The organism is Pseudonocardia spirodelae (assembly GCF_037727765.1).
GTDB classification, from domain to species: domain Bacteria; phylum Actinomycetota; class Actinomycetes; order Mycobacteriales; family Pseudonocardiaceae; genus Pseudonocardia; species Pseudonocardia spirodelae.
In genome coordinates this window covers 1-113,134 of the sequence record NZ_JBBJUP010000016.1, presented here as the reverse complement: position 1 = coordinate 113,134, position 113,134 = coordinate 1, and the positions used below count along the sequence as shown (strand labels likewise).

The window sequence follows — 113,134 nt, the reverse complement described above, 5'->3', positions numbered from 1 at the left end:
GCGCTCGTCGCAGAGCCGGGAGACGACGATGCCGTCGGCGTCGGTCAGCATCAGTGAGATCGGCTCGCCCGGCAGGCCCTCGTGCAGCCCGGCGAGCACCTCGCCGCCGCACCGGGCGAACAGCGAGCCGTCGTCGACGGCACCGGTGAACGCCGGGTCGACGGCGTCGGTGGGGGCGCCGTAGGTCTCGCTGCGCGCCCAGGACGCCGAGATCCGGGCCGGAGCCAGTGACTGCCCCATCGCGCGTACCTCCTCGTACCTGCTGCTCACGACCGTGTCACATCGGCGACGCCGTCGCGACGCCGTCTCGTCTCAGGTTGAGACGGTGATCACGACCGCCGGGGCGCCGCCGTTCCTACCTTCGGCCCTCGACGCGGGATCCCCCACCGGCCCGCGCAGTCGCGGGGTGCCCACCACCTCGCCGCGACCTGAGAGGGACGACGATGTACTCGAAGAACGGTGAGTCCTACTTCATCGTGGACGCGCACGTGGCGCTCTGGGACGCACGCCCGGAGAACCAGCGCAACATCCACGGCAAGCAGTTCATCGACTGCTTCTACGACTACCACCGCAACCTGAGCCCCGAGTCCGAGGTCTGGTCCTACGAGGACTACCTCTACCAGGGCGGCGAGCGGCTGATGAAGGACCTGTTCGCCGACGGTCACGTCGACCACGCGGTGTTCCAGCCCGCCTACCTGGGCGAGTTCTACGACAACGGGTTCGGCCAGACCGAGGAGGCCTTCGCCCTCGCCCAGGCCCACCCGGACAAGCTGACCTACAACCACCACTGGGACCCGCGCAACGGCGAGCAGGGCCTGCGGCAGCTGCGCGAGGACGCGAAGCGCTTCGGCCTGAAGGGCGTGAAGCTCTACACCGCGGAGTGGCACGGCGAGTCCCGCGGCTGGAAGCTCGACGACCACTGGTCCTACAAGTACCTCGAGGCGGCCCAGGAGCTGGGCATCCGGAACATCCACATCCACAAGGGCCCCACCATCCGCCCGCTGGACCGGGACGCGTTCGACGTCGCCGACGTGGACAAGGTCGCCACCGACTTCACCGACCTGAACTTCGTCGTCGAGCACTGCGGCCTGCCGCGCCTCGAGGACTTCTGCTGGATCGCCACCCAGGAGCCGAACGTGCACGCCGGCCTGGCCGTCGCGATGCCGTTCATCCACACCCGGCCCAAGTACTTCGGCCAGATCATCGGCGAGCTCCTGTACTGGCTGGGCGAGGACCGCATCCAGTTCTCGAGCGACTACGCGATCTGGACCCCGCGCTGGCTGGTCGAGCGCTTCGTCGACTTCGAGATCCCGGACGAGCTGTCCGAGTACGCGCCGCTGACCACCGCCCAGAAGAAGAAGATCCTGGGTCTCAACGCCGCGGCGATGTACGACATCGAGGTCCCCGCCGAGCTGCAGCTGCGCGACGAGACCCCGACCGAGGTCCCGGTGGCGTCGTGAGCGCCCCCGCCCTCGCCCGCACCTCGCGCACTGACCAGGCGTTCCGGGCGCTCGACGCCGTCGTCGACCCCGAGCTGGACGAGCCGATCACCGACCTGGAGTTCGTCCGTTCCCTCGACGTCGACGGCGACCGGGTCACCCTGCACCTGCGCCTGCCCACCGCGTTCTGCGCGCCGAACTTCGCCTACCTGATGTGCTCGGATGCGAAGGACGTGCTCACCGCGCTGGACTGGACCGGCGAGGTCGTGGTCGAGCTCGACGACCACCACGACTCCGACCTCATCAACGCCGGGCTGGCCGCCGACGCCGGCTACAAGGGCACCTTCCGGCACGAGGCCGAGTCCGATCTCGACGAGCTGCGCGAGACCTTCCGCCGCAAGGCGCACACCGCCGCGATGGAGCGCTCGCTGACCGGGCTGCTGCGGGTCGACCCGGACCGGACGCCCGAGTCGCTGCACGGCGTCACGCTGGCCGACCTGCCCGCGGGCCCGGCCACCGACGCCCTGCTGCGCCGCCGCGCGGCGATCGGCCTGCCCACCGGCGGCGACCGGCCGGTCCTGGTCGGCCACGACGGCGTCCCGTACCCGGCCGAGCAGGTCCCGCTGAAGCTGCGGATGGCCCGCTCGGTGCGGATCTCCATCGAGGGCAACGCCCACTTCTGCCGCGGGCTCCTGAAGACCCGCTACCCCGAGTCCGTGAAGGGATCCGTGTTGTGAGAGCAGTACAGGTGGTCGGCTACCACCGGCCGATGGAGCTGACCGAGGTCCCGAAGCCGGAGGTCGTCGACCCGTTCGACGTCGTCGTCCGGATCGGCGGGGCCGGGGTCTGCCGCACCGACCTGCACGTCCTCGAGGGGCAGTGGGCGGAGAAGTCCCAGGTCGCGCTGCCGTACACGATCGGCCACGAGAACGCGGGCTGGGTCGAGTCCGTGGGGTCGGCCGTGACCCACGTCCGTGAGGGCGACGGCGTCATCCTGCATCCGCTCGCCACCTGCGGCCTGTGCCGCGCCTGCCGATCCGGCGACGACGTGCACTGCACCGCCTCGGCGTTCCCGGGCATCGACACCCACGGCGGCTACGCCGAGTACCTGCGCACCTCGGCACGCAGCGTCGTCAAGCTGGACCCGTCGCTGCAGCCCGCCGACGTCGCCGCCCTCGCCGACGCCGGCCTCACCGCCTACCACGCCGCGGCCAAGGCCTCACGCCGGCTGGGACCACGCGACACCTGCGTCGTCATCGGGGCGGGCGGGCTCGGCCACATCGGCATCCAGGTGCTGAAGGCGCTGACCCCGGCCCGGCTGGTCGTGCTCGACCGCAACCCGGACGCGGTGAAGCTGGCGCTGCAGATCGGCGCCGACGACGGCATCGTCGCCGACGGCGGGCAGGTCGACGAGGTCCTGTCGCGCACCGGCGGGAACGGCGCCGAGGCCGTGATCGACTTCGTCGGCGAGGGCGGCTCCACCGCGCAGGGCCTGGAGATGACCCGGCGCGCGGGGGACTACCACGTGGTCGGCTACGGGGAGAACGTCGACGTCCCGACGATCGACCTGATCTCGGCCGAGGTGAACGTGGTCGGCAACCTGGTCGGGTCCTACAACGATCTCTGCGACCTGATGGAGCTGGCCGCCCGCGGCCGGGTCACCCTGCACACGAGCACCTACGCCCTGGACGACTTCCAGTCCGCGCTCGACGACCTCGACGCCGGGAAGGTCAGGGGTCGCGCCATCCTGGTGCCCTGACCTGCTGTTCCGATCGCGGTCCCGCTCACGACGGCCCGTACCGGCGACGCCCGGTGCGGGCCGTCGCGCGTTCCGCGGAACGCGATCAGCGGGGGTCGCGGCCGTCGAGCCGGGCCTGCACGGCGGCGGTGATCCGGGTCAGCGCGGCCACGTCGTCGTCGGAGAGGGCGTCGAAGACCAGCTCCCGCACGGTCTCCACGTGCCCCGGCGCGGCGGCCTCGATCGCCGCCCGGCCCGCCGCGGTGAGCACGACGTAGTTGCCGCGGCCGTCGTCGTCGCACTCCTCGCGGGCGATGAGGCCGCGTTTCTGCATCCGGGCCAGATGGTGGGAGAGCCTGCTCTTCTCCCACTCCAGCAGCGTCGCCAGCTCCAGCACCCGGCACCGCTCGTCGGGCCGGTCGGTCAGGGCCACCAGCACGTCGAAGTCGGTGAGCGAGAGCCCCGACCCGGCCTGCAGCCGCCGGTGCAGCTCGCCCTGCAGGCGGGCCTGCATCCGGAGCAGCCCTCGCCAGGCCGCCTGCTCGCGCTCGTCCAGCCACCGTGTCACGGATGCCACCCTACCGGAATAGTTGACGCGTCACCTACGTTGCTGCACGATGTAGATGACGGATCAACAAACGGTCCGTCGACGAGCAGAGGAGGAAGCCGTGCAGTTCGGAGTCTTCACGGTCAGCGACGTCACGCCGGACCCGACGACCGGCCGCACGCCGACCGAGGCCCAGCGGATCCAGGACGTCCTGACCATCGCGAAGCACGCGGAGCAGGTCGGGCTCGACGTCTTCGCGATCGGCGAGCACCACAACCCGCCGTTCTTCTCCTCGTCGCCGACCACCACGCTCGGCTACCTCGCCGGCGTCACCGAGACCCTGCAGCTGTCCACCTCGACCACGCTGATCACCACGAACGACCCGGTGAAGATCGCCGAGGACTTCGCGATGCTGCAGCACGTGGCGGGCGGCCGCGTCGACCTCATGCTCGGCCGCGGCAACACCGGCCCGGTCTACCCGTGGTTCGGCCAGGACATCCGCCAGGGCCTGAACCTGGCGGTCGAGAACTACGCGCTGCTGCGGAAGCTGTGGGACACCGAGGTCGTCGACTGGGAGGGGCACTTCCGCACCCCGCTGCAGGGCTTCACCTCGACCCCGCGCCCGCTCGACGGCGTCGCGCCGTTCGTGTGGCACGGCTCGATCCGCAGCCCCGAGATCGCCGAGCAGGCCGCCTACTACGGCGACGGCTTCTTCCACAACCACATCTTCTGGCCGGCGTCGCACACGAAGCGGATGGTCGAGTTCTACCGCACGCGCTGGGAGCACCACGGTCACGGACCGGCCGAGCGCGCGATCGTCGGCCTCGGTGGCCAGGTGTTCATGCGCCGCAACAGCCAGGACGCGGTGCGCGAGTTCCGGCCGTACTTCGACAACGCCCCGGTCTACGGGCACGGGCCCTCGCTGGAGGACTTCACCCGCGAGACCCCGCTGACCGTCGGCAGCCCGCAGCAGGTCATCGAGCGGACACTGGGCTTCCGTGACTACGTCGGCGACTACCAGCGCCAGCTGTTCCTCATCGACCACGCGGGCCTGCCGCTGAAGACCGTGCTGGAGCAGCTCGACCTGCTGGGCGAGGAGGTCGTGCCGGTGCTGCGCCGCGAGTTCGCCGCGCTGCGCGCGCCCGGTGTGCCGGACGCGCCGACCCACGCCTCCCTGGTCGCCGCCCGCGACGCGGCCGGCACCGAGGGCGTCGCCACGCAGGAGAAGGAGGTCGCGTGATGACCACCCGCAGGATCGTCGTGCTCACCGCCGGGCTGTCGACGCCGTCGTCGACCCGGCTGCTGGCCGACCGCCTCGCCGCCGCGGTCACGGCCGCACTGGCCGACCGGGGCGAGCGGACGCAGGTGCAGGTCGTGGAGCTGCGCGAGCACGCCCGCGACCTCGCCGACCACCTGGTCGCCGGCTTCCTGAACACCGCGCTGGCGCCGGTGCTGGAGTCGGTGGCCGCGGCGGACGCCGTCGTCGCCGTGACGCCGATCTTCTCGGCGTCCTACAGCGGGCTGTTCAAGACCTTCGTCGACGTCCTGGACCGCGACGCGCTCACCGGCACCCCGGTGCTGCTCGCCGCGACCGGCGGCACGGCGCGGCACTCGCTGGCCCTGGAGCACGCGATGCGCCCGCTGTTCGCGTACCTGCGGGCCGCGACGGTCCCGACCGCGGTGTTCGCCGCGCCCGAGGACTGGGGCGCGACCGCGGTGGGCACCACACTGGAGAGTCGCGTCGCGCGGGCCGCGGGCGAGCTGGCCGACGCCGTCGCCGCCCGGCCGCCGGCCACCCGCACCGACCTGTTCGCCGACGTCCCCGACTTCACCGCACTGCTGAAGGGCTGACCACCATGACCGACACAGGCACCCCCACCGACACCGCCGCCCTCGACGCCGCGCGCGACCGGATCCGTTCCGCCCACCTGAAGCCGGCGGGGGAGCGGCCGGCCTCGACCGCCCGCGGCCTGCACCACACCGCGCTGGTCAGCTCGGACGTCGAGGCCACCGTGCGCTTTTACCAGGACGTGCTGGGCTTCCCGCTCACCGAGCTGATCGAGAACCGGGACTACCCGGGCTCGTCGCACTTCTTCTTCGACATCGGCAACGGGAACCTGCTCGCGTTCTTCGACTTCCCGGGGCTCGACGTCGGCCCCTACGCCGAGGTTCTCGGCGGGCTGCACCACGTCGCGATCAGCGTGGAGCCCTCGACCTGGGACGCGGTCGTCGCGCGGCTGGCCGAGGCCGGCGTCGAGCACGAGGTGCACTCCGGTGTCTCGGTCTACTTCCGCGACCCCGACGGCGCCCGCATCGAGCTCATCGCCGACCCGCTGGGCGAGATGTACGGCCACCACGTGCTGTGAGCGGGGTGCTCACCGGCGGACGCTGACGTGGACGTGGTCGTAGTGCCCGCCGGTGGCGTCCGCCGGGTCGTACACGCCGCCGCCGTCGTAGGGCCGCCCCCAGTTCTCGCGGCCCTCACCGGAGTCCCCGGTGCCGCGGTACCAGATGCGGCCCTGCCAGATCACGTACCGGACCCGCAGCTCGGCGGCGTTCTCGCGGGCCCAGTTCGCGACCGCCCAGCCGTCCTCCAGGTCCTGCCCGGCGGGGAACTCGCCGTAGCGGGCGGGGAACGCGTCGCACGCCCGGCCCGCGGGGTGGTCGCTCGACGGGTTCCACGCGTGCTCCGACCAGCACGTGACCGCCCGCACCGGCGCCTCCGGCCCCGGCTCGCCGAACCGCCCGACGAGCGCGTCGTGCAGGCGCAGCGCGGACGGGGTGAGACAGCCCGCCGTCGTCGGGTCCGGCTGGTCGCACTGCTCCGGCGGGGCCGGGTCGACCAGCTCGCGCAGGTCGTCGGGGGTGAACCCGCGGCTACCGGCGAACCACACGAGCCCACCGGCGAGCAGGGCCAGCACCAGGAGCACCCCCAGGGCCGGGGCGACGCGGGTCTTCACGGGGCCTTCGTCCGTTCTGTCGGGGTGGTCGCCAGCCTACGGCGGTGGACCCCGGCGCGCCGCGGGCCGCGGATCGCAGGTGCTCCCCGCGCACTGACAGCCGGCGTCCCGTTCGGCAGGATGGCGCGGTGATCAGCACGAGCACCGCGGGCGACGCCGTCCGCGCCCGGCCCGACTCCGAGCGCCACCGCCGCGCCCGGGCCGCCCTGCACGACCTGCTTCCCGGGCTGAGCACCGAGGCACGGGCCGTCCTCGACCCGATCGAGGCCGCCGGGTTCCTCGCCCGCACCGAGCGCTGGTACGCCGACGCGCACCTGCCGCTGGACGCCCTCTACGGCGCCACGGCCGACACCGGCGAGCTCACCGCCCGGCTGGTCCGCGCCGCGCTGGCCGCCGCGGCCGCGCGCCCCCGCGCGCTGCGCGAGCTCGACCGCCGCCGCGAGGTCGGCGACGACTGGTTCCAGGACCCCCGCACCGTCGGCTACGTCGCCTACACCGACCGCTTCGCCGGCACCGTGCGCGGCGTCCGCACCCGGCTCGACCACCTCGCCGACCTCGGGGTGCGCTACCTGCACCTGATGCCGCTGCTCAAGCCGCGGGAGGGGGAGAACGACGGCGGCTACGCCGTCGCGGACTACACCGCCGTCGACCCGCGCCTGGGCACCATGGACGACCTGGAGTCCCTCGCCGGGGCGCTGCGCGAGCGCGGCATGAGCCTGTGCGTCGACCTCGTGCTCAACCACACCGCCGCCGAGCACCCGTGGGCCCGCGGCTGGCTGGCCGGCGACCCGCGCTACGCCGGCTTCTACACCTGCTACCCCGACCGGGAGATGCCCGACGCCTGGGAGGCGACGATCCCCGACGTCTTCCCCGACCGGTCACCGGGCTCGTTCACCTGGGTCCCGGAGGCGGACGGCGGCCGCGGCGGCTGGGTGTGGACGACGTTCTGGGACTACCAGTGGGATCTCGACTGGACCTGCCCCGAGGTCTTCGCCGCGATGCTCGGCACCGTGTTCACCCTGGCCGGGCGCGGGGTCGAGGTGCTGCGGATGGACGCGGCACCGTTCCTCGGCAAGCGGCTCGGCACGAACTGCCAGAACCAGCCCGAGGCGCACGACGTCCTGCAGGCGTTGCACGCGCTCACCCGGATCGCCGCCCCCGCGGTGGTCTTCAAGGCCGAGGCGATCGTCGCGCCGGACGACCTCGTCGGCTACCTCGGCGCCCACGAGCGATACCGGCCCGAGTGCGAGCTGGCCTACCACAACCAGCTGATGGTGATGCTGTGGTCGAGCCTGGCCACCCGCGACGCCCGGCTCGCCGCGCACGCGTTGCGCCGGATGGCCCCCGCCCCCGCGACGACGGCCTGGGCGACCTACGTGCGCTGCCACGACGACATCGGCTGGGCCGTCTCCGACGTCGACGCCGCCGCCGTCGGCTGGGACGGGCCGTCGCACCGCCGGTTCCTCAACGACTTCTTCTCCGGGCGCTTCCCCGGCAGCTTCGCCCGCGGCGCGCTGTTCCAGGAGAACCCCGCGACCGGTGACGCCCGCGTCTCCGGCAGCGCCGCCGCGCTCTGCGGCATCGACGACGCCCGCGCCCGCCGCGACCGGGACGCCCTCGACGCCGGCGTGCGACGGCTGCTGCTCCTGCACGCCGTCACCTACGCCTGGGGCGGTGTCCCGCTGCTCTACATGGGCGACGAGCTCGCGCTCGCCAACGACACCGGTTACCGCGCCGACCCCGAGCGCGCCGCGGACAACCGGTGGATGCACCGGCCCCCGATGGACGGGGCCGCGTTCGCACGCCGCTACGACCCCGCGACCGTCGAGGGCCGGGTGTTCGCCGCGCTCACCGGCTTCGCCGCGGTCCGCGCCGAGCTGCCCGCGCTGCACGCGTCGGCGCCGGTGCACGTGCTGGACCTCGACGACCCCGCCGTGCTCGGCTGGGCGCGACGGCACCCGCGCAGCGGCCGGTTCGTCGGGCTGGTCAACGTCGCGGACCGGCCCGCCTCGGTGGACGCCGCCCTGGTCACCGGCCTGGACACGGTCCTGTCCTCCGACGGACCGGTCCGCGTCGAGGCCGGCCGCGCCCACCTGCCCGCGCTGTCCTGGGCGTGGCTCGCCGAGCCGTGAGCCGCGCCGGTCAGAAGGTCCCGGCCGGCGACCCGCCGAACAGCGGGGACGCCCCCAGCGCGCCGCGCAGCTCGAACCACAGCACCACGCCGTAGACGACCGACGCGAGGAACACCAGGCAGCACAGCGACACCAGCACGTAGGTGACCACCCGCAGCACGGTGAGCGCCCTCGGGTCCCGCGCGACGGTGACGGCCGTGCCCGCGCCCGGTGCGGGCACGCGCCCGGCCCGGCCCGCCGTGGCGTTCGGCCCGGTGGCCTCGGCGCCGGAGTCGACGGCGGCGGCGGAGGGTGCGGGGGTGCCCCGGCCGCCGAACCGGGCGGCCGCGGCCTCGGCGACCGTCGCGGGGCGGCGCCCACCGGGGTCGGACGGCGTGCGCGGCGCGGGGACGGCCGAGGACCCGGTGGGTGCCGCGGGCTCGTCGGTGACACCGGTCCGTTCGGCGACGGCGGTCCCGCCGCCCGCGGTGCCGGGCCCGGCCGCGTACGGCTGCGCGGCGCCGGAGCCCGGCGTCCCGTACCGCGGCCCGGCCCCGGCCGGGTCCGCGTCGTCGTGGCGCTGCGCCGCCGGGGACGGCTCGGCGGGGGCGTCCTGGTCGTAGGGGGCGTCCGCGGGGTCGGCCGGGGCGACCGGCGCGCCGGAGGACACGTACCCCGAGCCGCGGTACCCGATCGCCGCGCCGGCGTAGGGCGGGCCGCCGTCGATGGCCGTACCGCCCCGCGACTCCGGGTCGCCGTACTCGCCGTACGCGGCGCGGCCGCGGTCGTACCCGGTCTCCTCCTGCGCCGCCTCGGGCATGCGGTGCGACGCCCGCCCGTACCCGGCGTCGTCGGCGGGCCGCTGCGGGGTCCCCGCGGGCACGGCGGCGCCGTAGCCCTCGTAGCGCACCGGCGCCGCGTACGCAGTCGGCCCGACCGACGGCTGGGGCCCGGTGCCGCCGTAGAGCTCCCCGAAGCCCTCCGGGTCGGTCGGCGTCGCCCGCTCCACCGGCCGCGACCCGCGCAGGTCCGGGTATCCGCCCTGGTAGGAGTCCTCGGGGAACGCGTCCTCGTCGAAGCCGTGGCGCGGTCGCGGCGACGGGGACGGCGACGGCCGTGCACCGTCCCGGTCGTCGCCGCGGGGGCCGGGGCTGGGACGGTGCTGCGGGCCGGTCATGGCGGGACCTCCGGGGTGGAACGGCGGCGGTGTCGGCGGGCGGCGACACGTGCTGTGTCACGTCTACCGCCGGTCGTACCCACTCCGTTAGCCCTCCCGACCCACAGTCACCCGGTCCGGCGAGGTGATGTCACCGCGTGTACACGCCGGTTGGCGCAGCGTGGTAGCCCTTCGCGCCGACCGCCTCGGCCAGCGGGCTGCGCGGCGGCCCGCCCGCGCGCACCCGGGCGGTGACGGCGTCCACGTCCCACACGGGGGTCCACCCCAGCTCGGCGACCGCACGGTCCGCGCAGTAGACGCGGTCCACCGGCGGCACCGCCCAGCCGCGCTCGGCGAGCAGCGACGCGAGCGCCGGCGCCCGCCGCCGCAGCACCGCTGCCGGGTCCCGGCCCAGCTCGGGCAGGTCCGCGCGGCGCAACGGGCTCGGCGCGCTGACGACGTAGCGGGCGAAGCCCAGCTCCGGGGCCCGGCGCGCCGCGGCCAGGTGCGCGGAGACGACGTCGGCGACGTCCACCCGCCGGTGGCAGAACTCCACGAGCTTGAGCGCGGTGTCCCGGTGGCGCGCGCGGACCTCCTCGCGGTCGTCGGCCTCGGGGAAGAAGCGCGAGGTCCGCAGCACCACGACCGGCAGCCCCGGGTCCAGCGACGCCAGCTCGCACAGGTCCTCGGCCGCGGTCTTCGTCGCGCCGTAGACGTTGCGCACCCGGGGCACCACGGACTCGTCGATCCAGGTCGCCGGCCCACCCGGCCGCGGGGTCAGCGCCCGGCCGAACGCGCTGGTCGAGGAGGTGAACACCACCCCGCGCACGCCCGCCGACGCGGACTCCTCCAGTACCGCGAGCGTGCCCGCGACGTTGGTCCCGACGAACTCGGGCCGCGAGTGCGTCCCCACGTGCGGCTTGTGCAGCGTCGCGGTGTGCAGCACGTGCGTGACCCCCGCCAGCGCCGCCCGCAGCGCGTCGCGGTCGGTCAGCGAGGCGACGACGTCGGTCCACGGCGAGGCCCGCACGTCCAGCCCCGTGACGCCGGTGCCGGCGTCGCGCAGGGTCCGGACCAGGGCCTCGCCGAGATGCCCCGAGCTACCGGTGACGAGGAACCGCTCGTGCGGGGGGACCGGCGCCATGGCCACGGACGGTACTCACGAGCTGCGCAGCAGCCCACCGAGTTCGGTGACGGCCGCACGCAGCTCCCGGGCGAACGCGTGCATCCCCTCGGCCTGGTCGGCGGGGGTGGACAGGTGCACGTGGAAGCGGTCCGGGAGCAGGACGTAGGCGACGCCGATGCAGCGCGAGCTGGTCGAGCCGAACCCGAACCAGCCGACGTTGTGCGACGGCGCGGAGCTGGTCGACAGCCAGTCGTCGCGCATGATCGTCCAGCCGGGGGAGTCGAACACCGCGAGCGGCTCGGTGGCCCCCAGCTCGGCCCCCCGGCGGCGCTGGACCCACTCCAGCTCCCACAGGTGCTGCTCGGGTGCGTCGCCCTGCTGGCACTGCCGGGCCCGCGTCCCGTGGGCCGCGGCGGCGGCGCGGAAGGTCGCGACCCGGTCCTCCGCGGAGGCCTGCGGGTCCTGCATCGTGTCGACGAACGCGACCATCTCCGGGGTGATCACCCGCATGGCCTCGGTGCGGCCGCGGCGGAACTGCCGGGTCGCGATCGACTCGTAGGTGGCGCCGGTGACGCCCTTGGCCCGGCGGTGCGCGACCTGGTAGCAGGCCTGCACGAACGCGTCGGGCGAGCACTTCAGGGCCTTGGCGTCGTCGGCGCCGAAGTCGTCGAACGCGACGAGCTCGGTGGCGGTGGCGTCGAGGAACGCGGCGAACTCGTCGTGCGCGCGTGCCGTGGTGGCACGCAGGTCGTCGTCGAGGACGACGCGCAGCTCGGCGTGCGCCGGGGCGCCCTGCGCGCGGGCGCCGAGGCGCTCGGCGTGCGTCGCGACCGGGTCGGCGAACATCGCGTCGACCAGGGTCAGCACGGTGGTCCCGTCGAGCTCGCAGTGCTCGATGTTGACCCCCGCGGTGCCGTCGGCGAGCACCACGATCGACAGCGCCTTGTCGAACCAGCGGTCGCCGGCGTCACCGGCCAGCAGGACGCGGGCGGCGTCCTGCTCGTCGACCGGGTCGTGCTCGTCCAGACAGATCGCGAGCAGCGCCCGCTCGACGAGGTCGACGGCCTCGGCGTTGGCCGGGTCCAGCCCGGTGAGGCGGTCCCGCACCTCCGCCCACTCGGCCCGGGCCAGCGTGGTCAGCGCACCGACGGCGTCGCCGACCGCGGCGCGATCGGGGTGCGCGGCGCGGATGTCGCGCAGCGCGCCGGCGATCTCCTCGACGGTGTGCGCGGCGCCGTCCGGGCCGAGCACGTCGAGGCGGTGGATGCGGCCGCGGTGCAGCACGACGACGTGCCGCTCGGTCGACGGGCCCGGCCACGCGTCGCTGTAGGGGGTGCGGACGGAGTCCTGCACCGCGCCCGGGACGCGGGTGGTGGAGAAGATGTGCCTGCTCTGGTCCATCGACTGCGGCACGTCCCGGTTGACCAGCGGCGGGAACGTCCCGGCGTCGAGGTCGGCCTTGTGCCCGAGCGCGGCGACGGTGAGCTCCGCGGCCCGCTCGCACGGGTCGGGCGACCCCGGCCCGAACAGGAAGAAGAAGTTCGCGTTGAGCGCGATCCGGTCGCGCCGCCCCAGGTAGCGCGACGGCCAGAACTCGTCGAGCCACGAGTACGTCGACGGGGCCGCGTCGAACCGCTCGAGGTCGGCCTGCAGCGTGGCGGCCGTCCCGCCCGGGACGAGCAGCGCACGGGCGGCCTCGGTCGTGCGGGCCAGCTCGTCGGGGGTGAGCAGCGGGGCGCACCACTGCAGGAACCGGTCCACGGAGGCGGACAGGGTCGGCAGCGGCACCTTCGGCAGGTCGTCGTCGGCCGCGAAAGTCGAGGTCACGGCGATCAGTCCATCAGCCCGTCGACACGCACGCTGCGCGACCCCCCGTGTTCGGGCAGTGTCCGCCCGAACAGCTGCCGGGTCCGCACCGCGCTGCCCACCACGCCCGGCCGCGCGCTGTAGGAGAAGATCGCGGTGTGCCGGGCGGTGGACCCGCGCACCTCGGTGACGCGGTGCAGCGAGTAGCGGCCGCGGAACAGCTGCAGGTCCCCGGCCCGCAGCACCAGCCGCCGGACCCGGTCACCGCCCCGCCCGTGCAGGACGTCGGCGACGGCGGCGGTGTTCTCCGCCTCGGCGCTGCGGATGTCGGGGCAGTACTCGAACTCCCCGCCCGCCTCGGGTGCGCGGGTCAGCAGGCTGATCGCGATCTCGTTGGTGTCGAAGTGCCAGGGGTGCGAGCGCCCGCCGGCGACGACGTTGAGGCACAGCCCGGCCAGCGGGTCGGCCAGCTCGTGGAGCTCGGGCACCCCGACGCAGGCGGCGAGGAAGGCCCGGAAGGCGGGCAGCGGGTAGAGCCGGTGCACCAGCGCCGAGTCCGGGATCCGGTCCCGCGCGACGAAGGCGTTGCCGCGCTCCATCGCCAGCCGCGCGGGGTGGTCGTCGGGCAGCGACGGGTCGGGGTCGGTGTTGTAGACGTTCACCACGGCGGTCTCGTGGTGCGCACGCGGCGCGACGGCCTCGCCCTCGGTGCGCAGCCGGTCCCGCCAGGACGCCCGGACGAACCCGGGGAGCACGGCGCAGCCGTCGGCGTCGAGCTGCGCGCGGGCCGTGCGGACCGCGTCCCGCCACGCCGGCGAGTCCGGCCGGTGCAGCGGGTACCGGGCCAGGTCGACCGGGTCGAGAGCGACGGCGGGGTGCTCGGAGTCCTGGGAGGCCGCGAGAGCGGTCGGCTGCACGGATCAGCTCCTTCGTGCCGGGCGGCGCCGGTGCCGCGCGCGGTCGTCACCCTCATCCAAACCGTTCCGGCCGTGCGGTATCAACGGTCGGTGACCGAACCGTCAGGGTCCGTGCCCGGCGGAGAACTCTTGTGGGCGGAACCCCGGCGGGGGATCGTTCGTTGATCCCGTCGGCGAGCGAGGAGGCTGTCATGGGCGCACTGAGCCCCACCCACTGGTTGATCGTGCTGGTCGTACTGGTCCTGCTGTTCGGCGCGAAGAAGCTGCCGGAGATGGCCCGGTCGGTCGGGCGGTCCAGCCGGATCCTGAAGAGCGAGATGCGCGGCCTGCGCGACGACGACGAGCGTGCCGGGGAGATCGAGTCCGGCCGCCGGGCCGACTCCGGGCTCCACGAGCCCGGCGCGCGCGACACCTCGCGCCCGGAGGCCGGCCCCGAGACCCGCGGCTGACCGCGTGACCGGTGCCGCCGTGAGGGTGCTCGTCGTGCCGGTGCTGTCGTGACGGTGCTGGTCACCGGCGCGAGCCGGGGGGTCGGCTCGGCCACCGCCCGGCTGCTGGCCGCCCGCGGTCACGACGTCCTGCTCGGGCACCGGGCCTCGCCCGACGACGCCGCGGCCGTGGTCGCGGAGTGCCGCGCGGCCGGCGTGCACGCCGAGGCCGTCGCCGCCGACGTGACCCGCACCGCGGGCGTCGAGCAGCTCTTCGACGCCGCCGCGGCGATGCCGTCGCCGCTGACCGGGGTGGTCGCGAACGCGGGCGGTGCCCCGTCGCGCCAGCGCCTGGAGGACATGAGCGACGCCCGGATCGACGAGGTCCTGGCGCTCAACCTGCGCGCGGCGCTGCTCTGCTCGCGCGAGGCGGTGCACCGCATGTCCACCCGCTACGGCGGCGCCGGCGGCGTGCTGGTGCACGTCACGTCGCGGGCGGCGGTCCTCGGCTCGCCCGACGAGTGGAACGACTACGCCGCGGCCAAGGCCGGGGTGGAGTCGCTGGTCGTGGGGCTGGCGAAGGAGGTCGCCGCCGACGGGATCCGGGTGGCGGCCGTGCGCCCGGGCCTGCTCGACACCGACTTCCACGCGCGGGCGGGCGAGCCGGGCCGCATCGAGCGGATGGCGCCGTCGATCCCGATGGGGCGCGCCGGGCACCCCCGCGAGGTCGCGACGGCGATCGCCTGGCTGCTGTCGGACGAGGCCAGCTACGTCACCGGCGCGGTGCTCGACGTCTCCGGCGGGCGCTGAGCCGCACCCGGCGGGGACCCCGCCGGTCCGGGTCGGGGCCCGGCCGGGGGTGGGGAACGGACCGGCTGCGGCCGGGGAGGTCGGTCAGGAGGCGGCGCGCGACGCGCGGCCGAAGCCGAGCCGGGCGCGCCGGCGGGCGCGGCGCCCGACCCCGGAGGTCTCGGCGCAGAGCAGGCAGCCGTCCCCGGGCGGGGAGGCGAGCGAGGCCGGCAGCACGACGTGCCCGCAGACGGCGGTGCAGTGCCCGGTGCCTGCGGCGAGGGAGTCGGCGAGCACCGCGTGCGCGACGACGTGGCTGCGCCCGTCCCGGGCACAGGTGACGGTGACGCTCTGCTCGTCGCCGGGGGTGGTGGGGACGGCCCCGGGGCGCGGGCTGGCGGATGTCACCGACACGACTGCTCCTCCGGGCACGGTTGGGCGGAGATCCCATCGTCACCCGGCCCCGGTGCAGATGCAAGTGCATCCGCACGATTGGCCGAATGTGCGGCGGTGTCGTCGCGGAGCGTGGCGAGGGTTACGTCCGGCCTCCGGACGGCCCCACCGGGACTCGTCCGCACCCGGCTCCGGACCTGCTGATCACGGCGTCTTGCTGGGAGTACGCCGGATCCGCCCGATCCGTGCGACACCGTGACGCCGCTCACGTGGATCACGGTGCCCGGGGCGGCCCCGGGCCGTCAGCGGCTGCGACGCACGTCGAGCGCCACTAATCTCGCCTGTCATGACCGCTCCCGAGCAGGCTCCTCCTCGGGCGTCCGGGGCCGCGCCCCGGGACTCCGGCACCGCCGGGTCCCGGAACGCCCAGGACGCCGACGGTGACCATTCGTACGAGATCGGTGCGCCGGTCCCGTCCGACGGGGTGGAGATGTGGCGGCTGGCGGTGGAGTCGCGCACGTTGGACGCGAACTCCCGCTACGCCTACGTCCTGTGGTGCCGCGACTTCGCGCGCACCTCGGTCATCGCCCGGCGCGACGACGGCCGCGCGGTCGGCTACGTGACCGGCTACCTGCGCCCGGAGAACGGCGCCCTGCTGATCTGGCAGGTGTGCGTCGACCCGGTCGCGCGGGGAGCCGGGCTGGCCGGCCGGATGCTGGACGCCGCGTGGGACCAGGCGGTCGCGGAGGCGGGGACCGAGCGGATGGAGACCACCATCACGCCGGACAACGCGTCGTCGATCCGGCTGTTCACGAAGTTCGCCGAGCGCCACGACACGACCATCGAGCGGGAGGACCTCTTCGGTCCGGACCTGCTCGGTGACGAGCACGAGCCGGAAGACCTGTACGTCATCGGCCCGATCGCAGCAGACAAGGGTGGGAACACATGACCGTTTTCGAGGATCTCGAGTCCCAGGTCCGGAGCTACTGCCGTAACTGGCCCGTCGTCTTCGACACGGCGAAGGGGAGCCGCCTGACCGACGTCGACGGCAACTCCTACCTCGACTTCTTCGGCGGTGCGGGCGCCCTGAACTACGGGCACAACCCCGAGGTGCTCAAGAAGCCGCTGCTGGAGTACCTGACCCGCGACGGCATCACCCACGGCCTGGACATGTACACCACGGCCAAGGGCGAGTTCCTGACCACGTTCGAGGACATCGTCCTCAAGCCGCGCGGCCTGCAGTACAAGGTGCAGTTCCCCGGCCCGACCGGCGCCAACGCCGTCGAGTCCGCGCTGAAGCTCGCCCGCAAGATCACGGGCAAGGAAGCGCTCATCAACTTCACCAACGCGTTCCACGGCATGACGCTGGGTGCGCTGTCGGTCACCGGCAACTCGATGAAGCGCGGCGGCGCCGGCATCCCGCTGGTCCACTCCACGCCGATGCCGTTCGACAACTACTTCGACGGCAAGATGCCCGACTTCCTGTGGTTCGAGAAGGTGCTCGACGACACCGGCTCCAGCCTCAACGAGCCGGCCGCGGTCATCGTGGAGACCGTGCAGGGCGAGGGCGGGCTGAACCCGGCCCGCGTCGAGTGGCTGCAGGGCCTGCGCGAGCTGTGCACCCGCAAGGGCATCCTGATGATCGTCGACGACGTGCAGATGGGCTGTGGCCGCACCGGCCCGTTCTTCTCCTTCGAGATCGCCGGCATCGAGCCGGACATCGTCACGATCTCCAAGTCGATCTCCGGCTACGGCCTGCCGATGGCCCTCGTGCTCATCAAGCCCGAGTACGACCAGTGGGGCCCGGGCGAGCACAACGGCACGTTCCGCGGCAACAACCCGGCGTTCGTCACCGCCACGCACACGCTGCGCAACTGGTGGACCGACGACACACTGGAGAAGGAGACCCTCCGCAAGGGGGAGAAGGTCGAGGAGGCCTTCAACAAGATCATCGGTGACAACCAGGGCACCGAGATGTTCACCAAGGGCCGTGGCATGGCCCGGGGCATCCAGTTCGAGGGCGAGGGGCTCGCCGAGAAGGTGGCCGCCAAGGCCTTCGAGCACCGTCTGCTGCTCGAGACCGCCGGCCCGAACGACGAGGTCCTCAAGCTCCTCGCCCCGCTCACCACCACCGACGACGAGCTCGACGAGGGTCTTGGGATCATCGCCGAGTCCGTCAAGACCGTCATCGGGAGCTGATACCCACATGATCGTCCGCACCATCGACGAGATCACCGGAACCGACCGCGACGTCGAGTCCGAGAACGGCCAGTGGCGCAGCAAGCGCATCGTGCTCGCCAACGACAAGGTCGGCTTCTCGGTCCACGAGACGACGCTGCAGGCCGGCACGATCAACGACTTCTGGTACGCGAACCACATCGAGGCCGTCTTCATCACCGAGGGTGAGGGCGAGCTCTACGACAAGGACAACGACGTCACGTACCAGCTCAAGCCGGGCTCGATCTACGTGCTGAGCGGCAACGAGAAGCACCAGCTCCGCCCGAAGACCACCATCACGTGCGTGTGCGTCTTCAACCCGCCGGTCACCGGCCGCGAGGTACACGACGAGAACGGCGTGTACCCGCTGGTCACCGAGGACTGAGCGACAACACCGAGACCGACTCCGCGAGGGGCGTTTCCGCTGAGCTGCAGCGGGAACGCCCCTCGCGGTCGTTCACACGACACCCGTCGAAAGGGAACCGAGCACACAGCGACTCACAGGAGGGTCCATGGCCGCACCGGTCGGCACCGACGAACCGCGTCCCGCACGTACCGCGGGTGACCGCTACCCGACACGCGTCTCGAACACCCCCGCCTTCATCGACCGCGCCGAGCCCACCGTGTGGGGCGCGAGGGCGAGCGCCGGCATGTTCGGCGCCCAGGAGCTCGAGGCGCACGAGCGCGACGGCTTCGTGCAGGTGCCGGGCCTGCTGACGGCCGACGAGATCGTGGAGTACCAGGCCGAGCTGGACCGGCTCGCCCACGACCCCGAGGTCCGCGCCGACGAGCGCTGCATCGTCGAGAAGGCCTCCGACGAGGTCCGCTCGATCTTCGAGGTCCACCGGATCTCCGAGGCGATCGGCCGGCTGGTGCGCGACGAGCGGGTGCTGTCGCGGGCCCGCCAGATCCTCGGCTCCGACGTGTACGTCCACCAGAGCCGCATCAACTACAAGCCCGGGCTCGGCGGCGGGGGCTTCTTCTGGCACTCCGACTTCGAGACCTGGCACGCCGAGGACGGCATGCCCGGCCCGCGCGCGGTCAGCTGCTCGATCTCGCTGACCGACAACCACGCGTTCAACGGCTGCCTGATGATCATGCCGGGTTCGCACCGGACCTTCGTGTCCTGCGTCGGCGAGACGCCGGAGGACTACCACCTGACGTCGCTGACGGAGCAGGAGATCGGCACCCCCGACCCGGAGTCCATCTCGAAGCTGGCCCAGCGGCACGGCATCGCGATGATGACCGGCGACGCGGGCGGCGCCACGTTCTTCGACTCCAACTGCATGCACGGGTCGGGGGACAACATCACCCCGTACCCGCGCTCGAACATCTTCCTGGTGTTCAACAGCGTCGAGAACGCCTGCGTCGCGCCGTACGCCGCGCCGCGCCCGCGTCCGGCCCACATCGGGGCCCGGGACCACACGCCGGTGCGCTGAGCGGGAGCCGGGCGCGTCCCGCGGGATGCGCCCGGTCGGCTCAGGCCGAGGCCCGCCGCAGCGGCGCGAGCTCCGGGCGCTTGGCGCGGTAGGTGTCCCAGGTGTGGGTTCCGCGCAGCCGCTTGCCGAGGAACGGCATGACGTGGTGGGCGACCCAGCGCAGGTCGTCGGCCTGCCGCGACGTCCACCGGACCGGCACGCCCGCCGCGTCCGGCCATGGCCCGCGCCAGTCCGGTGCCGGCTCGCCCAGGGTCTCCAGCACGCGCCAGGCGACGCGCTCGTGCGCGTGCGGCACCAGGTGCAGCCGGTCCGGGCCCCACGCCCGCGGGTCGGCCAGGCAGTCCATCGCCCACAGGTCGACGACCCGGCAGCCGTGGCGTTCGGCCGCGGCCCGCATGTCCTCGTTGTAGCAGGCGATGCGCCCGCGCAGCCTGCGGATGAGCGGGTGCATCCGGCGCAGGTCGAACCCGGTGAAGATCAGGACCTCGGCGCCGGTCGCGACCAGCCGGCCGAGCGCGGCGTCGAAACGGGCGGCGAGGTCGTCGACGTCGCAGGACCAGCCGATGATGTCGTTGCCCCCGGCACAGAACGTGACGAGGTCCGGGCGCATGGCCTCGGCGACGGGGAGCTGCTCGTCCACGATCTGGTCGAGCACCTTCCCGCGGACGGCGAGGTTGGCGTAGCCGAACCCGGGCCGCCGGTCGGCCAGGGCCTCGGCGACGCGGTCGGCCCACCCGCGCGGGCTGCCGTCGGGGGTGAGGTCGTCGAGCCCCTCGGTGAAGCTGTCCCCGATCGCGACATAGCTCCGGTGGTGCGTCTGCTGCGGCACGTGCTGCGGCATCGGCCCGTCCCCCTTCCGCGTGTGGTCCGTACGGCGCAGTCCCTGTCCTGTTGTTCATCACGACGACGTGCGGTGTTACGCCGATGATCACCCTCTGCCGGGCTGTCCGCCAATCGGATCCGTCGACCGCGGGTCCCGGATAGGGCACCCTTAGTCGGGTGACGTCCGATCGCGCTCCCCGCGCCGCCTCCCGGGAGGACCCCCGGCTCTCCGAGCTGCTCGGTGGGCGTGCCGGCGCGGTCGACGCGTCGGTGCCGGTCGTCGCGTTCGCGCTCGGGTGGGTGGTGGCGGGCGCCGCGGGGTCGGCGTTCCCGATCAACTGGGGTGCCGGGGCGGCCGTCCTCGCCGGGGCCGGGGTGGCCGGGTGGCGGCTGCGGCGCGGCCGCCGTCCGCGGGCGGTGCTGTTCGGGCTGGCCGGGGTCGTCGCCGCCGCCGGGATCGCGCTCGCGACCGGCCGGGCGTCGGACTTCTTCCTGGTCCAGATCGTGTCCAACGCCGGCAGCGCGCTGGCCTGGGCGATCTCGGTCGTCGTGCGCTGGCCCCTGCTGGGGGTCGTGGTCGGGGGCCTGCTGGGGCAGCGGACCCGGTGGCGGCACGACCCGGACCTGCTCCGCGGGTACCAGCGGGCGTCGTGGGCGTGGGTGGCGCAGTACGTCGTCCGGCTCGCGGTCTTCCTGCCGCTGTGGGCGGCCGACGAGGTCGTGCTGCTCGCCGTCGCGCGGACGGTCGTGAGCCCGGTCCTGGTCGGGCTGAGCGTGCTCGTCTCGTGGCCGTTGCTGCGTACGGCGCTGCCGGCCGATCACCCGGGCGTCCGTCACCCCCGGTGACGGAGCCTGACATCTGGTGACGCTAGAATCGTGACCTTCCCGTGATCTTTGCTCGGCCGTGTGAAGGTCACCACTTCGGGTGATCGTCGGGCGCGTTCGCGCGCGCCCGGACGTTCATCCGGGGCGAGCCGCCGCACCGACGACCCCTGCAAGGAGCCATGCCACACCAGCGCCCCCCGGAGCCCGGCCCCGGCGACGCCCCGCGCGGCGTCCGCGGCCCGGTCCGTCCCCCGGTCCAGTCGTCCGCTCCCCGCCACGGCACCACCGGCCGTTCGACGGCCGCCCCCGAGGCACCCAGCGTGCCGCGCCAGCGCGCCGGGCAGCCGCCCCGTCCCCCGCGCGGCGGGGCCCCGCTGCCGCCGGCCGCCGCCGGCCCGGGACGGACCACCACGCAGACGCCGCCCGGCGGGCGGCCGCCGGTCCGCCCCGGGCCCGGCGCGGTCGTGCCCGGGCCAGGCGCGCCCGACCCGACCCCGCCCGGCGGGCGCCCCCGGACCCGGGTGCTGCCGTCGGACGCCGACCGGACCCGTGCCGTGGGTCCCGGCGGCCCCGTGGGCCCGGTGGGCGGCGGCCCGACCGGCCCCGGCGGCCGGGGCGGCTCCGGCGGCTCCGGTGACGGCGGCGCCGACGACACCGCGGCGGGCGGCACGCTCAAGGCCGACCTGAGCCCCACCAAGATCGCCGCCGGTGCGGGCGCCGCGGTCGTGACCGCGGTCCTCGGCTCGTTCCTCGGCGCGGTCGGCACCGTCATCGGCGCGGCGCTCGGCTCGGTCATCTCGACCCTGGCGACCACGCTGTTCACCCGGTCGATCGAGGTCAGCAAGGACAAGGCCCTCGCGATCAAGGACAGGGCCGCGGTCCGCCGCGGCCGCGGGGTGGCCGAGGGGACCGCCGAGGCGGCACAGGGCCCGGCGCCCGACGGCCGCGGCCTCGCCGGCCCGACCGGTGAGGAGACGGTGCTGCTCGACCCGTGGCAGCAGCCGGGCGGCACGACGCGGGCCGCGTCCGGCCCGTCGTGGGCCGGGCGGTTCCGCCGGGTGCGGGTGACCCGCAAGACGGTGCTCGTGTCCGCGGTGCTCGGCGTCGTGACCTTCGCCGTGTCGATGTTCCTGATCTCGGGCATCGAGTTCGTGAAGGGCTCGTCGCTGTCCGGCTCGTCGGGGACCTCGGTCAGCAACGTGGTCCGGGGCGGCGACACCGGCGCCCGCGACCGCGACTCCGGCGAGGGGACCTCGAGCAGCAGCTCGACGTCGGAGAGCTCCACCTCGACCGAGGAGTCGGGGACGAGCACCTCGGAGTCCAGCACCGCCACGAACGGCGAGGACTCCTCCTCGCAGGACGGCTCCTCGTCGTCGAACCCGCTGCAGGACGGCCTGAACCGTGTCCTGCCGACCCAGCAGCCCGGCTCCGGGCAGGGCTCGGGCAGCGGCCAGGGCGGCACCGGGCAGGACAGCGGCACGCAGAACTGACCGCCGCACCGGCCGCCGCGACCGACCGCTGCGACCGCCCCTGCGGGCCCGGCTCAGCCGAGCCGGGCCCGCAGCGCCGCCGCGGCCGCGGCCGGGTCGTCGGCCTCGGTGATCGCCCGCACGACGACGATCCGGTCGGCCCCGGCGTCGAGCACCTCGTCGAGACGGTCCCCGTCGATCCCGCCGATGGCGAACCAGGGCCGCTCCGGCTCCCGCCCCGCGACGGTGCGGACCAGGTCCAGGCCCGGCGCCGGGCGTCCCGGCTTGGTCGGGGTCGGCCAGCAGGGGCCGACGCAGAAGTAGTCCACACCGGTCTCGGTCGCGGCGGTGAGCGTCTCGTCCGTGCTGTGCGAGGAGCGTCCGACCAGCACGTCGTCGCCGACCACCCGGCGTGCCCACGACACCGGCAGGTCGTCCTGGCCGAGGTGCAGGACGTCGGCGCCGGCGGCGAGCGCGACGTCGGCGCGGTCGTTCACCGCGAGCAGCGCGCCGTGCCGGCGGCACGCGTCGGCGAGCACCTCCAGCGCGGCCAGCTCGGCCTTCGCCTCCAGCGGGCCGTCGGGGCCGCGCTTGTCGCGGAGCTGGACGACGTCGACCCCGCCGGCGAGGGCGGCGTCGGCGAACGCGGCGAGGTCGCCGCGGGAGGTGCGGGCGTCGGTGCAGAGGTACAGGCGCGCGTCGGCGAGCCTCGCCGCCCGTCGCGATCGGGTATCGGTGTCGGACACGGGTCGCAGGCTACGGCGTAGCCTGGGCCCGGGTGCGGGGCCGAACCGGGCGTCGCACCGGACGACGAACCACGGGAGCCCGGCACAGCGGGCTGAGAGGGGACCCCGGCGCGGTCCCGACCGTCGAACCTGATCCGGGTCATGCCGGCGCAGGGAGTGAGGTGTGGATCCATGAGCACGAGTCCGGGACGGCTGGTCGTCGCCGGTGCCGGGGCCGTCGGCCTGTCCGTGGCCCGGGCCGCCGCGCGCGAGGGCTGGACGGTCACCGTCTGCGACCCGGCGCCCGGCAGCGGCGCCTCGTGGGTGGCCGGTGGGATGCTCGCGCCCGTCACCGAGGCGTGGCCCGGCGAGGAGGACCTGCTCGCGCTGGGCCTGGACTCGGTGGCCCGCTGGCCGGAGTTCGCGGCCCGGCTCTCCGCGGACGCCGGGGCCGACGCCGGGCTGCACGAGCAGGGCACCGTCGTCGCGGCGACCGGGTCCGGCGACCGCGCCGAGCTGACCGCGCTGGCCGGGTACCTGACCTCGCTCGGGCGTGACGTCGAGCAGCTCACCGGCCGCGAGCTGCGCCGGCTCGAGCCCGCGCTGGGTCCGGAGGTCCGCGGCGGGCTGTCGGTGCCCGGCGACCCGTCGGTGGACAACCGGCGGCTGCTCGCCGCGCTGCGGGCGGCCGTGGACCGGGCCGGGGCCACCGTCGACGAGCGCGCCGTCGAGCAGGTGTGCGACGACGGCGCGCGCGTCACCGGCGTGCGCCTCGCCGGCGGGACGGTGCTGGCGGCGGACGCGGTCGTCCTCGCGGCGGGGGCGTACTCGTCGGCGCTGCACCCGTCGCTGGACGGCCTGGTGCGCCCCGTCAAGGGCGAGATCCTGCGCCTCACCCGGCGTGCGGGGGCGCTGCCGCCGCCGTCGCGGACGGTGCGCGCACTGGTCGACGGCCGCCCCGTGTACGCCGTGCCGCGCGCGGTGCCCGGGTACGGCGACCTCGTCGTCGGGGCGACGACCGCGGAGAACGGCTTCGACACCGACGTGACCGTCGGCGGGGTGCGCGACCTGCTGCGCGACGCCGAACGGGTGCTGCCCGGGATCGGCGAGTACGCGCTGACCGAGGCGGCGGCCGGGCTGCGGCCGGGCAGCCGCGACAACCTGCCGCTGATCGGGCGGACCGGGCCGGAGGGACTGGTCGCGGCCACCGGCCACGGACGCAACGGGATGCTGCTGGTGCCGGTCACCGCGGCCGCCGTCGCGGCACTGCTGCGCGGCGAGGACGTGCCGGAACCGGTCCGGGCCGCCGACCCGCGGCGGTTCACCCCGGCCGCGGCCGGGGCACACGGGAAGGGGGACCGCTGATGCGGATCGTGCTGAACGGCGAGCACCGCGACGTCGACGACGGCGCCGACCTCGCCGCGATCCTGGCCGCCGCCGGGCTGCCGGAGCGGGGGATCGCCGTCGCCGTCGACGGGGAGGTCGTGCCGCGCACCGCGTGGGCGCAGCGGGTACCGGACGAGGGCGCACGCATCGAGGTGCTGACCGCCGTGCAGGGAGGATGACGATGTCCACGTCGGAGAAGCTGGCGTTCGGGGACCACCTGTTCGACTCGCGGCTGGTCATGGGCACCGGCGGCGCCGCGAACCTGGAGATCCTGGAACGCGCGCTCGTCGCGTCCGGGACCGAGCTGACGACGGTGGCGCTGCGTCGCGTGGACGTCGCCGGCGGCACCGGGCTGCTGGACCTGCTGCGCCGGCTCGGGATCGCCGTGCTGCCCAACACCGCGGGCTGCCGCACCGCCGCCGAGGCCGTGCTGACCGCGCGGATGGCGCGGGAGGCGCTGGAGACCGACCTGGTCAAGCTGGAGGTCGTCGCCGACGAGACGACGCTGCTGCCCGACCCCGTCGAGCTCCTCGACGCCGCCGAGCAGCTCGTCGACGACGGGTTCACCGTGCTGCCCTACACCAACGACGACCCGGTCCTGGCCCGGCGCCTCGAGCAGGTGGGCTGCGCGGCCGTCATGCCGCTGGGGGCGCCGATCGGCACCGGGCTGGGCATCCGGAACCCGCACAACATCGAGATGATCGTCGCCGAGGCCGGCGTGCCGGTCGTGCTCGACGCGGGGATCGGCACCGCGTCCGAGGCGGCGCTGGCGATGGAGCTGGGCTGCGACGCGGTCCTGCTCGCGACGGCCGTCACCCGCGCCGCCGACCCGGAGCGGATGGCGCGGGCGATGCGGCACGGCGTCGAGGCGGGCTGGGACGCGCGCCACGCCGGCCGCATCCCGCGCCGTCACCGCGCGCGGGCGAGTTCGCCCGACCCGGACGCCTGACCCACCGCGACACCCGGACCGGGCCGCGACACCCGGACCGGGCCGCGACGCCCGGGCCGGGGTGACGCTCAGGCCGGGGTGACGCCGTCGGCGTGCCGGCGGGCCAGTGCCCGGTAGAAGTCCGGGTTGGTGCGCACCCACCAGCGGGCCTGCTCGGTCAGCTCGCCGCGCTCCTTCGCCGCGGCGCCGAGCATCAGCCGGTCGGCGGCCAGCTCGGAGTTCGGCGCGACCGTCGAGCCCGCCGCGACCATCGCGCCCGCGCCGATCCGGGCGCCGTCCTGGACGGTGCTGCCGTTGCCGACCACCGCGCGCGGGCCGATCACCGCGCCGTGCACGACGCACAGGTGCCCGACGGTCGCGCCCTCACCGATCTCGGTCACCGGGTCGTCGCCGCCGTGGAGCACCGACCCGTCCTGCACGTTGGCCCCGGCCCGGACGACGATGGGCCCGAGGTCGGCGCGGAGCACGGCGTTGTACCAGATCGAGGCGCCCTCCTCGACACGCACGTCGCCGACGAGCGTCGCCGTCGGGGCGACGAAGGCGCTCGGGTGCACGGTCGGGGACAGGCCCTCCAGGGCGAACAGCGGCATGAGCGACAGCCTGGCATCCCGATCGCCGCCCGGCCGCCGCCACGGCCCACCGCCGTGTCGTGGCGCCGTGCGTTGGCCGTGGCCGTGGGCGTGGTCGTGGCCGGGGCGCCGGGTCGCCCCGCTGTGTCGTGGCGCGGTCAGCTGCGCGGGGCCCGCAGGCCCAGGTCGGACAGCTCCAGCGCGGCCAGCGTCGCGACCACCGCCGGATCGCCCGAACGCCAGGCCGCCGCGGGGTCCGGCGCGACGCGCACCAGCCGGGCCACCGGCACGCGGGTCAGCGCCCGCACCGCGAGCAGGTCCGGTGCGGTGTCCCGGACGGCGACGGCCGCGCCGGCCCGCCGGGCGTAGCGCAGCCGCAGCGGCAGCCAGCCGAGCAGTACCGGCAGCAGCATCACCAGGGGCACGACGACCAGGGCGCCCGCCGCCAGCGTCCCGACCGCGTCACCGAACTCGCGCCCGGCGTTCGCGAGGTCGGCACCCGCGCCGGCGGCGGGGTCGAGCGCCCGGGCGAGATCGGTACTGATGAACGGGATCGCCGACACCGCCCCACCGACCCCCGCGAACGCCCGCGACACCTGCCCGCCCGCCGCGACGAGCGACTCGCCGGGCCCCTGCAGCGCCTGCAGGCCGTCGTGGACGGCGACGCCGGCCGTGACGGCGAGGACCGCCCAGAGCACCGCGACGACGTCGGACACGACCTGGCGGGCCATCCGGTCGGGACGTTCGGCGTACCAGCGCATCGGCCCTGTCTACCGGCCCCGCGATCGCGGCGATCAGGAGGGCGCCATCGTCCGGGGTGAGCCGGGCCCGCAGCACGAGCGCGCCGTCGACGTCGTGGTGCCAGCTCACACCCCGGCGGGCAGCAAGATCGGCCGGCGGCGTGCACCGGCGTCGTACCGCACGGACGACCTGCTCGACGTGGCTCGCGGTGCCGCCCAGGACGAGTTCGAGGAGGACCTGCTCGGCGCGGGCGGCGGGCTCCTGCCCGGTGGACGGGGCGTCGGCGGTCGGCCGGGGAGATCCGGAGGTGGCGGTGGGGCCGCTCGCGTCCGGAGTGCCGGTGGCGGCGGCCATACGGTCGAGGACGGCGTCGTCCGCTCCCACGATCCGGGTGATCGCCCGGACCTTCGAGTACGACAGCCGCCCGGCGCCGAACGCCGCGGTGATCTGCGGGAGCCGGTCGAGCGCGCGGGCGACCCGCAGGAACCGGCACTCGGCCGCGGCGATGTGACCGGCGAGTCCGAGCAGCTCGGACTCGAGGTCGGGCAGGCTCAGCTCGTGGGCCGGTGCGCTCGCGGGGTCCGGGTCGGGCATGGCCGCAACTCCTCGATCGAACGTGTGTTCGATCCAGTGTGGCGCAGGGGCCCGACAGTTTCCGTCAGCCGTTGCCGGGCGGGACGACCGTGTTCCGCGGAACACGACGGGCGGGCCGGCCGGGCCGCCGCGTTCCGCGGAACGCGGCCGCCCACCACCGCAACCGACGCACGACGGCAGGCGGCCGGGCAACCAGGCGATCAGGCGGGTGGGGCCAGCAGGCAGGCGGGCAGGTGTGCGGGGCGCGCCGGCGGTGGAGCGGGACGGCGGCGGGCCGGACCGTCAGAGCAGGCCGAGCTTGGTGGCCGCGTAGACGGCCTCGGCGCGCCGGGACACCATCAGCTTGCGCATCAGGTTGCCCACGTGGAACTTCACCGTCGTCTCGGAGATGAACAGCTCCGCGCCGATCGCCCGGTTGGACAGCCCCCGGGCCAGCAGCCGCAGCACGTCGAGCTCGCGGTCGGTCAGCCGCTCCCGGTCGGGCATCCCGCCCGACAGCGACCGGACCATCGCCGACGCCGAGCGCGCGTCGAACGCGCTCTCCCCGCGCGAGACCGCGCGGATGGCGCGGACGAGCTCGGTGGTGTCGACGTCCTTCACCACGTATCCGCGGGCGCCCGCCTGCACCGACTCCACGACGAGGCGGTCCTCGGCGAACGTCGTCAGCACCAGCACCCCGATCCCCGGGTGGTCGGCGCAGAGCCTGCGGCAGACCTCCAGGCCGTCGGTCTGCGGGCCGGAGGCCAGCTTCAGGTCGAGCAGCACGACCTGCGGCCGGCCCGCCGCGACGGCGGCGTACGCCTCCGGGGCGCTGCCTGCCTCGCCGACGACGCGCAGGTCGTCCTCGCGTTCCAGTACCGCGCGCAGGCCCTGGCGCATGATCGAGTGGTCGTCGACCAGCACGATCCGGATCGGCCGGGCCGCGACGGACCCGCCGCCCCCGCCCGCCGGGCCCGCACCGGGCCGGGCCGGGACGCCCGGTGTGCCGCCGGTGCCCCCGGGGCCACCGCCCGGGACGGTCCGCATGCCGCTGCTCATCCGAGCTCCTTCCCGGCCGCCCCGATCGGGACGTCCACCTGCACCTGCAGCCCGCCGATCCGCGAGCGCCGGAACCGCAGCGCCCCGCCCATCTCGCGCGCCCGGGCGTCCATGTTCACGAGGCCGCGGTGCTCCCCGGATGGGCCGCGGACCGCCGCCGCGCGCAGGGTGCGGCGGATCTGGTCGGGGGAGGCGCCGCCGTCGTCGGAGACCGAGAGGCGGACGCGGCCGTCGGCGTAGGCCAGGCGCACCACCGCCCGCGACGCCGACGCGTGCATCGCGGTGTTGAACAGCGCCTCGCCCGCGATCCGGAACAGCGACTGCTCGTGCTCGTGCGGCAGCGGAACGGGGGCGCCCCCGATGGTCACCTCGACGCGCAGCTCGTCGGGCATGTGCACGGTGGACAGCTGCCGCAGCATCGAGGGCAGGTCCTTGTCGCCGTGGTCGTCGTCGTTGAGCGCGTAGATCGCCGAGCGCAGCTGCTCGACGGCGCGCCGGGTCAGGTCCTTCGCGGTGTCCAGGTGCTCCAGCAGCTTCGGATCGCCGATCTCGCTGCGGCACAGCTCGATGTGCATCCCGGCCGACAGCGCGTACTGGGTGACGCTGTCGTGCAGCTCGCGGGCGATCCGGTGCCGCTCGTTGTCGAGCACCTCGCGCTGGCGGGCCGCACCCAGCGCCTGCTGGGTGCGCATCAGCTCGTCGTTGCGCACGCGCAGGTCCTCGGCCTGGGCGGCGGTGCGGGCGTGCAGCCGCTCGGCCCGGTCCAGCAGCGCGCAGTTCTGCAGCGCCGACGCCGTCTGCCCGGCCAGGATGCGCAGCACCGAGTGGTCGGTCTCGTCGATGTGGCGCTCGGGCGGGGTCCACGCGACGAACCCGCCGACGGTGCGGCCGTCGAGCCGGATGGGGACGTGCAGGTGCCGCTGCCGCGGGTCGGCCGGGTCGGCCGGGTCGGCCGCACGGCCGTCGCGGTCGCGGGCCCCGCCGTGGTCGCCGTCCCCGTCTCCGGCGCGCAGCGAGCACACGTGCCGGCGCACCCGCTCGGGCACCAGGCCCAGGTCGGCCCACTCGACACCGTCCGGGCCGAGCACGACGTGGCGCGGAGCGGCGTCGGGCAGCTCCCCGTCGACCAGGCCGATGATCATCCAGTCCGCGGACAGGTGGTCGGCGGCGGCGTCGGCGACGGCGCGCACCAGCGCCTCGGACCCCTCCATCGTGCGGACGAGCGCCGCCGAGATGCGGTCCAGCGCGAGGATCACCCGGCGCAGCCGCTCGGCACCCTCGCGGTACTCCGGATAGAACGACGGCTTGCCCGAGCGCAGCCCGGTGAGCTGGTCCAGGTCGGGGCGGGCGCGTAGACCCGAGGTCGGCGACGACGGCGGCGCGGGTGTGCGGCGACGCGGGAACCGCGCGGCGGCCGTCACCGCGGCGGCCCCGCCGTCGGCGTCACGGGGCCTCCCGGTACGTCACAGCGCCTCCCGGAACAGGGTCTCGATCTGCTCCACGGACGCGGTGCGCGGGTTGGTGGTGAGGCAGGCGTCGCCCAGGGTGAGCCGGGACAGCCGCGGCACGTCGCTCTCCCGGACCCCGATGGCGGCCAGGCCGGTCGGCACGCCGACCTCGTCGGCCAGCTTGCGGACCTCGGTCGCGACCATGTCCACGGCCTCGTCCCCGGGCATCCCCGGGCGGGCCGGCAGCCCCATCGCCTGGGCGATCGGGACGAAGCGGGCCGCGTCGGCGGGCGACGCCGATCCGTTGAACCGGATGACGTGCGGCAGCAGCACCCCGTTGATCAGGCCGTGCGGGAGGTCGAGCATGCCGCCGACCTGGTGGCTCATCGCGTGCGTGGCGCCGAGGATCGCGTTCGTGAACGCCAGGCCCGCCTCCAGCGCGGCCTGCGCCATCGCCGTACGGGGCCCGTCGTCGTGGCGGCGGATCATCGTCGTCGGCAGGTTCGCGTGCACCAGCGCGACGGCGTGCAGGGCGTGGGTGTCGGTCAGCGGGCCGTGCGCGAGCGAGACGAAGGCCTCGATGCCGTGGGTCAGCGCGTCCAGGCCGGTCGCGGCGTTGAGCCAGTCCGGCATCGTGACCAGCAGCCGGGGGTCGATCACCGAGACGTCCGGGACCAGCGCCCGGCCCATGATCGTGATCTTGGTGAGGCGCTCGGTGTCGGTGATGATGCAGAACTGGGAGACGTCGGCCCCGGTGCCCGAGGTGGACGGCACCATCACCAGCGGCGGGATCGGGTTGGCGATCCGGTCGATGCCCTCGTAGTCGAGGATCGTGCCGCCGTTGGCCGCGAGCAGCGCGACGCCCTTCGCGGCGTCGATCACCGATCCGCCGCCGACGCCGATGACGACGTCGCAGCCGGAGTTCTCGTAGCGCTCGAACCCGGCCTGGATCTCGTGGTCCTTGGGGTTGGGCGTGATCTCGTTCCACAGCTGCGGGCGCAGCCCGGCCGCCCGCAGGTGGCGCAGGAGCTCCGCGGGCCAGCCGGCCTCGGTCACCCCCGGGTCGGTCACCACGAAGGGCCTGCGCGCCCCGAGACGCAGCGCGGCGTGCGCGGTCTCGGGCAGCGAGTCCGGCCCGAAGACGATCTCGGGCGCGTGGAACTTGGACAGCCGCGGGCGCGGCTCGGACGGACAGTGCGCGGCGCGCACGGTGTACGCCCGGTCGTCGCCGGTGTTCCCGGACTCGCCGTCGAGCACGAGCACGGTCTGCTGCGGCGAGGTCTCGTGCGGCACAGTCTCGTACGGCACCGTCTCGTGCGGCACGATCTCCTGCGGCACCGTCCTGGCGAGGACCACGCTGCCCTCCTCCCGCTGCGCGATGAACGACGGCCGCCCGCAACGGCCGGACGGCTCGGTCACGAGCGTGTGGCCCACGGTACAGGGCGACACCCCCTCCGGACCCCTCCATCGGCGGGCGGCGCGGTGACCCGCAGGTAGTCGCGGGGAGGACCGCCTGCGACGTCCTGTCCGAAAGAAGGGGAGGTCAGGACGCGTGGATGGGTCCCTCCCGCTCCGCCAGGCGGATGCCCTCGCCACCCCAGTGCTGGGCGATCATCTCCGCGGCGATGGACACCGCGGTCTCCTCCGGCGTGCGGGCGCCGAGGTCCAGCCCGATGGGCGAGGACATCGTCGCGATCTCGGCGTCGGTGACGCCCTTCTCGCGCAGCCGCTCGATCCGGTCGTCGTGGGTGCGCCGCGAGCCCATCGCCCCGATGTAGCCGACCTCGGGCAGCCGCAGGGCGACCTCGAGCAGCGGCACGTCGAACTTCGGGTCGTGGGTGAGCACGCACAGCGCGGTCCGCCGGTCGATGCGGCCGGCGTCCGCCTCGGCCTGCAGGTAGCGGTGCGGCCACTCGACGACGACCTCGTTCGCACCCGGGAAGCGGCTCGCCGTCGCGAAGACCGGACGGGCGTCGCACACCGTCACCCGGAACCCGAGGAACGTGCCCATCCGCGCGACGGCGGCGGCGAAGTCGATCGCGCCGAACACGATCATCCGCGGCGGCGGGGCGAAGGACTCCACGAAGATCTGCAGGCCCTCGCCGCGGCGCTCGCCGTGCACGCCGTAGGTCAGCGTCGCGTTGCGCCCGGAGTCGAGCAGGCCGCGGACGTCGTCGCGCACCGCGTCGTCGATCCGGTCCGAGCCGGTGCCGCCCTCGGTCCGGTCCGGCCAGACGATCAGCCGCCTGCCCAGCAGCTCCGCCGGCCCGGCGACGACCGTGGCCACCGCGACCGGGTCCTCGTCCCGGATGGCCTCGGCGATGCGGCCCAGCTGGGCGTAGGTCTCCGGGGTCACCTTCTCCACGAAGATGTCCAGGATGCCGCCGCAGGTCAGGCCGACGGCGAAGGCGTCGTCGTCGGACACGCCGTAGCGCTGCAGCACCGGGCGGTCCTCGGACAGCACCTGCTGCCCGAGCTCGTAGACCGCGCCCTCGACGCAGCCCCCCGACACCGACCCGACGGCCTCGCCGCCGGGGCCGACGAGCATCGAGGCCCCCGGCTGGCGCGGTGCGGACCGGAAGGTCCCGACCACGGTCGCCAGCGCCGCCGGCTCGCCGTTCTTCCACCAGCCTTCCAGCTGGTCGATGACGTCACGCATTGCGCACCACCTCGAGCAGTTCCTCCAGCGTGTCCAGGCTGTGCCCGGCCAGCAGGTCGTCCAAGTGCGGAAGGGCCGCGACTATTCCCCCCTGCACGGGGGCGTAGCCGTCCTTCCCGGCGTGCGGGTTGACCCACACGAGCCGGTGGGCCAGCCGCGACAGCTGTTCCACCTGCGTGCCGAGCAGCTCGGTCTCGCCGCGCTCCCAGCCGTCGGAGAAGACGACGACGACCGCGCGCCGGGCCGCGCCGCGCCGGCCCCAGCGGTCCACGAAGGCCTGCAGCACCTCGCCGAGGCGGGTGCCGCCCGACCAGTCGGGGATCGCGGCGCCGGCGGCCCGCAGCGCCCGCTCCGGGTCGCGCTGGCGCAGCTCGCGGGTGATGCGGGTGAGCCGGGTGCCCAGGGTGAAGGCCTCGACGCTGCGCGGTGAGCGGCGCACGACCACGTGCGCGAAGCGCATCAGCGCGTCGGCGTAGGGCTCCATGGACCCGGACACGTCGATCAGCAGCACGACCTTGCGCGGCCGCCGCGACGTGTCGCGCCGGGACAGCCGGAAGATCTCGCCCTGGTTGCGCAGGGCGGCGCGCAGCGTGCGCTGCGGGTCGGCCTCCCCGTGCCGGTGCCGCCGCCGGCGGCGCGACGGCCGGGTCGGAGGCTCGGGGCGCAGCAGCGTCATCAGCCGGCGCAGGTGCTCCCGCTCGGCCGGGGACAGCTCGCCCAGGTCGCGGTTGCGCAGGATCTCCGCGCCGGTGGCGGCCGCCTTGATCTGCGGGCCGTCGGCGTCGTCGGACTCGTCCTCGCCGCCCTCCCGTCCGGGCAGCAGCGCGGCCAGCTTCGGCGGGGCGGGCGGGCGGTCGTCGCGGTTGCTCGCCGGACGGTTGCTCGTCGGCTCGAACCAGGACGGGAACGCCAGGTCGTAGCGGACGATGTCGTCGGGGTCGGCGCAGAGCGTCAGCCGTCCGGCCCAGTAGGTCTGCTCCCGGTCGGTGACGTCGAGGGTGTCGCAGGCCTGCAGGAACGCGGTCACCCGGTCCTGGGTGACCGGCACCCCGGCCGCGCGCAGGACCTCGGTGAACCCGACCAGCCCGGTCAGCAGCTCGTCGACCGACCCGGTCGGCTCGGCCGCCGGCGCGCGCGGCGGCGCGGCCGGCGACGGGCTCCGTGGCGGGGTCATGTGGACGTCACCGGGTCAGGACGCCAGCAGGGTGTCGAGCTGCTTGTGCACCCGGTCGGCGTCCTCGCGGTACTTGAGGACGGCGCCGAGCGTGCGCGCGGCGGACTCCGGGTCCAGGTGCCGCGCGCCGATCAGGTGCAGGGCCCGGGCCCAGTCCAGGGTCTCCGCGACGCCCGGGGGCTTGATCAGGTCGGCGTGGCGCAGCTTCTGCACCGCGCGCGCGACCGACGCGGCCAGCCGCTCGGGGACGTCGGGCAGCCTGCTGTGCAGGATCTCGATCTCCCGCTCGATGCCCGGGTGCTCCAGCCAGAGGTAGAGGCAGCGCCGCTTGAGGGCGTCGTGCACCTCGCGGGTGCGGTTGGAGGTGAGGACGACGACCGGTGGCGTGGCGGCGCGCACCTCCCCGAACTCGGGGATGGTCACCGCGTGCTCGGTCAGCACCTCCAGCAGGAAGGCCTCGAACTCGTCGTCGGCGCGGTCGATCTCGTCGATCAGCAGGACCGACGGGCTCGTGCGCAGCGCCTGCAGGATGGGGCGGGCGAGCAGGAAGCGCTCGTCGTAGAGGCTCGACTCGACGGCGTCGGCGTCGAACTCGCCGCCGCGGCCGCTCGCGGCCTCCAGGGTGCGCAGGTGCAGGAGCTGGCGCGGGAAGTCCCAGTCGTAGAGCGCCTGGCCGGCGTCGATGCCGTCGTGGCACTGCAGACGGATCAACGGCGCGTCCAGCGTCTGGGCGAGTGCCTGCGCCAGTGCGGTCTTCCCGGTCCCCGGCTCGCCCTCGCAGAACAGCGGACGGTTCATCCGCATCGCGAGGTAGGTCGCCGTGGCGAGACCGTCGTCGGCGAGGTAGCCGGTCGCGCGCAGCGCGTCGGCCAGCTCGGCCGGGCTCCCGGGGCCGGGTGCGGAGTCGTTCACCGAACCAGCATGCCGGACGGGTGGTGAAGGCGGCCACAGCAGGCGGGCCCGCCCTGACCCCGCGGGCGGGCGGCCGGGGACACCCGGGACCTCCCCGTGACGACGAACGAGGGGCCCGGAAGGTTCGAGATGCTTCCGGATCAAAAATGTTCATGACCGCGTGATAGGTCCGTGATGTGACGCCGTTGACCAGTGCGTTTAGGGAATATCTGATAATTACATCGTTGTTACAGTGATTCCGCTCACCACCCCGACGATTGACGAATTCTTTTCGCCCATTCACCTTCTTCGTCGGCCGGTCCACCGGGAACGGCCGCCTGATCGAGCCAACATCCGGACCCGCCGCGCCGAACCACCCCCGTCCCGCGGCTGTCCGGTCCGTCGAGAACAACGGAACGGGACGGGGACGAGAGAGACCACCTCCGCGGGCGTCATCGACGTCGCTCCCCGGTCCCGATCGACGCACCCGCGACGACACGGTGGGCACTGCTGTGCCCAGGGGACCTCCTGCGCGGATGTGCGTGTCCTCGGGCCGGCGCGGTGGGGAGCGAAGCAATGACCAAGGGACCCAAGGGCCGAAGTCTCCTGCGCATGGCCGCGGCGGGTGTCGTCGCGGTCGGCGCGACGGCCGCGATCGCCGGCCCCGCCAGTGCCGCCCCGGACAACGTCTGGGACCAGCTCGCGCAGTGCGAGAGCGGTGGGAACTGGGCGATCAACACGGGTAACGGTTTCTCCGGCGGGCTGCAGTTCACGCCGTCCACCTGGAAGGCCTTCGGCGGGTCGGGCTCGGCGCACAACGCCAGCCGGTCCGAGCAGATCGCCGTCGCCGAGAAGGTGCTGGCGTCGCAGGGCTGGGGCGCGTGGCCGTCCTGCTCCAAGAAGCTGGGCATCACCGGCTACTCCGCCGACACCAGCAAGCGCGTGAAGGCGTCGGCCCCGGCCGCCGCCGCGCCGAAGAAGGCGGCCGCCCCGGCCGGCGGTGGCTACACCGTCAAGTCGGGCGACACCCTCGGCAGGATCGCCGCCGCGCACGGCACCTCGGTGTCGAAGATCGCCGCCGCCAACGGCATCGGCAACGTGAACGTGATCAGCGTCGGCCAGGTCCTGAACCTGGGCTGATGCCCCGGCGTCCCGGACCGCCATCCGGGACCGCCGATCCCCGGCGCGGTGTCCCCAGCACCGCCGGCGGACGACGGCCCGGGTCCCCTCCCCGTGCGGGAGGCGGGCCCGGGCCGTTCCGTGTCCGGGGTGCTCAGGTCGAGTTGACCCACTCGTCGGAGCCGTCGGCGAACCGCTGGTGCTTCCACACCGGCAGCAGCCGCTTCACCTCGTCGACGAGCTCGGCGCAGGCGGTGAACGCCTCGCGGCGGTGCTCGGCGGCGACGGCGCAGGCGAGCGCGACCTCGCCGATGTCCAGCGGCCCGACCCGGTGGCTGACGGCCAGCGCCCGCACGCCGGGCGAGCCCGCCGCGACCTGCTCGGCGACCTCGGCCACGATCCGGGCCGCCGTCGGGTGGGCGCTGTACTCCAGGCCGTGCACCGACCTCCCGCCGTCGTGGTCGCGCACCACCCCGGCGAAGGTGACGACCGCACCGGCGGCGGCGTGCTCGACGAGGCGGGCGTGCTCGTCGACGTCGAGCGGCTCCTCACCGACGGCCGCGCGCAGCACGCGGGCGGGCCCGGTCGACGGCTCGGTCATCGGTGGTCTCCTCCGTGCAGCTGGTCCACCGCGTGGTCGAGGACGCCCCCGAGCACGCCGAGACCGTCCTTCACCCCGCCCGGGGACCCGGGCAGGTTCACGACGAGGGTCCGGCCGGCCACGCCGGCCAGCCCGCGGGACAGCACCGCGGTCGGCACCGCGTCCTGGCCGGCGCGGCGGATCGCGTCCGCCAGGCCCGGGATCTCGCGGTCGAGCACCTCCCGGGTGACCTCGGGGGTGGCGTCGGTGGGGGAGATGCCGGTCCCGCCGGTGGTGACGACGACGGCGACGCCCTCGGCGACGGCCGCACGCAGCGCCTCGCCCACCGGCTCGCCGTCGGGCACGACGACCGGGTCCGGGGTGTCGTAGCCGCGCTCGCGCAGCCAGGCGACGATCGGCGGGCCGCCCCGGTCGGTGTAGACCCCGGCCGCGGCGCGGTTGGACGCGGTGACGACCCGGGCGGTGCGCGGGGCGCTCACGACACCCGCTCCCACAGCCCGGTCTTGCCGCCCTCCTTGCGCTCGACGCGTACGGCGTCGAGCACCGCGGCCGGGTCCACGGCCTTGATCATGTCGTGCAGCGTGAGGCCGGCGACGGCGACGGCGGTCAGCGCCTCCATCTCCACCCCGGTGCGGTCGGTGGTGCGGACCTCGGCGCGGATCGCGACCCGGCCCGCGTCGCCCTCGACGGCGGGGGCCAGGTCCAGGGTGACCCCGCTGAGCGCGATCGGGTGGCAGAGCGGGACCAGGTCCGGTGTGCGCTTGGCGCCCATGATCCCCGCGATGCGGGCGGTGGCCAGCGCGTCGCCCTTGGGCAGCCCGTCGGTCTGGAGCAGGCGCACGACCTCGGCGGTGGTGCGGACGGTCCCGGTGGCGACGGCGGCCCGGCGCCCGGGCTGCTTGTCCGAGACGTCGACCATCCGGGCGGCCCCGGCCTCGTCGACGTGGCTCAGTGCGGGCCCGTTCGCGGTCGGCTCGGTACTCACGACCGCGACACTACGGTGGCGGAGACCACCCGGCGTGCGCGGCCCGGGCCGCCCGGACGGACCAATGCGTGTGATCTGTATCACGTTTGTGGAACCGCTAACACTGTTTCCCCGAACGTTTCTCGTTCGTGATCGGGGGCCTTCACCAGCCAAAACGCGGCGCACCGGCCCGTCGTGTCCGGTACGCCCGACGCCACACCGGGTGGTCACCGACTTTCGCGTCGCCCTGACGTGACCTACCTTCGATCCCGGCTCGGCCGACTCCCCCATGCGGCCGGGCTCCGGTGCCGCAACGCTCCCTGTCCGGCGGTCCACCGGCCCCCGAGGTGTCCCGTGGGACAGGGCCGATCGCGAGACGGATCGGTGGTCGCTCCCCGGCCGCCGGAACGAGCATCCACTCCCCGGGTGCGGGTCGGAACGCGTCACGCGGGAGACCTGCCATGCCTCGTTACCGTGGGAAGCATCGCAAACCGAGCACCACCGGCCGGGCGATCGCCCGGACCGCCGTCGCCGGCGCCGTCCTCGGCGCCCCGATGCTGGCCGTCGTCGGCACCGCGAACGCCGCGACCGACTCCACCTGGGACTCCCTCGCGCACTGCGAGAGCACCGGGAACTGGGCCGCGAACACCGGCAACGGCTACTTCGGCGGGCTGCAGTTCAGCCCGTCCACCTGGAAGGCCTACGGCGGCGGCGCGTACGCCACGTCGGCGCACCAGGCCACCCGCGCCGAGCAGATCGCCGTCGCCGAGAAGGTCCTGGCCGCCCAGGGCTGGAACGCCTGGCCGTCCTGCTCGAAGAAGACCGGCGCGTCCGGCTCGGCCACGCCCCGCGTCCCCGAGACCGACGCCGGCACCAACGCGCCCGAGCGCGTCAAGCTGAGCGCCCCCGCGTCGTCCGGGACGACCTACACCGTGAAGTCCGGCGACACCCTCGGGAAGATCGCCGCCGCGCACGGGGTCGCCAACTGGAAGGACCTGCTGGCGAAGAACCCCGGCCTCGGTGCCGGGCACCTGATCACGCCCGGCCAGGTCATCACCGTCTGACCCGGCCCGCGCACGACCGTGCCCCCGCCCCCTCCGACGGAGGGAGCGGGGGCACGGGTGCGTCGGGGTCAGGTGCCGGCGAGGCGGCGCAGCTGCGCCGGGGTGTCGACGTCGTCGGGCTGCGCGACGTCGCCGCACTCCACGAGCTCCAGGTCGGACCGGTCCGCGAGGTAGTCCCGCGCCCCGGCGTCGCCTGTGGAGCGGCCGACCACACCGGACCAGTGGTCGCGTCCGATGAGGACGGGGTGGCCGGGGACGCCGTCGAAGGCGGCCCGGCGCAGCGACGACGGCCCGGCCCCCTCGGCGACCCGGCGGATCGCCTCCGGGCCGATCCCCGGCAGGTCGACCAGGTGCACGAGCGCGGCGCCGGTGCCGGGCAGGTGGGTCAGCGACCCCAGCCCGCGGCGCAGCGACGCGCCCATGCCCTCGTCCCAGTCCTCGGCGACGACGACGCCGACGTCGCTGCCGTCGGTGCCCAGACCGGCGCTGCGCAGCACGTCGGTGACGTCGTCGGCGCGGGCGCCCAGCACGACCGTGACCGGGCCGCACCCGCCCGCCTGCAACGCCCGCACCGCACGGACGGCGAGCGGCTCACCGTGCAGTCGGACCAGCGCCTTCGGGGTGCCCATGCGGCGCCCGGCGCCGCCAGCGAGCAACAGGCCGGCGACCACGGTCAGCGGTTGATCTCGGTGACCGGGTGCTCGTAGGGCACGCTCGCGACGGGGAACTCGACGTCGCCGAAGGGCGACATGTTCCCCTGGACGCTGCCCAGGAGCTCGGTGACCGGGTGCTCACCGCCCTCGGAGTGCGGCCACTCCGGGTGGATCCGGTCCTGGTTGGCGGGCTTGGCGGCCATCGCGTCCTCCCACGTCGTCCGCCGGACCCGGGTGGGCCGGCGCGGTCTCGGCGTCCAGTATCGCGGACGGCGGCGCGGCTGTCCGCCCCGGTGCGCCCGCGGTGCTCCGACTACCCTGGTGGCGGTGCAGACGTCCCTGGTCGAGTGGTTGCGCGGGTGCGACGACGGGTTCCTCGCCGCGCTGCTGCGCGCGCGGCCGGACCTCGCCGTCCCGCCCCCCGGCGACCTCACCGTGCTCGCGACCCGCGCCTCCATCCGGGCCTCGGTGCAGCGCGCCTGCGAGGAGCTGAACACCGTCGCCCTGACCGTGCTCGACGCCCTGGTGCTCGCGCGGGCATGGAAGGCCCCGGTCGACGCGTCGACCCCCGGGGCCGGTCTGCAGGGCTGGCTCGGCCCCGACGTCGACCCCGTGACCGTCACCGAGGGGCTCGCCGCCCTGCGCGACCGCGCGCTCGCCTGGGGGCCCGACGAGGCCGTCTCCCTGGTCCCCGCGGCCGCCGACGTCGTCGGGTCCTGGCCCGCCGGGCTCGGCGCGGACGCCGCGGGACCCGCCGCGAGCACCGAGCTGGAGGCCCTGCTCGCCGCGGTCGGGCCCGAGGAGCGCAAGGTCCTCGACGTGCTCGCCCAGGGGCCGCCGGTCGGCCGCTCCCGCGGCGCGAACGGCTCCGGCGGCCCGGTCGGCTCGCTCGTCGGCAAGGGGCTGCTCGTGCGGCGCGACGCCGAGACCGTCGAGTTGCCGCGTCAGGTCGCGCTGGCCCTGCGCGGCGACCGTCCGATGGGGCCGCTCGACCTGTCCCGGCCCGACGTCCCGCTGCGCTCGCGCGAGACGTCGCTGGTGGACGGCACCGGTGCCGGGGCCGCGCTGGAGTTCCTGCGCCGCACCGACCAGCTGCTGGAGTGGCTGTCGGGCGAGTCGGCGCCGATGCTGCGGTCCGGCGGGTTCGGCGTGCGCGAGCTCAAGCGGGCCGCCCGCGCCGCCGACGCCGACGAGCCGACCACCGCACTGATCCTGGAGCTGCTGCACGCCGCGGACCTGATCGGCGCCACCGAGACGCTGTCGCCGGAGTGGCTGCCGACGACCGCCGCCGACGTCTGGGGTGTCGGCCCCGAGGAGTCCCGCTGGGCGGTGCTCGCGCAGGCCTGGCTGGAGCTGCCGCGCCTGCCCGGCCTGGTCGGGCGCCGCGACGAGGCGGGCAAGCCGGTGACGGCGCTCTCCGACGTCCCGCGCCGCCCGCCCGCCCCGCGCGACCGCCGCCGGATCCTCGACGCGCTCGCCGACCTCGCGCCGGGCACCGCGGTCGGCTCCGCCGACGACCTGGCCCGGCTGCTCGCCTGGCACGCCCCGCGCCGCGGTGGCCGGCTGCGCGACGAGATGGTCGCCTGGACCGTCGCGGAGGCCACCACGCTCGGGGTCGTCGCGTTGGACGCGCTCACCACGGCCGGGCGGGTGCTGCTCGACCCCGCGCTGCGTCCCGACCCGGCGCACCCCACCCGCCACCCCACGGAGCTGGCCGCGGCGCTGCACGCCGCGCTGCCCGCCCCGGTGGAGGAGATCCTGCTGCAGGCCGACCTGACCGCCGTCGCGCCGGGGCGGCTGTCCGCCGACCTGGCGCACGAGCTCGCGATCCTGGCCGAGGTCGAGTCCGCGGGCGGCGCGACGGTCTACCGGTTCACCGAGCGCAGCCTGCGCCGCGCGCTGGACACCGGCCGGACGGCCGACGACGTCCGCGCGGTGCTGCAGGCGCGGTCACGGACCCCGGTCCCGCAGACGCTGACCTACCTCGTCGACGACGTCGCCCGCCGGCACGGGCGGCTGCGCGGCGGCGCGGTGACCTGCTTCCTGCGCTCCGACGACGAGGTGCTGCTCTCCGAGGTCCTCGCACATGAGTCGTCGGAGGAGCTGGGGCTGCGCCGCATCGCCCCGACCGTGGTGGTGAGCGCGCTGCCGCTGGCCGAGGTGCTCGACGGCCTGCGCGCCGCGGGGTTCAGCCCGGCCGCGGAGGACGAGGGCGGCGCCGTCGTCGACCTCGGTCCGAAGGGACGGCGCACCGAGCCCCGGCTGCGCCGCGGCGGGCGCGACGGCGGCCGGGTGACCGAGCGTTCCCCCGCGAACCGCGCCGAGGAGCTCGTCGAGCGGCTGCGGGCGGGCGACCGCTTGGCCGGGGTCCGCGACAGCGTCGCCGGGCGGCGCGAGGCCACCGGCGCGACCGGCAACCTCGCCTCGCTGCAGGAGGCGGTGCGCGAGGGCCGCACGGTGTGGATCGGCTACGTCGACGCGCACGGCGTCGCCGGCGACCGGGTGCTCGCCCCGGTCTCGGTGGGCGGCGGGTTCGTCGAGGGCCGCGACGCGCTCGACGGCGAGATCCGCCGCATCCAGCTGCACCGGATCACCTCGATCGCCCCGGTGGAGGCCCGGACCGGCGGACCCGGCCCGCAGGGATAGCGGGCCGGGCGCGGGGTCAGCGGGCGCCGGCGGCCATCCGCTGGTGCATCGCGTGCTGCACCAGCGCGATCAGCGTCTCCTTGGTCGACTGCCGGTGGCGGGCGTCGCAGACGACCATCGGCACGGCCGGGTCGATCGACATCGCCTCGCGGACGTCCTCCAGGGAGTGCTGCAGCCGCCCGTCGAAGGCGTTGACGCCCACGACGTAGGGCAGGTTGCGGTCCTCGAAGAAGTCGATCGCGGCGAAGGAGTCGGCCAGCCGGCGGGTGTCGACCAGCACGACGGCGCCGATGGCACCGCGGACCAGGTCGTCCCACATGAACCAGAAGCGCTGCTGGCCGGGCGTGCCGAACAGGTAGAGCACGAGGTCCGAGTCGAGCGAGACGCGGCCGAAGTCCATCGCGACGGTCGTGGACCGCTTGTTGGGCGTCGCCGAGAGGTCGTCGTGCGACGAGCTCGCCTCGGTCATCACCGCCTCGGTGGTCAGCGGCATGATCTCCGAGACCGACCCGACGAAGGTGGTCTTGCCGACGCCGAAGCCGCCGGCCACCACGATCTTGGCCGACATCGTCGCGGCACGGGCCATCCCGGCCGCGGGCTGGGGCGGCTGTGGCCTAGAGCCGACGGAGTCCACTCAACACCCTTTCCATCAGCGCGAGGTCCGGCGCGTCGCCGGGGGTGCTCGCGGTCTGGTGAACGGTCACCGTGCCGTTCGAGGCCATGTCCCCGAGCAGCACCCGGGCCACGCCCAGGGGGAGCGACAGCAGCGCCGCGACCTCCGCCACCGAGCGGGTCTGCTCGAGCAGCAGGTCGGCGACGGAGCGGTGCTCCATCGGCAGCCGTTCCAGCTGGCTGCGGGCCCGGTTGCTGACCGAGACCAGGGTCTCGACGGCCAGCTCGTAGCCCGACTTGGTGCGGCCGCGCGTCCAGGCGTAGGGCCGGACGAACGCGGCACCGCCCGCGGACGGGGGTGCCGGGGCCGGCGGCGACGGTGCCGCGGGGTCCTGCACGGGGTACGGCGCGTGCCGGTCCGCCGCCGGCCGGTCGGGGCCCCGCTGGGCCTCGAGCTCGTCCGGGGTGGGCGGCAGCCCGTAGGCCGCCGACCCGCTGATCGGTCCGGTCACCTCCGCCGGGTCCGGCGGCGGCACGCCACGGTCGGCGCCGGGGCCCGGTACCGGCCCGGCGTCGTCCTCCGGACGGTTGCGCCCCCATCGGCGCTTCCGCGGCTTGCGCTTCGAGTCCAGGCTGAACCCGTTCATGACGTCGGCGAACGTCGGCTCGGGGCCGTGTCCGCCCGGGTCCTGGGTCATCGGATCTCACCCGCTCTGGTCGATCCTCGGATGGGGTGCATGACGGTAACGCGTCGGGGCACAGGGGGTGCGGGCCTCAGGGCCCGAACGACCCCTGCAGCTCCGCCCGCAGCTCCGGGGTCAGCAGCTGGCCGACCCGGTCGACCAGCAGCGTCATCTCGTAGCCGACCAGCCCGATGTCGCAGCTGGGCGAGGCCAGCACGGCGAGGCAGGAGCCGTCGCTGATCGACATGAGGAGCACGATGCCGCGGTCCATCTCGACGACGGTCTGCACGACGCCGCCGGCGTCGAAGCAGCGTGCCGCGCCCTGGGTCAGGCTGACCAGACCGGACGCGACGGCGGCGAGCTGGTCGGCCCGGTCGCGCGGCAGCCGGTCGGACGCGGTCAGCAGCAGCCCGTCGGCCGACACCACGATCGCGTGCGCGACGCCGGGGACGCGCTCCGCGAAGTTCGTGACCAGCCAGCCGAAACGGCTCTGGCTCGGCTGTGCCTGCGGTGCCCTCACTGGTTCTCCTCGGGGTCGGACGAGTTCGGTCGGTCCGCGGCCGGCCCGGGGGCGCCGTTCGCGGTGGTGTCCTGCGGGGCCGGGTCGGGCGCGGGGCCCTGCCGGTCGTTCTGGTCGTGCTGGTCGTGGCGGACCTCGTCGACCGTGTCGGTCGTCCCGGCCTGCGTGCTGCGCCGGACACCGGAAGCGCTCTCCCGGCCCTGACGCACGCCCTGCTGGTAGCTGGCGAGACGGCCGCGCACGCTCTCGGCGTCCCTCGGCTCCGCCGGAGCGGGGCTGAGCACCGTCGATCCTGCCGCACTGCCCGGGAGCAGCCGCGCCCGCGGGCGCCGCTTGGGCAGTCCGGCCCCGGTGAGCTCGTCCCGGGCGGCCTCGGGCTCGTCACCGTCGGCGGCCTCGCGGGCCTGTCGCCACACGTCGTCGGCGGGGGAGGCGAAGCCCGGGTCCTGGTCGGTGCCGTCGCCGGCCGGGGCGGTGGCGTCGTGCGGGGCCGCTCCGTTCTCCCGGGTCCCGTTCGGCGCCGGGGCGCCCGCTGCGGTCCCGTTCGGGGCGGCGCCGTCCTTCCAGCGCACCGGCACGGACCGGTTCGACCGGAACCAGGCCGACGCGATGTCGTCGAAGATCGGCGTCGTCTGGCCCATGTCGAACCCGCTCTGGGGCCGGACGGACTCGACGGCGCCGGGGCGGCGGAGCTGACCGCGGTCACCCTCCACCGGCACCTTCGGCGCGAACAGCTCGTCGGGCTGCCCGCCGGCGGCGGGCAGGTTCGCCGGGCCCGCGTTGCGGCCGCTCTCCCGCTTCGGCAGCGGGGCCTCGGCCGGGACGGGTGCCTCCGGCGGGAACGGCGCCGGGGCCTGCGGGCCCTGCGCCGACGGCGCCGGCACCGGACGCCCGGGCTGCGGCTGCGGCTGCGGGCCGCGGGCGGGCGGCGGGAGCGGGCCGGGACCGCGGGTGGGCAGACCGGGCCCGGCGCCGCGGGCCGGCATGACCGGACGGCGCGCCGGGCTGGGCCGCGCACCGTTGGTCCGCGACGGCGGCGGGCCGCCCATCGGCGTCCGTCCGGTGGGGCGGAGCGTCGGCAGGGCCGCGGTGTCGGGGTCGGACCCGCCGTCCGCGTCCGGGCCGCCGGTGTCGTCCTGCCCGGTGCCGTTCCCGTCGGTGCTGCCGTTCCCGTCGGTGCTGCCGGTGCTGTCGGTGCCGTCGGTGGCCCCGGCGGGGGTGTCACCGGTCGTGGTGTCCGCCGTGCCGGCCTCGGCCGCTGCGGTCCCGGCCGTGTCCGGGGACGGCGTCTCGTCGGCCGTCGCGGTCCCGGTGGTGGCGGTCCCGGCTCCGGGGGAGTCCGGTGCGTCGGCCGCGTCGGTGACCGCGCCCGGCCCGGGGGGCGTGACCGGGGCGTCCTCGGTCCGGTCCTCGGACCCGTCCGCGCTCGCGGCGGGGGAGGCGGTCGCGACTGCGCCGTCGTCCGCACCGTCGTCCGCGCCCTCGTCCGTGACGTCCGCGTCGTCGTCCGTGACGTCCGCGTCGTCGGCGACCTCGTTCCCGGAGTCGCCGGCGGCGGCCCGGTCGGCCCGCGGGTGGTCCTCGGGGCCGTCGCCGACCGCCGCGTCGATGACGACCGTGTCGTCCATGTCGCGACGGGCGGCCGCGGCGGCCGCCGCGGCGCCACCGAGCCCGAGCGCGGCGGCCGTGCCCGCGGCGGCGGTCCGCCCGGCACCGTCGGCCCCGTCCCGGGCGGGCGCGTCCGCGGCGGGGGTTCCGGTCGCGCCGGGGGTGCCGCCGTCGGTGGACGGGGCGTCCCCGTCGCCGGACGGGCCGGAACGGCGCAGCGCCTCGGCGCCGCGCGGGGCGTCACCGGGTTCGCCGGCGGCACCGGTGTCGGCGGGGGTGAAGACGTCGGCCGGGGTGCGGTCCTCGCGGGCCGTGCCCTCCCGGGACGGGGCGAAGGCCGACAGACCCTGCGGGGCGGACCCGTTGAGCGTCGCGGCCGACCCGTCGGAGGTCTCGCCGGTCGCCTCGCCGGGAGCGGCGTTGCGGCTCAGCGACGAGCCCGGACGCCGGGTCGGCAGCGCCGCGCCCGACCCGTTGCGGGCACCGGGGGAGGCGTTCGCGCCGGTCTCGAACGTCGGCGTCATCGGGCCGTCGGAGCCCGCGACCATCGACGGGAGCGACCCACCGCGGCCGCTGCCGTTCACCGCGAGCGGCCCGGACGGGGCGTCCGGACGGGCGGCCTCGGCGGGGGCGCCGGCCGGGACCGGGGCCGGGGCCTGCGGGGCCTCGCCGCCCTGGGGCGGCACGCCGCCCCAGGCGCCCGGGTCGCCGTCGCGGCGCTGCTCGGGCAGCTGCGCGGACGGCACCAGCTGCGGCGGGATCGTCACCGACGCGCTCAGGCCACCCGAGCCGCCGCCGACGGCCGCGGAGGCCAGCCGGACACCGACGCGGTGCCGTGCGGCCAGGCGGCCGACCACGAACAGGCCCATCCGCCGCGAGGCCGACACGTCGACCTCGGCCGGCCCGGAGAGCCGCTGGTTGGCGTCGACCAGCTCGGCGTCCATCATGCCGACGCCGCGGTCGGAGATCTCGATCAGCAGCGACTCGTCGGCCGTGCGGGTCGTCGACATGACGACCTGCGAGTCCGGCGGCGAGAAGTTCGTCGCGTTGTCGAGCAGCTCGGCCAGCAGGTGCACGAGGTCGTTCGCGGCGCGACCGGCGATCGTGGCGCTCGGCGGGGTCTGCACGACGACCCGCTGGTACTGCTCGACCTCCGACACCGCGGCGCGCAGGACGTCGACGACCTGCACCGGCGCGACGTTCCGCTTGGCGAGGTCGGTGCCCGCGAGGACCAGCAGGTTCTCGCTGTTGCGCCGCATACGGGTCGCGAGGTGGTCCAGCTGGAACAGGTTGGACAGCTGGTCGGGGTCCTGCTCGTTGCTCTCCAGCTGCTCGATCAGCTGCAGCTGGCGCTCGACCAGCGCCTGCGAGCGGCGGGAGAGGTTGACGAACATCGAGTTGACGTTCTGCTGCAGCGCGGCCTGGTCGGCGGCGAGGCGGATCGCCTGGCCGTGGACGGCGTCGAACGCCCGCGCCACCTCGCCGATCTCGTCGCGGCTGTCCAGCGGCACCGGCTCGACGAGTGCGTTCGGCGCCTGCCCGGACCGCATCCCCTGCACCGCGGCGGGCAGCTTCTGCTCCGCGACCTCGAGCGCCGAGCTGCGCAGCAGGCGCAGCGAACGGACCATTTGACGGCCCAGCAGCAGGATGACGCCCGCGGTGAGCAGGATCGTCAGCATCAGCAGCACCGAGTTGAGGCCCGCGGTGTTGCCCGCACGGGCCGCGGCCGCGGCCCGGCCGTCGACGAACGCCTGCTCGGCGCCGGCGGTCGAGCGGTCCGTCGCGGTGACGGAGCGGTCCACGGCGGCGTTCCAGGCGTTCGGGTCGACCGGCGGTGCGACCCCGGGCGGGACCGACAGGGCCTGGTCGCGCAGGGCGTTGCGCTCCGCGTTGACCGGGGCCGACGCGAAGTTGCCGAACGCCTCGGCCTGCTCGGGCGTCACCGAGGACTGGAAGTCGCCCGCGGCGGCCTGGAAGGTGGCCTCGGCCCCGGTGACCTGGGCGCGCCCGGCCTCGTCGAGCGACCCGGCGGCGAGGGCGCCGTCGACGACGGTGCGCTCCAGCTCCAGGGCCTCCCGGGCGTTCCCGCCCGCCGCGATCGCGGTCGTCAGACCGGCGGTGTCGGCGGTGAGCAGCCGGCCCACCAGCGCCCGGTCCAGACCCAGCGTGCGCTGCACGACGGCGGTGTAGCGGCCGGTCAGGTCCGCGGCGGGGGTCGGGCCCTCGGCGACCTGCGACCGGATCACGGGGAGCTGGCCCAGCGTCGTCTCGGCCTGGCGGCGGGCCGTGCCGAGGTCGGGCGCCTGGGCCTCGGCGGAGTCGAGCCCCGCCGTCGTGGCGGCCAGGGCCTGGTCCGTCGCGGCCTGCGCGCGGTCGACCGCGGCCCGGTCGCCGGCGCGGTTGCCGGCGACGAAGGTCACCGCGGCCCGGCGCTCGGCCTGCAGCGCGCCGGTGAGCGTCTCGATCTGACGGTGCACGTCGACCAGGCCGCTGCCCCGGCCGAGCTCCTCGGCCACGTTTGCCTGGTCGACGACGCGCACGGCGCCGATGGTCAGGGCGAGGATCGTGGGAACCAGACCGACGACCGCCAGCTTGGCGACCAGGCTCCAGTTCCGCGGGTCGAGTCGCTCCGACCACGTGCTCGGGCGTTCCGTGCTGGTCACGGTGGTCACGGCGAGATCTCCCTGTCGGTCTCCGGTCCGGGGACGGGCGGCGCGGCGGGCACGAGGTCGGGGAGCATCAGCGGGTCCGGTGCGCCTTTCGGGGTCACGACGGGCACCGTTCGACCGGTCCGCCCGACACGGGCGCGGCGGTTGCCGCGTCCCGGGGGAGCCGGGCGGATATGATCGTGCAGGGTCCCGTCTGTGCGTGACGGACGGCTGCCGAGTCTAGCCCCCGGAACGGTCGTCTCCCGAGTGGCGTAGCTCCGGTTGCGTCCCGGTCACGTGACGTGACACACGCCGACCGCTCGTCTCCGCTCGGTGCCCGGCGGACCCGTGTTCCCCCGTTCTCCGGCGTCGAGAGGATTCGTTCCGTGACCGACGGCCCATTGATCGTCCAGTCCGACAAGACGCTGCTGCTCGAGGTCGACCACCCCGACTCGGCGGCCGCGCGGGCGGCCATCGCGCCCTTCGCCGAGCTCGAACGCGCGCCCGAGCACGTCCACACCTACCGGGTGACGCCGCTGGCGCTCTGGAACGCCCGCGCCGCCGGGCACGACGCCGAGCAGGTCGTCGACGCCCTGGTGCGCTGGGCCCGCTACCCGGTGCCGCAGCCGCTGCTGGTCGACGTCGTCGACACCATGGGCCGCTACGGGCGGCTGCAGCTGTCCAACCACCCCGCGCACGGCCTCGTGCTCACCGCGCTGGACCGCGCCGTGCTGGAGGAGATCCTCCGCCAGAAGAAGATCAGCCCGATGCTGGGCGCACGGATCGACGACGACACCGTCGTCGTCCACCCCTCGGAGCGGGGACGGCTCAAGCAGTCGCTGCTCAAGGTCGGCTGGCCGGCCGAGGACCTGGCCGGCTACGTCGACGGCGAGGCGCACCCGATCGAGCTCGAGCAGGACGGCTGGACGCTGCGCGACTACCAGCAGCAGGCGGTCGACGGGTTCTGGGAGGGCGGGTCCGGCGTCGTCGTCCTGCCCTGCGGGGCCGGCAAGACCCTGGTGGGCGCGGCCGCGATGGCCAGGGCCGGCGCGACCACCCTGATCCTGGTCACCAACACGGTCTCGGGCAGGCAGTGGAAGCGCGAGCTGATCGCGCGGACGTCGCTGACCGAGGACGAGATCGGCGAGTACTCCGGGGAGAAGAAGGAGATCCGCCCGGTCACCATCGCCACCTACCAGGTCGTCACCCGCAAGACCAAGGGCGAGTACAAGCACCTGGAGCTGTTCGACTCCCGCGACTGGGGCCTGGTCGTCTACGACGAGGTGCACCTGCTCCCCGCGCCGGTCTTCCGGATGACCGCCGACCTGCAGTCGCGGCGCCGGCTCGGCCTGACCGCCACCCTGGTCCGCGAGGACGGCCGCGAGGGCGACGTGTTCTCCCTCATCGGCCCCAAGCGCTACGACGCGCCGTGGCGCGACATCGAGGCGCAGGGCTGGATCGCGCCCGCCGAGTGCGTCGAGGTACGGGTGACGCTGACCGACGCCGAGCGGATGTCCTACGCGACCGCGGACGCGGAGGAGCGCTACCGCACGGCGTCCACGGCCGACACCAAGCTCAACGTCGTACGGGCGATCCTGGACCGGCACCCCGGCGAGCAGACACTCGTCATCGGCGCCTACCTGGAGCAGCTCGACGCGCTGGGGGCGAAGCTCGACGCGCCCGTCATCCAGGGCTCGACCCGCAACAAGGAGCGGGAGAAGCTGTTCGACGCCTTCCGCAACGGCGAGATCGACACCCTGGTCGTCTCGAAGGTCGCGAACTTCTCCATCGACCTGCCGGAGGCGACGATCGCGGTGCAGGTCAGCGGGACGTTCGGGTCCCGGCAGGAGGAGGCCCAGCGCCTCGGGCGGCTGCTGCGCCCCAAGGCCGACGGCCGGCAGGCGCACTTCTACTCGGTCGTCTCGCGCGACACGGTCGACACCGACTACGCGGCGCACCGCCAGCGGTTCCTCGCCGAGCAGGGCTACGCCTACCGCATCGTCGACGCCGACGACCTGCTCGGACCCGCGCTGCCCGACGCCGGCTGAGACCCCCCCGATCGGGGGCCTCCGCCGGGCGCGATCACGGGCACACTGGGCGGCGTCGCCGCAGGTCCGGACGGGAGGGGCACATGTCGACCGCCGTGTGGGTCCTCGCCGGGATCGGCGTCTGGGTGGTGGCCGCGGTGCTGCTCGCCCTGCTCGTCGGACGGATCATCCGGATGCGGGAGCGCCAGGTGCCCGACCCGCCGCGGGACGCGCCCGGGGGACCGGGACGGCCCGGGGCACCGCCGGCGGCCCCGCCGGAGCAGCGCGGCCCGACCGAGCCGCCCCGCCTGCCCTGAGGGACGACCCCGAACCCGCACCCGGCCGGATCCGGGACGGGCTCCGGGGCGATCCCGAGTCCACGGACCGGCCGGCGGGACAGGCTGGTCGCATGGACAGCACAGCGAGCACCGACTCCACGCCCACCCCCGCCTCCGCCGGTCCCGGCACCGCCGACGGCACCGGCCCGGCCGACCGCCCCGCGGGCGCGGCCGTCGCCGACCGGCTGACGTCCTTCCGGCTGCGCCGCAGCAGCACCGACCGGATGCTCGGCGGCGTCTGCGGCGGGCTCGCCGCGGACCTGGGCGTCGACGCGGCCCTGCTGCGCATCGCCGTCCTCGCGCTGACCCTGCTCACCGGCGGGGCGGCGGCGCTGGTCTACCTCGCCGCCTGGATCGTCGCCCCGGCGGCGTGACCGGGGCGGGCGTCGCGGTTCGCGAGGGGGAGCCGCGACGCGCCGCCGGTCACCGGCTCGTCCGGCCCGACCAGTTCGCCAGCCGCTCGGTCGGCCCGGCGTCCGCGGCGGGCTCCACCACCGCCGCGAACGGCACCGGGCCGCCGCGCCGGTCGGCCGGGAGGAACGCCTGCGCGGTGCGCAGCGCCGTACCCGCGAGCTCCGGGTCGGCCTCCGGGTCCTGCCCGGTCGCGACGGCGAGGTCCCACCCGTGCACGAGCGTCTCGTTCAGGTACACCGCGAGCGCGGCCCGGGCCGGGACCTCGCCGAACGGCAGCCGGTGCACCGTGCCGAGCAGGGCGGCGCCGTCGTCGCCCGACCAGGCGGCGCGCAGGGTGGCGGCCTCGCGGACGTAGGCGCCCGCGGGGTCGTCGAGGACGTCCTCGCTGACCAGCGGGGCGGCCGTCGGGTCGGTCCCGGCGGCCATCGCCGCGGGCCGGCGCAGCGTCGTCACCAGGTGGGCGAGCAGCGTGCGGACGTCGAACCCGTCGCACGGCGTGGGGTCGGCCATCCGCTCCGGCGGGACGGCGCGGGCCAGGCCCGTCACCCAGTCCAGGGCGGCGAACCAGGCGGGTCGGGGGTCGGTGGTCGTGTCCTGCGTCGATGTCGTCATGGCGCCAGCGTCCCGCTCGATCCTGACACCTCCTGTCAGGATTTCCTGCCATTCTCGGAGCCGTGCGCGCCGACCGTCTGCTCGCCCTCGTGCTCCTGCTGCGGCACCGCGGCCGGACGACGGCCGCCGTCCTCGCCCGTGAGCTCGAGGTGTCCGAGCGGACCGTCCTGCGCGACGTCGAGGCCCTGTCCGCGGCCGGCGTCCCGGTCTGGGCCGAGCGGGGCCGCCACGGCGGGTTCGCACTGCTGCCGGGCTTCACCACCGATCTCACCGGGCTGACCCCGGCCGAGGCGGTCGCGCTGCTCGGCTCCGGCGCGACGGGCACCCCCGGCGCGCTCGGGCTCGGACCGGAGTTCGCCTCGGCCATGCGCAAGATCGTCGCGGCATTGCCGGACGCGGCCCGCGAGCGCGCCGGGGAGGCCGCCGGACGGGTGCTCGTCCGGCGCGGCGGCTGGCTGCGCGACCCCGTCGACGCCGAGCCGCCCGAGGTGCTGGCCGCCGTCCAGCGCGCCGTCTTCGGCGCGGTGCGGCTGCGGATCCGCTACCGGACGGGCGGCCGGCCGGGTGCGGCTCCCGGACCGGCCGGCGAGCGCGTCGTCGACCCGGTGGGCCTGGTCCAGGCGTCCGGGCTCTGGTATCTGCTCGCGCTGCGCGACGGCGCGGACCGGACCTACCGCGTGTCCCGGATCGAGCGGGCCGAGCCGCTCGACGAGCCGGCCCGCCGTCCCGAGGGGGTCGACCTGGAGGCCCTGTGGCAGCGCAGGCGCGCGGACTTCCGGTCGCGCAGCCCGGGCCTGCCGGTACGGCTGACGCTGCCCGCCGGACGGCGCGAGGCCCTCGGCGCGGTCACCGTGGACGCCCTGCAGGAACGCGACGGCGTGCTGGAGGTGACCGCCGCGTTCGGCGACCTGGCGCACGCGGTGCGGGTGCTGTGGCCCCTGCTGCCCGGGGTGCGGGTGCTGGACCCGCCGGAGCTGCGCGACGCGCTGCGCGCCCGCGCCCGCGCCGTCGTCGACGGGCTGGGCTGAACCGCCCCGGAACGCGCCGCGGGGGCGGCACCGGCGAACCGGTACCGCCCCCGCGGACGATGCTGCTGCGTGAGCAGGCGTGGATCAGAAGTCCATGCCGCCCATGCCGCCGGTCGGGTCGGCGGGGGCGCCGCCGCCCTTCTCCGGCTTGTCGGCGATGACCGCCTCGGTGGTCAGGAACAGGGCCGCGATCGAGGCCGCGTTCTGCAGCGCCGAGCGGGTCACCTTGGCGGGGTCGATGATCCCGGCCTTGACCAGGTCCTTGTACTCGCCGGTGGCGGCGTCGAGGCCCTCACCGGTGGGCAGGTTGCGGACCTTCTCCGCGACGACGCCGCCCTCGAGGCCGGCGTTGACCGCGATCTGCTTGAGCGGGGCCTCCAGCGCGACCTTGACGATGTTCGCGCCGGTGGCCTCGTCACCGTCCAGGCCGAGGCCCTCGAACAGGCCCGCACCGGCCTGGATGAGCGCGACGCCGCCGCCGGCGACGATGCCCTCCTCGACGGCCGCCTTCGCGTTGCGGACGGCGTCCTCGATGCGGTGCTTGCGCTCCTTGAGCTCGACCTCGGTCGCCGCGCCGGCCTTGATGACGGCGACGCCGCCGGCCAGCTTGGCGAGGCGCTCCTGGAGCTTCTCGCGGTCGTAGTCGGAGTCGGTGCGGTCGATCTCGGCGCGGATCTGGTTGACCCGGCCGGCGATCTGGTCGGCGTCACCGGCGCCGTCGACGATGGTGGTCTCGTCCTTGGTCACGACGACCTTGCGGGCGGTGCCCAGCAGGGACAGGTCGGCGGTGTCGAGCTTGAGGCCGACCTTCTCCGAGATGACCTCGCCACCGGTCAGGATGGCCATGTCGGCCAGCATCGCCTCGCGGCGGTCACCGAAGCCCGGGGCCTTGACGGCGACGGACTTGAAGGTGCCGCGGATCTTGTTGACGACCAGGGTGGCCAGGGCCTCGCCCTCGACGTCCTCGGCGATGATCGCCAGCGGCTTGCCCGACTGCATGACCTTCTCCAGCAGCGGGAGCAGGTCCTTGACGGTCGAGATCTTGGAGGAGACGAGCAGGACGTACGGGTCCTCGAGCTCGACCTCCATGCGCTCGGCGTCGGTCACGAAGTAGGGCGAGATGTAGCCCTTGTCGAAGCGCATGCCCTCGGTGAGCTCGAGCTCGAGCCCGAAGGTCTGCGACTCCTCGACGGTGATGACGCCTTCCTTGCCGACCTTGTCCATCGCCTCGGCGATCAGCTCGCCGATCTGCTTGTCGGCGGCGGAGATCGACGCGGTGGCCGCGATCTGCTCCTTGGTCTCGACCTCCTTGGCGCTCTTCAGCAGCGCCTGGGAGACGGCCTCGGTGGCCTTCTCGATGCCGCGCTTGAGCGACATCGGGTTCGCGCCGGCGGCCACGTTGCGCAGGCCCTCGCGGACCAGCGCCTGGGCCAGCACGGTGGCGGTGGTGGTGCCGTCACCGGCGATGTCGTCGGTCTTCTTGGCGACCTCCTTCACCAGCTCGGCGCCGATCTTCTCCCAGGAGTCCTCGAGCTCGATCTCCTTGGCGATCGACACACCATCGTTGGTGATGGTCGGCGCGCCCCACTTCTTCTCGAGCACGACGTTGCGGCCCTTCGGGCCCAGCGTCACCTTGACGGCGTCGGCGAGGGTGTTCATGCCCCGCTCGAGGCCCCGACGGGCCTCCTCGTCGAACGCGATCTGCTTCGCCATGGGGGTGTTGCCCTCCGATAGAGGTGAGTCGAGTGATCGGATGCGGTGCCCGCGACGGACGCCCGGCTACCCTGCGCCGGACTCACCGACCCGATCTTTGGCACTCCACGGACACGAGTGCCAGTGGATGCTGAGCCCGTTTCTAGCACTCGCCCGGGGTGAGTGCAAGCGCGCCCCGCCCCGCTGCGGGCGCCCGCCGGGGGCGGGCAGGATGGGCCCATGAGCACCTGGTCCGACGCCGGCCCGCGCACCGTCGAGCAGCACGCCGCGGCCGTCGCCGCGCTGCTGCCGCCGACCGGGACCGAGACCGTCGCGCTCGCCGACGCGAGCGGGCGGGTGCTGGCCGAGGACCTGGCCGCCGGGGTGGCGCTGCCGCCCTTCGACAACTCCGCGATGGACGGCTACGCGGTGCGCGCCGCCGAGCTGGCCGGTGCGAGCGACGCCGCGCCGCTGGAGTTCACCGTCGCCGCCGACATCCCGGCCGGTCGCACCGACGTGCCCGCGCTGGCGCCCGGCACCGTCGCCCGGATCATGACCGGCGCGCCGGTGCCCGCGGGTGCCGACGCGGTCGTCCCGGTCGAGCGGACCGACGCCGGGGTCGAGCGGGTGCGCATCTGCGCCGCCCCGGAGGCCGGTGCCTTCGTGCGCCGGGCGGGGGAGGACGCGGCGGCCGGGGAGACCGTGCTGCGGGCCGGGACCGTGCTCGCCGCGCCGCAGATCGGGCTCGCCGCCGCCGTCGGGCGGGCGGTGCTGCCGGTCCGCCGCCGCCCGCACGTGCTGGTGCTGTCCACCGGGTCCGAGCTCGTCGCGCCGGGCGGGACGCTGCGGCCCGGCCAGATCTTCGAGTCCAACGGCACGATGCTCGCCGTCGCGGTGCGCGAGGCGGGCGCGACGGCCGAGCAGCTCTCCTTCGTGCCCGACGACGTCGAGCGCTTCCGTGCCGTGCTCGCCGAGCGGGCCGGCGACGGCGTCGACCTCGTCCTCACCTCGGGCGGGGTCAGCGCGGGCGCCTACGAGGTCGTCAAGGACGCCATGACCGGGCACGGCGTGGAGTTCGGCAAGGTCGCGATGCAGCCCGGCGGCCCGCAGGGGTGCGGGCGGCTCGAGCTGGGCGGCACGAGCGTCGCGGTCGTGACGCTGCCCGGGAACCCGGTGAGCTCGCAGGTGTCGTTCGAGGCCTTCGTCCGCCCGGCCCTGCGCGCCGCGGCCGGGCACCCCGCGCCCGCGCGCCCCGTGGTCACCGCGCGGCTGTCCGGGGGCCTGTCCTCGCCCGCCGGGCGACGCCAGTTCCGGCGCGGCCTGCTCGACGCGGCCACCGGCACCGTGGCCGAGGTCGGGTCCGCGGGCTCGCACCTGATCGCCGCGCTGGCCCGTGCGGACTGCCTCATCGACGTGCCGGTCGACGCGACCACGGTCGCCGACGGCGAGCCGGTCGCCGTGTGGCTGCTCGACGCCTAGCCGACACCGGCTCGCCACCGTCCGTGCGTCACTGCGGTCCGCGACGGCCTCGCCACCCGCGTGGAGGCGGTGCTGCGCCGAAAGTGTGAGCTGTTTCATAGGCCGACGGGGCAACGATCTCACGCCGCGCGACGTCGTAGTGGGTGTCCGTTCGGCCGAAAGAGGTAGATCACGGTGGACATCCATCGTGATCTGGACTGCCGGTCGTCGGAGAGGAATACTTTCTGCTGTGAAGGGGTAGACCCTTCACAGCACAGGACCCACCGCCCGTCGCTGGGGAGCGGACGAGCGGTTCCACGGCCGGGGTCGTCGTCTCGGGGGACGACGGCCCCGGCCCTTTTACTGCCTCCACCGGGCCCGCAGGGCCGCGCGCCGCGAGCCCCGGTGCGGAGCACGAAACGTCGATCCTGCCAGTCCCCGGCGTCCGGGGCGGGGACCCGCGCCCGCCCGGCGTGTCCCGGTCGTCCCGCCGGTCGTGCGCCGCAGGCCCCCGCGTAGCGTTGGCGATCCCGTACCGGAGCATCAGGAGCCGACGACCCGCCATGGCCGAAGGAACCGGGACCTCGCCGACCCACATCGCCCGACTGGTCCGGGACGCGATCCCGCCGATGCACCCGGGTGGGCGCCCGATCGTCGCCGGGGTGGCGCTCGCCGCCGCCGGCGTGCGGGCGCTCACCGGCCGGGGCACCTGGCCGGGCCTGCTCGCGACCGCCGCGACCGCGCTGTTCTTCCGCGACCCCGTGCGCGTGCCGCCGCGGCGCACCGACGCCGTCCTGGCACCCGCGGACGGCACCGTCGCCACCGTCACCGAGGCGGTCCCGCCCGCCGAGCTGGACCTGCCGCGCGAGCCGCACACCCGGGTCTCGATCTTCCTGACGGTGCTCGACGTGCACGTCCAGTGGGTGCCCGTCGACGGCCGCGTCCGCCGCGTCCAGTACTCGCCCGGGAAGTTCCTGTCCGCGGACCTGGACAAGGCGAGCGAGGACAACGAGCGCAACGCGATCACCGTCGAGCGCGCCGACGGCGTCGCCGTCGGGGTCGTGCAGATCGCCGGGCTGCTGGCCCGCCGGATCGTCTGCGCCCTGCACGACGGCGACGAGGTCGCGGCCGGCGAGCGCTTCGGCCTGATCCGTTTCGGGTCGCGGGTCGACACCTACCTGCCGCCCGGGACGACCGCGCTGGTCCGGCCCGGGCAGCGCACGGTGGGCGGGGAGACGGTGCTGGGCGCCGTCGCCCCGGTCGCGCCGGCGGCGGGCTGAGGACGTGGGGATGCCCCGCCCCGCCGGTGGCTATCCCGCGGGCGTGCGCCTGCTGCCCAACGCGGTCACCGTCCTCAACCTCTGCGCCGGGCTGACGGCGGTCTACTTCGCGCTGCAGTCGCGCTTCGACTTCGCGATCGTCGCCGTCCTGGCCGCCGCCCTCTGCGACGCCCTCGACGGCGGCCTGGCCCGGCTGCTCGACGCGTCCAGCCGGATCGGCGCGGAGCTGGACTCGCTGGCCGACCTGGTCTCCTTCGGTGTCGCCCCGGCCCTGGTCATCTACATCTGGGCCTTCGAGGGCACCCGCTACGGCTGGATCGTCGCGCTGGTGTTCGCGGTCTGCATGGCGCTGCGCCTGGCCCGCTTCAACACCCTGATCGACGACGACAGCGCCCCGCCGTTCGCGCGGGAGTTCTTCGTCGGGGTCCCCGCCCCGGCCGCGGCCCTGACCGCCGGCATCCCGATGTACCTGTGGCTGCACTTCGGGACCGGCTGGTGGTCCCAGCGCCCGCTCGTCGCGGGGTGGGCGCTGGTCACGGCCGCGCTGATGGTCAGCCGGATCCCGACGCTCTCGCTCAAGACGGTCCGGGTCTCCCCGCGCACCACGCGCTGGCTGCTCGTCGGCGTCGCGGCGGTGGTCGCGGTGCTGATCACGATCCCGTTCCTGGGCATCGCCGTCGCCGGGCTGGCCTACCTGCTGCTGCTGCCCTACACCGCGTACCGCTACCGGTGGCTGTCGCACCACCCCGAGGCGTGGGACGTGCCGACCCGCCAGCGCCGCGCCGTCGCCCGGGCGGCCCGCTCGGCGCGCCGGCTCGGGCTGCGCCCGCCGCTGCGGCGCCGGGTCGCCGGCCGGGCGGGGGCCGTCGCGCGCGGCGTCCGGCGCCGGCTCGACCCGGAGGGCGAGGCCCGCCGCGACGTGCGGCGCGACACCACCGCCCGTGACCCGCGCGGCCCGGGTGTGGCCGCCGCGCCCCGCGGGTCGGGGCGCCGCCTCGGCCTGCGCCGCCGCTGACCGACCCCCGGAGGCCCACCGTGCTGCAGCTGGTCGCCCGACTGGCCCCCGCCGCCGCCGACGCCCGCCGCGGGGTCGTCCGGCTGCACCCCGAGGTGCTTGCCGCGCTGGGCCTGCGGTCCTGGGACGCGGTCACCCTGACCGGGTCGCGGGTCACCGCGGCGCTGGCCGTCGCCGGGGCCGCGGCGGACCCGCACGGGCAGGCCCGGCTCGACGACGTGACCCTGTCCAACGCCGGGCTGACCGACGGCGCGACGGTGGTCCTCGCCCCCGCGCCGGTGACCCCGGCCCGCGAGGTGCGCCTGGTCGGCTCGGCGCTGACGGCCGCGACGGTCGCCCCGGCGACGCTGCGCCTCGCGCTGATGGGCAAGGTCCTGCTGCGCGGCGACGCCGTCTCGCTGCTGCCCCAGGACATCGCCCCGCCACCCGGCGCCGACGCCCGCTCGGTGCGCCGCGCGCTGGCCGCCGCGGTCGGCGGCACCTGGACCACCGAGCTGCTGACGGTCGCCGTCGCCGACCCGGACGGGCCCGTCGTCGTGACGCCGTCGACGGTCGTCGGCTGGCAGGGCGGCGCCGGCACCGGTGACGCCGGCGGCGCCCCCGTCGCGGCCCGGCCCCCGGCCCCCGGCCTGCCCGCCGCCGGACCGGCACCCGCCGTGCCCGCCGCGGGCGGGACCGCCGGCGCCGCCACGACCGAGGAGCCCGCGCTCGGGCTGGAGGAGCTCGCGGGCGCCGAGCCCGTCGCACGCCGCCTGCTCGACTGGCTGGAGCTCATGTTCCGCCACCCGGAACTGCTGACCCGGCTCGGTGGCGACGCCCGGCTCGGCGTGCTCGTCTCCGGGCCGGAGGGGGCGGGCAAGGCCACGCTGGTGCGCAGCGCGGCGGCCGCCGCGGGCGCCCGCTGCGTCGAGCTGGTCGGACCCGCCGTCGCCGCGGTCGAGCCGGCCGCGGCGGCCGAGCGCGTCCGGGCCGCGATCGGCCGTGCCCGGGGCGACGGCGGGCCCGCGGTCCTGCTGCTGCACGACGCGCACGCCCTGCTCCCGGCGGCCGACCCGCCGCCGCTGGCCACCCTGGTGCTCGACGAGCTGCGCGCGGCGACCGCGCGCGGCGGGCCCGCGCTGGTCGTCACCAGCTCCGAGCCCGAGGGCCTCGACCCGCGGCTGCGCGCCCCCGATCTCGTCGACCGCGAGCTGTCGGTCGGGCTGCCCGACACCGCGACCCGCCGCGCGCTGCTCGAGCGGCTGCTGGCCGGGGTGCCCCGGGCCGGCGACGTCGACCTCGGTGCGGTCGCCGCCCGCACGCCCGGCTTCGTCGTCGCCGACCTGGCCGCGGTGCGCCGCGAGGCCGCGGTCACCGCCGCGCTGCGCGGCGCGGGCCCGGGTGCCGCCGACCCGGCCGCCCCGGCGGCCACGGAGGAGGTCCGCCAGTCCGACCTGCTCGACGCCGTCGGCTCGGTGCGGCCCATCTCGCTGTCCGGCGGCGGGACGCTCGGCAGCGGCGGCCTCACCCTCGACGACGTCGGCGACATGACCGCGGTCAAGCAGGCCCTGACCGAGGCCGTGCTGTGGCCGCTGCGCCACCCCGACTCCTTCGCCCGGCTCGGCGTCGAGGCCCCGCGCGGGGTGCTGCTCTACGGCCCGCCCGGCGGTGGCAAGACGTTCCTGCTCCGCGCGCTGGCCGGCTCCGGCGACCTGAACGTGTTCGCGGTGAAGGGCGCCGAGCTGCTCGACAAGTACGTCGGCGAGTCCGAGCGCGCGGTGCGCGAGCTGTTCCGCCGGGCCGCGGAGGCCGCCCCCGCGCTGATCTTCCTCGACGAGGTCGACGCCCTCGCCCCGCGCCGCGGCGGCTCGACCGACGCCGGGGTGGCCGACCGCGTCGTCGCCGCGCTGCTGACCGAGCTGGACGGCGCGACCCCGCTGCGCGAGGTCGTCGTGGTCGGGGCGACCAACCGGCCCGAGCTGGTGGACCCCGCGATGCTGCGCCCGGGCCGGCTGGAGCGGCTGGTGTTCGTGCCGCCGCCGGACGCACCCGCGCGGGCCGACATCCTGCGCGCGGCCGGGCGCGACGTCCCGCTCGCCGCCGACGTCGACCTGGACGCGCTCGCGGCCGACCTGGACGGCTACTCGGCGGCGGACTGCGCGGCGCTGCTGCGCGAGGCGGCGCTGACCGCGATGCGCGAGTCGCTCGACGCGGGCGAGGTCACGGCCGCGCACCTGGCCACGGCCCGGCGCACGGTGCGGCCGTCGCTGGACCCGGCGCAGGTGGCCGAGCTGGAGGACTACGCGCGGCGCCGCAGCGAGGGGTGACCCGCCGGAACGCCGACGGCCCCGGACGCGGTGCGTCCGGGGCCGTCGTGCGGTCGGGGGTCTCAGGCGGCCGAGAAGTCCCGGGTCACGATGACGATGACGCCGGGCGTCGCGTCCTGGATGCCGTCGAACCGGGGCTCGGCGCGCATCCCGAACTTGGCCGCGATCTCCTCCGCGGCGGCCTTCTCCGCGGTGCCCTGGCGGTAGTAGACCGTGGTGGTCGGGATGACGCCCTGCGAGTAGTTCTGCACCTGCGAGACGTTCCAGCCGTTGGTGCGGAACTCCCCGGCCGCCTTCTCCGCGAGGCCGCGGATGGTGGAGTTGTTGTAGATCCGCACGGCCGGGCGGGCCGCCGCGGACGAACCCCCCGAGGCCGATGCGGAACCGCCCGAGCCGCCGGAGCCCGCGGCGGGCGGCGCGGCCACGGCCGGGCCGGCGCCGTCGTAGCCGGGGGATCCGGGGGTGCCCGGGGCGCCGGGGGTCAGCGGGGAGGTGTCCTGGCCCGCACCGGGTGCGCCGGGCGTGCCGGGCGCCGGGGACGCGCCGGGCGCCGCGGTGCCGGTACCGGTGTCGCCCCCCGCGCCGGGCTCCGGCGCGGCGGACGCGGAGGCGGTCGGCGACGGCGGCGCGGCCTGGCTGCCGCCCTCGCCGCCACCCCCGCCGAGCCCGAACAGGCCGACGACACCGGCGATGACGCCGACGCCGATCAGCGCGATGCCGGCGATCCTGAGCGGCGACTGCCCACCGGACGCGGGTGCGGTCATCGTGACCTCCTGGCTGTCAGGGCTCGAGGCCGAGGCGGCGGGCGGCGCGGGTGCGCTGCCGGCTGGTGCGCAGGCGGCGCAGGCGCTTGACCAGCAGCGGGTCCACCGCCATCGCCTCCGGCTTGTCGACCAGGGCGTTCAGCACCTGGTAGTAGCGCGTGGCGGACATGTCGAAGAGCTCGCGGACGGCCTGCTCCTTGGCGCCCGCGTACTTCCACCACTGGGCCTCGAACGCGAGGATCTCGCGCTCGCGACGGTCGAGCTCGCGAGGGGACGCGGCAGCGGCGCGCCGGTGCGCTCCGCGGCGTTCCGGCAGGGACCCGGCGGACTCCATCACGCTCCTCGAGCGGCCGACGACGTCGTGCTGCGGCGGCCCCGCCCGGGCGCCGCGACGACGAATGACACGTCTGTCATTCGCGGTGCGGATTCAACCACAGGGGACCGACGGTCCCGTGGCGCGACGCGCCCCCCACGGCGGCGAAACCGCCCGCCCGGGTCATCGTCGGCGGCGACCGTACCCTGCTCCGGTGACGGTTCTGCGCATCCGCATGGTCGGCGATCCCGTGTTGCACACCCCGACCCGCCCGGTGGAGACGGTCGACGACACCCTCCGGACCCTCGTCGAGGACATGTTCGAGACGATGGCCGCGGCGAACGGGGTCGGCCTGGCCGCGAACCAGGTCGGCGTCGGACTGCGCCTGTTCGTCTTCGACTGCCCCGACGAGGAGTCCCGCACCATGCGCCGCGGGCTCGTCGTCAACCCGGTCCTGGAGACCGACGGCGTCCCGGAGGTCATGCCCGACCCCGACGACGACCAGGAGGGCTGCCTGTCGGTGCCCGGCGAGAACTTCGCGACCGGCCGCGCCGTGTGGGCCCGGGTGACCGGCACCGACCTCGACGGCGCACCGGTCACCGAGGAGGGCCGCGGCTTCTTCGCCCGCTGCCTGCAGCACGAGGTCGACCACCTCGACGGGCACCTCTACCTGGACCGGCTGATGGGCCGCAACCAGCGCGCGGCGAAAAAGATGCTCAAGCGCAACGGCTGGGGCACCGGTGCGGACTCGTGGGACCCCTCGACCACCGACGCCGAGGACGTCCCCCGGGGCTGACCCCGGGGCTACCCCGAGGTCCCACCGGGGTCCTCCTACCCGGGTACTAGGGGTGACCTGCGAGAACCGGCCCCACGGCCGATGTCGCGACCCGCCCCCGGCGGGCACCGTGGACGCCATGGTGCTCACGATCCTCGCCGTCGCCCCCGTCCTGGCCGTGCTCCTGGTGATGGCGGTCCAGCCGCTGTTCGAGCTGTGGGACGCCCGCGCGTCCGAGCGCGACCGCGGCGCCGCCCCGGCCCGCACCGCCGATGCCGCGGAGCCGGTCGCGCCCGTCCCGGCGGTGTCGACGGCGGCGTTCCCCGAGTCGCTCGGCGACGCCGCGGCGGCCCTGCGGATCCCGCTCCCGCGCCGCCCGCTGTCCCCGGTGCACCCCGTGCACCCGGTCCGCTGAGGCCGGGCGGGGACGGTCCGGCTCAGTCGACGAGCCGGTTCTCCCAGGCCCACGCCGCGATCTCCACGCGGTTGCGGGCGTCCAGCTTGGACCCGATGTTGGCGATGTGGGACTTCACCGTGGACAGCGACACGAACAGGTCCCCGGCGATCTCGGAGTTCGTCCGGCCCCGGGCGACCGCGCGGACCACCTCGACCTCGCGCGGCGACAGCGTCGCGTGCACGTCGGCGCGGGCCGGCTCCGGCTCGGTCAGCCGCTCCAGCAGCCGCACGGTCACCGACGGCGACACCAGCGCGTCGCCCGCGGCGGCCGCCCGCACCGCCTCCACGAGCAGCCGCGGGCCGGCCGTCTTCAGCAGGAAGCCGCAGGCGCCCGAGCGCAGCGCGCCGTAGACGTACTCGTCCAGGTCGAACGTCGTGACCACCACGATCCGCGGCGGGAACGGGTCCGCGGTCAGGATCCGGGTCGCGGCGATCCCGTCCGTCCCGGGCATCCGGACGTCCATCAGCACCACGTCCGGGCGCAGCTCCCGGGCCAGCGCGACGGCGTCGGTGCCGGTCGCGGCCTCGCCGACCACCTCGATGCCGTCCTCGGCCGACAGGATCAGCCCGAACCCGGTGCGCACCATCTCCTGGTCGTCGGCGAGCAGCACCCGGATCGCGCTCACCGCCCGCCCCCGGCGGGGACCTCGGCGACGACCAGCCACCGGCCGTGCCCGTCCGGTCCGGCGTGGACGGACCCGCCGAGGGACCGGGGGCGCGGTCGGCGCCGCCGCCGGGCCTGCGGGGACCCGCACCGTCGCCACCGTGACCGCGGCCGGCGCGAACAGCTCGGTCAGCGACACAACGCGATCCCGCCACCGGGCACGGCGACCCCCGAACCGGCCGCGGAGGCGGTGGGCGCCACGGCGTACACCAGCGGCCGGGCCGAGGCCGCCGTCGGTGTCGTGCGCGGGACCGGGCTGGGGCCGGCCGGGCTCACGGTGCTCGCCGGGCTGGTCGCCGCGCCCCCGGTGGGGCAGCCGGCCGGCCTCGCCGCCGCCGTCGTGCTCGTCGCGGTGGCGGCCTCGCTCGGCCCGGTGCGCCGGGCCGGGCGGGTCGAGCCCGCGCAGGGCGTCACCCTCGCGTGAGCGGGCCGGCCGCGCGCCCGCCGTGGGCCGGGCGCGCGGCCGTCCCGGCGGATCAGCTCGCGGGCTCGAGCACGAAGACGGGGATGACCCGGGAGGTCTTCTCCTGGTACTCGGCGTAGGGCGGGTAGGCCTCGACGGAGCGGTCCCACCACTCCCGGCGCTCGTCGCCGGTGACCTCGCGGGCGACGAAGGTGCCGGTCTGCGTGCCGTCCTGCACCTGGACCTGCGGGTTCGCGACCACGTTGTGGTACCAGGCCGGGTGCTCCGGAGTGCCGCCCTTGGACGCGATCATCGCGTAGGAGCCGCCGTGCTCGACGCGCATCACCGGCACGTAGCGCTGCTTGCCGGACTTCGCGCCGGTCGTCGTGACCAGGATGATCGGACGGTCCATGACCGTGACGCCCTCGGTGGTGCCGTTCTCGAGGATCTTCTCGGTCTGCTCGCGGACCCAGTCGGTCGGGGAGAGCTCAGCGTTCTGCGTCATAACGGTGGGGAACCCGATACCTCCTGTGATCATTCCTCGCAGCCGGGTGAGGGGCTGGTGCGTGTCGCCGGACGGTGCCTACGGTGCGGGTGCACGACCAACTGAACACGCGGGAGCTCCGTCGCGCGGGGCTGAGAGGGCGACTCGCCGGTCGCCGACCGCAGAACCGGCCGGGTAATGCCGGCCAGGGAGGACCGTCATGACAACGGCACCAGTGCGTCCGCAGCAGGTCACCACCGGCCCGATCCAGGGGTCGGCCAAGGCCTGGATCGAGGGCCCGGACGGCATCACCGTCCCGGTCCGGCGCATCTCGCTGTCCCACGGCGAGCACCACGACGTCTACGACACCTCCGGCCCGTACACCGACTCCCGGGCGACCGTGGACCTGCACGCCGGGCTGCCCCGGCTGCGGGAGCCGTGGGTCACCTCACGGGGGCCGGGGACCCAGAGATCCTGGGCGCGGGCCGGGATCGTCACCCCCGAGATGGCCTACATCGCCGTCCGCGAACGCTGCGACGCCGAGCTCGTCCGCGCCGAGGTGGCCCGGGGCCGGGCCGTGATCCCGGCCAACCGCAACCACCCCGAGTGCGAGCCGATGATCATCGGCAAGCGGTTCCTCACCAAGGTCAACGCCAACATCGGCAACTCCGCGGTGACCTCCTCGATCGCCGAGGAGGTCGAGAAGATGGTGTGGGCGACCCGGTGGGGCGCCGACACGGTCATGGACCTGTCCACCGGCCGCGACATCCACGAGACGCGCGAGTGGATCCTGCGCAACTCCCCGGTCCCGATCGGCACCGTCCCGATCTACCAGGCGCTGGAGAAGTGCGACGGCGACCCGGCGTCGCTGACCTGGGAGATCTACCGCGACACCGTGCTCGAGCAGTGCGAGCAGGGCGTCGACTACATGACCGTGCACGCCGGGGTGCTGCTGCGCCACGTGCCGCTCACCGCGAAGCGGGTCACCGGGATCGTCTCCCGGGGTGGGTCGATCATGGCCGCGTGGTGCCTGGCCCACCACGCCGAGTCGTTCCTCCACACCCACTTCGACGAGCTCTGCGCGATCCTGCGCCGCTACGACGTCACGATCTCCCTCGGCGACGGCCTGCGCCCCGGTTCGATCGCCGACGCCAACGACGAGGCCCAGCTCGCCGAGCTCGCCACGCTCGGCGAGCTGACCCGCATCGCCCGCGGCCACGACGTGCAGGTGATGATCGAGGGCCCCGGCCACGTCCCGATGGACAAGATCGTCGAGAACGTGCGGCTGGAGGAGGAGTGGTGCGACGAGGCGCCGTTCTACACGCTCGGCCCGCTGGCCACCGACATCGCGCCCGGCTACGACCACATCACCTCCGCGATCGGCGCCGCCCGCATCGCCGAGGCCGGCACCGCGATGCTCTGCTACGTCACGCCGAAGGAGCACCTGGGCCTGCCGGACCGCGACGACGTCAAGGTCGGCGTGATCAGCTACAAGATCGCCGCGCACGCCGCGGACCTGGCCAAGGGGCACCCGCACGCCCAGGCCCGTGACGACGCCCTCTCCCGGGCCCGGTTCGAGTTCCGCTGGCGCGACCAGTTCGCGCTGTCGCTCGACCCGGACACCGCGACCGCGTACCACGACGAGACCCTGCCGGCCGAGCCCGCGAAGACGGCGCACTTCTGCTCGATGTGCGGGCCGAGGTTCTGCTCGATGAGGATCACCCAGGACGTCCGCGACTACGCCGAGGCGCACGGGCTGACCAGTGTGGAGGCGATCGAGGCCGGGATGGCGGAGAAGTCCGGGGAGTCCCGGGACGAGGGCGGCCGGGTCCACCTGCCGATCTCCGCCACGGACTGAGGCCCGGACCGGGACGTGCACCGCCGGGGCCGCGGGGATCCACCCGCGGCCCCGGCACCGTCTACCGTCGTCGGCGACCACGCACGACGCGGGAGCTCGCGGAGCAGGCGGGCTGAGAGGGCGGCCGGGTCCCACCGGGACCGGCGCCGCCGACCGCGGACCGGCCGGGTAATGCCGGCCAGGGAGGACACGTCCATGGAACCCACCGTCGGCACCACCCCGCCCCGGGTCATGACGATCGCCGGCACCGACTCCGGCGGCGGCGCGGGCATCGCCGCGGACCTGCGCGCGTTCGCCGCGTGCGGGGTGCACGGCTGCCTCGCGGTCTGCGCGGTCACCGTGCAGAACTCGGTCGGGGTCACCGGGGTGCACACGATCCCGGTGGACACGATCGCCGGGCAGATCGCCACCGTCGCCTCCGACATCGGGCTGCAGGCCGCGAAGACCGGGATGCTCGCGAACGCGGAGATCATCGAGGCCGTCGCCGCCGCCTGCGACGCGAACGGGATCGGCGCCGACCGGGCCACGCCGTTCGTCGTCGACCCGGTCGCGGCGTCGATGCACGGCGACCCGCTGCTGGCCGGGACCGCGCTGGACGCCTACCGCGACGTCCTGTTCCCGCGGGCCACCCTGGTCACCCCGAACCTCGACGAGATCCGGCTGCTCGTCGAGCACGACGTCCGCGACCGCGACGGCCAGTACGCCGCGGCGAAGGCGCTGCACGCGCTCGGCCCGCGCGCGGTCCTGGTCAAGGGCGGGCACCTCGACGGCGACACCGACGGCTGCCTGGACCTGCTGCACGACGGCGAGCGCTTCGTCGAGCTGCCCGGTCCGCGCTTCGACACCGGGCACACCCACGGCGGCGGGGACTCCCTCGCCGCGGCGATCGCCTCCGGTCTCGCCCGCGGCCTGAACCTCGAGGCGGCCGTGCGGTTCGGCAAGCGCTACATCGTCGAGGCGGTGCGTCACTCCTACCCGCTCGGGGCCGGGCACGGACCGGTCTCGCCGCTGTGGGCCGTCCGCCCGTGGTGGGACGACGACGGCTGAGCCCGGCGCGCCGGAGATGCGTGCGGCGTCAACGACCCCGAGGGTCGGGCCGCCGCCGGGGCGCGGCCCCGCAGATGCGGTCCGGCCACCGCGCGTCGTTCCGCGAAGGGTGCCCTGACCTGCGGATCGCCGGTGTGCTCTGCGTCGCACACGGGCGCGCAGGTGTATACGCTCGCCACCGATGAGCATCTTGGGCACCCGCGTCGTCCGCAACGAGGATCCGGTCTTCCTCACGCGCGGCGCGACCTACACCGACGACCTGACCGAGGAGCGGCTGACCGGGGCGTTGCACCTGACGCTCGTCCGCTCCCCGCTGGCCCACGCGACGATCACCTCGATCGACACCTCGGCGGCGCTGGACGCTCCGGGCGTCGTCGCCGTCGTCACGGGGGCGGACCTCGACATCTCCCCGGCGCTGCTGTTCCCCGGTGCGAACAAGGCGATGACCCGCCCGTTCCTCGCGACCGACCGCGTGCGGTTCGTCGGCGAGCCGGTGGCCGCCGTGCTGACCGAGGAGCTGTACCAGGGCGAGGACGCCGCGGAGCTGGTCGACGTCGAGTACGACCCGCTGGACGTGGTGATCGACCCGCTGGCCGCGGTCCGCGACGAGACGCTGCTGTTCCCCGAGGCCGGCACGAACACCGCCGCCGCCTACGGGTACGACGAGGAGCCCGACGCGGCGTTCTTCGACGGCTGCGAGGTCGTCGTGACCCGGGACCTGGTCAACCAGCGCCTGGCCGCGGCCCCGCTGGAGACCCGCGCCGCCAGCGCCTACTGGGACGGCGACAAGCTCACGGTCTACATGTCCAACCAGAACGCCCAGGGCGGCCGCGACGAGGTCGCGGGCTGGCTCAGCCTGGACAAGGACAAGGTCCGTGTCGTGCTGCCCGACGTCGGCGGCGGCTTCGGCGCCAAGATCGGCTCCGACCCCGAGTTCGCCATCGTCGCCTGGCTGGCGAAGCAGCAGGGCCGCCCGGTCCGCTGGAACGAGTCCCGCTCGGAGAACATGACCGGGATGGTGCAGGGCCGCGCCCAGCGCCAGACGGTCACCATCGGCGGCACCCGCCAGGGCCGGATCACCCACTACCGCCTCGACGTCGTCCAGGACCTCGGCGCCTACCCGCGCCTGGGCACCTTCCTGCCGATGTTCACGCGGATGATGGCGCCCGGCACGTACGACATCGCGCACGTCGACTCGCGCGCGAAGGCCGTCGTCACCAACACGACCTCGGTCGCCGCCTACCGCGGCGCGGGCCGTCCGGAGGCGACCGCCGCGATCGAGCGCGCGGTGGACCTGTTCGCCGCCGAGATCGGGATGGACCCGGGCGAGGTCCGCAAGATCAACGTGGTCTCGCCGGACAAGTTCCCGTTCACCACCAAGGGCGGCGTCGAGTACGACTCGGGCGAGTACGCCCGGGCGATCGACCTCGCGATGGAGAAGGCCGGCTACGCCGACCTGCGCGCCGAGCAGAAGGCCCGCCGTGAGCGCGGCGACGCCCGCCAGCTGGGCATCGGCGTCTCCTCCTACGTCGAGATCACCGGCGGCGGCGCGTTCGTCGAGGACGCCTCGGTCGAGGTCCACCCCGACGGTTCGGTGACGGTGCTGACCGGCACCTCGCCGCACGGCCAGGGCCACGCGACGGCGTGGGCGATGCTCGCGTCCGAGCAGCTCGGCGTGCCGATGGAGAAGATCACCGTCAAGCACGGCGACACCGACCTGATCCCGCGCGGCAGCGGCACCATGGGGTCGCGGTCGCTGCAGACCGGTGGCATCGCGGTGCACAACGCCTCCACCGAGCTGGCCGACCTGGCCAAGCAGCGCGCCGCGGACCTGCTCGAGGCCAGCGTCGAGGACCTCGAGATCGACCCGCTGAACGCGGCCGTCGTCGTCAAGGGCGTGCCGGACCGGTCGGTGACCCTCGCCGACCTCGCCGCCCGCGAGGAGCTCAAGGCCGAGCACACCTTCGACGCGAAGAAGCCGACCTTCCCGTTCGGCTCGCACGTCTGCGTGGTCGAGGTCGACACCGAGTCCGGCAAGGTGACCGTCGAGAAGATCGTCGCGGTCGACGACGCCGGCCCGATCCTCAACCCGCTGCTCTGCGAGGGCCAGCGGCACGGCGGCATCGCCCAGGGCATCGCGCAGGCGCTGCTGGAGGAGGTGATCTACGACGAGGAGGGCCAGCCGCTCACCGGCACCTTCGCCGACTACGGCATCCCCTCCGCGGCCGAGCTGCCCAGCTTCGACCTCGTCGAGATGACCACCCCGACGCCGATCAACCCGATGGGCTACAAGGGCATCGGCGAGGCCGGGACGATCGGGTCCACGCCCGCGACCCAGAGCGCCGTCATCGACGCCCTGTCCCACCTCGGCGTCACGCACATCGACATGCCCCTCACCCCCATGCGGGTGTGGGAGGCCATCCAGGAGGCCTCGAAGTGAAGGTCGAGATCACCGTCAACGGTGAGTCCACCGGCGCCGACGTGGAGCCGCGCCAGCTGCTCGCGCACTACCTGCGGGAGAACGTCGGGCTGAAGGCCACCAACATCGGCTGCGACACCACGTCCTGCGGCGCGTGCACCGTGCTGCTCGACGGCCACGCCGTGAAGTCCTGCACCGTGCTGTCGGTGCAGGCCGACCAGCAGGCCGTCACCACCATGGAGGGGCTCGACGGCGCCGCCGAGGGCCGCCCCGAGCACCCGGTGACCGCGGCGTTCCGCGCCGAGCACGGCCTGCAGTGCGGCTTCTGCACGCCCGGCATGGTCATGGCGGCGGTGTCGCTGATCGAGCACGACGACGACCTGGACGAGCGGAAGATCCGCGAGGGGCTCGAGGGCAACCTCTGCCGCTGCACGGGCTACCACAACATCGTCCGCGCGGTGCTGGTCGCGGCGGGCAAGGACCCCGACGCCGAGCAGCGCGCCGAGGCCGAGTCCGACGCCCTGCGCACCGCGCCGGGCTTCTCCCGCGGCGAGTCCGCCGAGGAGGCGCGCGCATGATCCCCCTCGCGTTCGACTACGCCCGCCCGGACTCCCTCGACGACGCCATCGCGCTGCTCGCCGAGAAGGGTGAGGACGCCAGCGTCCTGGCCGGCGGCCACTCGCTGATCCCGGTCATGAAGGTCCGTCTCGGCGCGCCCGAGTTCCTGATCGACATCGGCCGGCTGGCGGAGCTGTCCTACATCCGCGTCGAGGGCGACGAGCTCGCCGTCGGCGCGGCGACCAAGCACCGCGAGATCGTCGACTCCGCCGAGGTCGCGGCCGAGGTCCCGCTGCTCGGGGCGGTCGCGCGCACCGTCGGCGACCCGCAGATCCGCGCCCGCGGTACGCTCGGCGGCACCGTCGCGCACGCCGACCCGGCCGCGGACCTGCCCGCCGCGCTGCTCGCGCTGGACGCGGTCGTCGTCCTGCAGGGGCCGCGCGGGAAGCGCTCGGTCCCGATCGGGGAGTTCTACACCGGCGTGTTCACCACGGTCCGCGAGCCCGACGAGCTGATCGTCGAGATCCGGATCCCGCGCTGCGGGGACAAGGGCTGGGCGTACGAGAAGTTCACCCGTCGCAGCAACGACTGGGCGATCGTCGCCGTCGCGGTCTCCGACGACCGCATCGGCCTGGTCAACATGGGCTCGACCGCGCTGCGGGCGAGCGCCACCGAGCAGGCCCTGGCCGGCGGCAAGTCGATCGCCGAGGCGGCCGCGCTGGCCGCCGAGGGTGCCGAGCCGCCCGCCGACACCCACGGGTCGGTCGCCTACCGCACCCACCTGGTGCAGGTGCTGACCCGCCGCGCGCTGGAGACGGCGCGCGGGCAGGGCTGACCCGTCGTCCGCCGGCCCGTGTCCCGTCCGGGGCGCGGGCCGGCGGCGTGTCAGGGGCCCGGCCGGAGCAGACCGGCCTCCTGCGCGACGATGGCCGCCTGGGTGCGCGAGCGCAGCCCCAGCTTGGCCAGCACCCGTGAGACGTGCGTCTTGGCGGTCGCCTCGGAGATGACGAGCTCGGCCGCCAGCTCGGCGTTGGACAGCCCGCGGCCGAGTCCGCCGAGCACGTCGGTCTCGCGGGCGGTCAGGTCGTCCAGCCCCGGTACGGACGCCGGACGGCGCGCGCCCACGGACCGGGTGATGACCCGGCGCGTGATCTCGGGCGCGAGCACGCCGTCGCCGCGCGCCACCGCACGGACCCCCTCCTGCAGCCGCGCCGCGTCGACGGACTTGAGCAGGAAGCCGGCCGCGCCGGCGACGAGCGCCCCGTCGACCAGCTCGTCGAGGTCGAAGGTCGTGAGCACCAGGACCTGCGTGCGGCCTCCGGCGGCGAGGATCCGCCGGGTGGCCTCGATCCCGTCGAGACCGGGCATCCGGATGTCCATCAGCACGACGTCGGGGGAGTGCTCGGCGACGGCCCGCACGGCGGCGTCGCCGTCCCCGACCTCGGCCACGACCCTGATGTCCGGGGTCGCCCCGAGGATCATCGTGAGCCCGGTGCGGACGGCGTCCTGGTCGTCGGCCACCACCACGCGCACGACGCCGTAACCCGCCGGTGCCTCCCCGGCCCGTCCCGCGCCCGTCGTGCCGTCGTCGATCATCGACCCACCGTCCGTTCCTCCGCCGGTACGAGCTGCAGGGGGAACACCGCGCGCACGGCCCAGCCCCCGGCACCGTCCGGGCCGGCGTCGCAGGACCCGCCGACGGCGCGGGCCCGCTCGGCGAGCCCCTCGAGCCCGGTGCCCGCGTTCGTCCCGGGCAGACGTGTGCGCAGGCCGGCGGCCGGGCCGTTGCCGACGCGCAGGATGAGCTCGGTGCCGGGTGTCGTGATCTCGACGACGACGCGCGACCCGGGTGCGTGCTTCGCCGCGTTGGTCAGCGACTCCTGCAGGATCCGGTAGCCCGCCAGCTCCACGGCGACCGGCAGGTCCGGGACCCGGGCGGGATCGCGCTCGTCGACGAGCGCGACGGTCAGGCCCGCGGCCCGCGCCGTCCGCAGCAGCGGCTCCAGCTCGCCCAGCCGGGGCGGGGCTCCGGGCGGGTCGGCCGTGTCGCCGTCGCGGAGCAGGCCGATCAGTGTCCGCATCTCCCCGAGCGCGGCGACGCCGGACTCGCGCACCGCGCCGAGCACCCGCCGCCCGGTGTCGCCGTCGACCCCCGGCTGCAGGGCCGCCTCGGCCTGCAGCGCGATGGCCGACAGCCGCCCGGCGACGACGTCGTGCAGGTCGCGGGCCATCCGGGCGCGCTCCGCGGCCACCGCGGCCGCCCGGTCCAGCTCGACCATCCGGGCGGCCTGGTCGGCGCGGACCCGTTCCGCCTCGGCGACGTCGCGGTGCCGGCGGACCTCCGCGGCCCAGGCGACCGGGATCACCACCACCAGCACCAGGTTGATCAGGCTCGACACCACGACGGGGCCGGACCCGTCGAGCAGCACGCCGAGCGCGACCGTCCCGGCGCCGATCAGGCCGACGGCGGCCACCGCGCGTCCGGTGCGCCGCCCCGTGTGCAGCACGGCGCAGTAGAGCAGGTCGGCCAGCACCAGCAGGACGACGACGTCGGTCGTCCCCACCCACAGCGCACCGCCGAGCACGGCCGGTGCGACCAGCGCGACGCCCGCCAGCGGCAGGACCCGCCGCAGCACCTCACCGGCGCAGGCCACGACGAGCACCACGGTCCCGGCCACCCGGTCCGGGGTGGCCTCCGGGCCCCGCCAGCTGATCCCGTTGATCTCGGGGAACCAGTGCGTCATCGCCAGCCCGGCGGCCAGCATGAGCAGCGCCAGCCCGACGTCCGGTACGACCTCGCGCAGGGCGTGGCGGACACCGGGGAGCAGGGGCACCCGTCCATCCCAGCACGATCGCCGGGCCCGCGCGTCCTCCGAAGGTCGCACGTCGGGCGGCCCGGAGATCGGCCGGACCGCCGACGCCCGCGACCCCGGCGACCGGGCAGGCTCGCCGGGGACGGGGTCCCGACGACCGGGGGAGCACGATGGGCGACACCGCGCGGCGGTCCGACCGGGTACACGGGTGGGCCGCGGGCCTGGCCCGCGGGCCTGCCGAGGTGCTCGACTTCCTGCTGCCCCTGTGGGCCGGTGCGGCGCTGGGGCTGTCCCCGACGGCGATCGGCGTCCTCGTGGCCGCCGAGACGTTCGTGTCGTTCCTCGTCCGGCCGGTCGCGGGCGTCCTGGCCGACCGGCTGCGCCGCACCAGGGTCGCCGCGGCCGGCGCCGCGGTGTCGGCCGTGTCGCTGGCGGGCTACGCGACGGCGACGGGTTTCGCGACCGCGCTGGTCGTGGCCGTGGTGGGGGGCGCGGGCGGCGCCCTGTTCTGGGTGGCGCTGCGGGCCCGCGTCGCACAGGACGCGCCCGAGGACCCGGCGGTCTTCGCGCGGCTGTTCTCCGCGGAGGGGACCGGGACCTGGGTCGCGTTCGTGGCGGCCCTGACCCTGCTGCCGGGAATCGACGCGTCGGGGGTGTTCCTGGGCGGTGCGGCGGCGTGCGTCGTGGCGGCCGCGGTCCTGGCCGTCGCGGGCGACGACCCCGCGACCGCCCCCGCGCCCGCGGCCGGCTGGGGGCCCGCCACGCGCAGGCTGCGGCCGTTGCTGCTGGTGGTCGGCGTGATCGCGGCCGCGGAGGGCGCGGTGTCGCTCGTCCTGCTGCTGCACCTGCAGCACCGCTTCGCACTCGACGTGGGCGAGATCGCGCTCGTGTTCCTGCCGGGGTTCGTGGTCTACAGCCTGGCCCCGGAGTACCTGCACGGGGTGGTCGGCCGGATCGGCCGCCGCCGGGCGATGACGGTGGCGCCCGTCTGCAGCGGGGTGTTCGCCCTGACCCTGGCCTGGGCCCCGACGGTCTGGGTGATCGCGGTGGCGTGGGTGCTGGCCGCGGCGTCGTTCGCGGTGGCGGTGCCGATCGAGCAGGCCGTCGTGGCCGAGACCTCCGGGCTCGGTCCCGGGCGCGCGATGGCCGTCTACGAGACCGCGACCCTCGCCGGGGTCACGGTGGGCGCGCTCGCGGCCGGTCCGCTCTACGACGCCGGCGGGCTGGTCGTGGTCTGCCTCGCGGCGGCGGTGCTCCTGGCCGGTACCGCCCCGCTGGCCCGGCGGGCGCTGGGCCGGGTGGGTGCGGCCGACCGGCCCGTCCCGGTGGGGGCGGCGGGCACCGGGTCGCCCCCGCCCGCCGCGGTCCCGGAACCCGACCGCCCGGCGCGGGGCGGTGACGGGCCCCCGTCGACGCCCGGTCCGGACGCGCGCGGCGCCGCTGCGTCGCGCCCGTCGGCACGGGGGTGGTACGCCCACCTCGGTGTCTACCTCGTCGCCCAGGCGGGGCTGGCCGTCGCGGGTGTCAGCTGGCCGGTCGAGGCCCTGCTGTCGGGGCCGCATCCGGCCGAGTGGTTCTGGAACTCCAGCGGCGACCTGCTCCTGGACGCCGGCCGGATCTGGACGCTGGTGCTGGTGCTGGACGGCGTCTGGTCCGGCGGCCGGGTGCTCCTCAGCCGGCGCCGTGCGGCACCCGGTCCAGGAGCTCCGTCGCGACCCGGTCGTTGACCTCGAAGAAGTCGATGCCGGCCGGGCCGCGGCCGGGGGACGCCACCCCCGCCACGCAGGGACCGACGGCGAAGCGGCGCGGGTGCACCCGCCCGTCGCGCAGCAGGATCCGGTGGTCCGGCTCGCGGATCGCGAGCCGCCCCGTCCCGGGGTCCGCGGTGGCCTCGCCGCGCCCGCGCAGGGCGACGAGCAGCGGGTCGGTGCTCCGGCCGAGGTCGTCGGGCGGCAGGCGGGCGTCGATCAGGTGCCGGGCGGTGACCGGGCGGTCCAGCGCGGGGCCGTCGGCGCGGAAGGCGTCCCCGTCCGGACGGACCTGCAGCCGGGGTCCCAGGAACCGGACCACCCCGGCCCGCGACAGCGCGAGCAGCTCCCGCAGCCGCCGCCCCGGTGGTCCGCTGGTCAGGTAGCTGCCGAAGGGCAGGAACGACCCCTCGACGTCGCGACGGACCGATCCGGCGGTGATGCGGCCCGCGGCGACGAGCTCCAGCGTCGTGGTCAGCGCCGAGCCGATCCCCGCGATCGCGCCGGTCTCGGCGCCGGCGTCCGGGTCGTGCCGCCGCCACAGGTCCCGGGCGACGTGCCGGCGCACCCGCCGCTGCAGGGCCTCGGTGCCGGTGCCGATCCCGGCGAGGGGATCGGCCAGGAGCTGCGGGTCGAAGCGGTCGGCCGGGTCGGGGATCGCGCGCCCGACGAGCGCCGCGACCGGTTCGGACGGATCGCGCAGGCGGTCGCGGAACTCCGCCCACGGCACCGTGGTGCGCCGGGGGTGGACGTGCCGCAGCTCGTGGTAGTGCCCGGCGACCATCTCGCGCAGGGCCTGCGGCAGGACGTGCCTGCGGAAGTCCAGCGGTCCGGGCGGCAGCGCGTCGGGGGTGAGCACGCACGGCAGCGGCGGCGGGTCCGCCCGCAGCGCGGGTCCGGGCTTGCTGCGGTAGGGCACACCCCGGCGCGACCCCGCGTGCAGCACCGGTTCCCGGCCGGACGGCAGGTACTCCAGGTCCCCGTCACCGCGGTCGGCGAAGCGGCCCCCGCGGCCCTGGGTCAGCAGGGTCACGAGGTCCACGAAGGTCAGGCCGAGACCGCGCACCAGCACGTCGGTGCCCGGCGGCAGGTCGGTCTCGTCGATCGGCGAGGCGTGCGCGGGGGGCCGGTGGTAGAGCCCGTGCGCGCGGGCGTGCGCGCCGACGGCCGCGGTCGCCGGGTCCGGCGCGGTGTCGACGTGGCCCTGCGCCAGGACGACGGCGTCCACGCGCAGGGGCTCGGGGCGGCCGGCGAGGTGCACCAGCTGCTCGCCGCCGTCGCCGTCGGTGAGGTCGACGACCCGGTCACGGTGCACGCGGACCCGGTCCACGCCGTGCACGGCCCGGGCGAACGCCCACTCGAGGTAGGCGCCCGCGACCGGGCGGCTGGCGAAGCGACGTTCCCGGGACCGTCCGACGTCGTCGAGCAGCTCGGGATCGGCGTCGTCGGGCAGCGTGTCTGCCCACGCGGTCAGCGGCGCCAGCCCGTCCGGGCCGTCGAACATCGACACCGCCGTCACCGGCGAGTTCATCCACAGCAGCGACGACTGGTCCCGGCGCCAGATCCGCCCGGCCCCGGCCGGGAACGGGTCGACGACCTCGACGCTCAGCCGCGTGCCGCGCCGCCGTGCCTGCACCCCCAGCCGTTGCAGCACGCCGGTGCCCCGTGGGCCCGCGCCCACCAGACAGACCCGCATCTCAGACCGGCCCGCGCCGGTGCGCGCGGATCCGCGCGGCCCGCGCCGGTTCGGCGGTGATGTGGCGGCGGACCCGTCGCTCGCCGCGGCGGCCCGCAGCGGTGACCGTGCGCCGGCGCAGGATCTCCTGCAGCGACACCCTCAGCTCGGTCTCGGCGAACGCGGCACCCAGGCAGCGGCGGATCCCGCCGCCGAACGCGAACCAGTCCGTGGTCGACCCGCGCTCGCGGAAGCGCTCCGGGCACATCCGCTGCGGGTCGGGGAACACCGCGGGGGACTCGTGGACGCTGTCCAGGCACGGGGTGACGATCGTCCCGGCCGGGACCCGGAACCCGGCCAGCTGGGTGTCCCGCACGGCCATCCGGCTCAGGTCCGGGACGACGGTGCGCACCCGCAGGCTCTCCCGGACCAGCGCGGTCAGCCAGGCCCGGTCGTCCCCGTCGGCCGCCCGGGTCGCGCGCCGGTGCACCTCCGGGTCGCGGGCGAGGCGTTCCAGGGTCCAGGCCAGCGCCGCCGCGGAGGTCTCGTACCCGGCGACGAGCAGGGTGAGCAGCTGGTCGGACACGGCCCGGTCGGGCAGCGGGGCGCCGTCGCGGTCGCGGGCGCACAGCAGCAGCGCCAGCGCGTCGTGGCGCTCGTGCAGCCGCGGATCCCCCCGGTGGGCGGAGATGCGGTCGGACAGGAGCTCCTGCGCGCGGGTGAGCGCCGCCTCCCGCCGGCGGGTGCCCGCCCGGCGGAGGCCGGGGAGCCCGCCGACGGCCATCTCCCACACCGACTCGCTCGCCGTCAGCGTGGTCATCGCCGGCCCGATCGCGTGGTCGTCCTCGTCGAACCCCAGCACCACCCGCAGGATCACCTCGAGGGCGACGGTGCGGCACGACCCGAGGACCGGGAAGACGCGGTCGTCGGGCCAGCGCTCGACCTCGCGGGCGGCGATGGCGGCGATCCGTTCCTCCTGCCCGCGCACGGCCCGGCCGTGGAACACCGGCGTCAGCAGCGCGCGGTGCTCGGCGTGCTGCGGGCCGTCCACGACCAGCAACGAGTGCTCGCTGGACGGGCCGCCGAGCCGGGCGTTGGCCGCGCCGGCGAGGAACTCGTCCTGCCCGGCCCGCACGAGCGTGCGGATGTCGTCGGGGTCGAACAGGAACAGGGCGCGGCCCATCGGCGCCACCCGGGCCGCGACGACCTCGCCGTGGCGGCGCCGCCAGCGGCGCAGGGTGCTCCGGGGGGCGACCCAGTAGCGGGCGGTCTGCCAGGCGAGCGGCCCGCGCGGCCCCGGTGGTGCCGGTGGTGGCCGGTGCGGGGTGGTCGCGGCGGTCACCCGGTCACCCGCGCCCGCCCGGCGTCGACGGTGCCGAGGTGGTCGGCCACCGCCTTGGACACCAGCAGCGGCTCGGCGCTGCGCCGGCCGCGGTGGGCGACGTAGTTCGCGACCATCCCGCGGCCGCCCATCGGGGCGTTGCCGTCGTCGGTGTGCAGCAGGGTCGTGTTGCGGCACACCTCGTGCCTGCGGGCGAGGAGCTCGACGGTCGCGGGGAGGTCGCCGTAGACCATCGCGCCCATCGCCCGCTCCTCGAAGAACGGGGAGGCCAGCACCGAGTGCAGGTCGTCGAGCCGGGCGTAGGTCTGGACGTTGAAGATCGGCGCGAACAGCTCCTCGCAGCGTGGCTTGCGGGTGGTGATCGGCCGGCTCAGCACGGTCGGCTGCAGCCGCCGGGACGCGACGTGCGCCTCCCCGCCGTGCACGATGTGGGCGGCGTTCGCGTGCAGGTGCTCCAGCGCGAACCCGAACGCCTGCTCGTAGTACATCGCGCCGTAGTCGGCGTCGGGATCGGTGTAGGCGCCGAAGCGGAGCTCGTCGATCCGCTTGGCGAGCAGCTCGTGGAACCGCCCGGCGACCGAGTCGTGCACGAACATCACGTCCGGGCCGAAGCAGTCCTGCCCGGAGTTCAGCAGCCGGATCTCGACGGCGTCGCGCACGGCGAGGTCGACGTCGGCGTCCGGACCGACGACGAGGGGGTTGACCCCCTGGCCGAAGTAGACGAACAGCTGCTCGGGCCGGAGCCGGTCGCGGATCCGCTCGGCGTTGGCGTAGGTGCCGGTGAACACCGCGACGTCGGCCTCGGCGACCGGGCCCGCGACGAACTCCCGCTGGGTCGTGTCCGACAGCGTGATCGGCAGGCCGTGCACCGGCGCGAGCCGGGTGTGCAGCCGTTCGAGCTGGTCGCGCAGGTGGCTCGACGGCCGGAAGGTGATCTCCCTGCCGTACAGGGCGGGGACGAGCAGGTACAGCACGTAGGCGTAGAGCGGGATGTTGGACGGCATGAACACCGCGATCCGGTCGACGACGGCCGGCCGGCGCGCCGACACCTCGCCGACCGCGCCGCGCAGGGTGCCGATCGCCGTGTCGATCTCGGCGTCGGCCGTGCGGTGGTTCGACACCTCGGTCAGGATCTCGAGGATCTCGTCGCGGTGCCCGACCAGGTGGCGCGTCACGGCGTCCAGCGCCGGGAGCCGGTCCGGGAGGGGGACCAGGGAGCTCTCCGGGCCGGGCGGCAGTGCCGCCGGTCCCGCGACGGAGTCCCCGCCCTCGTCGAGCAGCGCCCGCAGTGCGGGGACGTCCACCTTGCCGGTCCGGTTGAGCGGGAACGCCCCGACCACCGCGACCTTGTTCGGCTGCTCGTGCTCCGACAGCAGCGGCCGCAGCTCCTGGCGCCAGAAGCGGGCGTCGCGCCGGGCGGGGTCGGCGACGACGAAGACCAGGCTGGTGCCGCGCCGCTCGTCGTCGACGGTGAGGACCTGCACCGGGGCGCCGGCGGCCTCGGCGCGGCGGGCCAGCGCCTCGGGGTAGAGGGTGTGGCCGTGCCGGTGCACCGCGCCGTCGCGCCCGAGCACGGCGACGTGGCCCTGCGGGGTGCGGTAGCCGATGTCACCGGTGTGCAGCAGCCGGGTGCGGGCGGGGAGGACCGTGCCGTCGGTGCCCAGCACCCCGGTCATGAGGTCCGGGGTGTCGACGACGATCCGGCCGGTCTCGCCGTCGTCGACCGGGCGGCCGGCGGGGTCGACGACCTGCACCTCGATCCCCGGCAGCGGGAGCCCGCACAGCCGGGGGTCCGCGGGCGAGGACAGCGCGATGTTGCCCGCCTCGCTGCTGCCGTAGCCGTCGAGCAGCGGCCGCCCGACGAGCTCGGCGAAACGGTCGGTCAGGGCCGCGCCGAGCGGCGCGCCGCCCACGCACCACATCCGGACGCCCCCGAGGTGGGGCCGTCCGCGCGACCCGAGCAGGTTGAGCAGGCTGTGGTAGGTCGAGGGCGCGGCGTCGACGACGGTCACGCCGTGCCGTCCGATCGCGTCGAGCGCGCGGTCCGCGCGCGTGTGCGGGACGAGGACCAGACGGCCCCCGGAACACCACCACAGCAGGACCAGCGACAGCCCGTACTGGTGGGAGAAGGGCAGCAGCGGCAGGAACACGTCGTCGGCGACGTAGCCCATGCGCCGCTGGGTGCGGGCGATGTTGGCGTAGACGCTCTCCCCGGACCGCACGACACCGGTCGGCTCACCGGTGGTGCCGGACGAGAACACGATCAGCGCGTCGTCGCGCCCGCGCCATGCGGCGAGGTCGAGCTCGAACGAGGGCGCGGGGTCGCACCGGCGGGGAAGCAGGGTGGGCAGGTCGATCCGGGTGAGACCCGCCGGGACGGTCACCGCCGGGTCGCAGACCACGGTGCGCACCCCGGCGCGGGCCAGCGCACGGGCCCGCCCGCCCGCGTCCTGCCGGGGGTCGAGCAGCACCAGGGACACGCCGGTGTGCATCAGCGCGAGCAGGGCCAGCACGGAGCCGGTCGAGTTCTCGGCGACCAGGGCGACCCGGTCGCCGGCGGTCACGCGGTGCGACCGCAGTGCGGCGGCCGCGGCCGCGCAGCCGGCGCGGACGTCGACTCCGGTGAGAGCGCCGGCGCCATCCGGGACGAGCCGCAGCCGGCCGTCGGGTCCGGTGGCCGTGGGGTCGGCCGGGGCCGCCGGGTGGGGGACGGCGGTGCCGGTGGGGGCGGTGGGACGGTGGTCGATGGTCACGGCGCGGTCCTCCGGAGGCTGGCGTGCTGCGGCAGTCGGGGGTCGTGCTGGTCGAGCAGGTGGGACACGAAGACGGGGTCGGCACCGATCACCGCCAGGTGGCGGCGCAGGATGTCGATGCTCATCGGACGGAAGTCGGTGGCGATGCCGTCGAACTCCTCGTCCAGGCGCAGGGCGATCGGCACCGCCCGTTCCAGGACGTCGTGCACGGCGTCGGCGTGGCCGTCGAGGAGTCCGCGGCGCAGCGCGTGCAGACCGAAGCCGACGTGCCGGGACTCGTCGCGGCACATGGCGGTGAAGGCGGCCTTGATCCCGTCGAACAGCCGCACCTCGCGCAGCGCGTGGACGAGCACCCGCTGCCCGACCAGCGCGAGTACGCCCTCGGTGACCAGGTGGAACAGCGCCACGGCCTGCAGCCAGGCCTCGTGGTCGTCGGGGGTGCGGGTCACCCCGCGCATGACCTCGCCCTCCAGCAGCGCGAGCTCGGTGTGGGCCGGTGTGGACACCTGCCACGCCTGGGCGAGCATCCGGCGCGGGTCGGGGTCGAGGCCCAGCACCTCCTCGCCCATCCGGAACACCGCCCGGGTGTGCCGCGCCTCGTCGGCGACCTGGGTGCCGAGGAACAGCGAGTACTCCTCGTCCGGCGACCCGACCATGATCGGGCCGAGCATGTCGAGACCGGTGTACTCGCCGATGATGAACGTCGCGACGGTCTCCCGGAGCAGCGCCCGCATGGGCTCGGGCACCCGGGGGTCGGCCATCATCGCGGCGTCCCGTTCCAGTGCCAGGTCCTCGGCCGACCACTGCTGGCGCTCCCAGCGGCGGTACAGGTCGATCGGGCCCGGCCGTTCCCGGGTGACCAGGTCGGCGTGTACGAGCACGTCTCCGACCGGGACGTCCGGCAACCTCGAGAGCTCGGCCTCGTCCATGAGCAACGTCGTCCAGCGCGACACGGGTACCCGCCTCGTCGTCGTGGGGCGGACGGACGCGGTGCCGGCCGGGGCTCCGGCGGGCACGCGACGGCTGCGTCCGCCCGGGTGGGAATGGGCGAAGGCAGGCGAGGGAGATCAGCACCGCGGTCGAGCGACCGCGACGGGGACGGTACGGAGACGATCACCGGCCGGGCAAGGCGGAACCGGCAGGTGCGGCAGCCTTTCCCTCGGAGGCACCAATACCCCTACATACTTCGATGTACGCCGACCCCGTTTGTTCACTCTCCGTCCGCCGAGTCATCCCGTAACGCGCGTGACTGTTCCAGGGAGATCCACCAGTTCGTGTTGACTACGCCCCCGAGCGTGCTACTTTCGGTCCGCAGGCTTCCGGGGGGGAAACGGCACGAAGGTGCCCCTGTGCGTCACTCGACGTGGTTCTCCCCGAGGGACAGCACATCCCTGTTCTGATTCGGCACCGATACATCCGACGTTCTGGGGGGAACGAACGTGACCATCCGGCACCAGTCGACGTAGCTCCGCTGCGGGACGATCCTGCACGTCGACGGCTGTCGACGTGCGACGCCGGCGCGCGGCGCACGATGGTCCGCGGCCGCCCCGACCCGTGCGGCCGTCCACCCGGCCGTGCCGACCGGTCCTGTCCGGAATGCGCGGACGGCTGTTTCGTGTGTCCGCGCGGCGTCATTCCGCGTGCGTGACGGAGGCGATACCGCAATGCCCGAGAAATTGTGTTCCCTGCGCTGGCCCGAAGAATCCGACTACGAACTCGTCGAGCAATGGCTGAAGCCGTTGTCCCCGACCGCCGCACTGACGGGCGACGCCAATGAGCTCGTGTTCGCCCGTGACGTCCGGGAGGCGAACGAGAGCGGGCGGGTGCGGTACCTCATGGTCGACACACCCGACGGCGTCACCATCGGCGTGGTCAACCACCGGCGGGTCGGCAGCGCCGGCTCCTACGCCGTCGGCGGGGCGGTCGGCGATCCCGCGCTCTGGGGGGCCGGTGCGGGCGCCGAGGCGTTCACCCTGCTCGTGGACCTGCTGTTCCACCAGCTCAACGCCCACCGCGTCGAGTTCACGACCGCGTCGTTCAACCGGCACACCATGAGCATGCTGACCCGCGGCGGGTTCGTCCTCGAGGGAGTGCTGCGGGACTACTACTTCCTCGACGGCGAGTACCACGACCGCACCGTCTGGTCGATCCTGCGGGACGAGTTCGTCGCCGGCGCGAACGAGCACGCCGAGCTGATGCCGGTCGCCGACCTGGTGCCCGAACGGGACAAGGTCCGGGCCCGCACCCTGCTCGCGAAGTACCTGGCCGCCGATCCGCCGACGTCACTGCGCGGTGTCGAGGAGCGCGCCGCGCGGCGTCGCCCGTACTGAGGGGTGGACCGGTGAAGCCGCTCGCCGAGCTCTACACGCTGTCCGACCGGATCTTCTTCGACGCCCCCGAGGTCGGCGGGGAGACCTTCGCCGAGGCGTCCGCCCCCGTGCCGCCGGGCTGGGAGCGGGACCGCAACGGTCCGTGGGTGGTCCTGCGCCCGCCCGGGGTGGAGCTGCCCGACCAGGGCTGGAAGGTGCACGTCTCCGCCACGCCGGACAACGCCGCCGAGCTCGTCGGGCTGGTCGTGCGGTGGGCGCTCGCCCACGGGACCACGGTGAAGTTCCTGTCCGGTCCGGCGCTGGTCCTCGCCCACAACCTCAAGTACGCCCCGCGCCCGTCGGGCGGCAAGGTGCTCGCGCTCTACCCGTGCGACGACGACCAGCTGCGCCGGGTCCTGACCGGTCTGCAGCACGAGGTGGGCGGCCGGCCGGGGCCGCGGGTCCTGACCGACCTGCGCTGGGAGGACGGGCCCCTGCACGTCCGCTACGGGGGCTTCCGCAGCCGCTGGTGCACCGCGCCGGACGGCGAGCGTGTCCTCGCGATCGCCCGGCCGGACGGGACGCTGGTGCCCGACGAGCGCCGCCCGGTGTTCACCCTGCCGGAGTGGGTGGAGGTCCCGGAGTTCCTGCGCGAGGCGCTCGACCGGCGCGCCGTGGCCGACACCGAGGTCGACTGGCGCGTGACCGAGGCCCTGCACTTCTCCAACGGCGGCGGGGTCTACCTGGCCCACCGCCCGGACCGTGCCGGAGCGGGCGTGCAGGAGGTCGTCCTGAAGGAGGGGCGCCCGCACGCCGGGCTGAGCCGGTCCGGAGCCGACGCCGTCGCCCGGCTCGACCACGAGGCCGCGATGCTGCGGCTGCTCGACGGCCTGGACGGCGTCCCGCAGCTGGTCGACGTGTTCACCGCCGCCGGGCACCGCTTCCTGGCGATGACCCGGGTGCCGGGCCGGACGCTGCAGGCGTGGATGGCGCTCAACCACCCGCTGATCGGCCCCGGCGGGAGCGCCGCCGACCGGGCCCGGTACACCGGACGGGCGCTCGACCTGCGCGACCGGGTCGCGGACCTGGTCGCACGGCTGCACGCACGCGGCGTGGTCTTCGGCGACCTGCATCCGGCCAACATCCTCGTCGACGACGGCCCGGACGGTGTACGGGTCGGGCTGGTCGACTTCGAGAACGCCTCGCTCGTGGCCGACGGGCGCCGCCAGGAGATGGGCCACGCCGGGTTCGTCGCCCTCGGCAAGGCGGGTGCGGAGGTCGACCGGCACGCCCTCGCGGTGCTGACGCTGTGGCTGTTCCTGCCCCTGACGTCCCTGCTCGCGCTCGCGCCGGACAAGCTGGACCCGCTGGTCGACGTCGCACAGGAGCTGTTCGACCTGCCCCCCGGCCTCGTCGCGGACATCCGGTCCGGCGCACGGCCCGCGGCCGTGACGCCGTCGCCGGTCTCGGCGCCACCCGGGCCGGTGGACTGGTCGGTCGCGCTCGACTCGCTGGTCGACGCCATCGCCGCCTCCGCCACCCCGTGGCGGACCGACCGCCTGTTCCCCGGTGACATCGAGGCGTTCCGGACCGGTGGCGCCGGCCTCGCCCACGGTGCGGCGGGTGTCCTCTGGGCGCAGCTCGTGCACGGCGGACCCGTCGACCCCGACCACGAGGACTGGCTGCGTGCCCGTGCGCGCGGGCCGATGCTCGGCGGCCCGGGCCTCGGCGACGGCGCGCACGGGGTGGCCCACGTCCTCGACCTGCTCGGACACACCGGTGAGGCCATGGACCTCGTCCGTCGCGCCGCCCCCGAGGTCGACCGGGCCGGTGACCTGACCTGGCTGGGAGGGCTGGCCGGGATCGGGCTGAACCAGCTGCATCTCGCGCAGCGGCACGACGAGCCCGCGCTGCTGGCGGCCGCGGTGCGCACCGGCGAACGGGTCGCGGCCGCGCTCGACTCCGGCGGCCCGTGCGGGATCGACCGCCCGCCGGGCGCGCTCGGCCGGGCCCGGGACGCGGGGACCCACGGCGGCCTGCTGCGCGGGTGGTCGGGTCCGTGCCTGCTGTTCCTCGGGCTGCTCGACGCGACCGGGGAGGACCGGTGGGCCCGGGCGGCGTCCCGGGCGCTGGGCCGGGACCTGGACCTGTGCGTCGCCGTCGCCGACGGCACGCTGCAGGTCGACGGCGGGTTCCGCACGCTGCCCTACCTGGAGGTCGGCAGCGCCGGCATCGCACTGGCCGCCGACGCCCTCCTCGCCCGGACCGACGACGACCGCGCGCGGGCCGCGCTCGACGCGCTCTGTGCGGCGTGTGACAGCGAATTCGTCGCCGAACCCAATCTGTTTTTCGGCCGGGCCGGACTTCTCGCTGTTTCTGCTCGACTCGCGCAGTCGGCCCGTGCTAATGTCGACTCAGCGAAAGTGATGGGCCACCTCGCCAGGATGGAGTGGCATTCACTCGCTTTTCATGGACATGTCTCTTTTCCCGGTGACGGATGTAGCCGCTTGTCCATGGATATGGGTACGGGCAATGCCGGAGTGCTCTGCGCGATCGGTTCGGCACTGGATGCGAAGCGCCCGTTCCTCCCCCTCATGGTCGACCCGGAGCCCTGTTGAGCTGCGGTGACGGTCCCGTGTCGTCGCGTGCGACGCGGTCGTCGGTCGGCCCGGAGGATGCAAGGACAGTTTTCCACCACCTGAGAGGATCTGATGATGAACGTTCTCGACCTGCAGGCCCTGGAGACCTCCGCCGCCGAGTCGGCGCTGCCGGGCAGCACCGCCAGCACCAACTGCTGAATCGTCCGGAAGTGGTCCGGGAAATGCGTTCGGCGCGCCCGGGCCGATATCCCGTGAAGATCTGACGTGAAACGGGGGTGACAACGATGAACGTTCTCGACCTGCAGGCTCTGGAGACCTCCGCCGCCGAGTCGGTGCTGCCGGGCAGCACCGCCAGCACCGGCTGCTGATCGGTCCGCTTCCCCGGGCCGGTGCGGCGCGCGTGCGTCGCACCGGCTCGTCCTGTCCCGCCGGCCGCACGGCCGGCCCGCCACCGGGGGCCCTCGATGACCACACCCGTCGCGGCCGACGCACCGCCCGCCCGCGCGGCGTCGGCGTTGCTGCGGGCCGCGTTCGGCACCGCGCTCGCCGGCAACACCATCGGCGCGGTCGGGTTCCCGCTGTTCGTCCTCGACTCCACCGGCAGCACCGGGCTGACGGGGGCGGCCGTCACCGTCGCCGTCGCCGCATCGGTCCTGACCGGACTGCTCATGGGGCCGGTCCTCGACCGCTGGGGGATGCGCCGCAGCTGGCTCGCGGGAGTCCTGGTGGGCCTGGTCGCCACCGTCGCGCTCGTCGTGCTGCACCGCGCGGACGCACTGCCCGGCTGGGCGCTGCTCGCGCTCACCGCGGTCCGGGCCGCCGCGGACGAGCCCGGCCGGGTCGCGGCGTTCGGGCTGCTGCCCCGGCTCGCCGCAGGGGCCGGTGGGACGCTGGAACGGGCCAACGCCACGCTGCGGGCGATGAGCGCCGTCGCGACCATCGCGGGCCCCGTCGCCGCCGGTGCGCTCGTCGCGACCGCGGGCACCGTCGCACCGCTGCTCGTCGACGCCGCCGCCGGGGTCGCCGCCGTGGTCCTGCTCGCCGCGCTCGGCCGGCTGCCGGGTCACTCCGGGGAGCCGGCGCCCGACGCCGCGGTCGACCGGTCCCGCTACCGTGACGGGCTGCGGGAGGCGCTGCGCTACCTGCGGGGCAACCGGGTGCTGCGCGCGCTGGTCGTGGTGACCGCACTGTTCGCCACCCTCGACTCCGGTCTCGTGACGATCGGTCTGACCAGCTACGCCGACCGGCTGCTCGGTGACCCGGCCTGGTACGGCGGCCTGGCCGCCGCGTTCGGCGCGGGCGCACTCGTGGGCACCGTCGCGTTCGGACTGACCGGACACCGGCTGCCGCGGCGCGCGGTGTACCTGACCGGCTATCTCGCGCTCGCGACGGTCGTCGCGCTGCTGCCCTGGTGCCCCGGACCGGCGACGGCCCTGCTGCTCGTCGCCGTCGCGGGGGTCCTCATCAGCCCGGTCGACCTCATCTACATGCAGGAGCTGCAGGAGCGGGTGCCGCCGCGGATGTTCGGCACCGTCGCGGGCACGGCCACCACGGTCGTGTCCGCGCCCGGCCCGGCCGGTGTGTCCCTGCTGACCTGGGCCCTGGCCACGGGCGACGTGCACGGCACGTTCGTCGTCCTCGGCGCGGTCTACGCGCTCGCCGCCCTGCCGCTGCTGGTCGCCCGTCCGCTCCGCGCACTCGGCGGGGCCCGGCCCCGTCGCACCGATCCCCGGGAGGGACAGTGGACCTGACAGCACCCGGGGACCCGGGATTCCGGCTGGCCGGACGCAACGCGGCGTGGACGATCGAGCACGACCGGGTCGTGGTCGAGTACGCCGACTCGCCCGGGCTGCCCGGGCTGTTGCGCCGGATCGGCGCGCGGACGGTGCCGGTGGCCGCGCTGTCCGGGGTCCACCTGGCCACGGGCGAGGGCAGCCCGGTCCTGCGGCTCGAGCTGCGTCCGGGCGCGGACCCCTATCTCGACGTGGCGGCGGGCCAGCTCCGTCCGGAACAGCATCCCTACCGGCTGGAGCTGGACCGCGACCAGTCCGACCTGGCCGCCCACCACGCCCGGACCCTCGCGCTGCACGCCGAGCTGAACCCCGACGCACACCTCCCGTGCCCGGCCTACCTGACCGGCGCCGCCGACCCGCCGGCGCGGCTGCGCGGCTACGACGGCGAGGCGTGGCTCGACGAGGACGCGGTGAGGTTCCGCTGGAACGCCGCGGCGTCGGAGGCGAAGCTGCGCGCGGGCGACGGCGTCCACCCCTACGCGGGGATCCACCGCGTCGAGTGGATCCGGCCCGGTCTGGTGTCCGGCCACCTCCGCGTCGTCGCGGCGGACGGGTCCCCGGCCGCGCCGGCGCCCCCCGACGACCCGGCGGCCCTGCTGTTCGGGCTCGGGATGGGCGGCCTCACCGCGTCGCTGCTCTTCGCCGCGGCGCTGGCCGTCCGGGCCCGTACGGCGACGGCCGGCGGCCTGGACCCACCCCGTGCGCCCGGCGCCCACCCGGCGGCCGACCCGGACCGGGTCGCCGCCGCCGTCCGGGCCCTCCACGGCCTGGTCGCCGACGGGGTGCTCGACCCCGCTGACTTCGCCCGCCGTCGCGACGAGCTGCTCGACCGGCTCTGACCCGCACCCACCGCCACCCGCCGCCACCCGCCGCACCGACACGCCGACACGAGGAGGACCGATGGCCGACGTCGTCTACTTCCCGGGGCTGGTCCCGACGACCTTCGCCACGATCGAGACCTATCTCCGGACCGACATCTACGCCCGTGCCCGGCTGCGCGAGGCCGACGAGGTGCTCGGCTACAGCCTGGTGGACGCCTACCGCGACGCCGAGGTCTACGACTGGGAGGTCTACGAGGCCGGGGTGCTCGCGCTCAGCCTCGCACTGGCCGACTGGGCCGACGACAACCTGGACCTGGACCCGGTCGCGTTCGGCGGCCAGAGCTTCGGCGCCATCGTCGGCGCGGTCTGGGCCGGCGTGCTGCCCTACCCCGACGCGCTGCGGCTCGTGCGGGAGAGCACCCGGGTCGAGCTCGACTGGTTCGGCTCCCGTCCGGCCCCGCTGGGCTGCTTCTTCTTCTACCGGCTCGACGCCGTGACCGTCGACGGGCTCATCGCCCGGGCCCGCGCGGAGGGACACGTCGTCGAGGGCTCCATCTACCTCGACAACTCCGTGCACGCGGTGTCGGGGACCTCGACCGGGCTCGACCGGATGCGCGAGCTCGTCGCCGAGGCGGGCGGGCACGCGTTCTACTCGATGAACCGGGCCGAGCACTGCTCGCTGGTCCAGGGCCTGCGCGACCGCCTCGCCGCCGAGGTCTACCGCGACCTGAGGTGGTTCCGGTCGTCGCTGCCGATGCTGTCCGACGTCAGCGGGGCACTGCTGACCGATCCCGACGACATCCGGGACGACCTGCTCGACGGCTGGGTGACCCCGGTGCACTGGGCGGCCGTGTCGGCCGCGATCCGCCGCGCCGGCGCCGATCGCGCCGTCGTCATCGGGCCGCGCACCATGTTCGGGCGGCTGACCCAGCGCACCGTGCCGACCGCGGTGCTCACACCACGGTCGGTGCTGGAGCATCCGGCGACGGCGTTCCGCCTCCCGGCGCCCGCCGGCGCCGCCCGGGTGCCTGCCGTGGCCGCCGCGTCCGGAGGGGCCCGGTGAGCGGGGCCGTCCGGACCTACCCGGGGGCGTGGCACGCGGTCGCGGACTTCCTGGTCGCCGCCGGGGTGGACACCGTGTTCGGCCTCCCGTCCGACGACCTGCTGCTCCTGGCGGCGGTCCGCGACCACGGGCTGCGGATGGTGCTGTGCCGTGACCAGCGCAACGCCGCGTTCGCCGCGACCGGGTACGCGCTGCAGAGCGGTCGGCCCGCGGTGCTCGCCGTGGGCAAGGGCCCCGCCGTGACGAACGCGCTCACCGGGCTGCTCGAGGCGTCGTGCTCGGCCGCGCCGGTGCTGGTCCTCGCCTCCGGCACCGCGGCGCACGCCCGCGGGACCGCGGCGTTCCAGGAGCTCGACCAGCTCTCGGTGGTCCGGCCGCTCGTCGGCTGGGCGGAGCGGGTCGACCACCCCGACCGGGTGCCCGGTGCTGTCGAACGCGCGTGGACCGCCGCCGTCGCGGGCCGGCCCGGACCGGTGTACCTGGAGCTGCCGGACCATCTCGGCACGGCCCCCGTGGAACGGTCGCTGCCGTGGTCCGCACCCGCCGAGGTGTCGACGGCGTTCCGGTTCGAGCAGGACAGCGCCGCGGTCGCGGCGCTGCGCGCCGCACGGCGACCGGTGCTGCTGGTGGGCGGCGGGGCCCGCCACCGCAACGCCGACCGGCGTGTGGAACGGCTCGCCGACCGGACCGGTGCGGCGGTGTTCACCACCGCGTCGGGGCGCGGGACCGTCGACGAGGCGCACCCGCGCTTCCTCGGGCTGTCCGGCCTCTACCTCCGCCCCGCCGCCGAGAAGGTGTGGCACGACGCCGACCTCGTCGTCGCGCTCGGTAGCCGGCTCGAGGAGACCGCGGTGTTCGGCGCCGGGGTCCCCACCGTGCTGCAGGTCAACATCGACGCGTGCGACCTGTCCGCGTCCTTCCCCGGTCCGCGGGTCGTCGGCGACGTCGGAGCGGTCGTCGCCGCGCTGGACGAGGCGGCCGGGGGCGCCGCCGTCGAACCGGAGTGGGGCGAACGCGTCGACGCCGCCCGCGCCGAGCTCGACGCGGAGGCCCGCACCGCCGCCGGACCCGGGGGTCCTCCGGTCGCCCGGCTGCTCGCCGCGCTCGACCGTGCGCTGCCGGCCGACCGGGTCCTGGTGCAGGAGAACGGCCTGACCGACATGTGGTCCTACCTGTTCCCGTACCTGCCGGGCCGGGCCGGGGCGGGCTCGATCGTGCCCTCGGAACAGACCAGCCTCGGTTTCGGGGCGGCCGCCGCGACCGGCGTCGCGATCGCCGCACCGGGACGACGGGTGGTCGCGTTCGTCGGCGACGGCGCCTTCGCGCTCACCTCCGCCGACCTCGTCACCGGGCACCGCGAACGCACCGGCGTCCTGTACGTCGTGCTGTGCAACGGCGGCTACGGCTGGTTGCAGTCCCAGGCCGACCAGCGCGGCCTGCAGCGCGACCGGTTCGGGTTCGTCACCGACGCCGGGCCACCGCCCGTTCCGGCGGACCCGACGGTGCACCGGGCCACGCTCGACCCCCGCGGCGACGCGGCCCCGGTCCTCGCCGCGGCCCTGGCCGCGTGTGCACGGGGCCGCACGTCCGTGCTGTACGTCCCCGTCGACCTGACCGACGCACCGCCCGGCCTGTCCGAGGTCGACGGTGACTTCCCCGCCCCGCGCCCCGAGGGCGGCCACGACCGCACACCCGGGAACGGAGAACGCGCATGACCATCACGGAGGACCTCCGCCGACTGCGTCGCCGCGTGGTCGTCACCGGCTGGGGCGCCGTCACCCCGCTCGGCAACGACGCGGAGAGCACCTGGTCGGCGATGCTGGCCGGGCGCAGCGGCATCAGCCCGATCACCGGTTTCGAGGTGTCCGACCTCGCCACCCGCATCGGTGGCGAGATCCGCGGGTTCGACCCCGACGCGTACCTGCCGCGGCCGGTCAGCCGGCGGATGGACACCTACGCCCGCTACGCCTTCGCCGCCGCCGTGCAGGCCCGCGACACGGCCGAGCTCGTCGTCGACGACGAGCTGTCCCCGCGGCTCGGGGTGCTCATCGGCAGTGGCTACGGTCCGGTCCGCTACAACCACGGCGTCGCGGACACGCTGCGCGACCACGGGCCGCGGCGGATCAGCCCCTACGCCCAGGTCACCGGGGCGATCGACAACGCGGCCGGCGAGATCAGCATGCAGTTCGGGGCGTGCGGCCCGACCCGGGCCATGAGCACGGCCTGCGCCACCGGCACCGACTCGATCGGCGAGGCGGCGCGGTGGATCGCCCACGGGTACGCCGACGCCGTCGTCGCCGGCGGTGCCGACGACTGCATCACCCGCGGGGACCTCGCCGGGAGCGGCAACGCCCGCGCCCTGTCCACCCGCAACGACGACCCGCACGGCGCGTCCCGGCCGTTCGACGCGGCGCGGGACGGGTTCGTGATGAGCTCCGGTGCCGGGGTCGTCGTCCTGGAGGAGCTCGAGCGGGCGGTCGGGCGCGGCGCGCCGATCCTGGCCGAGGTCCTCGGCTACGCGGCCACCTCCGACGCCCACCACTGGACCGCTCCGCACCCCGAGGGGACCGGCGCGAAGGCGGCCATGCGCGGCGCGCTGGACGACGCCGGACTGACCCCCGACGCCGTCGGCTACGTCAACGCCCACGGCACCAGCACCCCGGTCGGTGACGACCGCGAGGTCCGGTCGATCCGGGAGGTGCTCGGCGCGCACGCCACCCGCATCCCGGTCAGTTCCACCAAGTCGATGACCGGGCACATGATCGGAGCCGGGGGAGCGGTCGAGGCGATCGTGTCCGCCCTGGCGATGCGCGACGGCGTCGCCCCGCCGACGATCAACTGCGCGGACCCGCTGGACCCCGAGATGAACTTCGTCGCCCACACCCCGCAGGAACACGACATCCGCGTCGCGATGAGCAACTCGTTCGGGTTCGGCGGGCACAACGCCGTCCTGGTCCTGGGGCGCTGGGACGGCTGAGCCGGGGCACACGACGACGGGCGGGCCGGACGGTGGGATCACCGTCCGGCCCGCCCGTCACCGTCGCGGCGTCAGCGGCCCGGGTCCGACCCCACCGGCCGGCGGCCGCGCCGGACACCGTCGAGCAGGTCCAGGACCCCCACGATCACGAGGATGATCCCGAGCGGTCCGCCGCGGAACCAGAAGAACTCGAGGTCGGTGAAGAACAGGGCGAGGACGCCGCCCACGATGATGAGTGCCGCGCCGAGTCCGATCCGCCAGTTCATCGCTTCTCCTTCGTCGTCGTCGCCACCGACGCTAACAACGCCACGGAGCCGCTCCAACGTCCTCGCGGGAAGATCGGCCGAAGTCGTCAGTGCAGGTCGGACGGGGTACGACGAAAGTCGTACGGCGGATCGGGCGGTGTCCGCCGTACGTCGCTCAGAGGTCGATCACCAGCCAGCCGCCGTGGTGCTCCGACACCGTGAACCGCTGTCCGGTGCGCTCGCCGATGCGGGTCAGGACGCCGGTGTCGAACACCCGGACGTGCCCCCACGCCGGGTTCGGCTCGTCCTCGAACGGGACGGCGACGACCACCCGCCGCCGGGCCAGGCGCAGCATCTCCGCGACGACCTCGTCGCCCTCGGCGGGCGGCAGGTGCTCGATGAGGTGCACCGCGAACACGGTGTCGGCGCAGCCGTCGGGCAGGGCGACGGCACGGGCGTCGGCGACGTGGGTCTCGACGTCGGCGCCGAGCTGCGGCGCCATCCGGGTCAGCAGGTCCACGGTGCCGCCGGTGAGGTCGGTGGCGACGACCCGGTGGCCGTCGCGGGCCAGCTGCAGGGACAGGAACCCGAAGCAGCAGCCCAGCTCCAGCACGTCCTCGCCGACCACCAGCTCGCGGGCGCGGGCGTGGACGGGGGCCATCTCGGCGTTCGTCCCGCCCGGCTCGGGCTCGCCCGCCAGCGCGTCGAGGGTGTTGCGGTAGAACGCGAGCCACGCGTCGTCCGGGGCGTCGGGGTCCTTCGCGGCGGCGGCGACGCAGGCCACGAACGCGTCCTCGAACCGCTCCGGCGCCAGCAGGCCCGGCTGCACGAGCGTGCGGTCCAGCCAGCCCGCGAGGTCGTTGGACAGCACGTCGGTTCCGATCATGCGAGGCTCCCCGGTGGTGGTCGTCGGGTCCACGCTAGGCGGGGCGCCGCGCGCCGCACCACGTCCGACCGCGCCGACCCTCCCCCTCCGGACGGCGGGGTCGCTCAGGCGCGCTGCGCGGCGGCGAGCCGGGCCCGGAGCGCGGTGTCCTTCCCGACAGGGTCGTGCGCGCCGTCCGGGACGGTCCCCGCGGCGACGGCGATCGCGTTCATCGTGCCGACCATCCGGCACAGGTGGGCGATGCGCCGCTCGGCGGAGTCGATCGGGGCGCCGCCGTCGAGCAGCGCCAGCGTGCGGTCCACCCAGAGGACCTCGGCGTGCAGCCCGGCCTCCTCCAGCACGGCCCGCAGCCGGCGGCGCAGCTCGCGCGGCGGCAGCCCGTGCCAGCCCGCCAGGGTGTGGGCGTCGAGCGGGAACAGCCGGTCCCGGTCGCGCAGGTGGATCAGCTCCAGGGCGTGCGCGCGGCCGTAGGCGCAGTACGCGCAGCCGTTGACCAGGGAGATCGTGAGCCCGGCGAGGTGCGTCCGGACCGGGCCGAGCACGTGCAGGGTGACCAGGAGACGCGGGAAGTTCAGCGCGAACCAGCGCAGCGCGGGTCCGCTGCCCATCGCATCGACCATCGCGGGGATCACGCCGGGGGTGTGGCCCCACAGTGCGGTGCACGCCCGCCCGACGACGCGGACGACCACTCCACCCTCGGTACCCACCGGATCCCCCTCCCCCGCAGGAGACGGGCCGAGGCTACCGCGGCCCGTCCCCGTCGCGGGCGTGCTCCGCCCGAACGGCCCACCCGGCGCCCCTCGGCACGGTGGCCCACGGTGGAGTCGCACGGCCTGCCGCGCGAGATCTCGACGGGACGGCCCGCCCGGTCGGCGCGGGCGGGCCGTGTCAGCGGCCGATGAGCTCCCCGGCCATCTCGTTCGTCGTCGCCTCGAAGCCGGACAGGTCCCGCACGACGCGGACGCGGTCGCAGTACTCGGCGTAGGCGGGCAGGTCGCAGCGGCCCAGCCCCCACGAGTACCGCGGCTCGGGGGTCAGCCAGATCGTCTCTCGCGCGCGGCGGGTGATCTCGACGAACGCCTCCATGTTCGGGTCGTTGCCGTTGCCCCGGCCGTCGCCGAGTACCAGCACCGTCGTGCGCCGGGTGACCGCCGAGCCGTGGTCCTCCAGGAACTGGCCGAACGCCAGGCCGTAGTTGGAGTTGGCGTCGACGTCGAGCTGGTCGCCCCCGAAGATCAGCCCGAGGGCGTGCTCGACGGGGTGGTCGGCGAACAGGTCGGTCACCTCGACCATGTCGGCCACGAACGCGAACGAGCGCACCTGGCCGAACAGGTCCTGCAGCCCGTGCACCAGGTGCAGGGTGAACCGGGCGGTCGCGCGCACCGACAGCGAGACGTCGGCCAGCACCACCAGGCGCGGCTTGTCCTCCTGGCGCTGCACGGTGACCGGGGTGAACGGGACGCCGTCGTAGCGCATGTTGCGGCGCATGGTGCGGGCCGAGTCGATCCGTCCGCGCGGGGAGACCCGCCTGCGGTGGGTCAGCGCGCCGTGCAGCGACTTGGCGAGGCGCCGCAGCGACTCCTCCAGCTGCATGCGCTCGGCCTCGTTCGCCCGGTCGACCTCGGCGACGCGGTCGACGTCGTCGTGGCCCTCGATGATCCGCTGCTCGATCTCCAGCAGCTTCTCCAGGTGGGCCTTGAGCAGCTCGGGGAGGTTGTCGAGCACACCGGTGAGACGCCGGCGCAGCGCGGCCGCGTCGTCCTCGGTGCCCTGCTCGGACTCCGAGAGTCGGTCCTCCTCGGAGTTCAGCCAGCCCAGCAGCGCGTCCTGCTGGGCGACCGACAGGTCGGCGTCGACCTTGGTGCCCTGCTGCTGGGAGATGTCGCCGGGCACGCCGCCGCCGGAGAAGCTGTCGGTCTCGATCTGGACCCGCTGGCCGTCGGTGACGTCGTTCGCCTGCTCCTTCGACAGCACGATCTCGTCCGTCATCGACGCCATGTCGATCTTGTTGGCCTCCTGGTGCAGGTTGTACTGCTCGGCCAGGTCCTCGGGGTCGAAGAACTCCTTGATGTCGACCGGGGAGCCGTGGTCGTGCCCCTCCTGCGGGGTCTCCGACGGCTCCTCGGACAGCGTGAAGTTCTCCAGCGGGGTGTCGTCGGACATGTCCCCGTGGCCGTGCCCGTGGCCGTGCCCGGTCTCCTCCTTGCCCACCTTGACCAGGGCGAAGAACAGGTCGAAGACCTCGTCGTAGGTGGCCTCGTCGCGCTTGTCCTTGATCAGCGCGATGCGCAGGGCCTCCTTCAGCACCGCCTTGTCGGCCAGCACGCCCGGCTGGGCGGCGCAGGCCATCGCGTCGAGTGCCTCCGAGACCGAGACCCGGACCGACCGGATCCGCAGGAGCCGGACGAACCGGTGGATGCTCGCCTCCATGCGGCCCTCCTCAGATCGGGCGCTTGCGGGTGCCGCCGAACGAGCGGGAGCCCTGGCCGGGCGAGACCTTCCGGATCGCCGACGGCGGCGGGGCGACCCCGCCGGGCAGGCCGCCGTAGATGCCGCCGTGCCGGCCCGCCTGGTCCTTCGCGGCGCGCTTGGCCCGGCCGTCGACGTCGCCGTCGTCCGGGTCGTCGTCGCGGGCGGTGGGCCGGGGGGCGGGCTCGTCGTGCGAGTGGTCTCCGTCGTGCCCGTGCCCGTGCCCGTGCCCGTGCCCGTGCCCGTGGCCGTGCTCCTCGACGACGGCGTTCGGGTCGACGAGGTTCGGGATCGCGTCGAGGGCCTTCTTGACGTCCTTGTCGTACTTGACGACGACCGAGACGGTGTCGGACAGGATCTGCGAGTTCAGCTCGTCGACCCCGAGCACGGCGAGCGTGCGCGCCCAGTCGATGGTCTCCGAGATCGACGGCGACTTGCGCAGCTCCAGCTCGCGCAGCCCGCGCACGACGTTCACCAGCTCCTCGGCCAGCTGGTCGGACAGCCCGGTCTTCTTCGACCGCACGATCTCGAGCTCGCGCTGGGCCGAGGGGTAGTCGAGGAACAGGTGCAGGCAGCGGCGCTTCAGGGCGGCCGCGAGGTCACGCGTGTTGTTCGAGGTCAGCAGCACGTACGGACGCTGCGTCGCGGTGAAGGTGCCGATCTCGGGGACCGAGATCTGGAACTCGCCGAGGGTCTCCAGCAGCACGGCCTCGAGCGCCTCGTCGGCGCGGTCGACCTCGTCGATCAGCAGCACGACGGGCTGCTCGGAGCGGATGGCCTCCAGCAGCGGGCGCGGCGCGAGGAAGCGCTCGGAGAAGAACACGCTCTCCTGGGACCCGATGCGGTCGACGGCGGCCGCCAGGTCGGGCGCGTCCTCGACGAGCTGCCCGATCTTCTCGCGCAGGATCTGGGTGTACATGAGCTGCTTGCCGTAGTCCCACTCGTACAGGGCCTTGGTCTCGTCCTGGCCCTCGTAGCACTGCAGGCGCAGCAGCCGGCGCCCGGTGGCGACGGCGAGCATCTTGGCCAGCTCGGTCTTGCCGACGCCGGCGGGCCCCTCCAGCAGCAGCGGCTTGTCCAGCCGGGTGAGGAGGAAGACGGTCGTCGCGAGGCGGGTGTCGGCGATGTAGCCCTGCTCGCGCAGGACCTCGATCACCTCGTCGACGGACTCGAACGGACCGCGGTCGGCGACGGCGTCCGCCGCCTCGGTGGGGGTGGGGACGACAGCCTCGGACACGCGTGGATCTCCTTCGCGGACGGCACCGGCTCTGGTGCGTCAGGGGGGCGCGCAGCCAGCGGGCCCACCTGCCCCGAGTATCCCCCGGGGCAGGTGGGCCCGCTGGTGCGAACTGGGCGGACTGGCCGGACGATCAGGTCAGCAGGTCGTCCAGGTCGCCGTTGATGGAGTGCTCGACGACCGGGCGGACGGTCTCGAAGGTGCACTCCTTCGGGTTGCCCGGAGTGCAGGCGTCACCCAGGACGTGGTTGGTGATCCGGTCGACGTCCGCCGCGTCACCGACGATGGTCGGCGCGTTCTCGTAGAACTTGGTCGGGCCGACGCCGAGGCGGTTCTTCGAGTAGGTGTCCTGCTTGACGTCGGCGAACTTCTCCGGGATGCCCACGTCGCGCAGCAGCCGGATGGAGGCGGCCAGCGCGGCGTCGGCGGCCTGCGGCTTGGTCATGCCGCGGGTGTCGACACCCATCGCCTCGGCGATGTCGGCGAAGCGCTCGTAGCAGACCGGCATGTTGAACGCCCACACGCGCGGGAGCGCGATGGCGTTGTTCAGGCCGTGGTGGGTGTCGTAGAACGCCGACACCGCGTGGCTGATCGAGTGGATGATGCCGAGGCCACCGGAGTTGAACGCCTGGGCGGCGATGTACTGCGCGTACATCATGCCCTCGCGGCCGGCGAGGTCCTGGCCGTTCCACACCGCGGCGCGCAGGTTCTGCGCGGTCAGCTTGATCGCGTGCAGCGCGTTGCCCAGCGACGGCTGGAAGTTCAGCCGCGAGGTGTAGGGCTCCGAGGCGTGCGCGAGCACGTCGAACCCGCACTGCGCGGTGTAGTCGATCGGGCAGTCGTAGTAGAGAACCGGGTCGTCGATCGCCAGCGTGGTGACCGACGCGTCGTCGAACGCCACGTACTTGTGCGGGTTGTCCGGGTCGGTCGTGGTGTCGGTGATGACGTAGGCCCACGAGGTCTCCGAGCCGGTGCCGGCCGTGGTGGAGACCGCGATGTGCGGCGGGTTGGCCGGGTTCTCCGACTTGTTGAAGCCCTCGAACTCGTTGACGTTGCGGCCGTCGTGGGCGACGGAGACGCGGGCGCCCTTGCAGGCGTCGTGCGAGGAGCCGCCGCCGATGGAGACGAACGAGTCGCAGTTGTTCTGCTGGTAGAGGCCCACAGCGTCCATGACGTTGTAGTCCTTGGGGTTCGACTCGACCTTGTCGTACACGACGACCTCGAGGCCGTGGTACTTCATCGACTCGACGATCTTGTTGACGATGTCGGTGCCGCGCAGACCCGAGGTCATGACCAGGGTCTTCTTGAAGCCCAGCTTGAGGGCCTCCGGGCCGATGAGCTCGTGCGACCCCGGACCCATGAGCGCACGGGGGAACGGGTGGAACTCCTTGATGGGGAACGGCTTGAGCAGCTCGTCTACCTGCATGTCAGCCCTTTCTGAGGCAGGCGGATGGGTCGAGACCGCACGCTATGACCCCTGTGGCCGTGGGCACAGGGGTGATCGCCATTACCCGTCGGGAGACCGGGCAGGAGACCCCTCCGATCGGAGGGGGACAGGGATAGGTCGCCCTCGACCCCGGGCGGGGAGGGCGGCGTTGTTGCCACAATATTGCAACAGGGCGCGATCGGCAACGGTCCGAGACGGACCGGGCCCCGGATGGTGGTGCTCGCCGACCTCGGCCGGGCGTGGCGCGCGGGCCGTGCCCGGGCGTCCACGACGTCCCTCCGCCCGAGGCCGGTGAGCTCGGGCCGCCCGGTGTGCCGGTCCGCCTGCCGGCTCCGGTTCCAGCGGCCGGCCCAGCTCGGGGAACCACCGGAACGCCTCCGGCCTGCGCTCCCAGTCGCACCCGGCGCACTCGGCCCCGCCGTGCGGGTGGTCGTCCATGGTGCCTCCAGGTAGTTGTTGCCATCACAGTGCAGCAGAGGGTGCGAGGGTGTCGCACCCTCCGGTCGGACGGGCAGGGTGGGGGTGTGGACGACGGGGACCGCGACGACGACGTGACCGGCCTGCTGGACGCGCACCTGGCCGACCCGCACGCGGGCTGGAGCATGGGCGCCCCCGGAGCGATCGCCGAGTTCGTGCGGACGCCCGGCGAACCCGCCCGCACCGGCCCGGACACGGTCGTCACCGGTCGTGGCGGCATCCGGGTCGCCCCGCACCCGGCGCTGCGCCCGGTCGCCCACCGCACCCCGGTCGGCCCGCACGAGCACTGGAACCACGCCGTCGCGCTCTGCCTGCCCGCGGCGGCGGCCCGCGGGCCGGGCCGCACCGTGGTCACCGTGCTCGGGCCGGACCGCGACGCGCTGCGCCCCGCCGACCGCGGCGCCGTGCTCGTCGACCTGGGGCTCGGCCTCCCGACCGTCGACGCGTGCGTCCGCACCGCCGACCCGGACCTGCGCGCGCTGCTGGAGGGCGCCGCGGGCGGCCCGCTGGACGGCGCACTCACCGCCGCGCTGGTCGCCGCCGGCCCACACCGGGTGTTCACCACCGCGCTCGGGCGGGTCGAGGTGTACGCCGCCATCCCGCCGCCGGACGGCCGCTCCCCGGACGGGCCGCACACCCACCTGTTGCCGCACGTGCTGCGCGAGGGCCGCACGCACGCCGCGACCGTGCCCGTCCCGGCCGGGTACCTGCCCTGCGCGCACCTCTATCCGGCGCACCCGCTGACCGACCTGACCGGGCGGCCGATCCCGTTCGACCCGGTCCGCGCGGCCGCGTTCGACCGGCTGCTGGACCGGTTCGGCGACCCCGGGCAGCGGGAGGTCACGACGAGGGTGGTCCGCGCCGTGGCGGCGGGGGAGCCGCCCGGCCCGCGTCCGGCGACGGCGCCCGGCCGGGCCGCGCAGGCCGTCGCGCTGCGGGTGCTCGCGGTCGCCGGGGGCGCCGACCCCGCGGTGCTCGACGCCTGGCGCGGCCGCACCGGTGAGCGCGACCTGCTCGATCCCGACGGCGACCGCAACGGCGGCTGACGGGCGGACCGGCGCGGGCCGGCCCGCCCGCGTCGCTCAGTCCCAGTCGAGCGAGCCACCGGTGCGGTACTCGGTCACCCGCGTCTCGAAGAAGTTCTTCTCCTTGCGCAGGTCCATGGCCTCGCTCATCCACGGGAACGGGTTCTCCGGCTCCCCGAACAGCGGGGCGAGCCCGATCTGCTCGGCCCGCCGGTCGGTGATGAACCGCAGGTAGCGCTCACAGGACTCGGCGGTCAGCCCGAGCATCCCGCGCGGCATGGTGTCGCGGGCGTAGGCGACCTCCAGCTCGCACGCCTCGTGCAGCATCGACCGGATCTCTGCGGCGAACCCCGCCGTCCACAGGTGCGGGTTCTCGATCTTGATCTGGTTGATGCAGTCGATGCCGAAGTTCAGGTGGATCGACTCGTCACGCAGGATGTACTGGTACTGCTCGGCGATGCCCACCATCTTGTTGCGCCGGCCGAGCGAGAGGATCTGCGCGAACCCGGTGTAGAACCACATGCCCTCGAACACCACGTAGAACGCGACGAGGTCACGCAGGAACGCGCGGTCGTTCTCCGGGGTGCCGGTCCGGAAGTCCGGGTCGGACAGGGCCCGGGTGTGGCGCAGCGCCCAGGCGTCCTTCTCGGTGATCGACGGGACGGTGCGGTACGCGTTGAACAGCTCGCCCTCGTCGAGCCCGAGCGATTCGCACACGTACTGGAACGTGTGGGTGTGCACGGCCTCCTCGAACGACTGCCGCAGCAGGTACTGGCGGCACTCGGGGTTGGTGAGGTGGCGGTACACCGCGAGCACGATGTTGTTCGCGACCAGCGACTCCGCGGTGGCGAAGAACCCGAGGTTGCGGGTGAGCATGAGGCGCTCGTCGTCGGTGAGCCCGCCGGGGGAGCGCCACAGCGCGATGTCGGCCTGCATGGAGACCTCGGTCGGCATCCAGTGGTTGGCGCAGCCGGCCAGGTACTTGTCCCAGGCCCAGGTGTACTTCAGCGGCAGGAGTTGGTTGACGTCGGCGCGCGCATTGATCATCCGCTTGTCGTCGGCGTCGATCGGGGCGGCGCCGCGGGCGATCTCGCCCAGGCCGGTCGGGACGGTGGGTGCGGTGCTCACTGGCAGGCCTCGCAGTCGGGGTCGTCGACCGAGCAGGCGCGGCCCGGGTCGAGGTCGGGAGCGGTGGCGGGCACGGCGGTGGCGGGCACCGCCGCCGCGGGCGACGCGGCGGGGGTGGCCACCGGGGTGCCCGGCACGCCGGTCAGCCGGCCGTCGGTGCCGGTGAGGGTGGACTTCTCCACCGACGTCGCCGCGCGGGTGCGCAGGTAGTAGGTGGTCTTGAGCCCGGAGCGCCAGGCGAGGCGGTAGAGCTCGTCGAGCGCCCGGCCGCTGGGGGCGGCGAGGTAGAGGTTCAGCGACTGCGCCTGGTCCAGCCACTTCTGCCGGCGCGCCGCGGCGGCGATCAGCCGGCGCGGCTCGATCTCGAACGCCGTCGCGTAGAGCTCCTTCAGGTCGGCGGGGACCCGGTCGATCTCGGCCAGCGACCCGTCGAAGTACTTGAGGTCGGCGACCATCACCTCGTCCCACAGCCCGCGGTCCTTGAGGTCGCGCACCAGGTGCGGGTTGATCACCGTGAAGTCGCCGGACATGTTGGACTTCACGTAGAGGTTGAGGTGGATCGGCTCGATCGACTGCCCGACCCCGCAGATGTTCGAGATCGTCGCGGTGGGGGCGATCGCGAGGACGTTGGAGTTGCGCATCCCCTGGGCGACGACCTTCTCCCGCAGCGACGCCCAGTCCAGCGTGGACGACCGGTCGACGTCGAGCTCGCCGTCGCCGCGGGCCGCGGCCAGCAGCTCGACCGAGTCCAGCGGCAGGATCCCGCGGCTCCACAGCGACCCGTCGAAGCTGGCGTAGCGGCCGCGCTCGACCGCCAGGTCCGACGACGCGGTGATCGCGTGGAAGCTCAGGAGCTCGGCGGAGCGGTCGGCGAACTCCACCGCCGCGTCACTGGCGGGAGCGATGCGCTGGGTGAACAGCGCGTCGGAGAAGCCCATCATGCCCAGCCCGACCGGACGGTGCCGCAGGTTGGAGCGGCGGGCCTCTCCGATCGTGTAGAAGTTGATGTCCACGACGTTGTCGAGCATCCGCACCGCGGTGGTCACCGTGCGGCGCAGCTTGTCGGCATCGAGCCCGTCCGCGGTGACGTGCGCGGCGAGGTTCACCGAGCCCAGGTTGCAGACCGCGACCTCGCCCTCGTGCCCGGCACGGGTGTTGAGGGTGATCTCGGTGCACAGGTTCGACGAGTGCACCACGCCCGCGTGCTGCTGCGGGCTGCGCAGGTTGCACGGGTCCTTGAACGTGATCCACGGGTGCCCGGTCTCGAACAGCATGGTCAGCATCCGCCGCCACAGCTCGACCGCGCGCACCGTGCGGTGCACCCGGATCTCCCCGCGCGCCGCGGCCGCCTCGTAGGCGCGGTAGCGCTGCGCGAACGCGGTGCCGTAGAGGTCGTGCAGGTCGGGGACCTCGTCCGGGGAGAACAGGGTCCATTCGCCGTCGGCCTGCACGCGGCGCAGGAACTCGTCGGGCACCCAGTTCGCGGTGTTCATGTCGTGGGTGCGGCGGCGGTCGTCGCCGGTGTTCTTGCGCAGGTCGAGGAACTCCTCGATGTCGACGTGCCAGGTCTCCAGATAGGCGCACGCGGCGCCCTTGCGCTTGCCGCCCTGGTTCACCGCGACGGCGGTGTCCCCGGCGATCTTGAGGAACGGCACCACGCCCTGGGAGACGCCGTTCGTGCCGCGGATGTGCGCGCCGAGGCCGCGGACCGGGGTCCAGTCGTTGCCCAGCCCGCCGGAGTACTTCGCCAGCAGCGCGTTGTCGCGGTAGCCGCTGAAGATCGACTCCAGGTCGTCGTCGACGGTGGTGAGGAAGCACGACGACAGCTGCGGGCGGGTGGTGCCGGAGTTGAACAGCGTCGGGGTCGAGGCCATGAAGTCGAAGCTCGACAGCAGCTCGTAGAACTCGACCGCCCGCGCCTCGCGGTCGACCTCGCGGACCGCCAGCCCCATCGCGACCCGCAGGAAGAACGCCTGCGGCAGCTCGAAGCGCACGCCGCGCTCGTGCAGGAGATAGCGGTCGTAGAGGGTCTGCAGGCCGAGGAACCCGATCTGCAGGTCGTGCTCGGGGCGGATCGCGGCGGTGACCCGCTCCAGGTCGAAGGTCGCCAGCTCGGGATCGACCAGGCCGACCGCGATCGCGTGCCGCAGGTAGTCGCGGAAGTAGGAGGCGTAGGCCGCGCCCATCTCCGCGTGGTCCGGGGTGGACGGTGTGCCGGCCAGGTGCGACACGGCCTCGGCGCGCAGCCGGTCCAGCAGCAGCCGCGAGGCCACCAGCGAGTACGCGGGCTCGCGCTCGACCAGGGTGCGGGCGGCCAGGACGAGGGCCTGGGCCAGCTCGTCGGCGGTGATGCCGTCGTAGACGGTGCGGTCCAGCTCGGCGAGCACGGGCCCCGGGGCCACGTCCTCCACGCCGGCGCAGGCCTCGTCGAGCACCGCGGCGACACGGGCCCGGTCCAGCGGGGCGCGGCTGCCGTCGGCCCCGGTGACGTGCACGACCGCGACGGGCGGCTCGAGGGGCGCGCGGGCTGCGGCGTGCTCCTCCCGGTAGAGGACGTAGGAGCGGGCGACCTGGTGGTGGCCGCCGCGCATCAGGGCGAGCTCGACCTGGTCCTGGATCTGCTCGACGTGCACCGCGTGCGACGGATGCCGGGTCAGTGCGCCGACGACCTGGTCGGTCAGCCCGGCGACGAGGTGGTGCAGCCGCGACGACGACGCGCCGGCGTCCCCCTCGACCGCCAGGAAGGCCTTGGTCATCGCCACCGAGATCGTGGTGGCGTCGAAACCGGTCTCCGACCCGTCGCGCCGGATGACGCGCAGGGCCGGGGGTGCTGGTGCAGCGGTGGAAGCCGTCACGGGCTCTCTCCTCGCGAGTCGCCGTCGTCCCCGGGAGCGGGGCGGTGCGAGGAGACGGCAGGGCGCCCACGACGCGACGACCCACCGCACCCTGGCGCCCTCCCGCGGGGCCCCGGAGCAGCGCGCGCCGGTCGGCGCACGCACCGGCGGCAGGTCTTCGGACTCACGGGCGCACTGCACAGACCTACTGGCCGTCGCTTCCCGGGATCACTCCCAGTGCTCGTTGACGGCGGTCGTTCCCGTTCACCGCTGCGGGGCAGTCCCGGACTCGCACCGGGTTCCCTCTTGCCTCACCGGCCCGTGCGGGCCGGTGAACCACCAGCGCCCCGGACACTACATCTGGGGTTCGACGTGCGGCGAGCCCCCTATCGGTTCCGGTTCCGCGTGCCGCGTCACGCACCGTGAATGCCGCCGGTCGCGTGCGGTGCCGGTCGCGTCCCGCTGACGATCAGCCGGCCGTGCGGCCCTCCTCGGAGGCGCGCGGACCGGGGGCGAACACGAGGGCGTCGAGGACGCGCGGCCGCGGCGCGGCGCCCGGCCCGCCCGCGCGGACCCACGCGGCGACGGCGTCGGCCGCCGTCGCGTCGAGTACGGCGCGCAGCCACACCGGCCGGGCCCCGGCGCGGCGGGCCGCCGGTGCCGGGGCGACGACCACGACGTCGGAGTCCGCGCACGGGCCCAGGCACTCGCTCGTCCGGAGCCGCGCGTGCCCCGCGACGCCGTCGGTCAGCCGGTCGAGCAGGGCGTCGTGGTGGGCGCGGTCCAGGCCCGGGTGCGTGCGGCCGGAGCCGCAGCAGCAGCCCCGGCAGACGGTCACGGCGGGGAGTGCGGACATGGCCCGACCCTACGTGATGTCTGAAGAACTGTTCAGATGATAGCGATGACGACGAGATACTCGGCTTCGAGGCGGACCGGGGCGTCCGACGGCCCGGCCAGCGCCTCGACATCGGCGAACATCGCGTCCGCCCGGTCTCCGAGCCCGGCTGCGGTGGCCGCGTGCGCGGGCGAGTGGTCGCGGAAGAAGCGGGTCATCCGCGCCGGGGAGTCGAAGTGCCACGGCAGGGTCCGGTGCTCGATGCGGACGTCGGCGAACCCGGCCAGGCGCTCGCGCACGATTCCCGGCTCGCCCCAGTCCAGCGGGTCCGCGGTCCCCTCCGGCGTCCCGGTGTGGGCGCGCATCGCGAGCGTCATCCGGCCCATGAACCCGTGCGGGGTCCAGGCGGTGAACCCGAACCGGCCACCCGGGGCCAGCACCCGGCGGACCTCGGCGACGACGGCGTCCGGGCGCGGCGCGAAGATCGCCCCGAAGCTCGACAGCACCACGTCGAACGACGCGGGCGGCAGCGGCAGCGCGCCCGCGTCGGCCTCCAGCCAGCAGATCCCCGACCCGCGGGTGGCGGTGCGCCCGAGCTCCACCATGCGCGGCGCGAGGTCGGTCGCGAGCACGGCGGCCCCGCGGGCGTGCGCCGCCGTGGCCGCGGTCCCGGTCCCGGCCGCGACGTCGAGCACCTGGTCACCGGGGCCGGCCCCGACGGCGTCGACGACCGCGACGGCGGCGGGCGCGAGCCGCTCCGCCAGGGCCGGGTAGTCCGCGGCCGCCCACAGGCGCCGCATGGTCTCGAGGTACGCGTCGCTCACGACGGCCACGCTAGCGACAATCGTGGTCGTCAAGAAGGGGGTTGGGGAACGCGCCGGTCCGGGGTACCCCCGCGGCGACACGCAGCAGAACCGGTACGAGAGGGAGAACCATGAGCCACCACGTCCTGGACGCCGCCGGCGTCACCACCCCGGCCGCCGTCGTCGAGAAGCTGCACGACGCCGCCCGCGCGAGCACCGCCTGCGCGTCGGCGATGGTCGCCTCCGGCGGGATGGAGACCGAGGTCCTGCTGGCCCTCGACGCCGCCGACCTCTGCACCGCCGCCGCGGCCGTGCTCGGCCGTCGTACCGGGGACGAGGCCGTCGGCGCGGCGGCCGCGTCGGCCGCCGCGCTGGCCTGCGAGGCCTCCGCCGCGGCCTGCGGCGCGCACGCCGACCACCACGAGCACTGCCGGCTGCACGCGGAGACCACCCGCGAGACCGCGGCGCTGCTGCGCGAGCACACCGGGGCCTGAGCCGCACGGCCGGGCACGTCGCGCCGGCCGGTCAGCCCATCCGCATCCGGTGGAACCGGGCCCAGGTCCCGGTGTCCGGCCGGGCCGGCTCGACGCCGGACAGGTCGGCCGAGACGCCGACGTGCTCGTCGCCCGAGGACCAGACGGTCGAGCGGTCGCGCAGCAGCACCAGCGCGCGGTGCAGCGCCTCGGTGCGGCGTGCCTCGTCGGGCACGCGGGACGCGGTGGCGAGCAGGGCCCGCACGTCGGACCGGCCGGCGTCGGCCGACGGGACGGTGTCCCCGGTCGTGCCGGCGGTGGTGTCGGCGGTGGTGTCGGCGGTGGTGTCGGCGCTGCCCGGGGCCGGGCCCGCGGCCGCGCGCAGGTGGAGCGGGACCGGGGTCGCGGCGGCGCGGCGGAACCGGATGCCCGGGGTCGGCCCGGCATCGGGCGGGTCGGGCTCGCGCGGGACGCACCGCAGCCCGGCCGCGGCGAGCTGCTCGGCCACCAGGTCCGCGGCGGGGCGCGACATCGGGTCGAACGGGTCGAACAGCAACGGCACCCGCAGCCCCGACGCCCCGGCCGCGACGACGAGCTCCCGCGCCCCGGCCACGTCCCGGGCCACCGGGGCCCGTCCCGCCGGGTGCCCGGCCAGGCCCGGCCCGAACAGGTCGTCGCCCGGCTCGGCCAGGTCGAGCAGGACCTCGTGGACGAGCTCGGTGCGGTCGATCCCCAGCCGGACGGCCTCGGTCAGGCGGGGGTCCCCGAACGGTCCGGCCTCCTCACCGGTGCCGGCCGCGGGGGCCGGGCCGACGTCGAGGAAGCGGGTCGCGGAGCCGGGCGCCGACACCACGGTGGTACCGGTGCGGCCCAGCAGCCGTCGCGCGCTGTGCGGGAACAGGTCGTGCGCCCAGTGCACGAGGCCGTCCACCAGGGCCTGATAGCGGTTCTCCTCGTCGTCGTCGACCACGAACTCCACCGCGGGCGACGGCGGGCGTCCGAGCCAGTGTCCGTCGTGCCGGTAGAGGGCGTCCTGCGCACCGGGCAGGAAGCGGAACGCGCCGGTGCCGACCGGGCGGTCCCCGCGCCCCTCGCGGACGACGCCGGTGCCCGGCGCGCCCAGGACCAGCGGGAACAGGAAGTCCGGGGTGTACAGGACGAGCTCCAGCGCGGTCGCCGAGACCGCCCGGCTCGCCGCGGTGTCGAGGTTGGTGAGCAGCGGGCCCGCGCTCGCCCCGGTCGCCGGGTCCGCGACCCGGCGCAGCGACGCCAGCGCGTCCGCCGCGGTGATCGGCCGCCCGTCGTGCGCGAGGGCGTCGCGGAGCCGGACCCGCCAGCGCGTCCCCGTCCGGTCCGGCCCGACCGACGCGGCCAGGTGCGGCCGGGCCGTCATGTCCTGGTCCCACACCAGCAGCGTGTCCGCGACGGCGGCCGCCCGCGCCCGGTCCACCGGCCGCCACACGCGGTGCGGGTCGGGCGCGCCCAGCGGGCCCGTCCCGGCGAACGAGGCCACCAGCCGCGGGGCCGCCGCGTCGGCGGGCGCCCCGCACGCCGCGAGCGCCGGGATCCCCGCCAGCGCCGCGGACGCACCGGCGGCCCGCAGGAACGAACGACGGCTCAGCTGCACACCACCAGGGTGCCGGGTGCGGTCGCGGCTAGGGTGGCCGGGATGGATCTCCTCGCGATCTCCGGCAGCCCGTCGGTGCCGTCCAAGACCGCCCTGCTCCTGGAGATCGCGGTCGCCCGCGCCGCGGAGCACGACGGCGTCGACGCCGCGCTGCTCTCCCTGCGCGAGCACGGCCTCGTGTTCTCCGACGGCCGCGACCCCGCGGACTACACCGGCGACACCCGCACGGTCATCGACCGGGTCGTCGCCGCGGACGCGCTGCTCGTCGGCACCCCGATGTACCGCGGCGGCTACACCGGACGGCTGAAGAACCTGTTCGACGTGCTCCCCAACGACGCGCTGGCGGGCAAGCCGGTCGGGCTCGTCGCGACCGGGGGCACCGACCACCACTTCCTCGCCGTCGAGCACGAGCTCAAGCCGCTCGTCGGGTTCTTCCGGGCCTGGGCGGTCCCCGGCGCGGTGTACGCGAACAACACCCACTTCGACGGCGGCGCGCTCGTCGACGACGGCGTCCGCGACCGGCTCGCCGCGCTGGCCGACGCCGTCGTCACGTTCGCACGGCGGATGCCCCGCGACGCCGCGGGCGCGGCCGCCCCGGACATCCCGCGCCGCTCGCTGCGCGAGAGCTGAGCACCGCTCAGGACAGGGCGTGCCCCAGCTCGCCCGCCCCGGCGAGCAGCTCGTCGGCGTCGCGGGCGACCAGCACGTGGTCGAGGACCTCCTCGTACTCGCCCATGGCGCAGGACGCCTGGTCCCAGTAGCGGCGCTGCTCCGGGGTGATCCACCCGACCCGGTACGCGCGGCGGGCGAGGCGGCGCAGCTCGTCGGTCCCGGGCGGGAGGCCGTTGGACCGGCCGTCCCCGACGAACAGGACGGCGGTCCGGGAGTCGACGGCGTCGGCGAAGTCCTCGTTCAGGGTCCGGAGCACACGCCCGTAGTCGCTGGTGGCGTCCAGGTCGATGCCGGGCGCCGCGAGCACGGCGGCCAGCGCGTGGTCGTCGTGCGCGGCCAGCAGCAGGTCGGTGACCTCGACCGGGGTGTCGACGTAGGCCAGCACCCGGCAGCGGAACGCCTGCCGGTGCAGGGTGCGGGCGAGCCGGAGCACGAACGCGGTGATCGACCGCACCGACAGCGACACGTCCGCGACGACCAGCAGCCGCACCCGGTCGGGGACCTTCGCGCGGTGGTGCAGGTGGAACGGGACACCGTCGCTGCGCATGCTGCGCCGGACCGTGTGCCGCACGTCGAGCGGACCGTGCGCGTGCTCGCGGGGCACCCGGCGCGGCGCGCCGCGCATCCGGTGCAGCAGCTCGTGGCAGGCCTGCGCCATGTCCGCGGAGTCCAGCGTGTTCCCGCCGGCCCCGGTCTCCGGGGGCTCGACCCCGGTGGCTTCGACCCGCTCGGCCAGCTGGGCGACGAAGTCGGTGATCGCGTCGACGAGCCGATCGAGCTGGATCTCCGAGAGGTCCTCGCCGTCGGGGCCGTCGGCGTAGACGGCGTGCGGGTCGTACTCCGCGAGCCAGGCCAGGATCGCCTCCGGGTCGTCGAAGGCGATCTCGCCCGACGCCTGCGTGGTGGCCCCCGAGGTGAGCTCGCGACCGACCGCGGCCCCGGCGCGTTCGAGGTCGACGGTGTAGGTCGTGCCGCGCCGGCCCCGGTCCTCGCCCGAGGAGACCGACAGGTCCTTGTCCGAGCCGCCCAGCGAGGCGTCGTCGTCGTCGCGGTGGGGGTTGAACCCCTTCTCCTGCTCCGGCGCGTCGAGCAGGTCGCCCACCTCGGCGGCGTTCGGGTCGTAGCCGGCGTAGCGGCCCAGCGGGTCGTCGTCCTCGGTGAGGTCCAGGTCCCCGGGCAGGCCGTCGCCGCCGGGCTCGCGCAGGCCGGGCCCGGAGCCGCCGGCCGCGCCGGGACCGTCGCCGGCGACGAGGCCGAAGAACGCGTCGAAGGCCCGCTCGAACCCGGGCCGCTCGTGGGCGTACTTCACCGTCACGGCGCGCAGCCCGGCGCGCAGCCGCCCGGTGTCCGCCGCGCCGAGCAGTGCCAGCACCCGGCGGACCTCGATCGCCTCGGCGGGGGACACCGCCACCCGCTGCGACCGCAGCACCCGGGTGAACGCGGCGGCCAGCACCGACAGCAGCCGCGTGCCGGGGTCGCCGGACGCGGACGCGGTCATCGCCGCATCCGCCGGGCCCGGTCGGCCTCGGCGCGCGTCGCACCGGAGCTCGCCCGGCCCTTCCCGAAGGCGCCGGAGGTGGTGTCGGCGGGCCGGGAGGACCGGCGGACCCAGCCCTCGTCGGTCGCGACGTCCACCTCGTCCTCCGGCTCGCCCTCGTCGAGACGGCGCACGGCGAGCTCGCGGTCGGAGCCGTACTTGAGCAGCGCGGACAGCAGCGCCGAGCGCACCTTGTCGACCTCGCCGGTCGTGGCGAGCCCGAGCACGGCGGCGGCGCGGGCGGCGTCGATGACCTCCGAGATCGACGGGGACTTGCGCAGCGGGAACCCCCGGAGCCTGCGGGCCAGCTCCACGACGTCGGCGACGACGTCGGCGGCCACCTCGGGCGCCCGCCGGGACACGATCTCGGTCTCGCGCTCGGGTGTCGGGAAGTCGACCTGGTAGTGCAGGCAGCGTCGCTTGAGGGCGGGGGAGAGCTCCCGGGTGTCGTTGGAGGTCAGTACCACCCACGGGGTGGATCGCGCGGTGAAGGTGCCGATCTCCGGCACGGTGACCTGCCGCTCGGCCAGCACCTCGAGCAGCAGGGCCTCCATCGACTCCTCGGTGCGGTCGACCTCGTCGACGAGCAGCACCACCGGGTCGTCGGACAGGACCGCCTCGAGCAGCGGGCGGGCGGAGAGGAAGTACTCGGTGTAGAGGCCGGTGTCCTGCTCCTGGAGCCGCGCGGTGGCCTCGGCCATCGTCGTGGTCCCCGCCAGCAGCTCCCCGATCCGGTCGCGGAGCATCTGGACGTGCATCAGCTGCTTGCCGTAGTCCCACTCGTAGAGGGCGCGGCCGTCGTCGAGGCCCTCGTAGCACTGGAGCCGGACCAGCCGGCGCCCGCTCGCCGCGGCCAGGGACTTCGCCAGCTCGGTCTTACCGACGCCGGCGGGGCCCTCCAGCAGCAGCGGACGCTCGAGTGCCGTCGCGAGGTGCACCACCACGGCGAACTCGGGGTCGATGACGTAGTCCTGACCGGACAGCGCCTCGGAGAGCGCATCCGCGCTCTCGAAGGCCGTGGCGCCGGCCGCCGCGCCGCCGGATGATGCCTTGCCGAACTCCGTGCTGCCGAACTCCGTGCTGTCGGACACCGTTCTCCTCGACTGCTGAGCCGCACGCAGCCGTGCGGCGGACGGACGGCCGCCGCCGCGCCCGGGGGCTGATCCGGGCGCGGCGGCGGGTGGGCGGTGCGTCCTAGTAGGACTTGCTGAACGCGTGGTCCACCATCGGGACCAGCGCCTCGACCGTGCACTCGCGGGGGTTGCCCGGGGTGCAGTAGTCGCCCATCATGTGCTCCGCGATCCGGTGGACGGTGTCGCCGTCGGTGGGGATCGTGTCGCCGACACCGGAGTACTTGCCGGTGTTCATCCGGTTCTTGTCGTAGCTGTCGGACCGCAGCGCGCCGAAGTTGTCCGGGATCCCGACGTCCTTGGACAGCCGGATGGCCTCCTCGACCGCGGCGTCCGCGGCCTGCACGGTCGTCATGTTGCGGGTGTCCACACCGAGCGCGGTGGCGATCTTCGCGTAGCGCTCGTAGCGCGACGGCAGGTTGTACTCCCACACGCGGGGCAGGGCGATGGCGTTGTTCAGGCCGTGGTGGGTGTCGAAGAACGCCGAGACCGCGTGCGACGCGGAGTGCACCAGGCCGAGGCCGCCGGAGTTGAACGCCTGGGCGGCGATGTACTGCGCGTGCATCATCTTCGACCGCGCCTCGAGGTTGCGCGGCTCGTACACCGCCTCGCGCAGGTAGCGCCCGACGAGCTCGATCGAGTAGATCGCGTTGCCCAGCGAGGGCTCGAAGTCCAGCCGCGAGACGTAGGGCTCGGACCCGTGGGCGAGGACGTCGAACCCGCAGAAGGCGGTGAAGTGCTGCGGGCAGCTGTAGTAGAGCAGCGGGTCGTCCAGTGCCAGGGTGGCGACCACGGCGTCGTCGAACCCGACCCACTTCTTCGGGTTGTCCATGTCGCTGGTGTTGGTGATGACGTACGCCCACGAGGTCTCGGACCCGGTGCCGGCGGTGGTGGAGACCGCGATGTGCTTCGGGTTCTCCATGTTCGTGGACTTCGAGAAGCCCTCGAACTCGTTGATGTTGCGGCCGTCGTGGGCGATGACGACGCGGGCGCCCTTGGCGGCGTCGTGCGAGGAGCCGCCGCCGATCGAGATGATGCCGTCGCACTTCTCGCTCGTGTAGAGCGCGGCGGCGTCCATGCAGTTGTAGTCCTTGGGGTTGGACTCGACCTGGTCGTAGACGACCACGTCGACGCCCTGGTACTCGACCTTGCCCTTGAGCTCCTCCACGATCCCGGAGCCGCGCAGGCCCGAGGTGACGAACAGGGCGCGGGTCATCCCCATGTTCTTCGCCTCGACGCCGAGGATGTCGTGGGCGCCGACCCCCAGCAGGGCTCGGGGGAACGGGTGGAACTCCTTGATCGGGAAGTCCCAGATCTGGTTGAGCTCGATGGCCATGACTCTCCTCGACGGCTTCGTCGGCGTTGGACGAGCACAACCATGGTTGTTGCGATCTAGTGGCAACAGCTACAGATGGGTACCTGACCCACCCTCCGGTGGGAGGGTGAGGTGTCCCCTCCGGACGGAGGGGGCGGCGTCGGTGGGGTCAGGGCCGGCGGATCGCCTCGTACTGCCTCCCGACCAGGGAGAACCCGGCGCGCAGGTACCACTCGCGGGGCCAGTCGTCGGCGTCGGCGCCGAGCGCGACGAGGTCGCAGCCGTACTCGGCGGCCAGCTCGCGGCAGCGCGCCAGCAGGGCGCGGCCGTGCCCCCGTCCGCGGTGGGCGGGGGCGGTGGTGAGGCCGTCCACCCACGCCGTCGCCCCGTCGCGCTCCAGGGTCCCGGTGGCGACGGCGACGCCGTCGTCGAGCACGGCGACGTGGTGCATCGCGACCGCGCGGGCGGTCCCGGCGTCGCGGTCGACGAGCTGGGCGAGCTGCCCGTCGGGCAGGTCCGGCAGCGCCGTGCGCCAGTCCGCGAGCCGGAACTCCCGGACGACGTCGGCGTCCACCTCGACCGCGCGGGCCGCGGCGCCGGTCGCGTCCCGCCCGGCGGGGCCGGCGAGCACGTCGAGCGCGGAGACCGCCCAGCCCGCCGCGGTCAGGCCGGTGGCGAGCTCGCGCGCGCCGGGCCCGTCGAGGAACGCCGTCGCGGCCCGCCCGTGCGCGACCAGCGCCCGGTCCGCCTCCCGGGCGAGGACGACGGCGTCGGTCAGGTGCGGGCGGTCGATCTGCAGCCGGTTGTGCATCCGCGACACCGGCCACTCGTCGGTCCGGATGGCGACGCCGCCGGTGACCGGCTCCTCGGCGTCGGCGGCGCGGCGCAGCATCGACGCCTCGAACGCCGACGCGCGGAAGGCCGCGGTCGGCTCCGGGACGGCGGGCGCGGTGAAGCCGTCCGGGCCGGGCCGGTAGGCGACGACGGCGAGCACCGCACCGAGCGGCACCGGCCCGTAGGCGTGCGGGAAGCGCATCGACTCCGGGTCGCCGGGCACGCCCGGCTCCCACCGGACCCGCACCCCGGCCGCGTCGAGCCGGGCCGGGTCGAGCACCAGCAGGACCAGGTCGGTCCGCCCGGCGAACAGCCGCTCGGCGGGCAGCGCGACCTGCTCCGGGGTGGACAGGTGCACGAACCCGGCCTCGTCGAGCGACGGCGGCGCGACGGCCCCGGCGTCGAGCCAGGACCGCCACTCGCCGGGGGTGCACAGGTGCAGCAGGACCGTCGCGACCGTCATGGCGGACAGCGTGCCCTCCCGTCCGAACGGACGGGCGCGGGCGTCGGGTATTGATTTCCGGCACCGGGTGCCAATAGCGTCCGATCCGCTGCCACCGCCGGCCGGCGGGGCGGCTCACCACCTCTCTCGCCGAGAGTCGGATCCAGCGGAGGTAGCCCATGAGTGAGCACCCGAACGAGGACGCCCTGACCGAGGAGACCCTCGTCGAGGAGGTCTCCATCGACGGCATGTGCGGTGTCTACTAAGCCCCTCGACACCACGGCGCCGTACCGCCTCAGCGAGAGCGTCTCGCTGCGCCCGGAGCCCTTCGGCGCCCTGGTGTACGACTTCGTGACCCGCAAGCTCTCGTTCCTCAAGACGCCCCAGCTGGTCTCGGTCGTGCGCGACCTGGAGAACCAGCCGGACGCGCGCTCGGCCG

105 protein-coding genes and 2 riboswitches (1 of these 107 cut by a window edge) are annotated in these 113,134 nt (G+C 75.0%); of the genes, 51 read left to right on the top strand and 54 right to left on the bottom strand.

Annotated features, from left to right (window positions below):
• Positions 1-240, bottom strand: partial view of an AAA-type ATPase lid domain-containing protein gene (locus WJX68_RS19200; protein ID WP_340292935.1) — the start only. It extends 1,152 nt beyond the left edge of the window; the window shows 240 of its 1,392 coding nt (coding positions 1-240); the start codon lies at positions 238-240; its stop codon lies off the left edge, out of view.
• Between the two features lie 203 nt (positions 241-443).
• On the opposite strand from WJX68_RS19200, the gene WJX68_RS19195 reads away from it, so the two are divergent.
• Genes WJX68_RS19195 through WJX68_RS19185 form a run of 3 tightly spaced genes read left to right on the top strand, consistent with a single transcriptional unit; the run spans position 444 to position 3,198 of the window.
• Positions 444-1,460, top strand: a complete 1,017-nt coding sequence (locus tag WJX68_RS19195) for an amidohydrolase family protein (protein ID WP_340292933.1) — start codon at positions 444-446, stop codon at positions 1,458-1,460.
• Entirely contained in the window at positions 1,457-2,176 is a 720-nt protein-coding gene (locus tag WJX68_RS19190; RefSeq protein WP_340292931.1) for an iron-sulfur cluster assembly protein, read from the top strand. The genes WJX68_RS19195 and WJX68_RS19190 overlap by 4 nt, the downstream gene beginning before the upstream one ends.
• Positions 2,173-3,198, top strand: coding sequence for an NAD(P)-dependent alcohol dehydrogenase (locus WJX68_RS19185; RefSeq protein ID WP_340292929.1), 1,026 nt, complete (start codon positions 2,173-2,175; stop codon positions 3,196-3,198). The genes WJX68_RS19190 and WJX68_RS19185 overlap by 4 nt, the downstream gene beginning before the upstream one ends.
• Before the next feature lie 85 nt (positions 3,199-3,283).
• Here the strand turns inward: WJX68_RS19185 and WJX68_RS19180 are convergent, their stop codons facing one another.
• Entirely contained in the window at positions 3,284-3,745 is a 462-nt protein-coding gene (locus WJX68_RS19180; protein ID WP_340292927.1) for a MarR family winged helix-turn-helix transcriptional regulator, read from the bottom strand.
• A 100-nt stretch (positions 3,746-3,845) separates the two neighbouring features.
• Here WJX68_RS19180 and WJX68_RS19175 point away from each other — a divergent pair, with 100 nt between their 5' ends.
• From WJX68_RS19175 to WJX68_RS19165, 3 genes are read left to right on the top strand one after another with little or no spacing between them, the layout of a single operon-like run.
• Positions 3,846-4,964: an LLM class flavin-dependent oxidoreductase gene (locus WJX68_RS19175; protein ID WP_340292925.1), complete on the top strand. Its 1,119-nt coding sequence runs from the start codon at positions 3,846-3,848 to the stop codon at positions 4,962-4,964.
• Entirely contained in the window at positions 4,964-5,575 is a 612-nt protein-coding gene (locus WJX68_RS19170) for a CE1759 family FMN reductase (protein WP_340292923.1), read from the top strand. The genes WJX68_RS19175 and WJX68_RS19170 overlap by 1 nt, the downstream gene beginning before the upstream one ends.
• Before the next feature lie 5 nt (positions 5,576-5,580).
• Positions 5,581-6,090 (top strand): VOC family protein, encoded by a 510-nt coding sequence (locus WJX68_RS19165; RefSeq protein WP_340292921.1) that lies wholly within the window; start codon positions 5,581-5,583, stop codon positions 6,088-6,090.
• A gap of 9 nt (positions 6,091-6,099) precedes the next feature.
• Here WJX68_RS19165 and WJX68_RS19160 read toward each other — a convergent pair whose 3' ends face one another.
• On the bottom strand, positions 6,100-6,684 hold the full coding sequence (locus tag WJX68_RS19160; protein WP_340292920.1) for a VldE C-terminal domain-containing protein: 585 nt from the start codon (positions 6,682-6,684) through the stop codon (positions 6,100-6,102).
• 128 nt (positions 6,685-6,812) lie between these two features.
• On the opposite strand from WJX68_RS19160, the gene WJX68_RS19155 reads away from it, so the two are divergent.
• Positions 6,813-8,816: an alpha-amylase family protein gene (locus WJX68_RS19155; RefSeq protein WP_340292918.1), complete on the top strand. Its 2,004-nt coding sequence runs from the start codon at positions 6,813-6,815 to the stop codon at positions 8,814-8,816.
• 10 nt (positions 8,817-8,826) lie between these two features.
• Here WJX68_RS19155 and WJX68_RS19150 read toward each other — a convergent pair whose 3' ends face one another.
• The 4 genes from WJX68_RS19150 to WJX68_RS19135 form a co-directional block, all read right to left on the bottom strand.
• Complete coding sequence (locus tag WJX68_RS19150) at positions 8,827-9,972, bottom strand: hypothetical protein (RefSeq protein WP_340292916.1); 1,146 nt, start codon at positions 9,970-9,972, stop codon at positions 8,827-8,829.
• Between the two features lie 130 nt (positions 9,973-10,102).
• The gene (locus tag WJX68_RS19145; RefSeq protein WP_340292914.1) at positions 10,103-11,095 is read right to left on the bottom strand and encodes an NAD-dependent epimerase/dehydratase family protein; all 993 of its coding nucleotides are present in this window, start codon (positions 11,093-11,095) and stop codon (positions 10,103-10,105) included.
• Positions 11,096-11,110: 15 nt separating this feature from the next.
• On the bottom strand, positions 11,111-12,910 hold the full coding sequence (locus WJX68_RS19140; protein WP_340292984.1) for a choline/carnitine O-acyltransferase: 1,800 nt from the start codon (positions 12,908-12,910) through the stop codon (positions 11,111-11,113).
• Positions 12,910-13,800 carry a HalD/BesD family halogenase gene (locus WJX68_RS19135; protein ID WP_422785730.1) on the bottom strand — a complete coding sequence of 297 codons (891 nt, stop codon included), beginning with the start codon at positions 13,798-13,800 and terminating at the stop codon, positions 12,910-12,912. The genes WJX68_RS19140 and WJX68_RS19135 overlap by 1 nt, the downstream gene beginning before the upstream one ends.
• Before the next feature lie 191 nt (positions 13,801-13,991).
• Here WJX68_RS19135 and tatA point away from each other — a divergent pair, with 191 nt between their 5' ends.
• Both tatA and WJX68_RS19125 read left to right on the top strand, forming a co-directional pair.
• Positions 13,992-14,249: a Sec-independent protein translocase subunit TatA gene (tatA, locus tag WJX68_RS19130; RefSeq protein WP_340292912.1), complete on the top strand. Its 258-nt coding sequence runs from the start codon at positions 13,992-13,994 to the stop codon at positions 14,247-14,249.
• A gap of 48 nt (positions 14,250-14,297) precedes the next feature.
• On the top strand, positions 14,298-15,038 hold the full coding sequence (locus WJX68_RS19125) for an SDR family oxidoreductase (protein ID WP_340292911.1): 741 nt from the start codon (positions 14,298-14,300) through the stop codon (positions 15,036-15,038).
• 84 nt (positions 15,039-15,122) lie between these two features.
• Here the strand turns inward: WJX68_RS19125 and WJX68_RS19120 are convergent, their stop codons facing one another.
• Positions 15,123-15,431 carry a hypothetical protein gene (locus WJX68_RS19120; RefSeq protein ID WP_340292909.1) on the bottom strand — a complete coding sequence of 103 codons (309 nt, stop codon included), beginning with the start codon at positions 15,429-15,431 and terminating at the stop codon, positions 15,123-15,125.
• Positions 15,432-15,756: 325 nt separating this feature from the next.
• Here WJX68_RS19120 and ectA point away from each other — a divergent pair, with 325 nt between their 5' ends.
• The 4 genes from ectA (at position 15,757) to thpD (ending at position 19,066) form a co-directional block, all read left to right on the top strand.
• A complete protein-coding gene (ectA, locus tag WJX68_RS19115; RefSeq protein ID WP_340292907.1) occupies positions 15,757-16,359 on the top strand; it encodes a diaminobutyrate acetyltransferase in 603 nt (200 codons plus the stop codon).
• Positions 16,356-17,609, top strand: coding sequence for a diaminobutyrate--2-oxoglutarate transaminase (ectB, locus tag WJX68_RS19110; protein ID WP_340292906.1), 1,254 nt, complete (start codon positions 16,356-16,358; stop codon positions 17,607-17,609). The genes ectA and ectB overlap by 4 nt, the downstream gene beginning before the upstream one ends.
• Positions 17,610-17,616: 7 nt before the next feature.
• A complete protein-coding gene (locus tag WJX68_RS19105) occupies positions 17,617-18,012 on the top strand; it encodes an ectoine synthase (protein WP_340292904.1) in 396 nt (131 codons plus the stop codon).
• A 127-nt stretch (positions 18,013-18,139) separates the two neighbouring features.
• Positions 18,140-19,066, top strand: coding sequence for an ectoine hydroxylase (thpD, locus tag WJX68_RS19100; RefSeq protein ID WP_340292902.1), 927 nt, complete (start codon positions 18,140-18,142; stop codon positions 19,064-19,066).
• Positions 19,067-19,106: 40 nt separating this feature from the next.
• Here the strand turns inward: thpD and WJX68_RS19095 are convergent, their stop codons facing one another.
• Complete coding sequence (locus WJX68_RS19095) at positions 19,107-19,907, bottom strand: SGNH/GDSL hydrolase family protein (protein WP_340292900.1); 801 nt, start codon at positions 19,905-19,907, stop codon at positions 19,107-19,109.
• 158 nt (positions 19,908-20,065) lie between these two features.
• Between WJX68_RS19095 and WJX68_RS19090 the strand changes: the two genes are divergently transcribed.
• Entirely contained in the window at positions 20,066-20,734 is a 669-nt protein-coding gene (locus WJX68_RS19090; RefSeq protein WP_340292898.1) for a DUF3159 domain-containing protein, read from the top strand.
• A 158-nt stretch (positions 20,735-20,892) separates the two neighbouring features.
• Complete coding sequence (locus WJX68_RS19085; protein WP_340292896.1) at positions 20,893-22,203, top strand: hypothetical protein; 1,311 nt, start codon at positions 20,893-20,895, stop codon at positions 22,201-22,203.
• Positions 22,204-22,256: 53 nt separating this feature from the next.
• Here the strand turns inward: WJX68_RS19085 and thiE are convergent, their stop codons facing one another.
• Complete coding sequence (thiE, locus tag WJX68_RS19080) at positions 22,257-22,937, bottom strand: thiamine phosphate synthase (RefSeq protein ID WP_340292981.1); 681 nt, start codon at positions 22,935-22,937, stop codon at positions 22,257-22,259.
• A gap of 55 nt (positions 22,938-22,992) precedes the next feature.
• Positions 22,993-23,101: riboswitch (TPP riboswitch) on the top strand.
• Between thiE and thiO the strand changes: the two genes are divergently transcribed.
• The 3 genes from thiO to thiG all read left to right on the top strand — a co-directional run bounded on the left by thiO (position 23,100) and on the right by thiG (position 25,242).
• Positions 23,100-24,272: a glycine oxidase ThiO gene (thiO, locus tag WJX68_RS19075; RefSeq protein WP_340292894.1), complete on the top strand. Its 1,173-nt coding sequence runs from the start codon at positions 23,100-23,102 to the stop codon at positions 24,270-24,272. Its footprint overlaps the riboswitch before it by 2 nt.
• Positions 24,272-24,472 (top strand): sulfur carrier protein ThiS, encoded by a 201-nt coding sequence (thiS, locus tag WJX68_RS19070; RefSeq protein WP_340292892.1) that lies wholly within the window; start codon positions 24,272-24,274, stop codon positions 24,470-24,472. Before thiO ends, thiS begins: the two co-directional genes overlap by 1 nt.
• Before the next feature lie 2 nt (positions 24,473-24,474).
• Complete coding sequence (gene thiG, locus WJX68_RS19065; RefSeq protein ID WP_340292890.1) at positions 24,475-25,242, top strand: thiazole synthase; 768 nt, start codon at positions 24,475-24,477, stop codon at positions 25,240-25,242.
• A gap of 68 nt (positions 25,243-25,310) precedes the next feature.
• On the opposite strand, the gene WJX68_RS19060 is transcribed toward thiG, so the two are convergent.
• From WJX68_RS19060 to WJX68_RS19025, 8 genes are all read right to left on the bottom strand, one after another.
• The gene (locus WJX68_RS19060) at positions 25,311-25,832 is read right to left on the bottom strand and encodes a gamma carbonic anhydrase family protein (protein WP_340292888.1); all 522 of its coding nucleotides are present in this window, start codon (positions 25,830-25,832) and stop codon (positions 25,311-25,313) included.
• Between the two features lie 137 nt (positions 25,833-25,969).
• Entirely contained in the window at positions 25,970-26,572 is a 603-nt protein-coding gene (locus tag WJX68_RS19055; RefSeq protein ID WP_340292886.1) for a hypothetical protein, read from the bottom strand.
• An 856-nt stretch (positions 26,573-27,428) separates the two neighbouring features.
• Positions 27,429-28,184, bottom strand: a complete 756-nt coding sequence (locus WJX68_RS19050) for a MadR family response regulator transcription factor (protein ID WP_340292884.1) — start codon at positions 28,182-28,184, stop codon at positions 27,429-27,431.
• On the bottom strand, positions 28,181-29,605 hold the full coding sequence (locus tag WJX68_RS19045) for a MadS family sensor histidine kinase (RefSeq protein ID WP_340292882.1): 1,425 nt from the start codon (positions 29,603-29,605) through the stop codon (positions 28,181-28,183). The genes WJX68_RS19050 and WJX68_RS19045 overlap by 4 nt, the downstream gene beginning before the upstream one ends.
• Positions 29,606-29,647: 42 nt before the next feature.
• Positions 29,648-30,889: an iron-containing alcohol dehydrogenase gene (locus WJX68_RS19040; protein ID WP_422785734.1), complete on the bottom strand. Its 1,242-nt coding sequence runs from the start codon at positions 30,887-30,889 to the stop codon at positions 29,648-29,650.
• Between the two features lie 286 nt (positions 30,890-31,175).
• Positions 31,176-32,291, bottom strand: coding sequence for an XdhC family protein (locus tag WJX68_RS19035; RefSeq protein WP_340292880.1), 1,116 nt, complete (start codon positions 32,289-32,291; stop codon positions 31,176-31,178).
• Positions 32,284-33,465, bottom strand: coding sequence for a vWA domain-containing protein (locus WJX68_RS19030; RefSeq protein WP_340292878.1), 1,182 nt, complete (start codon positions 33,463-33,465; stop codon positions 32,284-32,286). Before WJX68_RS19030 ends, WJX68_RS19035 begins: the two co-directional genes overlap by 8 nt.
• A 15-nt stretch (positions 33,466-33,480) precedes the next feature.
• The gene (locus WJX68_RS19025; protein WP_340292876.1) at positions 33,481-34,377 is read right to left on the bottom strand and encodes an AAA family ATPase; all 897 of its coding nucleotides are present in this window, start codon (positions 34,375-34,377) and stop codon (positions 33,481-33,483) included.
• Positions 34,378-34,932: 555 nt separating this feature from the next.
• Here WJX68_RS19025 and WJX68_RS19020 point away from each other — a divergent pair.
• Complete coding sequence (locus WJX68_RS19020) at positions 34,933-35,496, top strand: transglycosylase family protein (protein WP_340292874.1); 564 nt, start codon at positions 34,933-34,935, stop codon at positions 35,494-35,496.
• A gap of 133 nt (positions 35,497-35,629) precedes the next feature.
• On the opposite strand, the gene WJX68_RS19015 is transcribed toward WJX68_RS19020, so the two are convergent.
• The 3 genes from WJX68_RS19015 to moaC are packed head-to-tail and all read right to left on the bottom strand — an operon-like array spanning position 35,630 to position 36,995.
• Positions 35,630-36,076 carry a molybdenum cofactor biosynthesis protein MoaE gene (locus WJX68_RS19015; protein WP_340292872.1) on the bottom strand — a complete coding sequence of 149 codons (447 nt, stop codon included), beginning with the start codon at positions 36,074-36,076 and terminating at the stop codon, positions 35,630-35,632.
• On the bottom strand, positions 36,073-36,555 hold the full coding sequence (locus tag WJX68_RS19010; RefSeq protein ID WP_340292870.1) for a MogA/MoaB family molybdenum cofactor biosynthesis protein: 483 nt from the start codon (positions 36,553-36,555) through the stop codon (positions 36,073-36,075). Before WJX68_RS19010 ends, WJX68_RS19015 begins: the two co-directional genes overlap by 4 nt.
• Positions 36,552-36,995 carry a cyclic pyranopterin monophosphate synthase MoaC gene (gene moaC / locus WJX68_RS19005; RefSeq protein WP_422785733.1) on the bottom strand — a complete coding sequence of 148 codons (444 nt, stop codon included), beginning with the start codon at positions 36,993-36,995 and terminating at the stop codon, positions 36,552-36,554. The genes WJX68_RS19010 and moaC overlap by 4 nt, the downstream gene beginning before the upstream one ends.
• 506 nt (positions 36,996-37,501) lie before the next feature.
• On the opposite strand from moaC, the gene WJX68_RS19000 reads away from it, so the two are divergent.
• Positions 37,502-38,104, top strand: a complete 603-nt coding sequence (locus tag WJX68_RS19000; protein ID WP_340292867.1) for a LysM peptidoglycan-binding domain-containing protein — start codon at positions 37,502-37,504, stop codon at positions 38,102-38,104.
• Positions 38,105-38,172: 68 nt separating this feature from the next.
• On the opposite strand, the gene WJX68_RS18995 is transcribed toward WJX68_RS19000, so the two are convergent.
• Positions 38,173-38,733: a nucleotidyltransferase family protein gene (locus WJX68_RS18995; protein WP_422785729.1), complete on the bottom strand. Its 561-nt coding sequence runs from the start codon at positions 38,731-38,733 to the stop codon at positions 38,173-38,175.
• Between the two features lie 44 nt (positions 38,734-38,777).
• Positions 38,778-38,960: a hypothetical protein gene (locus WJX68_RS18990; RefSeq protein WP_340292863.1), complete on the bottom strand. Its 183-nt coding sequence runs from the start codon at positions 38,958-38,960 to the stop codon at positions 38,778-38,780.
• 124 nt (positions 38,961-39,084) lie between these two features.
• On the opposite strand from WJX68_RS18990, the gene WJX68_RS18985 reads away from it, so the two are divergent.
• The gene (locus WJX68_RS18985; RefSeq protein WP_340292861.1) at positions 39,085-41,403 is read left to right on the top strand and encodes a helicase-associated domain-containing protein; all 2,319 of its coding nucleotides are present in this window, start codon (positions 39,085-39,087) and stop codon (positions 41,401-41,403) included.
• 16 nt (positions 41,404-41,419) lie between these two features.
• On the opposite strand, the gene WJX68_RS18980 is transcribed toward WJX68_RS18985, so the two are convergent.
• The 4 genes from WJX68_RS18980 to WJX68_RS18965 form a co-directional block, all read right to left on the bottom strand.
• Complete coding sequence (locus WJX68_RS18980; protein WP_340292977.1) at positions 41,420-41,989, bottom strand: GTP-binding protein; 570 nt, start codon at positions 41,987-41,989, stop codon at positions 41,420-41,422.
• A gap of 28 nt (positions 41,990-42,017) precedes the next feature.
• Positions 42,018-42,713 (bottom strand): DUF742 domain-containing protein, encoded by a 696-nt coding sequence (locus tag WJX68_RS18975; protein ID WP_340292859.1) that lies wholly within the window; start codon positions 42,711-42,713, stop codon positions 42,018-42,020.
• 76 nt (positions 42,714-42,789) lie between these two features.
• Entirely contained in the window at positions 42,790-43,218 is a 429-nt protein-coding gene (locus WJX68_RS18970) for a roadblock/LC7 domain-containing protein (RefSeq protein ID WP_010235343.1), read from the bottom strand.
• Positions 43,215-47,498, bottom strand: coding sequence for a nitrate- and nitrite sensing domain-containing protein (locus WJX68_RS18965; RefSeq protein ID WP_340292848.1), 4,284 nt, complete (start codon positions 47,496-47,498; stop codon positions 43,215-43,217). The genes WJX68_RS18970 and WJX68_RS18965 overlap by 4 nt, the downstream gene beginning before the upstream one ends.
• A gap of 362 nt (positions 47,499-47,860) precedes the next feature.
• On the opposite strand from WJX68_RS18965, the gene WJX68_RS18960 reads away from it, so the two are divergent.
• The 3 genes from WJX68_RS18960 to WJX68_RS18950 all read left to right on the top strand — a co-directional run bounded on the left by WJX68_RS18960 (position 47,861) and on the right by WJX68_RS18950 (position 50,213).
• A complete protein-coding gene (locus WJX68_RS18960) occupies positions 47,861-49,522 on the top strand; it encodes a DNA repair helicase XPB (RefSeq protein WP_340292846.1) in 1,662 nt (553 codons plus the stop codon).
• A gap of 83 nt (positions 49,523-49,605) precedes the next feature.
• The gene (locus WJX68_RS18955) at positions 49,606-49,818 is read left to right on the top strand and encodes a hypothetical protein (RefSeq protein WP_340292844.1); all 213 of its coding nucleotides are present in this window, start codon (positions 49,606-49,608) and stop codon (positions 49,816-49,818) included.
• A gap of 92 nt (positions 49,819-49,910) precedes the next feature.
• Complete coding sequence (locus WJX68_RS18950) at positions 49,911-50,213, top strand: PspC domain-containing protein (protein ID WP_340292843.1); 303 nt, start codon at positions 49,911-49,913, stop codon at positions 50,211-50,213.
• 49 nt (positions 50,214-50,262) lie between these two features.
• On the opposite strand, the gene WJX68_RS18945 is transcribed toward WJX68_RS18950, so the two are convergent.
• On the bottom strand, positions 50,263-50,865 hold the full coding sequence (locus WJX68_RS18945; RefSeq protein ID WP_340292841.1) for a TIGR03086 family metal-binding protein: 603 nt from the start codon (positions 50,863-50,865) through the stop codon (positions 50,263-50,265).
• A gap of 62 nt (positions 50,866-50,927) precedes the next feature.
• On the opposite strand from WJX68_RS18945, the gene WJX68_RS18940 reads away from it, so the two are divergent.
• The gene (locus WJX68_RS18940; protein ID WP_340292839.1) at positions 50,928-51,893 is read left to right on the top strand and encodes a helix-turn-helix transcriptional regulator; all 966 of its coding nucleotides are present in this window, start codon (positions 50,928-50,930) and stop codon (positions 51,891-51,893) included.
• 84 nt (positions 51,894-51,977) lie between these two features.
• Here WJX68_RS18940 and groL read toward each other — a convergent pair whose 3' ends face one another.
• Positions 51,978-53,606 (bottom strand): chaperonin GroEL, encoded by a 1,629-nt coding sequence (gene groL / locus WJX68_RS18935; RefSeq protein WP_340292837.1) that lies wholly within the window; start codon positions 53,604-53,606, stop codon positions 51,978-51,980.
• A 219-nt stretch (positions 53,607-53,825) separates the two neighbouring features.
• Between groL and moeA the strand changes: the two genes are divergently transcribed.
• The 4 genes from moeA to WJX68_RS18915 all read left to right on the top strand — a co-directional run bounded on the left by moeA (position 53,826) and on the right by WJX68_RS18915 (position 59,644).
• Positions 53,826-55,064 carry a molybdopterin molybdotransferase MoeA gene (gene moeA / locus WJX68_RS18930; protein ID WP_340292835.1) on the top strand — a complete coding sequence of 413 codons (1,239 nt, stop codon included), beginning with the start codon at positions 53,826-53,828 and terminating at the stop codon, positions 55,062-55,064.
• 542 nt (positions 55,065-55,606) lie between these two features.
• On the top strand, positions 55,607-56,323 hold the full coding sequence (locus tag WJX68_RS18925; RefSeq protein ID WP_340292833.1) for a phosphatidylserine decarboxylase: 717 nt from the start codon (positions 55,607-55,609) through the stop codon (positions 56,321-56,323).
• Positions 56,324-56,333: 10 nt separating this feature from the next.
• Positions 56,334-57,338 (top strand): CDP-diacylglycerol--serine O-phosphatidyltransferase, encoded by a 1,005-nt coding sequence (gene pssA, locus WJX68_RS18920; protein ID WP_340292831.1) that lies wholly within the window; start codon positions 56,334-56,336, stop codon positions 57,336-57,338.
• Positions 57,339-57,358: 20 nt separating this feature from the next.
• On the top strand, positions 57,359-59,644 hold the full coding sequence (locus WJX68_RS18915; RefSeq protein WP_340292829.1) for an AAA family ATPase: 2,286 nt from the start codon (positions 57,359-57,361) through the stop codon (positions 59,642-59,644).
• Between the two features lie 62 nt (positions 59,645-59,706).
• Here the strand turns inward: WJX68_RS18915 and WJX68_RS18910 are convergent, their stop codons facing one another.
• Both WJX68_RS18910 and WJX68_RS18905 read right to left on the bottom strand, forming a co-directional pair.
• On the bottom strand, positions 59,707-60,408 hold the full coding sequence (locus WJX68_RS18910; protein ID WP_340292827.1) for a LytR C-terminal domain-containing protein: 702 nt from the start codon (positions 60,406-60,408) through the stop codon (positions 59,707-59,709).
• 16 nt (positions 60,409-60,424) lie between these two features.
• Positions 60,425-60,742 (bottom strand): DUF3263 domain-containing protein, encoded by a 318-nt coding sequence (locus tag WJX68_RS18905; RefSeq protein ID WP_340292825.1) that lies wholly within the window; start codon positions 60,740-60,742, stop codon positions 60,425-60,427.
• Between the two features lie 193 nt (positions 60,743-60,935).
• Between WJX68_RS18905 and WJX68_RS18900 the strand changes: the two genes are divergently transcribed.
• Complete coding sequence (locus tag WJX68_RS18900; protein WP_340292823.1) at positions 60,936-61,517, top strand: peptide deformylase; 582 nt, start codon at positions 60,936-60,938, stop codon at positions 61,515-61,517.
• 118 nt (positions 61,518-61,635) lie between these two features.
• A complete protein-coding gene (locus tag WJX68_RS18895) occupies positions 61,636-61,911 on the top strand; it encodes a hypothetical protein (protein ID WP_340292821.1) in 276 nt (91 codons plus the stop codon).
• A gap of 22 nt (positions 61,912-61,933) precedes the next feature.
• On the opposite strand, the gene WJX68_RS18890 is transcribed toward WJX68_RS18895, so the two are convergent.
• Positions 61,934-62,578 (bottom strand): response regulator, encoded by a 645-nt coding sequence (locus WJX68_RS18890; RefSeq protein ID WP_340292819.1) that lies wholly within the window; start codon positions 62,576-62,578, stop codon positions 61,934-61,936.
• 228 nt (positions 62,579-62,806) lie between these two features.
• Between WJX68_RS18890 and WJX68_RS18885 the strand changes: the two genes are divergently transcribed.
• Entirely contained in the window at positions 62,807-63,040 is a 234-nt protein-coding gene (locus tag WJX68_RS18885) for a hypothetical protein (RefSeq protein WP_340292817.1), read from the top strand.
• 52 nt (positions 63,041-63,092) lie between these two features.
• On the opposite strand, the gene WJX68_RS18880 is transcribed toward WJX68_RS18885, so the two are convergent.
• On the bottom strand, positions 63,093-63,524 hold the full coding sequence (locus tag WJX68_RS18880) for a nitroreductase family deazaflavin-dependent oxidoreductase (protein WP_340292815.1): 432 nt from the start codon (positions 63,522-63,524) through the stop codon (positions 63,093-63,095).
• 199 nt (positions 63,525-63,723) lie between these two features.
• Between WJX68_RS18880 and thiC the strand changes: the two genes are divergently transcribed.
• The 5 genes from thiC (at position 63,724) to WJX68_RS18855 (ending at position 70,220) form a co-directional block, all read left to right on the top strand.
• Positions 63,724-65,361, top strand: coding sequence for a phosphomethylpyrimidine synthase ThiC (gene thiC / locus WJX68_RS18875; protein ID WP_340292813.1), 1,638 nt, complete (start codon positions 63,724-63,726; stop codon positions 65,359-65,361).
• Between the two features lie 195 nt (positions 65,362-65,556).
• Positions 65,557-66,408, top strand: a complete 852-nt coding sequence (thiD, locus tag WJX68_RS18870; protein ID WP_340292812.1) for a bifunctional hydroxymethylpyrimidine kinase/phosphomethylpyrimidine kinase — start codon at positions 65,557-65,559, stop codon at positions 66,406-66,408.
• Positions 66,409-66,589: 181 nt separating this feature from the next.
• Entirely contained in the window at positions 66,590-68,848 is a 2,259-nt protein-coding gene (locus WJX68_RS18865; RefSeq protein ID WP_340292810.1) for a xanthine dehydrogenase family protein molybdopterin-binding subunit, read from the top strand.
• Entirely contained in the window at positions 68,845-69,405 is a 561-nt protein-coding gene (locus WJX68_RS18860; protein ID WP_340292808.1) for a (2Fe-2S)-binding protein, read from the top strand. Before WJX68_RS18865 ends, WJX68_RS18860 begins: the two co-directional genes overlap by 4 nt.
• On the top strand, positions 69,402-70,220 hold the full coding sequence (locus tag WJX68_RS18855; protein ID WP_340292806.1) for an FAD binding domain-containing protein: 819 nt from the start codon (positions 69,402-69,404) through the stop codon (positions 70,218-70,220). Before WJX68_RS18860 ends, WJX68_RS18855 begins: the two co-directional genes overlap by 4 nt.
• Positions 70,221-70,270: 50 nt before the next feature.
• On the opposite strand, the gene WJX68_RS18850 is transcribed toward WJX68_RS18855, so the two are convergent.
• Together WJX68_RS18850 and WJX68_RS18845 are read right to left on the bottom strand one after the other, a co-directional pair.
• On the bottom strand, positions 70,271-70,981 hold the full coding sequence (locus WJX68_RS18850; protein ID WP_340292804.1) for a response regulator: 711 nt from the start codon (positions 70,979-70,981) through the stop codon (positions 70,271-70,273).
• On the bottom strand, positions 70,978-72,219 hold the full coding sequence (locus WJX68_RS18845) for a sensor histidine kinase (RefSeq protein WP_340292802.1): 1,242 nt from the start codon (positions 72,217-72,219) through the stop codon (positions 70,978-70,980). The genes WJX68_RS18850 and WJX68_RS18845 overlap by 4 nt, the downstream gene beginning before the upstream one ends.
• 149 nt (positions 72,220-72,368) lie before the next feature.
• On the opposite strand from WJX68_RS18845, the gene WJX68_RS18840 reads away from it, so the two are divergent.
• A complete protein-coding gene (locus WJX68_RS18840) occupies positions 72,369-73,925 on the top strand; it encodes an MFS transporter (protein WP_340292800.1) in 1,557 nt (518 codons plus the stop codon).
• On the opposite strand, the gene WJX68_RS18835 is transcribed toward WJX68_RS18840, so the two are convergent.
• Genes WJX68_RS18835 through WJX68_RS18820 form a run of 4 tightly spaced genes read right to left on the bottom strand, consistent with a single transcriptional unit; the run spans position 73,870 to position 80,597 of the window.
• On the bottom strand, positions 73,870-75,642 hold the full coding sequence (locus WJX68_RS18835) for an FAD/NAD(P)-binding protein (protein WP_340292798.1): 1,773 nt from the start codon (positions 75,640-75,642) through the stop codon (positions 73,870-73,872). The genes WJX68_RS18840 and WJX68_RS18835 overlap by 56 nt on opposite strands.
• Position 75,643: 1 nt before the next feature.
• Positions 75,644-76,963, bottom strand: a complete 1,320-nt coding sequence (locus WJX68_RS18830; protein WP_340292796.1) for a cytochrome P450 — start codon at positions 76,961-76,963, stop codon at positions 75,644-75,646.
• Entirely contained in the window at positions 76,960-79,716 is a 2,757-nt protein-coding gene (locus tag WJX68_RS18825) for an aldehyde dehydrogenase family protein (protein ID WP_340292794.1), read from the bottom strand. The genes WJX68_RS18830 and WJX68_RS18825 overlap by 4 nt, the downstream gene beginning before the upstream one ends.
• Positions 79,713-80,597, bottom strand: a complete 885-nt coding sequence (locus WJX68_RS18820; RefSeq protein WP_340292790.1) for a ribonucleotide-diphosphate reductase subunit beta — start codon at positions 80,595-80,597, stop codon at positions 79,713-79,715. The genes WJX68_RS18825 and WJX68_RS18820 overlap by 4 nt, the downstream gene beginning before the upstream one ends.
• A gap of 783 nt (positions 80,598-81,380) precedes the next feature.
• Here WJX68_RS18820 and WJX68_RS18815 point away from each other — a divergent pair.
• From WJX68_RS18815 to fabF, 8 genes are all read left to right on the top strand, one after another.
• Positions 81,381-82,046 (top strand): GNAT family N-acetyltransferase, encoded by a 666-nt coding sequence (locus WJX68_RS18815; RefSeq protein WP_340292788.1) that lies wholly within the window; start codon positions 81,381-81,383, stop codon positions 82,044-82,046.
• Positions 82,047-82,057: 11 nt separating this feature from the next.
• Entirely contained in the window at positions 82,058-84,643 is a 2,586-nt protein-coding gene (gene lanKC, locus WJX68_RS18810; RefSeq protein WP_340292786.1) for a class III lanthionine synthetase LanKC, read from the top strand.
• A gap of 93 nt (positions 84,644-84,736) precedes the next feature.
• Positions 84,737-84,823 carry a class III lanthipeptide gene (locus WJX68_RS25260; RefSeq protein WP_350663720.1) on the top strand — a complete coding sequence of 29 codons (87 nt, stop codon included), beginning with the start codon at positions 84,737-84,739 and terminating at the stop codon, positions 84,821-84,823.
• Between the two features lie 266 nt (positions 84,824-85,089).
• Complete coding sequence (locus WJX68_RS18805) at positions 85,090-86,376, top strand: MFS transporter (protein WP_340292784.1); 1,287 nt, start codon at positions 85,090-85,092, stop codon at positions 86,374-86,376.
• Positions 86,367-87,257: a DUF4429 domain-containing protein gene (locus WJX68_RS18800; RefSeq protein ID WP_340292782.1), complete on the top strand. Its 891-nt coding sequence runs from the start codon at positions 86,367-86,369 to the stop codon at positions 87,255-87,257. Before WJX68_RS18805 ends, WJX68_RS18800 begins: the two co-directional genes overlap by 10 nt.
• A 61-nt stretch (positions 87,258-87,318) precedes the next feature.
• Positions 87,319-88,302 carry an ACP S-malonyltransferase gene (locus tag WJX68_RS18795; protein WP_340292780.1) on the top strand — a complete coding sequence of 328 codons (984 nt, stop codon included), beginning with the start codon at positions 87,319-87,321 and terminating at the stop codon, positions 88,300-88,302.
• Positions 88,299-90,017 carry a thiamine pyrophosphate-binding protein gene (locus tag WJX68_RS18790; protein WP_340292778.1) on the top strand — a complete coding sequence of 573 codons (1,719 nt, stop codon included), beginning with the start codon at positions 88,299-88,301 and terminating at the stop codon, positions 90,015-90,017. The genes WJX68_RS18795 and WJX68_RS18790 overlap by 4 nt, the downstream gene beginning before the upstream one ends.
• Positions 90,014-91,279: a beta-ketoacyl-ACP synthase II gene (fabF, locus tag WJX68_RS18785; protein WP_340292776.1), complete on the top strand. Its 1,266-nt coding sequence runs from the start codon at positions 90,014-90,016 to the stop codon at positions 91,277-91,279. The genes WJX68_RS18790 and fabF overlap by 4 nt, the downstream gene beginning before the upstream one ends.
• 71 nt (positions 91,280-91,350) lie before the next feature.
• Here the strand turns inward: fabF and WJX68_RS18780 are convergent, their stop codons facing one another.
• The 6 genes from WJX68_RS18780 to mdo (WJX68_RS18755) form a co-directional block, all read right to left on the bottom strand.
• Positions 91,351-91,545, bottom strand: coding sequence for a hypothetical protein (locus tag WJX68_RS18780; RefSeq protein WP_340292774.1), 195 nt, complete (start codon positions 91,543-91,545; stop codon positions 91,351-91,353).
• Positions 91,546-91,699: 154 nt separating this feature from the next.
• Positions 91,700-92,410, bottom strand: coding sequence for a mycofactocin oligosaccharide methyltransferase MftM (gene mftM, locus WJX68_RS18775; RefSeq protein ID WP_340292772.1), 711 nt, complete (start codon positions 92,408-92,410; stop codon positions 91,700-91,702).
• A gap of 104 nt (positions 92,411-92,514) precedes the next feature.
• Positions 92,515-93,117, bottom strand: coding sequence for a hypothetical protein (locus tag WJX68_RS18770; protein WP_340292770.1), 603 nt, complete (start codon positions 93,115-93,117; stop codon positions 92,515-92,517).
• A gap of 181 nt (positions 93,118-93,298) precedes the next feature.
• Positions 93,299-94,840 carry a VWA domain-containing protein gene (locus WJX68_RS18765; RefSeq protein WP_340292768.1) on the bottom strand — a complete coding sequence of 514 codons (1,542 nt, stop codon included), beginning with the start codon at positions 94,838-94,840 and terminating at the stop codon, positions 93,299-93,301.
• 10 nt (positions 94,841-94,850) lie between these two features.
• Positions 94,851-96,116, bottom strand: coding sequence for an AAA family ATPase (locus tag WJX68_RS18760; protein WP_340292766.1), 1,266 nt, complete (start codon positions 96,114-96,116; stop codon positions 94,851-94,853).
• 133 nt (positions 96,117-96,249) lie between these two features.
• Complete coding sequence (gene mdo / locus WJX68_RS18755; protein WP_340292764.1) at positions 96,250-97,542, bottom strand: NDMA-dependent methanol dehydrogenase; 1,293 nt, start codon at positions 97,540-97,542, stop codon at positions 96,250-96,252.
• Positions 97,543-98,087: 545 nt separating this feature from the next.
• Between mdo (WJX68_RS18755) and WJX68_RS18750 the strand changes: the two genes are divergently transcribed.
• Positions 98,088-99,086: a DUF6925 family protein gene (locus WJX68_RS18750; RefSeq protein ID WP_340292762.1), complete on the top strand. Its 999-nt coding sequence runs from the start codon at positions 98,088-98,090 to the stop codon at positions 99,084-99,086.
• Between the two features lie 36 nt (positions 99,087-99,122).
• On the opposite strand, the gene WJX68_RS18745 is transcribed toward WJX68_RS18750, so the two are convergent.
• The 4 genes from WJX68_RS18745 to WJX68_RS18730 all read right to left on the bottom strand — a co-directional run bounded on the left by WJX68_RS18745 (position 99,123) and on the right by WJX68_RS18730 (position 104,686).
• Positions 99,123-100,193 carry a ribonucleotide-diphosphate reductase subunit beta gene (locus WJX68_RS18745; protein ID WP_340292760.1) on the bottom strand — a complete coding sequence of 357 codons (1,071 nt, stop codon included), beginning with the start codon at positions 100,191-100,193 and terminating at the stop codon, positions 99,123-99,125.
• Positions 100,190-103,048 carry a ribonucleoside-diphosphate reductase subunit alpha gene (locus WJX68_RS18740; RefSeq protein ID WP_340292758.1) on the bottom strand — a complete coding sequence of 953 codons (2,859 nt, stop codon included), beginning with the start codon at positions 103,046-103,048 and terminating at the stop codon, positions 100,190-100,192. The genes WJX68_RS18745 and WJX68_RS18740 overlap by 4 nt, the downstream gene beginning before the upstream one ends.
• A gap of 131 nt (positions 103,049-103,179) precedes the next feature.
• Positions 103,180-103,383: riboswitch (cobalamin riboswitch) on the bottom strand.
• Positions 103,384-103,496: 113 nt separating this feature from the next.
• Positions 103,497-103,883, bottom strand: a complete 387-nt coding sequence (locus tag WJX68_RS18735) for a hypothetical protein (protein ID WP_340292756.1) — start codon at positions 103,881-103,883, stop codon at positions 103,497-103,499.
• Positions 103,884-103,915: 32 nt separating this feature from the next.
• Positions 103,916-104,686, bottom strand: a complete 771-nt coding sequence (locus WJX68_RS18730; RefSeq protein ID WP_340292754.1) for a class I SAM-dependent methyltransferase — start codon at positions 104,684-104,686, stop codon at positions 103,916-103,918.
• 110 nt (positions 104,687-104,796) lie between these two features.
• Here WJX68_RS18730 and WJX68_RS18725 point away from each other — a divergent pair, with 110 nt between their 5' ends.
• Positions 104,797-105,159 carry a four-helix bundle copper-binding protein gene (locus WJX68_RS18725; protein WP_340292752.1) on the top strand — a complete coding sequence of 121 codons (363 nt, stop codon included), beginning with the start codon at positions 104,797-104,799 and terminating at the stop codon, positions 105,157-105,159.
• A gap of 31 nt (positions 105,160-105,190) precedes the next feature.
• Here the strand turns inward: WJX68_RS18725 and WJX68_RS18720 are convergent, their stop codons facing one another.
• Positions 105,191-106,765, bottom strand: coding sequence for an ABC transporter substrate-binding protein (locus WJX68_RS18720; protein ID WP_340292751.1), 1,575 nt, complete (start codon positions 106,763-106,765; stop codon positions 105,191-105,193).
• A gap of 42 nt (positions 106,766-106,807) precedes the next feature.
• On the opposite strand from WJX68_RS18720, the gene WJX68_RS18715 reads away from it, so the two are divergent.
• A complete protein-coding gene (locus WJX68_RS18715) occupies positions 106,808-107,395 on the top strand; it encodes an NADPH-dependent FMN reductase (RefSeq protein ID WP_340292749.1) in 588 nt (195 codons plus the stop codon).
• Between the two features lie 7 nt (positions 107,396-107,402).
• On the opposite strand, the gene madC is transcribed toward WJX68_RS18715, so the two are convergent.
• From madC to WJX68_RS18695, 4 genes are all read right to left on the bottom strand, one after another.
• A complete protein-coding gene (gene madC, locus WJX68_RS18710; protein ID WP_340292748.1) occupies positions 107,403-108,935 on the bottom strand; it encodes a MadC family VWA domain-containing protein in 1,533 nt (510 codons plus the stop codon).
• Positions 108,932-110,065 carry a MadB family AAA-type ATPase gene (locus WJX68_RS18705; protein ID WP_340292747.1) on the bottom strand — a complete coding sequence of 378 codons (1,134 nt, stop codon included), beginning with the start codon at positions 110,063-110,065 and terminating at the stop codon, positions 108,932-108,934. The genes madC and WJX68_RS18705 overlap by 4 nt, the downstream gene beginning before the upstream one ends.
• A 103-nt stretch (positions 110,066-110,168) precedes the next feature.
• A complete protein-coding gene (gene mdo / locus WJX68_RS18700; RefSeq protein ID WP_178375866.1) occupies positions 110,169-111,440 on the bottom strand; it encodes an NDMA-dependent methanol dehydrogenase in 1,272 nt (423 codons plus the stop codon).
• Positions 111,441-111,588: 148 nt separating this feature from the next.
• Positions 111,589-112,716 (bottom strand): GNAT family N-acetyltransferase, encoded by a 1,128-nt coding sequence (locus WJX68_RS18695; RefSeq protein ID WP_340292745.1) that lies wholly within the window; start codon positions 112,714-112,716, stop codon positions 111,589-111,591.
• Between the two features lie 158 nt (positions 112,717-112,874).
• Between WJX68_RS18695 and mftA the strand changes: the two genes are divergently transcribed.
• Positions 112,875-112,961, top strand: a complete 87-nt coding sequence (mftA, locus tag WJX68_RS18690) for a mycofactocin precursor MftA (RefSeq protein WP_340292972.1) — start codon at positions 112,875-112,877, stop codon at positions 112,959-112,961.
• The coding region (mftB, locus tag WJX68_RS18685; protein ID WP_340292743.1) for a mycofactocin biosynthesis chaperone MftB at positions 112,951-113,134 on the top strand (184 nt) is incomplete at its 3' end. The genes mftA and mftB, both read left to right, overlap by 11 nt.

Excerpts from the sequence above, each read along its gene's own strand:
- WJX68_RS19195 (WP_340292933.1), top strand. The coding sequence starts at position 444 with ATGTACTCGAAGAACGGTGAGTCCTACTTCATCGTGGACGCGCACGTG.
- WJX68_RS19170 (WP_340292923.1), top strand. The coding sequence starts at position 4,964 with ATGACCACCCGCAGGATCGTCGTGCTCACCGCCGGGCTGTCGACGCCG.
- WJX68_RS19165 (WP_340292921.1), top strand. The coding sequence starts at position 5,581 with ATGACCGACACAGGCACCCCCACCGACACCGCCGCCCTCGACGCCGCG.
- WJX68_RS19150 (WP_340292916.1), bottom strand. The coding sequence starts at position 9,972 with ATGACCGGCCCGCAGCACCGTCCCAGCCCCGGCCCCCGCGGCGACGAC.
- WJX68_RS19145 (WP_340292914.1), bottom strand. The coding sequence starts at position 11,095 with ATGGCGCCGGTCCCCCCGCACGAGCGGTTCCTCGTCACCGGTAGCTCG.
- tatA (WP_340292912.1), top strand. The coding sequence starts at position 13,992 with ATGGGCGCACTGAGCCCCACCCACTGGTTGATCGTGCTGGTCGTACTG.
- ectA (WP_340292907.1), top strand. The coding sequence starts at position 15,757 with ATGACCGCTCCCGAGCAGGCTCCTCCTCGGGCGTCCGGGGCCGCGCCC.
- ectB (WP_340292906.1), top strand. The coding sequence starts at position 16,356 with ATGACCGTTTTCGAGGATCTCGAGTCCCAGGTCCGGAGCTACTGCCGT.
- WJX68_RS19105 (WP_340292904.1), top strand. The coding sequence starts at position 17,617 with ATGATCGTCCGCACCATCGACGAGATCACCGGAACCGACCGCGACGTC.
- thpD (WP_340292902.1), top strand. The coding sequence starts at position 18,140 with ATGGCCGCACCGGTCGGCACCGACGAACCGCGTCCCGCACGTACCGCG.
- WJX68_RS19095 (WP_340292900.1), bottom strand. The coding sequence starts at position 19,907 with ATGCCGCAGCACGTGCCGCAGCAGACGCACCACCGGAGCTATGTCGCG.
- WJX68_RS19085 (WP_340292896.1), top strand. The coding sequence starts at position 20,893 with ATGCCACACCAGCGCCCCCCGGAGCCCGGCCCCGGCGACGCCCCGCGC.
- thiO (WP_340292894.1), top strand. The coding sequence starts at position 23,100 with ATGAGCACGAGTCCGGGACGGCTGGTCGTCGCCGGTGCCGGGGCCGTC.
- thiS (WP_340292892.1), top strand. The coding sequence starts at position 24,272 with ATGCGGATCGTGCTGAACGGCGAGCACCGCGACGTCGACGACGGCGCC.
- thiG (WP_340292890.1), top strand. The coding sequence starts at position 24,475 with ATGTCCACGTCGGAGAAGCTGGCGTTCGGGGACCACCTGTTCGACTCG.
- WJX68_RS19060 (WP_340292888.1), bottom strand. The coding sequence starts at position 25,832 with ATGCCGCTGTTCGCCCTGGAGGGCCTGTCCCCGACCGTGCACCCGAGC.
- WJX68_RS19055 (WP_340292886.1), bottom strand. The coding sequence starts at position 26,572 with ATGCGCTGGTACGCCGAACGTCCCGACCGGATGGCCCGCCAGGTCGTG.
- WJX68_RS19050 (WP_340292884.1), bottom strand. The coding sequence starts at position 28,184 with ATGAGCAGCGGCATGCGGACCGTCCCGGGCGGTGGCCCCGGGGGCACC.
- WJX68_RS19035 (WP_340292880.1), bottom strand. The coding sequence starts at position 32,291 with ATGCGTGACGTCATCGACCAGCTGGAAGGCTGGTGGAAGAACGGCGAG.
- WJX68_RS19030 (WP_340292878.1), bottom strand. The coding sequence starts at position 33,465 with ATGACCCCGCCACGGAGCCCGTCGCCGGCCGCGCCGCCGCGCGCGCCG.
- WJX68_RS19020 (WP_340292874.1), top strand. The coding sequence starts at position 34,933 with ATGACCAAGGGACCCAAGGGCCGAAGTCTCCTGCGCATGGCCGCGGCG.
- WJX68_RS19015 (WP_340292872.1), bottom strand. The coding sequence starts at position 36,076 with ATGACCGAGCCGTCGACCGGGCCCGCCCGCGTGCTGCGCGCGGCCGTC.
- moaC (WP_422785733.1), bottom strand. The coding sequence starts at position 36,995 with ATGGTCGACGTCTCGGACAAGCAGCCCGGGCGCCGGGCCGCCGTCGCC.
- WJX68_RS19000 (WP_340292867.1), top strand. The coding sequence starts at position 37,502 with ATGCCTCGTTACCGTGGGAAGCATCGCAAACCGAGCACCACCGGCCGG.
- WJX68_RS18995 (WP_422785729.1), bottom strand. The coding sequence starts at position 38,733 with ATGGGCACCCCGAAGGCGCTGGTCCGACTGCACGGTGAGCCGCTCGCC.
- WJX68_RS18990 (WP_340292863.1), bottom strand. The coding sequence starts at position 38,960 with ATGGCCGCCAAGCCCGCCAACCAGGACCGGATCCACCCGGAGTGGCCG.
- WJX68_RS18980 (WP_340292977.1), bottom strand. The coding sequence starts at position 41,989 with ATGGCCCGTGCCGCGACGATGTCGGCCAAGATCGTGGTGGCCGGCGGC.
- WJX68_RS18975 (WP_340292859.1), bottom strand. The coding sequence starts at position 42,713 with ATGACCCAGGACCCGGGCGGACACGGCCCCGAGCCGACGTTCGCCGAC.
- WJX68_RS18955 (WP_340292844.1), top strand. The coding sequence starts at position 49,606 with ATGTCGACCGCCGTGTGGGTCCTCGCCGGGATCGGCGTCTGGGTGGTG.
- WJX68_RS18950 (WP_340292843.1), top strand. The coding sequence starts at position 49,911 with ATGGACAGCACAGCGAGCACCGACTCCACGCCCACCCCCGCCTCCGCC.
- WJX68_RS18945 (WP_340292841.1), bottom strand. The coding sequence starts at position 50,865 with ATGACGACATCGACGCAGGACACGACCACCGACCCCCGACCCGCCTGG.
- groL (WP_340292837.1), bottom strand. The coding sequence starts at position 53,606 with ATGGCGAAGCAGATCGCGTTCGACGAGGAGGCCCGTCGGGGCCTCGAG.
- moeA (WP_340292835.1), top strand. The coding sequence starts at position 53,826 with ATGAGCACCTGGTCCGACGCCGGCCCGCGCACCGTCGAGCAGCACGCC.
- WJX68_RS18925 (WP_340292833.1), top strand. The coding sequence starts at position 55,607 with ATGGCCGAAGGAACCGGGACCTCGCCGACCCACATCGCCCGACTGGTC.
- pssA (WP_340292831.1), top strand. The coding sequence starts at position 56,334 with ATGCCCCGCCCCGCCGGTGGCTATCCCGCGGGCGTGCGCCTGCTGCCC.
- WJX68_RS18910 (WP_340292827.1), bottom strand. The coding sequence starts at position 60,408 with ATGACCGCACCCGCGTCCGGTGGGCAGTCGCCGCTCAGGATCGCCGGC.
- WJX68_RS18905 (WP_340292825.1), bottom strand. The coding sequence starts at position 60,742 with ATGGAGTCCGCCGGGTCCCTGCCGGAACGCCGCGGAGCGCACCGGCGC.
- WJX68_RS18895 (WP_340292821.1), top strand. The coding sequence starts at position 61,636 with ATGGTGCTCACGATCCTCGCCGTCGCCCCCGTCCTGGCCGTGCTCCTG.
- WJX68_RS18880 (WP_340292815.1), bottom strand. The coding sequence starts at position 63,524 with ATGACGCAGAACGCTGAGCTCTCCCCGACCGACTGGGTCCGCGAGCAG.
- thiC (WP_340292813.1), top strand. The coding sequence starts at position 63,724 with ATGACAACGGCACCAGTGCGTCCGCAGCAGGTCACCACCGGCCCGATC.
- thiD (WP_340292812.1), top strand. The coding sequence starts at position 65,557 with ATGGAACCCACCGTCGGCACCACCCCGCCCCGGGTCATGACGATCGCC.
- WJX68_RS18865 (WP_340292810.1), top strand. The coding sequence starts at position 66,590 with ATGAGCATCTTGGGCACCCGCGTCGTCCGCAACGAGGATCCGGTCTTC.
- WJX68_RS18855 (WP_340292806.1), top strand. The coding sequence starts at position 69,402 with ATGATCCCCCTCGCGTTCGACTACGCCCGCCCGGACTCCCTCGACGAC.
- WJX68_RS18850 (WP_340292804.1), bottom strand. The coding sequence starts at position 70,981 with ATGATCGACGACGGCACGACGGGCGCGGGACGGGCCGGGGAGGCACCG.
- WJX68_RS18840 (WP_340292800.1), top strand. The coding sequence starts at position 72,369 with ATGGGCGACACCGCGCGGCGGTCCGACCGGGTACACGGGTGGGCCGCG.
- WJX68_RS18835 (WP_340292798.1), bottom strand. The coding sequence starts at position 75,642 with ATGCGGGTCTGTCTGGTGGGCGCGGGCCCACGGGGCACCGGCGTGCTG.
- WJX68_RS18815 (WP_340292788.1), top strand. The coding sequence starts at position 81,381 with ATGCCCGAGAAATTGTGTTCCCTGCGCTGGCCCGAAGAATCCGACTAC.
- WJX68_RS25260 (WP_350663720.1), top strand. The coding sequence starts at position 84,737 with ATGATGAACGTTCTCGACCTGCAGGCCCTGGAGACCTCCGCCGCCGAG.
- WJX68_RS18805 (WP_340292784.1), top strand. The coding sequence starts at position 85,090 with ATGACCACACCCGTCGCGGCCGACGCACCGCCCGCCCGCGCGGCGTCG.
- WJX68_RS18795 (WP_340292780.1), top strand. The coding sequence starts at position 87,319 with ATGGCCGACGTCGTCTACTTCCCGGGGCTGGTCCCGACGACCTTCGCC.
- fabF (WP_340292776.1), top strand. The coding sequence starts at position 90,014 with ATGACCATCACGGAGGACCTCCGCCGACTGCGTCGCCGCGTGGTCGTC.
- WJX68_RS18780 (WP_340292774.1), bottom strand. The coding sequence starts at position 91,545 with ATGAACTGGCGGATCGGACTCGGCGCGGCACTCATCATCGTGGGCGGC.
- mftM (WP_340292772.1), bottom strand. The coding sequence starts at position 92,410 with ATGATCGGAACCGACGTGCTGTCCAACGACCTCGCGGGCTGGCTGGAC.
- WJX68_RS18765 (WP_340292768.1), bottom strand. The coding sequence starts at position 94,840 with ATGGAGGCGAGCATCCACCGGTTCGTCCGGCTCCTGCGGATCCGGTCG.
- mdo (WP_340292764.1), bottom strand. The coding sequence starts at position 97,542 with ATGCAGGTAGACGAGCTGCTCAAGCCGTTCCCCATCAAGGAGTTCCAC.
- WJX68_RS18735 (WP_340292756.1), bottom strand. The coding sequence starts at position 103,883 with ATGTCCGCACTCCCCGCCGTGACCGTCTGCCGGGGCTGCTGCTGCGGC.
- WJX68_RS18725 (WP_340292752.1), top strand. The coding sequence starts at position 104,797 with ATGAGCCACCACGTCCTGGACGCCGCCGGCGTCACCACCCCGGCCGCC.
- WJX68_RS18715 (WP_340292749.1), top strand. The coding sequence starts at position 106,808 with ATGGATCTCCTCGCGATCTCCGGCAGCCCGTCGGTGCCGTCCAAGACC.
- madC (WP_340292748.1), bottom strand. The coding sequence starts at position 108,935 with ATGACCGCGTCCGCGTCCGGCGACCCCGGCACGCGGCTGCTGTCGGTG.
- mdo (WP_178375866.1), bottom strand. The coding sequence starts at position 111,440 with ATGGCCATCGAGCTCAACCAGATCTGGGACTTCCCGATCAAGGAGTTC.
- WJX68_RS18695 (WP_340292745.1), bottom strand. The coding sequence starts at position 112,716 with ATGACGGTCGCGACGGTCCTGCTGCACCTGTGCACCCCCGGCGAGTGG.
- mftA (WP_340292972.1), top strand. The coding sequence starts at position 112,875 with ATGAGTGAGCACCCGAACGAGGACGCCCTGACCGAGGAGACCCTCGTC.